The organism is Kitasatospora paranensis (assembly GCF_039544005.1).
Classification (GTDB): Bacteria; Actinomycetota; Actinomycetes; order Streptomycetales; family Streptomycetaceae; genus Kitasatospora; species Kitasatospora paranensis.
This window is the reverse complement of the sequence record NZ_BAABKV010000001.1, coordinates 6,603,859-6,717,146: the sequence shown is the minus strand read 5'-3', so window position 1 is coordinate 6,717,146 and position 113,288 is coordinate 6,603,859. Positions and strand designations below refer to the sequence as shown.

General features: G+C 74.9%; 101 protein-coding genes and 6 pseudogenes (2 of these 107 only partly in view). 42 read left to right on the top strand and 65 right to left on the bottom strand.

All coding sequences use genetic code 11. The features are described 5' to 3' along the window. Both lnt and ABEB13_RS31905 read left to right on the top strand, forming a co-directional pair. Positions 1-756: the end of an apolipoprotein N-acyltransferase gene (lnt, locus tag ABEB13_RS31910; protein ID WP_345708255.1), read on the top strand. The gene continues 789 nt to the left of window position 1, outside the view; the window shows 756 of its 1,545 coding nt (coding positions 790-1,545); its start codon lies beyond the left edge, outside the window; its stop codon occupies positions 754-756. Then, complete coding sequence (locus ABEB13_RS31905; protein WP_345708254.1) at positions 753-887, top strand: hypothetical protein; 135 nt, start codon at positions 753-755, stop codon at positions 885-887. The genes lnt and ABEB13_RS31905 overlap by 4 nt, the downstream gene beginning before the upstream one ends. Positions 888-923: 36 nt before the next feature. Here ABEB13_RS31905 and ABEB13_RS31900 read toward each other — a convergent pair whose 3' ends face one another. From ABEB13_RS31900 to ABEB13_RS31890, 3 genes are read right to left on the bottom strand one after another with little or no spacing between them, the layout of a single operon-like run. Continuing rightward, positions 924-1,691 carry a VOC family protein gene (locus ABEB13_RS31900; RefSeq protein WP_345708253.1) on the bottom strand — a complete coding sequence of 256 codons (768 nt, stop codon included), beginning with the start codon at positions 1,689-1,691 and terminating at the stop codon, positions 924-926. Position 1,692: 1 nt separating this feature from the next. Further along, positions 1,693-1,989, bottom strand: coding sequence for a zinc-binding dehydrogenase (locus ABEB13_RS31895; RefSeq protein WP_345708252.1), 297 nt, complete (start codon positions 1,987-1,989; stop codon positions 1,693-1,695). Continuing rightward, positions 1,968-2,600, bottom strand: a complete 633-nt coding sequence (locus ABEB13_RS31890) for an alcohol dehydrogenase catalytic domain-containing protein (RefSeq protein WP_345708251.1) — start codon at positions 2,598-2,600, stop codon at positions 1,968-1,970. Before ABEB13_RS31890 ends, ABEB13_RS31895 begins: the two co-directional genes overlap by 22 nt. A gap of 202 nt (positions 2,601-2,802) precedes the next feature. Here ABEB13_RS31890 and ABEB13_RS31885 point away from each other — a divergent pair, with 202 nt between their 5' ends. The 4 genes from ABEB13_RS31885 (at position 2,803) to ABEB13_RS31870 (ending at position 6,936) form a co-directional block, all read left to right on the top strand. Next, on the top strand, positions 2,803-3,462 hold the full coding sequence (locus tag ABEB13_RS31885) for a GTP cyclohydrolase II (protein WP_345708250.1): 660 nt from the start codon (positions 2,803-2,805) through the stop codon (positions 3,460-3,462). Positions 3,463-3,608: 146 nt separating this feature from the next. After that, positions 3,609-4,724: a baeRF3 domain-containing protein gene (locus ABEB13_RS31880; protein ID WP_345708249.1), complete on the top strand. Its 1,116-nt coding sequence runs from the start codon at positions 3,609-3,611 to the stop codon at positions 4,722-4,724. Positions 4,725-4,849: 125 nt separating this feature from the next. Continuing rightward, complete coding sequence (locus ABEB13_RS31875) at positions 4,850-5,548, top strand: hypothetical protein (protein WP_345708248.1); 699 nt, start codon at positions 4,850-4,852, stop codon at positions 5,546-5,548. Positions 5,549-5,727: 179 nt separating this feature from the next. Then, positions 5,728-6,936, top strand: coding sequence for an FAD-dependent oxidoreductase (locus tag ABEB13_RS31870; protein ID WP_345708247.1), 1,209 nt, complete (start codon positions 5,728-5,730; stop codon positions 6,934-6,936). 25 nt (positions 6,937-6,961) lie between these two features. Here the strand turns inward: ABEB13_RS31870 and ABEB13_RS31865 are convergent, their stop codons facing one another. The 12 genes from ABEB13_RS31865 to ABEB13_RS31810 form a co-directional block, all read right to left on the bottom strand. Beyond that, entirely contained in the window at positions 6,962-8,182 is a 1,221-nt protein-coding gene (locus ABEB13_RS31865) for a carboxylate--amine ligase (RefSeq protein WP_345708246.1), read from the bottom strand. Between the two features lie 88 nt (positions 8,183-8,270). Further along, a complete protein-coding gene (locus ABEB13_RS31860; protein WP_345708245.1) occupies positions 8,271-9,086 on the bottom strand; it encodes a glycoside hydrolase family 16 protein in 816 nt (271 codons plus the stop codon). A gap of 487 nt (positions 9,087-9,573) precedes the next feature. Next, entirely contained in the window at positions 9,574-9,945 is a 372-nt protein-coding gene (locus tag ABEB13_RS31855) for a hypothetical protein (RefSeq protein ID WP_345708244.1), read from the bottom strand. Next, complete coding sequence (locus tag ABEB13_RS31850) at positions 9,918-11,462, bottom strand: glycosyltransferase (protein ID WP_345708243.1); 1,545 nt, start codon at positions 11,460-11,462, stop codon at positions 9,918-9,920. The genes ABEB13_RS31855 and ABEB13_RS31850 overlap by 28 nt, the downstream gene beginning before the upstream one ends. A 134-nt stretch (positions 11,463-11,596) precedes the next feature. Beyond that, positions 11,597-12,409: a polysaccharide deacetylase family protein gene (locus ABEB13_RS31845; protein WP_345708242.1), complete on the bottom strand. Its 813-nt coding sequence runs from the start codon at positions 12,407-12,409 to the stop codon at positions 11,597-11,599. Then, positions 12,406-13,416, bottom strand: coding sequence for a glycosyltransferase family 2 protein (locus ABEB13_RS31840; RefSeq protein WP_345708241.1), 1,011 nt, complete (start codon positions 13,414-13,416; stop codon positions 12,406-12,408). Before ABEB13_RS31840 ends, ABEB13_RS31845 begins: the two co-directional genes overlap by 4 nt. After that, positions 13,413-14,789: a lipopolysaccharide biosynthesis protein gene (locus ABEB13_RS31835; RefSeq protein WP_345708240.1), complete on the bottom strand. Its 1,377-nt coding sequence runs from the start codon at positions 14,787-14,789 to the stop codon at positions 13,413-13,415. Before ABEB13_RS31835 ends, ABEB13_RS31840 begins: the two co-directional genes overlap by 4 nt. 40 nt (positions 14,790-14,829) lie before the next feature. Then, the gene (locus tag ABEB13_RS31830; RefSeq protein WP_345709892.1) at positions 14,830-16,014 is read right to left on the bottom strand and encodes a glycosyltransferase family 2 protein; all 1,185 of its coding nucleotides are present in this window, start codon (positions 16,012-16,014) and stop codon (positions 14,830-14,832) included. Positions 16,015-16,297: 283 nt separating this feature from the next. Then, positions 16,298-17,338, bottom strand: a complete 1,041-nt coding sequence (locus ABEB13_RS31825; RefSeq protein ID WP_345708239.1) for a glycosyltransferase family A protein — start codon at positions 17,336-17,338, stop codon at positions 16,298-16,300. A gap of 55 nt (positions 17,339-17,393) precedes the next feature. Next, the gene (locus tag ABEB13_RS31820) at positions 17,394-18,167 is read right to left on the bottom strand and encodes a glycosyltransferase family 2 protein (RefSeq protein WP_345708238.1); all 774 of its coding nucleotides are present in this window, start codon (positions 18,165-18,167) and stop codon (positions 17,394-17,396) included. A gap of 253 nt (positions 18,168-18,420) precedes the next feature. Further along, positions 18,421-20,583, bottom strand: a complete 2,163-nt coding sequence (locus ABEB13_RS31815; protein ID WP_345708237.1) for a putative bifunctional diguanylate cyclase/phosphodiesterase — start codon at positions 20,581-20,583, stop codon at positions 18,421-18,423. Continuing rightward, the gene (locus ABEB13_RS31810; protein WP_380230685.1) at positions 20,580-21,326 is read right to left on the bottom strand and encodes an SAM-dependent methyltransferase; all 747 of its coding nucleotides are present in this window, start codon (positions 21,324-21,326) and stop codon (positions 20,580-20,582) included. The genes ABEB13_RS31815 and ABEB13_RS31810 overlap by 4 nt, the downstream gene beginning before the upstream one ends. Before the next feature lie 227 nt (positions 21,327-21,553). On the opposite strand from ABEB13_RS31810, the gene ABEB13_RS31805 reads away from it, so the two are divergent. Further along, positions 21,554-23,320, top strand: coding sequence for a glycoside hydrolase family 15 protein (locus ABEB13_RS31805; RefSeq protein ID WP_345708235.1), 1,767 nt, complete (start codon positions 21,554-21,556; stop codon positions 23,318-23,320). A gap of 117 nt (positions 23,321-23,437) precedes the next feature. Here the strand turns inward: ABEB13_RS31805 and ABEB13_RS31800 are convergent. Further along, positions 23,438-25,611, bottom strand: a pseudogene (locus tag ABEB13_RS31800) (glycoside hydrolase family 6 protein). A gap of 494 nt (positions 25,612-26,105) precedes the next feature. On the opposite strand from ABEB13_RS31800, the gene ABEB13_RS31795 reads away from it, so the two are divergent. The 12 genes from ABEB13_RS31795 to ABEB13_RS31740 all read left to right on the top strand — a co-directional run bounded on the left by ABEB13_RS31795 (position 26,106) and on the right by ABEB13_RS31740 (position 39,485). Further along, on the top strand, positions 26,106-27,233 hold the full coding sequence (locus tag ABEB13_RS31795) for an aminotransferase class I/II-fold pyridoxal phosphate-dependent enzyme (RefSeq protein WP_345708234.1): 1,128 nt from the start codon (positions 26,106-26,108) through the stop codon (positions 27,231-27,233). A gap of 153 nt (positions 27,234-27,386) precedes the next feature. Then, on the top strand, positions 27,387-27,728 hold the full coding sequence (locus tag ABEB13_RS31790) for a hypothetical protein (protein WP_345710020.1): 342 nt from the start codon (positions 27,387-27,389) through the stop codon (positions 27,726-27,728). After that, positions 27,692-28,660, top strand: coding sequence for a glutamate-cysteine ligase family protein (locus ABEB13_RS31785; protein ID WP_345709891.1), 969 nt, complete (start codon positions 27,692-27,694; stop codon positions 28,658-28,660). The genes ABEB13_RS31790 and ABEB13_RS31785 overlap by 37 nt, the downstream gene beginning before the upstream one ends. Continuing rightward, on the top strand, positions 28,654-29,982 hold the full coding sequence (gene egtB / locus ABEB13_RS31780) for an ergothioneine biosynthesis protein EgtB (protein WP_380230646.1): 1,329 nt from the start codon (positions 28,654-28,656) through the stop codon (positions 29,980-29,982). The genes ABEB13_RS31785 and egtB overlap by 7 nt, the downstream gene beginning before the upstream one ends. After that, complete coding sequence (gene egtC, locus ABEB13_RS31775) at positions 29,982-30,728, top strand: ergothioneine biosynthesis protein EgtC (RefSeq protein WP_345708233.1); 747 nt, start codon at positions 29,982-29,984, stop codon at positions 30,726-30,728. The genes egtB and egtC overlap by 1 nt, the downstream gene beginning before the upstream one ends. A gap of 12 nt (positions 30,729-30,740) precedes the next feature. Further along, the gene (egtD, locus tag ABEB13_RS31770) at positions 30,741-31,712 is read left to right on the top strand and encodes an L-histidine N(alpha)-methyltransferase (protein ID WP_100887635.1); all 972 of its coding nucleotides are present in this window, start codon (positions 30,741-30,743) and stop codon (positions 31,710-31,712) included. Between the two features lie 146 nt (positions 31,713-31,858). Then, on the top strand, positions 31,859-33,286 hold the full coding sequence (locus ABEB13_RS31765) for a sugar porter family MFS transporter (RefSeq protein ID WP_380230682.1): 1,428 nt from the start codon (positions 31,859-31,861) through the stop codon (positions 33,284-33,286). A 168-nt stretch (positions 33,287-33,454) separates the two neighbouring features. Beyond that, positions 33,455-34,651, top strand: a complete 1,197-nt coding sequence (locus ABEB13_RS31760; protein ID WP_380230645.1) for a nitric oxide synthase oxygenase — start codon at positions 33,455-33,457, stop codon at positions 34,649-34,651. A gap of 54 nt (positions 34,652-34,705) precedes the next feature. Further along, a complete protein-coding gene (locus ABEB13_RS31755; RefSeq protein ID WP_345708231.1) occupies positions 34,706-35,911 on the top strand; it encodes a phosphotransferase in 1,206 nt (401 codons plus the stop codon). A gap of 218 nt (positions 35,912-36,129) precedes the next feature. Continuing rightward, entirely contained in the window at positions 36,130-38,526 is a 2,397-nt protein-coding gene (locus tag ABEB13_RS31750; protein WP_345708230.1) for an ATP-binding cassette domain-containing protein, read from the top strand. A gap of 94 nt (positions 38,527-38,620) precedes the next feature. Then, the gene (locus ABEB13_RS31745) at positions 38,621-39,064 is read left to right on the top strand and encodes a helix-turn-helix transcriptional regulator (RefSeq protein ID WP_345708229.1); all 444 of its coding nucleotides are present in this window, start codon (positions 38,621-38,623) and stop codon (positions 39,062-39,064) included. Positions 39,065-39,074: 10 nt separating this feature from the next. Then, positions 39,075-39,485, top strand: a complete 411-nt coding sequence (locus ABEB13_RS31740; protein ID WP_345708228.1) for a VOC family protein — start codon at positions 39,075-39,077, stop codon at positions 39,483-39,485. Between the two features lie 121 nt (positions 39,486-39,606). Here ABEB13_RS31740 and ABEB13_RS31735 read toward each other — a convergent pair whose 3' ends face one another. From ABEB13_RS31735 to ABEB13_RS31720, 4 genes are all read right to left on the bottom strand, one after another. Further along, complete coding sequence (locus ABEB13_RS31735) at positions 39,607-40,779, bottom strand: serine hydrolase domain-containing protein (RefSeq protein ID WP_345708227.1); 1,173 nt, start codon at positions 40,777-40,779, stop codon at positions 39,607-39,609. Positions 40,780-41,045: 266 nt separating this feature from the next. Beyond that, complete coding sequence (locus ABEB13_RS31730) at positions 41,046-42,320, bottom strand: MFS transporter (RefSeq protein WP_345708226.1); 1,275 nt, start codon at positions 42,318-42,320, stop codon at positions 41,046-41,048. A 17-nt stretch (positions 42,321-42,337) separates the two neighbouring features. Beyond that, positions 42,338-42,877, bottom strand: a complete 540-nt coding sequence (locus tag ABEB13_RS31725) for an ArsR/SmtB family transcription factor (protein ID WP_345708225.1) — start codon at positions 42,875-42,877, stop codon at positions 42,338-42,340. Positions 42,878-43,187: 310 nt separating this feature from the next. Further along, positions 43,188-43,820, bottom strand: a complete 633-nt coding sequence (locus tag ABEB13_RS31720; RefSeq protein ID WP_345708224.1) for a TetR/AcrR family transcriptional regulator — start codon at positions 43,818-43,820, stop codon at positions 43,188-43,190. 127 nt (positions 43,821-43,947) lie between these two features. Between ABEB13_RS31720 and ABEB13_RS31715 the strand changes: the two genes are divergently transcribed. The 4 genes from ABEB13_RS31715 to ABEB13_RS31700 all read left to right on the top strand — a co-directional run bounded on the left by ABEB13_RS31715 (position 43,948) and on the right by ABEB13_RS31700 (position 48,625). Continuing rightward, complete coding sequence (locus ABEB13_RS31715) at positions 43,948-45,096, top strand: acyl-CoA dehydrogenase family protein (protein ID WP_345708223.1); 1,149 nt, start codon at positions 43,948-43,950, stop codon at positions 45,094-45,096. A 41-nt stretch (positions 45,097-45,137) separates the two neighbouring features. Then, positions 45,138-46,325, top strand: coding sequence for a thiolase family protein (locus ABEB13_RS31710; protein WP_345708222.1), 1,188 nt, complete (start codon positions 45,138-45,140; stop codon positions 46,323-46,325). Between the two features lie 11 nt (positions 46,326-46,336). Then, positions 46,337-47,095: a 3-oxoacyl-ACP reductase FabG gene (gene fabG / locus ABEB13_RS31705; RefSeq protein ID WP_100887647.1), complete on the top strand. Its 759-nt coding sequence runs from the start codon at positions 46,337-46,339 to the stop codon at positions 47,093-47,095. A 150-nt stretch (positions 47,096-47,245) separates the two neighbouring features. Next, a complete protein-coding gene (locus ABEB13_RS31700) occupies positions 47,246-48,625 on the top strand; it encodes a S53 family peptidase (RefSeq protein WP_345708221.1) in 1,380 nt (459 codons plus the stop codon). A gap of 63 nt (positions 48,626-48,688) precedes the next feature. On the opposite strand, the gene ABEB13_RS31695 is transcribed toward ABEB13_RS31700, so the two are convergent. The 6 genes from ABEB13_RS31695 to ABEB13_RS31670 all read right to left on the bottom strand — a co-directional run bounded on the left by ABEB13_RS31695 (position 48,689) and on the right by ABEB13_RS31670 (position 54,962). Then, the gene (locus ABEB13_RS31695; protein ID WP_345708220.1) at positions 48,689-50,509 is read right to left on the bottom strand and encodes a hypothetical protein; all 1,821 of its coding nucleotides are present in this window, start codon (positions 50,507-50,509) and stop codon (positions 48,689-48,691) included. A 173-nt stretch (positions 50,510-50,682) separates the two neighbouring features. Further along, on the bottom strand, positions 50,683-51,726 hold the full coding sequence (locus ABEB13_RS31690; RefSeq protein ID WP_345708219.1) for a S66 family peptidase: 1,044 nt from the start codon (positions 51,724-51,726) through the stop codon (positions 50,683-50,685). Positions 51,727-51,813: 87 nt separating this feature from the next. Continuing rightward, on the bottom strand, positions 51,814-52,794 hold the full coding sequence (locus tag ABEB13_RS31685) for a zinc-binding dehydrogenase (RefSeq protein WP_345708218.1): 981 nt from the start codon (positions 52,792-52,794) through the stop codon (positions 51,814-51,816). 78 nt (positions 52,795-52,872) lie between these two features. After that, positions 52,873-53,283, bottom strand: coding sequence for a hypothetical protein (locus ABEB13_RS31680; protein ID WP_345708217.1), 411 nt, complete (start codon positions 53,281-53,283; stop codon positions 52,873-52,875). A gap of 408 nt (positions 53,284-53,691) precedes the next feature. Next, on the bottom strand, positions 53,692-54,450 hold the full coding sequence (locus ABEB13_RS31675) for a nucleotidyltransferase domain-containing protein (protein ID WP_345708216.1): 759 nt from the start codon (positions 54,448-54,450) through the stop codon (positions 53,692-53,694). Beyond that, on the bottom strand, positions 54,447-54,962 hold the full coding sequence (locus ABEB13_RS31670; RefSeq protein WP_345708215.1) for a GatB/YqeY domain-containing protein: 516 nt from the start codon (positions 54,960-54,962) through the stop codon (positions 54,447-54,449). Before ABEB13_RS31670 ends, ABEB13_RS31675 begins: the two co-directional genes overlap by 4 nt. Positions 54,963-55,128: 166 nt before the next feature. Here ABEB13_RS31670 and ABEB13_RS31665 point away from each other — a divergent pair, with 166 nt between their 5' ends. Together ABEB13_RS31665 and ABEB13_RS31660 are read left to right on the top strand one after the other, a co-directional pair. Then, on the top strand, positions 55,129-55,788 hold the full coding sequence (locus ABEB13_RS31665; protein ID WP_345708214.1) for a peptidylprolyl isomerase: 660 nt from the start codon (positions 55,129-55,131) through the stop codon (positions 55,786-55,788). Positions 55,789-55,821: 33 nt separating this feature from the next. Continuing rightward, the gene (locus ABEB13_RS31660; protein ID WP_345708213.1) at positions 55,822-57,033 is read left to right on the top strand and encodes a cytochrome P450 family protein; all 1,212 of its coding nucleotides are present in this window, start codon (positions 55,822-55,824) and stop codon (positions 57,031-57,033) included. A gap of 28 nt (positions 57,034-57,061) precedes the next feature. Here the strand turns inward: ABEB13_RS31660 and ABEB13_RS31655 are convergent. The 16 genes and pseudogenes from ABEB13_RS31655 to ABEB13_RS31580 form a co-directional block, all read right to left on the bottom strand. Beyond that, positions 57,062-58,620: pseudogene (locus tag ABEB13_RS31655) on the bottom strand (serine/threonine-protein kinase). A gap of 316 nt (positions 58,621-58,936) precedes the next feature. Further along, a complete protein-coding gene (locus ABEB13_RS31650; protein ID WP_345708212.1) occupies positions 58,937-61,663 on the bottom strand; it encodes a bacterial transcriptional activator domain-containing protein in 2,727 nt (908 codons plus the stop codon). Continuing rightward, positions 61,636-62,631, bottom strand: coding sequence for a LysM peptidoglycan-binding domain-containing protein (locus tag ABEB13_RS31645; protein ID WP_345708211.1), 996 nt, complete (start codon positions 62,629-62,631; stop codon positions 61,636-61,638). Before ABEB13_RS31645 ends, ABEB13_RS31650 begins: the two co-directional genes overlap by 28 nt. After that, positions 62,631-63,071: a hypothetical protein gene (locus ABEB13_RS31640; protein WP_345708210.1), complete on the bottom strand. Its 441-nt coding sequence runs from the start codon at positions 63,069-63,071 to the stop codon at positions 62,631-62,633. The genes ABEB13_RS31645 and ABEB13_RS31640 overlap by 1 nt, the downstream gene beginning before the upstream one ends. A 55-nt stretch (positions 63,072-63,126) precedes the next feature. Beyond that, on the bottom strand, positions 63,127-63,570 hold the full coding sequence (locus tag ABEB13_RS31635; RefSeq protein ID WP_345708209.1) for a TadE family protein: 444 nt from the start codon (positions 63,568-63,570) through the stop codon (positions 63,127-63,129). Beyond that, positions 63,567-63,716, bottom strand: coding sequence for a hypothetical protein (locus ABEB13_RS31630; protein ID WP_345708208.1), 150 nt, complete (start codon positions 63,714-63,716; stop codon positions 63,567-63,569). The genes ABEB13_RS31635 and ABEB13_RS31630 overlap by 4 nt, the downstream gene beginning before the upstream one ends. Further along, the gene (locus tag ABEB13_RS31625; RefSeq protein WP_345708207.1) at positions 63,713-63,976 is read right to left on the bottom strand and encodes a TadE family protein; all 264 of its coding nucleotides are present in this window, start codon (positions 63,974-63,976) and stop codon (positions 63,713-63,715) included. The genes ABEB13_RS31630 and ABEB13_RS31625 overlap by 4 nt, the downstream gene beginning before the upstream one ends. Continuing rightward, a complete protein-coding gene (locus ABEB13_RS31620) occupies positions 63,973-64,248 on the bottom strand; it encodes a hypothetical protein (RefSeq protein WP_345708206.1) in 276 nt (91 codons plus the stop codon). The genes ABEB13_RS31625 and ABEB13_RS31620 overlap by 4 nt, the downstream gene beginning before the upstream one ends. A gap of 32 nt (positions 64,249-64,280) precedes the next feature. Next, positions 64,281-65,165 (bottom strand): type II secretion system F family protein, encoded by an 885-nt coding sequence (locus tag ABEB13_RS31615; RefSeq protein WP_100887660.1) that lies wholly within the window; start codon positions 65,163-65,165, stop codon positions 64,281-64,283. After that, complete coding sequence (locus ABEB13_RS31610) at positions 65,162-66,118, bottom strand: type II secretion system F family protein (RefSeq protein ID WP_345708205.1); 957 nt, start codon at positions 66,116-66,118, stop codon at positions 65,162-65,164. Before ABEB13_RS31610 ends, ABEB13_RS31615 begins: the two co-directional genes overlap by 4 nt. Beyond that, on the bottom strand, positions 66,118-67,572 hold the full coding sequence (locus ABEB13_RS31605; protein ID WP_345708204.1) for a TadA family conjugal transfer-associated ATPase: 1,455 nt from the start codon (positions 67,570-67,572) through the stop codon (positions 66,118-66,120). Before ABEB13_RS31605 ends, ABEB13_RS31610 begins: the two co-directional genes overlap by 1 nt. Before the next feature lie 84 nt (positions 67,573-67,656). Further along, on the bottom strand, positions 67,657-68,676 hold the full coding sequence (locus tag ABEB13_RS31600) for a CpaE-like family protein (protein WP_345708203.1): 1,020 nt from the start codon (positions 68,674-68,676) through the stop codon (positions 67,657-67,659). Continuing rightward, a complete protein-coding gene (locus ABEB13_RS31595) occupies positions 68,676-69,425 on the bottom strand; it encodes an SAF domain-containing protein (protein WP_345708202.1) in 750 nt (249 codons plus the stop codon). The genes ABEB13_RS31600 and ABEB13_RS31595 overlap by 1 nt, the downstream gene beginning before the upstream one ends. Positions 69,426-69,483: 58 nt before the next feature. Further along, positions 69,484-70,212 carry a hypothetical protein gene (locus ABEB13_RS31590; protein ID WP_345708201.1) on the bottom strand — a complete coding sequence of 243 codons (729 nt, stop codon included), beginning with the start codon at positions 70,210-70,212 and terminating at the stop codon, positions 69,484-69,486. Between the two features lie 197 nt (positions 70,213-70,409). Continuing rightward, positions 70,410-70,982: a hypothetical protein gene (locus ABEB13_RS31585; RefSeq protein ID WP_345708200.1), complete on the bottom strand. Its 573-nt coding sequence runs from the start codon at positions 70,980-70,982 to the stop codon at positions 70,410-70,412. A 190-nt stretch (positions 70,983-71,172) separates the two neighbouring features. Continuing rightward, the gene (locus ABEB13_RS31580; protein WP_345708199.1) at positions 71,173-72,009 is read right to left on the bottom strand and encodes a hypothetical protein; all 837 of its coding nucleotides are present in this window, start codon (positions 72,007-72,009) and stop codon (positions 71,173-71,175) included. A 117-nt stretch (positions 72,010-72,126) separates the two neighbouring features. On the opposite strand from ABEB13_RS31580, the gene ABEB13_RS31575 reads away from it, so the two are divergent. The 3 genes and pseudogenes from ABEB13_RS31575 (at position 72,127) to ABEB13_RS31565 (ending at position 74,586) form a co-directional block, all read left to right on the top strand. Beyond that, a complete protein-coding gene (locus tag ABEB13_RS31575; RefSeq protein WP_345708198.1) occupies positions 72,127-72,543 on the top strand; it encodes a pyridoxamine 5'-phosphate oxidase family protein in 417 nt (138 codons plus the stop codon). A 93-nt stretch (positions 72,544-72,636) separates the two neighbouring features. Next, positions 72,637-73,089: a MaoC family dehydratase gene (locus ABEB13_RS31570; protein WP_198523969.1), complete on the top strand. Its 453-nt coding sequence runs from the start codon at positions 72,637-72,639 to the stop codon at positions 73,087-73,089. A gap of 325 nt (positions 73,090-73,414) precedes the next feature. After that, positions 73,415-74,586 (top strand): annotated as a pseudogene (locus ABEB13_RS31565) (MBL fold metallo-hydrolase). Positions 74,587-74,617: 31 nt separating this feature from the next. On the opposite strand, the gene ABEB13_RS31560 reads toward ABEB13_RS31565, so the two are convergent. The 4 genes and pseudogenes from ABEB13_RS31560 to ABEB13_RS31545 all read right to left on the bottom strand — a co-directional run bounded on the left by ABEB13_RS31560 (position 74,618) and on the right by ABEB13_RS31545 (position 79,563). After that, on the bottom strand, positions 74,618-74,986 hold the full coding sequence (locus ABEB13_RS31560) for a PH domain-containing protein (protein WP_345708197.1): 369 nt from the start codon (positions 74,984-74,986) through the stop codon (positions 74,618-74,620). 27 nt (positions 74,987-75,013) lie between these two features. Continuing rightward, complete coding sequence (locus ABEB13_RS31555; RefSeq protein WP_345708196.1) at positions 75,014-75,559, bottom strand: TetR/AcrR family transcriptional regulator; 546 nt, start codon at positions 75,557-75,559, stop codon at positions 75,014-75,016. Positions 75,560-75,588: 29 nt separating this feature from the next. After that, entirely contained in the window at positions 75,589-77,553 is a 1,965-nt protein-coding gene (locus ABEB13_RS31550; protein WP_345708195.1) for a DUF6493 family protein, read from the bottom strand. A gap of 643 nt (positions 77,554-78,196) precedes the next feature. Then, a pseudogene (locus ABEB13_RS31545) lies at positions 78,197-79,563 on the bottom strand (SWIM zinc finger family protein). Between the two features lie 135 nt (positions 79,564-79,698). Here ABEB13_RS31545 and ABEB13_RS31540 point away from each other — a divergent pair. The 4 genes from ABEB13_RS31540 to ABEB13_RS31525 all read left to right on the top strand — a co-directional run bounded on the left by ABEB13_RS31540 (position 79,699) and on the right by ABEB13_RS31525 (position 81,934). Beyond that, positions 79,699-80,595: an acyl-CoA thioesterase gene (locus tag ABEB13_RS31540; protein WP_345709888.1), complete on the top strand. Its 897-nt coding sequence runs from the start codon at positions 79,699-79,701 to the stop codon at positions 80,593-80,595. Positions 80,596-80,658: 63 nt separating this feature from the next. Next, a complete protein-coding gene (locus ABEB13_RS31535) occupies positions 80,659-81,276 on the top strand; it encodes a TetR family transcriptional regulator (protein ID WP_345708194.1) in 618 nt (205 codons plus the stop codon). Between the two features lie 159 nt (positions 81,277-81,435). Beyond that, entirely contained in the window at positions 81,436-81,615 is a 180-nt protein-coding gene (locus ABEB13_RS31530) for a hypothetical protein (protein ID WP_345708193.1), read from the top strand. Positions 81,616-81,727: 112 nt separating this feature from the next. After that, positions 81,728-81,934, top strand: a complete 207-nt coding sequence (locus ABEB13_RS31525; RefSeq protein ID WP_345708192.1) for a cold-shock protein — start codon at positions 81,728-81,730, stop codon at positions 81,932-81,934. Between the two features lie 25 nt (positions 81,935-81,959). Here the strand turns inward: ABEB13_RS31525 and ABEB13_RS31520 are convergent, their stop codons facing one another. From ABEB13_RS31520 to ABEB13_RS31510, 3 genes and pseudogenes are all read right to left on the bottom strand, one after another. Next, complete coding sequence (locus ABEB13_RS31520; protein WP_345709887.1) at positions 81,960-82,769, bottom strand: DUF2398 family protein; 810 nt, start codon at positions 82,767-82,769, stop codon at positions 81,960-81,962. Positions 82,770-82,775: 6 nt separating this feature from the next. After that, positions 82,776-82,922 (bottom strand): annotated as a pseudogene (locus ABEB13_RS31515) (DUF2398 family protein); the annotation flags it as partial. Continuing rightward, on the bottom strand, positions 82,880-83,383 hold the full coding sequence (locus ABEB13_RS31510; RefSeq protein ID WP_345708191.1) for a DUF2397 family protein: 504 nt from the start codon (positions 83,381-83,383) through the stop codon (positions 82,880-82,882). The gene ABEB13_RS31510 and the pseudogene ABEB13_RS31515, both read right to left, overlap by 43 nt. Positions 83,384-83,510: 127 nt before the next feature. On the opposite strand from ABEB13_RS31510, the gene ABEB13_RS31505 reads away from it, so the two are divergent. Together ABEB13_RS31505 and ABEB13_RS31500 are read left to right on the top strand one after the other, a co-directional pair. Further along, positions 83,511-84,386, top strand: a complete 876-nt coding sequence (locus ABEB13_RS31505) for a sterol desaturase family protein (protein WP_345708190.1) — start codon at positions 83,511-83,513, stop codon at positions 84,384-84,386. Further along, positions 84,383-85,096, top strand: coding sequence for a lysoplasmalogenase (locus ABEB13_RS31500; protein ID WP_345708189.1), 714 nt, complete (start codon positions 84,383-84,385; stop codon positions 85,094-85,096). Before ABEB13_RS31505 ends, ABEB13_RS31500 begins: the two co-directional genes overlap by 4 nt. Before the next feature lie 48 nt (positions 85,097-85,144). Here the strand turns inward: ABEB13_RS31500 and ABEB13_RS31495 are convergent, their stop codons facing one another. The 3 genes from ABEB13_RS31495 to ggt form a co-directional block, all read right to left on the bottom strand. Beyond that, positions 85,145-85,711, bottom strand: a complete 567-nt coding sequence (locus tag ABEB13_RS31495; protein WP_345708188.1) for a hypothetical protein — start codon at positions 85,709-85,711, stop codon at positions 85,145-85,147. A 163-nt stretch (positions 85,712-85,874) separates the two neighbouring features. Further along, entirely contained in the window at positions 85,875-86,678 is an 804-nt protein-coding gene (locus ABEB13_RS31490) for an exodeoxyribonuclease III (RefSeq protein WP_345708187.1), read from the bottom strand. Between the two features lie 94 nt (positions 86,679-86,772). After that, positions 86,773-88,563 carry a gamma-glutamyltransferase gene (gene ggt / locus ABEB13_RS31485; protein ID WP_345708186.1) on the bottom strand — a complete coding sequence of 597 codons (1,791 nt, stop codon included), beginning with the start codon at positions 88,561-88,563 and terminating at the stop codon, positions 86,773-86,775. A 210-nt stretch (positions 88,564-88,773) separates the two neighbouring features. On the opposite strand from ggt, the gene ABEB13_RS31480 reads away from it, so the two are divergent. Continuing rightward, positions 88,774-90,390 (top strand): CocE/NonD family hydrolase, encoded by a 1,617-nt coding sequence (locus ABEB13_RS31480; RefSeq protein ID WP_345708185.1) that lies wholly within the window; start codon positions 88,774-88,776, stop codon positions 90,388-90,390. 21 nt (positions 90,391-90,411) lie between these two features. Here the strand turns inward: ABEB13_RS31480 and ABEB13_RS31475 are convergent, their stop codons facing one another. After that, positions 90,412-91,527: an ROK family glucokinase gene (locus tag ABEB13_RS31475; RefSeq protein ID WP_198523971.1), complete on the bottom strand. Its 1,116-nt coding sequence runs from the start codon at positions 91,525-91,527 to the stop codon at positions 90,412-90,414. A gap of 364 nt (positions 91,528-91,891) precedes the next feature. On the opposite strand from ABEB13_RS31475, the gene ABEB13_RS31470 reads away from it, so the two are divergent. Then, complete coding sequence (locus ABEB13_RS31470; RefSeq protein ID WP_345708184.1) at positions 91,892-93,010, top strand: alpha/beta hydrolase; 1,119 nt, start codon at positions 91,892-91,894, stop codon at positions 93,008-93,010. 97 nt (positions 93,011-93,107) lie between these two features. On the opposite strand, the gene ABEB13_RS31465 is transcribed toward ABEB13_RS31470, so the two are convergent. Continuing rightward, complete coding sequence (locus ABEB13_RS31465) at positions 93,108-94,697, bottom strand: PucR family transcriptional regulator (RefSeq protein WP_345708183.1); 1,590 nt, start codon at positions 94,695-94,697, stop codon at positions 93,108-93,110. A gap of 417 nt (positions 94,698-95,114) precedes the next feature. On the opposite strand from ABEB13_RS31465, the gene ABEB13_RS31460 reads away from it, so the two are divergent. The 6 genes from ABEB13_RS31460 to ABEB13_RS31435 all read left to right on the top strand — a co-directional run bounded on the left by ABEB13_RS31460 (position 95,115) and on the right by ABEB13_RS31435 (position 102,247). Then, complete coding sequence (locus ABEB13_RS31460; protein WP_345708182.1) at positions 95,115-96,002, top strand: FAD binding domain-containing protein; 888 nt, start codon at positions 95,115-95,117, stop codon at positions 96,000-96,002. Then, positions 95,999-96,484 (top strand): (2Fe-2S)-binding protein, encoded by a 486-nt coding sequence (locus ABEB13_RS31455; protein WP_345708181.1) that lies wholly within the window; start codon positions 95,999-96,001, stop codon positions 96,482-96,484. Before ABEB13_RS31460 ends, ABEB13_RS31455 begins: the two co-directional genes overlap by 4 nt. Beyond that, a complete protein-coding gene (pucD, locus tag ABEB13_RS31450) occupies positions 96,481-98,841 on the top strand; it encodes a xanthine dehydrogenase subunit D (protein WP_345708180.1) in 2,361 nt (786 codons plus the stop codon). The genes ABEB13_RS31455 and pucD overlap by 4 nt, the downstream gene beginning before the upstream one ends. Positions 98,842-99,093: 252 nt before the next feature. Beyond that, positions 99,094-100,572 carry an NCS2 family permease gene (locus tag ABEB13_RS31445; RefSeq protein ID WP_345708179.1) on the top strand — a complete coding sequence of 493 codons (1,479 nt, stop codon included), beginning with the start codon at positions 99,094-99,096 and terminating at the stop codon, positions 100,570-100,572. Between the two features lie 85 nt (positions 100,573-100,657). Further along, on the top strand, positions 100,658-101,836 hold the full coding sequence (locus ABEB13_RS31440; protein WP_345708178.1) for an XdhC family protein: 1,179 nt from the start codon (positions 100,658-100,660) through the stop codon (positions 101,834-101,836). Positions 101,837-101,947: 111 nt separating this feature from the next. Further along, positions 101,948-102,247 carry a hypothetical protein gene (locus tag ABEB13_RS31435; RefSeq protein ID WP_345708177.1) on the top strand — a complete coding sequence of 100 codons (300 nt, stop codon included), beginning with the start codon at positions 101,948-101,950 and terminating at the stop codon, positions 102,245-102,247. A 3-nt stretch (positions 102,248-102,250) separates the two neighbouring features. Here ABEB13_RS31435 and ABEB13_RS31430 read toward each other — a convergent pair whose 3' ends face one another. The 11 genes and pseudogenes from ABEB13_RS31430 to ABEB13_RS31380 form a co-directional block, all read right to left on the bottom strand. Continuing rightward, positions 102,251-102,667: a PIN domain nuclease gene (locus tag ABEB13_RS31430; protein WP_345708176.1), complete on the bottom strand. Its 417-nt coding sequence runs from the start codon at positions 102,665-102,667 to the stop codon at positions 102,251-102,253. After that, on the bottom strand, positions 102,664-102,915 hold the full coding sequence (locus tag ABEB13_RS31425) for a type II toxin-antitoxin system VapB family antitoxin (RefSeq protein ID WP_380232757.1): 252 nt from the start codon (positions 102,913-102,915) through the stop codon (positions 102,664-102,666). The genes ABEB13_RS31430 and ABEB13_RS31425 overlap by 4 nt, the downstream gene beginning before the upstream one ends. A 30-nt stretch (positions 102,916-102,945) precedes the next feature. Continuing rightward, positions 102,946-104,662: pseudogene (locus tag ABEB13_RS31420) on the bottom strand (SDR family oxidoreductase). Further along, complete coding sequence (locus ABEB13_RS31415; protein WP_345708175.1) at positions 104,659-105,507, bottom strand: M24 family metallopeptidase; 849 nt, start codon at positions 105,505-105,507, stop codon at positions 104,659-104,661. Before ABEB13_RS31415 ends, ABEB13_RS31420 begins: the two are co-directional and overlap by 4 nt. A gap of 10 nt (positions 105,508-105,517) precedes the next feature. Next, entirely contained in the window at positions 105,518-106,546 is a 1,029-nt protein-coding gene (locus ABEB13_RS31410; protein WP_345708174.1) for a PDR/VanB family oxidoreductase, read from the bottom strand. Between the two features lie 93 nt (positions 106,547-106,639). Then, on the bottom strand, positions 106,640-107,533 hold the full coding sequence (locus tag ABEB13_RS31405) for a metal-dependent hydrolase (protein ID WP_345708173.1): 894 nt from the start codon (positions 107,531-107,533) through the stop codon (positions 106,640-106,642). Positions 107,534-107,722: 189 nt separating this feature from the next. After that, entirely contained in the window at positions 107,723-108,502 is a 780-nt protein-coding gene (locus ABEB13_RS31400) for an IclR family transcriptional regulator (protein WP_345708172.1), read from the bottom strand. A gap of 233 nt (positions 108,503-108,735) precedes the next feature. Beyond that, positions 108,736-110,196, bottom strand: a complete 1,461-nt coding sequence (locus ABEB13_RS31395; protein ID WP_345708171.1) for a catalase — start codon at positions 110,194-110,196, stop codon at positions 108,736-108,738. A 44-nt stretch (positions 110,197-110,240) separates the two neighbouring features. Further along, entirely contained in the window at positions 110,241-111,506 is a 1,266-nt protein-coding gene (alc, locus tag ABEB13_RS31390; RefSeq protein WP_345708170.1) for an allantoicase, read from the bottom strand. 43 nt (positions 111,507-111,549) lie between these two features. Further along, complete coding sequence (allB, locus tag ABEB13_RS31385; RefSeq protein WP_345708169.1) at positions 111,550-112,932, bottom strand: allantoinase AllB; 1,383 nt, start codon at positions 112,930-112,932, stop codon at positions 111,550-111,552. Between the two features lie 154 nt (positions 112,933-113,086). Then, positions 113,087-113,288: the 3' portion of a glycerate kinase gene (locus ABEB13_RS31380; RefSeq protein ID WP_345708168.1), read on the bottom strand. 941 nt of this gene lie beyond the right edge of the window; 202 of the gene's 1,143 nt are visible here — the last part of the coding sequence; its start codon lies beyond the right edge, outside the window — the gene reads right to left on this strand; its stop codon occupies positions 113,087-113,089.

Here is a 113,288-nt window from a genome sequence, read left to right as displayed (position 1 = left end):
GACACGGCGGTGCTGGGCCGGATCCGGGCGCTGTCCGCCGCCACCGGCGCGCAGGTCCTGGTGGGCGAGGACGCCCGCAAGGCGGACGGCCGGATCTCCAAGGACGCCGTCCTGGTCACGCCGGACGGCATCGCCGCCCGCTACCGCAAGATCCGGCTGGTGCCGTTCGGGGAGTACATCCCGCTGCGGCCGCTGTTCGGCTGGATCGCCGGGGTCAGCAAGGCCGCGGCGGAGAACCGCGCGCCCGGCAGCGCGTTCCGGCTGCTGCCCGCCACCGACCGGGCCGGCCGGCCGCTGCCGGTCGGCGCGCTGATCTGCTTCGAGTCGGCCTTCCCCGACATGTCGCGGGCCGCCGCCCGGGACGGCGCGCCGCTGATCGTGTACCAGTCGTCGACCTCGACCTTCCAAGCCACCTGGGCGCCGGCGCAGCACGCCTCGCTGGGGGCGATCCGGGCGGCCGAGAGCGGGCGGCCGGTCGTGCAGGCGGCGCTCACCGGAGACTCCGTGGCGTACGACCGGCAGGGACGGCGCCTCGCCCGCCTGGACACCTCCGGTTCGGGCGCGCTGACCGTCGCGGTGCCGCTGGCCGGGTCGTCGGCGCTGACCTGGTACGACCGGCTCGGCGACTGGGTGCCGGTGGGTTCGCTGGCGGTGACGGCGTTCGCGGCCGGCTGGGCGGTGCGCACCGGGCGGGGGTCCGCAGGCCGGGCCAGGGCCGCGGCCGAGTCCGAGGAGAGGTCCAACGTGGGGGTGTGAACTCCCTACGGGAGCCGGCGCTCGGGGTGGTCGACGCCCGGGTGGCGGTCGCGGCCGTCCACCCGGCTGTGCTGGGCCCGGCCGCGATGGCGGTGGCCCTGCGACGGCTGGAGCGCACCCTGGCGGGCTGACCGGCCGGGGTGCGCGCCCGGGGCGGCGCCCGCCGGCTATCCGGCCGCGGGGTCGGCGACGTGGATGCCGAAGACCGCGCCCTGGGGGTCGTGCAGCACCGCGAGCCGGGGGCCGTCCGGGACGTCGGTGGGCGGCAGGGTCACGGTGGCACCGAGCCCGACCGCCCGCTCGGCGGTGGTGTCCACGTCGGCGACCGCGAAGTACGGCATCCAGTACGGCGGGGTGTCGGCCGGGAACTGGTCGGCCATGTCCATCATGCCGCCGAAGTCGTGGCCGGCCAGGCCCCACTGGGTGTACATCTCGCCGACGGTGACGCTCCACCCGAAGACCCGGGCGTAGAACTCCTTGGCGCCGTGGGTGTCCCGGGTGGCGAGCTCCACCCAGCCGAGCGAGCCGGGCTCGTTCAGCAGGCCGACGCCCTGGAAGAGCCTGGCCTGCCAGATCGAGAACGCGGCGCCGGCCGGGTCCGCGGCCACCGCGAAGCGGCCGAGGTCGAGCACCTCCGAGGGCTCCATCAGGAGCCGGCCGCCGGCCGCCCGGACGCTGGCGGCCGTGGCGTCGGCGTCCGCGCTGGCGAAGGAGACCGACCAGGCGGTCGGCCCGCCCTCCCGGCCCTGCGGGGCGAGGCCCGCGACGGCGGACTCGCCGAGCAGCAGCGCGGTGTAGCCGCCGGCCTCCGGCCGGGGGTCCACCTCGGCCCGCCAGCCGAACAGCTCGGTGTAGAAGGCCTTGGACGCGGACGGGTCGGCGCTGGTGAGCTCGACCCAGCAGGGCGCGCCGACGGCGGACTTGTCGATCTTCATGTCACTCCATCACCAGAACGAGTTTGCCGCGGGCGTGTCCGGACTCCACCTCGGCCAGCGCCTCGGCGGCCCGGTCCAGCGGGTAGGTCGCCGTGATCCTCGGGTCGAGGTCGCCGGAGGCGACGAGGCGCGCGAGCTCGCCGAGGGTCGCGCCGCCGTGGGTGCGGCGCACCGCGGATCCGCCGAGGGCCGCTGCGGTGTCCGGGTCGGCGGTGGACACCAGCCGGGTGCGGTCGGCCAGCACCGCGGCCGCCTCCCGGAGGTCCGCGCCGCCGATCAGGTCGAGCAGGCCGTCCACCCCTCCGGCGCCGCCGCGCGGATCCGGTCGGCGACGCCCTCGCCGTACCGGACCTGGGTGGCGCCCAGCTCCTCGACGTACCCGCGGTTGCGGTCGGCCGCCGTGCCGACCACGTGCACGCCGCGGGCCCGGGCGATCTGGGCCGCCGCACTGCCGACCCCGCCGCCCACGCCCAGCACCAGCAGGGTGCGGCCGGGCTCCAGGGCGATCTGCTCGACGGCGTCGTATGCGGTGGCCGCGGCCACCGGGAGCGCGGCGGCCGCGGCGAAGGAGACCCCGGGCGGCTTGTGCGCGGCCTCGGCGGCGTCGAGCTGGGCGTGCCGGGCGTAGCCGCCGTCCAGGGTGACGCCGAAGACCTCGTCGCCGACCGCGAAGCCCTCGACCCCCGCGCCGACCCGCTCGACGACGCCCGCGGCCTCGACCCCGAGGGCGCGCGGCAGCGGGGCATCGGTGCCCAGCCAGCCGTTGCGGATCTTCCAGTCGACCGGGTTCACCCCGGCGGCACGGACGGCGATCAGCAGCCGGCCCGGGCGCGGGTCGGGTACCGGGCGGTCGAAGAACTCCTGGTTCTCCGGCCCGCCGTACGCCCGATAGCCGAACGCCTTGGACATGGTGCTCCCTCGTGGTCGGTGACGTCCCACGCCCAGCTTGCGGGGCCGAACGGTCCGACGGCCGGGCGTGGTGGGCCGAACGGGACGTACCGGGCGGAACACGGCTGTCGGGAACCGTGTTGTTCAAATTGGAACATCGAGGTACGGTCGGACCCGCGCACGATGTTCGAATGTGAACCACCATCGACCACGGAGGCCGGCCATGCCGCACACCGACACCGCCCGGGCCAAGCTCCCCGCGCCCGCCACGGTGCGCTCGCGGGTCCGCATCCCGCTCGCCTTCCCCGACGGCTACCGGGTCGAGGCCGAGGTGTTCACCTTCCACGGGCTGACCGACGGCGCCGAGCACCTCGCGCTCGCCCTCGGCGAGGTCCGCGGCACCCCGCTGGTGCGGCTGCACTCGGAGTGCCTGACCGGCGACGTGTTCGGCTCCGCGCGCTGCGACTGCGGCCCGCAGCTGCGCGAGTCCGTCGAGCGGATCGCCGAGGCCGGCGGCTACCTGCTGTACCTGCGCCAGGAGGGCCGCGGCATCGGCCTCTACAACAAGCTCGACGCGTACGCGCTCCAGGACTCCGGCCTGGACACCTACCAGGCCAACACCGCCCTCGGCCTGCCCGAGGACGGCCGCGACTACACCGCCGCCGCGCAGATGCTCACCACCCTCGGCGCGCCGGCCGTCCGGCTGCTCAGCAACAACCCGGACAAGGCGGGCCAGCTCGCCCGGCACGGCGTCGAGGTCGCCGAGCGGGTCGCCACCGGCGTCCACCTCTCCGAGAGCAACGTCCGCTACCTGCGGACGAAGGCCGACGGCACGGACCGCACCCTCGGCCACGGCATCGAGCTGCTCCCGGTCGGCGCCTGACCCGCGCGGGGTAACCCGGTCGGCGGCGATGCGGGGGCGGGCCGCCGGGGGCCGCGCCAGGCTGGCGGTGGGCCGTGCCGTTCCGCGACCGCCACGCCGCGGCCCCGCCGGCCACCGGCCGGCGCGGACCGACCAGGAAGGCCCCTATGGAAACCGACGACCTGACCGCCGACACCCTGCGGGAACTGCGCACCGCCAGGCCGTACCCCGCGGTCTCCCTGACGATGCCCACGCACCGGCGCGAACCGGACAACGCCCAGGACGCCGTCCGGTTGCGGAACCTGCTGTCGGAGGCCGAGCGGCGCATCGACGCCGACCCGGAGGCCTCCCGGCAGGACCGGATCGACCTGCACCGGCAGCTGGAGCGCGCCGTCGCCGCGGTCGACCTGCGGCACTCGCTGGACGGCCTGGTGCTGTACGCCACCACCGGCGAGCACCAGGTGTGGACCCTGCCCCGGGAGGTACCGGAGCGGGTCGTGCTCAGCGACACCTTCCTGACCAGCAACCTGGTGGCCGCGAAGGCCCAGGCCCGCCCGTACTGGGTGCTGGCGGTGGCGGCGGACCGGGCGACCCTGTGGAGCGGCGCCGGTGACAGCCTGAACCGGCACGAGGGGAACGGCTTCCCCGCCGCGCCGGAGGAACTCCAGTGGGACGTCCAGCGCGAGGAGCGGGTCGGCGACCAGCCGAGCACCTTCAGCGACGAGGAGACCCGGCGCTTCCTGCGGACGGTCGACGGCGCGCTCGCCGCCCTGCTGGCCACGGACCGGCGCCCGCTCTTCCTGGTCGGTCTCGCCCAGGCCGTCGCCCTGCTCCAGGAGGTCGGCGGGGCTGCCAAGGCGCCCGCCGGCACCGTCCTCAAGGGCGGCCTGGCCGACGGCCCGGAGCGCGTCCTGCTGCAGGAGATCGCCCCGGCCCGCGCCGCCTTCACCGCCGGCGAGGCCGACCGGGTCGGGTCGGCCCTGGACACCGCCCGCAGCAGGCGCACCTTCGCGGCCGGCCTGGACGAGGTCTGGGAGGCCGTCCGCGGCGGCCGGGCCGAGATGGTCGCCGTCGAGGAGCACTTCCAGCGGACGGTCCGGCTGACCGACGGCCACCTGGCGCCGCTCAACGGCGACCCGACGGCCGGCTGGGAGGACGGCGTCCGCGAGGACATCGTCGACGAACTCGTCGAGGCCGCGCTCGACCACGGCGCGGAGGTGGTGTTCCTGCCCGACGACGGGCTCGCCGAGCACGACCGGATCGTCGCGGTGCTGCGGTACTGACCGACGCCGGGCCGCGGCGTGCGGGGCACCGCCCGCCCGGCCCAGCACCACTCGCGGCGACGCCGGAGCTTTCGCAGGCTGGAGGAGCCGTGCACCCGTCGGCCGTCAGACCCCAGGAGCCAGCCATGACCACGCCCTCCGGCCCCGCCGAGCGGCACCCCCTGCGCCGCGCCCTGACCGGCCCCGCCGCCCAGGCCTGCGCGATCCTCGCGTCCGCCGCGGCGCTGACCGCGGGCGCGGCCGCGTGCAGCAGTTCGGAGAAGACCGTGGGCGGGATCAGCCCCGCCGTCGTGTCGGCCGCGTCCGAGGCCTCCGTGCGGGCCGCCTCGGCGGCCGCGGAGGCCTCCGAACTCGGCGGTGAGCAGGCCTCCGCCGCGGCGTCCGGCGCCGCCTCGCTGCTCTCCGAGGCCGCCTCCGCCCGCGCCGCCTCGGCGTCGGCGGCGGCCTCCTCGGTGCAGTCCCGGGCGGCCGCCTTCGAGTCCTCGGTGTCCGCACAGATCTCGATGGCCCGGGCGAGCGCCTCCACCGCGCTGGCCGGGGCCACCGGCACCGGCAACGCACTCTCCGACGTGACCCTCACCGGCGTGCCCACCACCGCCACGGACGGCTACCCCGCCGCGATCCTCACCATCACCAACTCCACGTCGACGGCGGCGAACTACGCCGTCCAGGTGGATTTCTCGGACTCGTCCGGAGCGACCGTGGAGACGGTCGTGGTCGGCACCGCGGACGTCGCGCCGGGCGAGCGGCGCACCGTCCTGGCGCACGGCGACAAGCAGGTCCAGTCGAACAGCGCCAAGGTCGTCCGGGCCCAGCGCTACTGACCGCCGGCGCGGGGCCGCACGGCCGGGTGGCCCGGCCGTACGGCCCCGCTCTGACGTGCCGAATCGACCGGACGGCCGCATGCTGGTCCCACGGTTCTTCCACGGAGGTGGCCCATGGCGTCCCGTCGTGATTCGGCCGGTGCGGCCGACAGGCTCCGTCCTTCGCCCCGGAGTGCGTGGTGACGCCCCCGGACGCGGTACCGGCGGTGATTGTCGGCGCCGGCCCGTACGGGCTGGCCGTGGCCGCCCACCTCAAGGGGCTGGGGGTCGGCTTCCGGGTGTTCGGCGAGCCGATGGAGGGCTGGCGGGCCCGGATGCCGGTCGGGATGTTCCTCAAGTCCACGCCGCGGGCGTCCGACATCGCCGATCCGACCCGGCGGTACGGCTTCAACGACTACCGGGTGGGTCGCGGCGAGCCGTCGGTCGGCGACCTGTACCCCATCCCGATCGCCGAGTTCATCGCGTACGGCGAATGGTTCCAGCAGCAGCGGGTGCCCGAGGTGGAGCGCAGCGCCGTGGTGAGCATCGAGCCCGGACGGGAGGGTTTCCGGCTGCTGCTGGAGCGCGGCGAGGTGCTGGACGCCCGGTCCGTGGTGCTGGCCAACGGCCTGCGGCCGTACGCGTGGACGCCCGCCGAACTGGCCCCGGCCGTCGACGCCGGACTCGGCTCGCACACCAGCGAGCACGCGGACCTGGGGAAGTTCGCGGGTCAGCGGGTCGCGGTCGTCGGGGCCGGCCAGTCCGCCCTGGAGAGCGCCGCCCTGATGCACGAGTCGGGGGCCGCCCCGACCCTCGTCGCCCGCCGGCCCGAACTGGTCTTCGGCGACCCGCCGGAGGTCGACCGCCCCGGCGACCGGTCCGCCGTGGAGCGCCTGGTCCGGCCGGCCACCCCGCTGGGCCCCGGCTGGCCGCTGCGCGGCTACAGCGGAATGCCATGGGGGTTCCGCTACCTCCCGGACGCCGCCCGGGCCGACCGGGTGCGCCGCATCCTCGGACCGGCCGGTGCCTGGTGGCTGCGCGACCGGGTGGAGGGGCGGGTCCCCGTCCTCACCGGGCACACCCTGCTGGGCGCCGACCCCTCCGACCGCGGACTGCGGCTGCGGCTGGACGGCGTCACCGAGGTGCTGGAGGTGGACCACGTGCTCGCCGCCACCGGCTACCGGGTGGACGTGGCCCGGCAGGAGCTGCTCGACGAGCGGCTGCGCCGGGCGGTGCGGCGGACGGACGCCGGGGCGCCGCGGCTGTCGGGCGGCTTCGAGTCGTCGGTGCCGGGGCTGTTCTTCGCCGGCCTGAGCGCCGCAGACACCTTCGGCCCGCTGATGCGCTTCGTCTGCGGCACCGGCTTCGCCGCCCGCCGGATCAGCCGGGAGATCGCCGGACGCCGCTGAGCCGCCCCGCTCCGCGCTCGGCCACTCAGCGGCCGAGCGCGGAGCGCAGCAGCCGGTACGGCGCGGGAACGCCGAAGCGCAGCGCCGCCATCAGCGCGGGGGCCGGATCGTCCCGGCAGACCCAGGCCCGCTCGGTCGGGCCGTCCGGCCAGAGCCCCCACGGCCTGCGGCGCTCCCGCCAGGCCGTGGTGGTCGCGGACAGCAGGTCGAGGCGGCCGACCCGGAAGCTGCGCGGCACCTGCGGGCCGGACGGAACCGGGCGGCCGGTGAGCGACAGGTGGAGCGCGCGGACGACGTCCACCCCGTCGGCGGTCTCGAACAGGCGGAACTGTGCGCCGTTGCGCGGGTTGAAGTCGAGCAGCTTGTAGTGGCCGTCGCGGTGGTCGAGCCGCCAGTCCAGGTCGGCCGTCCCGCAGTAGCCGATGCTGCGGCAGAAGTCGGCGGCCATGGCGGCGAGTTCCGGGTTGGAGCGGGCCCGGCCGCGGGTGGTGACGCCCGTCTCCGGCGGCCACGAGCGGTCCTTGACGCCGGTGAAGACCAGCAGCGGATCCCCGCCCGGGCCGCAGCAGAGGTGGGTGATCCAGTCCTCGGCGTCGGTCTGCGGCAGGTACTCCTGGAGCAGCACCGAGAGCGGGCCGTCGGAGGGCACACAGGCCCTCAGCCCGGCCTCGTCGGGGACGATCGTGGTGGAGCCGACCGCCGGCCGGTCCAGCCGGGTGAACGGTGCGAGGTTCTTCAGCACCACCGGGTAGCCCCAGGAGCGGGCGGTGGCCAGCAGCTCCGCGCGGTCGGCCGGGGTGCACACCCGCGGTGTGGCGACGCCGTGCGCCCGGCACAGCTCGGACAGACCGCCCTTGTCCGCCAGCCGGCGGGGCAGATGCGCCGGGACTGGCGGCACCAGGAACCAGCGGGACAGCTCCGCCCGGTGCTCGGCGAGCAGCACGGCGGCCTCGTCGTCGGTGGGCACCGGGATGCTCGGCCGGCCGATCGCCCGCCCCACCTCCAGCAGCCCGTCCACCAGCCGCTGCACCGGCTCGCGGCCGGTGCTGGGCCGGACGAAGGCGCGGCGGACGTAGCGGGAGAGCGCGGTCGGCGTCAGCCGGTCCTCGACGATCGCGTACACCGGCACCCCGGCCCGGCCGAGCGAGCGCGCCGCGCCCGCGGCCCCGTACGCATCGGGGTAGTGCCCGACCTTGACCAGCAGGGCCGGTACCTCGCGGTCCAGCTCGGGCCCGTGTGGCTGCATCGCTCCGCCCTCCTGACGACCCGACCGACGACCCGGCCGGCGACCCGGCCAGGGGAGAGTCCTCACCGTAGCGCCGCTGGCGCGGCGGTCAGTGCTGCCAGACGGACACCCAGCCGACGTTCATCCGGGCGGAGTCGACGTTCGCCGGCGGTGAGGTCTGGAATCCCACCGCGAGGTCGAGGACCAGTTCCATGGCCACATGCGGGACGGCCGCCGGCTCCGTCACCTGGAAGCGCTGCACGCCGTCGATGTACCAGGTGACCGAGTCCGGCTCCCAGTCGACGGCGAAGACGTGGTAGCCGGCGGCGTAGTCGGCCGGGCCGGAGCGGTGGCCGATGTGGGTGTCGTTGCCGTCCGCGGCCGCCCAGTGCAGATTGGCGTCGGCGTACTGCGCCGTGTTGATGAACTCGGCGATGTCCACCTCCGGCGGCGTACCCCGGCTCTCGGCGGGGATCAGCCAGAACGCCGGGAACATGCCCTCGGCCTGTGCGGGCACCTGGAGCGCGGCGGCGAACCACCCGTAGGTGAAGGTGTGCCGCGGTGTCCCCGTCCAGCTGTCCCGGCCGGTGCTGACCATCCCCGACGTCCACGGGTGGGTGACGCCGTCGCTGCCGCGGGTGACCCTGCGGTCGGCGGTGAGCACCAGCTTCCCGTCGTCGACCGCGACCTGGCCCGGCAGGTACCACTGCTGTTCGTGGTTGCCCGCGTTGGTGCAGCCGTGGTCGTTCCAGTCGTAGCAGGTCGTCCAGTCGGCGGCGGACAGCCTGTCGCCGGTGAAGTCGTCGTGGAACACCTGGTGCCAGGCGCCGGGGGCGATCGGCGGATCGGCGGCCGACGGGGTGGTGCTCGCGGCGGCCGCGTGCGGGGCGGCGGTGAGCGAGGTCGGGTCGCTGCAGGCCGCCACGCCGGCCAGCAGGGCGCCGGCGGCCAGGCAGCCGGCCCGTCGCGCCCCCGGCGGGTGCGCAGGGCACCCGGCGGCCGGGCCGGTCGGGACGTCGGCCCGCCGGGCCCGGCCGCCGGATGGGCGGCGGGGCGGCGCGCCCGCCGGCGCCGGAAGGGCAGCGCGACGAGCAGCGTGGTCAGCACGGCGAGGACGAGCAGCGCCCGCCGGGCGGTGAAGGTGTGGGTGAGCAACAGGGCCCCGGCGGTGACCGCGGCCAGGGCCGCGCTGGACGCCACTGCCGGGACGACCGCGGCCAGGCGGCCCGTCCGGCCCGAGCCCGGGTCCTGGAGGCCGCACCGCAGCAGCAGCGCGGTGCCCGGCACGGCCAGCAGGGCGGGCAGCACGACGGCCACCCGCAGCGGCCCGGCGGGCAGCGCCGTGGCCGCCGCGGCCGCCCAGGCGAGGACGGCCAGCGCCCAGCGCAGCGCGGCGGGAGGGACGGTACTGCTCATGGCTGCCTCCCGCTCGGCTGGATCTGGTCGGGCGCCGGGGTGGCGCCGGCGGGCGCCACCGGGCCGGTGGTCGCGGGGGTGGGCGCCGCGTACTCGTAGACCACCGCGTCGGGGCCGACGTACACCGCGCGGAACTCCGGGGACCCGGCCGCGAGGTCGGCCAGCCGGCGGACGGTGTCGTCCGGCAGGAGGCCGGTCAGCCGCGAGGCCTCCGCCTGGGCGCGGGTCAGCACCAGGTAGGACGGGCCGGGCACGGCCGGAGTGGTGAGCTCGCGGCGCAGCACCGGCAGCGGGTCGGCCAGCAGTTGCCGCTGGGTGCCGGCCGAGAGCTGGCTGAGGATCACCTGGGTCCGGTCGTCGTAGTGCATCTCGCCGCCCGGCAGGTCTCCGGTGACGGAGACGATCCGGGAGCCCGGCGGCGCGATGTCGGTGACCTGGCGCAGGGCGGCCACCTCCTGGGGGAGAAGTAGTTCATCGCCTCCTTGCTGTAGTAGTTGCCGAACATGCCGATCGCAAGCGCTGCTGCGGCGGCGGCCGCGACCACGCGGTCCACGCCGGGCCGCCGCCCGGCCCGCAGCACGAGGGTGGCGGCCAGGAACGCGGTGGCGGGCAGCACGAACAGGTAGGCGCGCAGGATCATCTCGCCGCCGTAGCTGTTGGCCAGCAGCAGCGGCAGCGGGCCGAACAGGACCGCCATCAGGCCGGTGCGCCGCACCCAGCGGTGGGTGATCAGCGCGATCACGGCGAGCAGGCCGAGCACGCCGGACATGCCGAGTGCCAGCCAGGAGACCAGCGCCTGGTCGGGTGCGATGGTGCCGAGCCTCAGCTGCCCGGGCGGCCGCACATTGCTGTCGGCGGCGCTCAGGCCCGCGATCAGGCTGTTGATGTTCCGCGACAGGTACGGGTGGGCGACGGTCGAGTCCCAGGCGAAGGTCATCCCGACGGCCGCCACGAGCACCGGCAGCACGGTGCGCCGGTTGCGGCGGCGCAGCGACAGCAGGGTGAGGACGCTGATCAGCATGACCGGGGTCAGCGGGTGCGAGACCACGATCCCGGCGATCAGCACCAGCACCAGCACGTACCAGCCGGGCCGCAGGGCGCGGGGCCGGGTGCCGCCGGCGGACAGCGCGGTGGCGGCCGAGGGTTCGGGCGGCGGGCCGTCCGCAGTGCCCGGGCCTGCCTCGGCGGCCCGCCGGAGCACCGCCAGGCGGCCGAGGACGAGGGCGAGGACGAGCACGAACAGCAGGTAGGCGAACGCCTGCGGGGAGAAGTAGTCCTGGCCGACCCAGGAGGCGGAGTAGTACAGCCAGACCCCGCCCCAGATCAGCCGGCGGCTCCGGGTGAGGGCCCGGTACAGCATCAGCAGCGGGCCGAGCAGCAGCAGATTGGCCGCGAGCGGGTACCAGGAGGCGTAGCCGAGGGCGGAGTGCAGCCCGGTGGCGCGCAGGAAGAGCACGTTCAGCTGGAAGAACCCGGGCCACTCGTTGTAGATCTCCAGGCCGCCCGCGTTCGGCACGGTGCCGTGGTGGCGGAGCATGGCGTCGACGACCGCGATGTGCTTCCAGGCCCACGCGTAGCGCAGCGTCGGGTACAGGATGCTGGGGGTGGCGTGGATCATCGCGATGAGCGTGATCACGTACGCGGCGGGCCAGCCCCGGCGCAGCCGCGGCTGGTAGAGGACGGCGACGAAGCCCACCAGCAGCACGGCGAAGGCCGCCCAGTAGACCCGGGGCAGGGCCTGCAGCAGGCCGAGGTCGCCCATCCGGTCGAGCCGGGTGCCGCGCAGGGCCATGATCCACAGGGCGATCGCGGCGGGCAGGGCCGTCGGGGCGATCCAGGCGGCGGGGCCGCGGGTGCCGATCAGGCGGTCGGCCAGGGTGTGCACGGGGCGCCGCCGGGGGCCGGCGGGCAGGGGCCGGCGGGGTGCACGGCGCCGGTGATCTGCTGGTCAACCATCGGACGTCCCTCTTCCGGCCGTCGGGGTGACGCGGGGCTGCTGGGCGGTGGGCATGGCGCGGGTCAGTCCTTCGGCGGTCCGCCGACCGGGCTGCCCACGATCGCGGTCATCCGCCGGTAGGCCCGCCAGCCGCGGGTGTAGAGGCTCTCCGGGATGGGCCCGACGCGGCTGCCGCGGCATTCCGTCCAGGCCTGGAAGGTCTCCCCGGGCGTGTCGTTGCGGACCATCAGCCGGCAGATCCGCAGCGGGTCGTCGGCGGCCGAGCTGAACTTGTTCTCGACGGCGGTCGCGGACGTCCAGCCCGCCTCGCGGACCCGGCGCCGGACGGCGGGGCTGGAGTAGCCGTGCGGGTAGGCGAACGCGGTGACCTCGTGGCCGAGGACGTCCTCCAGCCGGTGCTTGCTGCCGGCGATCTCGTCGGCGCGGCGCTGTCCGTAGACGGTGTCCAGCTGGGCGTGGGTCTGCGTGTGGCCGCCGATCTCGATACCGAGGGTGTCGATGGTGCCGACCTGGCGCCAGTTCAGCATCGACGCGGGCGGCAGCAGACTGCCGGTCGCCTCGGCGCCCGGCGGGTGCATGGCGCCGACGGTGACGTACAGGGTGGCGGGCAGGCCGCGCTCGGAGAGGATCGGGGCGACCGTCCAATAGAAGTCGGCGAAGCCGTCGTCGAAGGTCAGGACGGCGCAGTCGGGCGGCAGCGGCGGGCCGCCGTGCTGGGCGGCGACCAGCCGCCGCAGCGGGACGATCGACAGTCCGGCGTCGGCGATCCTGTCGAGTTGTTCGCGGAACACCTTCGGCGACACCGTGTAGGGCGCGATCCAGTCCGGCGGGTCGTCGGAGACCGAGTGGTACAGGAACACGGGGACGGCTTTCATCGCGGGCTCCTCACCGGTCGGTCCGCCGCGCCGCCGGTGGCCGCCGTACCGCCGGTGCCCGCGTCGGCGGCGGGGCCCGCAGCGGTGACGAGGCCGCGGGTGCGGCCCACCGCGTAGCCGAGCAGGGTCAGGCCGGCTCCGCCGCACAGGGCGCCGGCGGCCCGCAGGTCGGCGCGGCGCAGGCTGCGCAGGACGGCGGCGGGCAGGGTGTGCCGCAGGTAGCGGCGTTCGGAGGCGAGCGCGGGCCGGGGGCCGGTGTGCCGGGCGACCACGGCCTTGGAGCGGCCCTCCGCGTAGCAGCGGGCCCGGAAGTAGGCCCAGGTGGAGCGGGTGGACGGCACGTGGTGGTGGACGACCGCGGCGGGTTCGTAGCGGAGCTCCGCGCCGGGGTGGTGCTCGGCCAGCCGGAGGCAGAACTCGGTCTCCTCGCAGCCGACCGGCCGGGTGCCGACCCGGCCGAGGTCGAGCCGGAAGCCGCCGGCGGCCAGCGCCTCGGCGCGGCGGAAGGACATGTTGGCGCCGGTGAAGTTGCGGATCGGGGCGGCACCCCGGGGCAGGCCCCGGTAGGAGCAGCCGACCACCCAGTCGAACTCGGCGGGGAACCAGCGCGGCCGGCCGCCGTCCCAGCGCGGCCGGACGAGGCCGCCGACGCCGAGCACCGCACCGTCCCGGTAGCCGGCCAGCAGCCGGGTCGTCCAGTCCGCCGCCGCCGCCGCGTCGTCGTCGAGGAAGGCGACCACCTCACCGTGGACGGCGCGCACCCCGGTGTTGCGGGCGCCGGACAGGCCGCGCCGCTCCTCGTTGGGGACGACCGTCACCCCGGGCCAGCGCCGCGCGGCGCGGCGGGCGAGTTCCGGGCAGTGGTCGGCGACCAGGACCAGTTCGTCCGGCGGGCGGTGCTGGTGCTGCACCGAGGCCACGGCGGCGGACAGGTCGTCCCACCGGTCCAGGGTGTAGGCGCAGATGACGACGGACAGGGTGGTGTCGGTGCCGGGTCGGGCGGTCACGGCCGGCTCCCTTCGGGCGGGCGGATCCAGCGCGGCATGGTGAGCAGCAGTGGCAGGGCGACGGCGCAGCAGGCGATCAGCCAGGCGAGGCCGACACCGGTGAGGCCGTAGGCGGGCAGCAGGACGATCGTGAGGCCGATGACCAGGACGGCGTGCGCGACCTGGAGGCCGACCAGCCGGCCGAGGTTGCGGCGGACCCTGGCCACGTCGATGGCCACCGTGAACAGGACGGTCGGCAGCGAGGCGAGGGCCATCAGGCGCAGCACCGGGGTGCCGTTCTCGGCGTACGCCGGTCCGAACAGGCTGAGGATCCAGGGCGCCGCGGCGACCACGACGACGGTCGCGGCGAGCACCAGCAGACCGGCGTGGCGCAGCATCCGGCGGGCGTGCTCGGCGAGCCGGCCCGGTTCGTGGGCGCCTTCGACGACGAGCGAGGCGCCCATCGCGAAGACGGCGATGTCGAAGGTGTCGGCGATGATCCAGGCCAGCGAGTAGTACGCGTTCTGGGCGGCGCCGAGCTGGCTGAGGACCATCAGCGGCAGCACCGAGTAGGTGATGATGCTGGCGAGCTTGCCGAGGTAGTCGGCGACGGCGTACCGCATCACCCGGCGCGGCACGGGCGCGCCCTCGGTGTCGGCCCGGTGGTGGGCCGGGATGGCGTGGCGGAACAGCACCACGTTGGTCACCACCACCGAGAGCAGCAGCGCCGCGGCCCAGGAGACCAGGATGCCGGTGCCGATGGCGAGGGCGGCGCAGGCCGCGAGCACGGCGGCCTTGGCGGCGGCGAACAGCAGGTTCTCGCCCAGCACCCAGCCGGTGCGGCGCAGGCCGGTGAGGGCGCCGTCCTGGAGGTCGAAGATCGAGTACCCGGCGGCGGCGATCACGAACGAGATGCCCAGCACGGGGGTGCGGAGGAATGCGAGGCTGGGGGCGACGTACGGGATCAGCATCAGGAAGCAGGCGGCGGCGAGCGCGCTGAGGCCGCCGCTGATCAGGTAGCAGCGGAGCACCAGGCGCCCGGTGTGCCGGCCGGCCCGCGGGACGAACCGCACCAGCACGTCGCCGAGGTTGAAGCGGCCGATGCCGGACATCAGCGCGGCGACCGAGAGCGCCGCGTAGCTGGTGCCGACGGTCTCGGCGCTGTACCAGCGGGTCGCGAAGATCCAGAACAGCGAGCCGAAGACCGCCGCCAGCACCGAACTGGCAGCCAGGATGTGCCCGTTGCGCAGCAGCGGCTCGCCGGCGGCGCGCCGGGTCAGCGCGCGCGCCCGGGCCCGCACCAGCGTGGTGTACGAGCACTCGCAGGGCAGCGGCACGGGGCAGGAGCACGGCCGGGCGGCAGCGCTGCGGCGGGCGGTGACGACGGGGATCACGACGCTGTCCCGGCGTCGAGGGCGCGCTGCCGGCGCAGGCTCACCAGGTAGCTGAACGGGCCGTACAGCAGCCCGCGCAGCTGGCGGCGGGCGAGTGCCCGCGGGGCCGGCCGGTCGGGGTGCGGCCGCCGCGGGCGGCGGCGGGCAGGGCCCGGGGCAGGCGGCGCAGCAGCCCGGCGAGCAGCGCCGGCCGGTGCAGCACGGCGGCCGTCAGGTAGGCGCTGTAGCCGACGCCGAAGCCGTAGACCTGGGCGTCGAGCGCCTCGTCGGTGCGCCGGTGGCGGTGCCAGATCAGGGCGTCCGGCTGGTAGGCGACGGTGTGGCCGGCGGTGAGGACGTCCAGGAAGGCCAGCAGGTCCTCGCCGCCCCGGGTGGGGGTGCCGGCGCCGGTCGCCCGGTCGAATCCGCCGATCGCCCGGAGCGCCGCCGTCCGGAAGGCCATGTTGGCGCCGGTGCCGAACCGGCTGGTGGTGTACGGGAACAGCGGGTCGGCCGAGCCGGCCGCGAGCGACCAGGTGCGGGCGGCGAAGCCGCGGGAGAAGCCGCAGTGCCGTTCGAAGGCGGCCTGCGCCGGGGTGTCGAGCTCGGCGGGCAGCACCAGGCCGGTGACGCAGGCGATCCGCGCGTCGGAGCGGAAGGCGGCGAGCAGGCCGGGGACCCAGCCGGGGTCGGCGAGGGCGTCGTCGTCGGTGAAGGCGATGATCTCGCCGGTGGCGGCGGCCAGCGCGGTGTTGCGGGCTCGGGCGAGGCCGGGCACCGGCTCGTGCACGTAGCGGATCCGGTCGGCGTACCGGGACCGGACGAGGTCGCGGGTGGTGTGGTCGGTCGGCGCGTTGTCGACGAGCAGCACCTCGGCCTGCGGCGGTGCGCTGCGCAGCAGCGAGTCCAGGCAGGGGGTGAGCAGGTCGGTGCGGTCGCGGGTGCAGACGACGACGGTGACGGTGGGCCCGGGCCCGGCGGCGGCCTGCGGCGCCCGGTCGGCCGGGGCCTCCCGGACGTCGCGCAGGGCGGCGGCCAGGAGGGCGGCGCGCAGGGCCGGGCCGTCGGCGGTGCCGGCGGCGGTGACCAGGCCGAGCGGGTGGCCGCGCCGGCGGACGAGGGCGAGCACCGGTCCGTCGGCGGCCGGGGCGGGGGCGCCGCCGGGGGCGCGCAGGTCCTCCGGGTGGTCCAGGTCGAGGTCGACGATCCGGGCCGGCGGCACGGGCAGGGCGGGGGCGGTGGTCATCGCGACCACGCCCCGCTCCGGGCCGTCCGCTGGTGCCAGAGGCTGTACAGGTAGCCGAACGGCCCGTAGAGCAGCCCCTCGATCTCGCGCCGGCCGAGGCCGGGCACGGTCTCGGGCACGGCCTCGCAGGAGGGCGCGTGCCGGCGGGCCCGGTGGGCGACCTGCCAGCGCCACAGGCCGAGCGGCACCCGGCGCACCAGGTCGGCGAGCACGTCGGGCCGGCGCGAGACGGCGGCGGTCAGGTAGGCGCCGAAGCCGACCCCGAAGTTGAAGATCTGCCGGGTCAGCGCCTCCTCGGTGCGCGGGTGGCAGTGCCAGACGATGGCGTCGGGCTGGTAGGTGATGTCGTGGCCGCCGTTGAGGACGGAGAAGAAGGCGAGCAGTTCCTCGCCGCCGCGGGCCGGTGTGCCGGCGCCGGTCGCCGGGTCGAACCCGCCGATGCTGCGCAGCATCGCGGTACGGAACGCCATGTTGGCGCCGGAGCCGAACCGGCCCACGGAGTACCGGACCAGCGGGTCGTCGGGGGCTCGCGCAGCGACCAGCTGCGGGCGGCGAAGCCGCGGGAGTACCCGCCGTAGCGTTCCAGGGCGAGCTGGGCCGCGGTGTCGAGTTCGGCGGGCATGACGAGCCCGGTCACGCAGCCCGTCCGGTCGTCGGCCTCGAAGGCCTCGGCGAGGGCCGCCACCCAGTGGCTGTCGATGACCAGGTCGTCGTCGGCGAAGGCGCAGATCTCGCCGCGGGCGGCGGCCAGTCCGGTGTTCCGGGCGCGGGCCAGGCCGGGGACGGGCTCGCGGAGGTAGCGGACCTGGTCGCGGTAGCGGGTGCGGACGAGTTCGCGGGTGGTGTCGTCGAGCGGCGCGTTGTCGACCACGAGGACCTCGACGTCGGGGTAGTCGGTGCGCAGCAGCGAGTCCAGGCAGCGGCGGAGCGCGCGGGGCCGGTTGCGGGTGCAGATGACCACGGTGACCGTGGGGCGGTCCGCACGCGCCCGGGCGCGGCCGACCCGACGGGGCTGCGCCGCGGGCGTCGCGGTGGAACGGGAGGGAACGCGCAGTTCCCGGTGCGCGGCGTCGACCAGCGCCCGGCGCAGCGTGGCGGGGTCGCCTGCGGTGCCGGTGGCCGTGACCAGACCGAGCGGGTGTCCGTGCAGCCGCACCAACGCCAACACGCGTCCGTCCGGGTCGGCCGGGCCGAGGCCGCCGGGTGAGCGCAGCTCGCCCGGCTCGTCCAGGTCCAGTTCGACGACCCGGACGGGGGTGTAGAGCGAGTCACGGGCGGCAGTGCGCGGGCAGGCTGCTGCGGTACGCCGGTCGACGCCGTTCATCATCGCTCCCCCACCGCAACGGGCGCCGCGGACCGGGCGCCGGGACGCTCGGCGATCAGGGTCCGCAGGACCGCCGGCCGTCGGAGACGGCGTGGAGGTGCGAGCGGCCGCTGCGGCGGGGAAGTTCGAGGCTCGGGACCTCTGCGATGCGCAGGCCCGAGCGGAGGGCGTGTGCGACCATCTCGGCCTCGATCTCGAAGCCCGCGGAGTGCAGGCAGAGTTCGTCGAGGAAGCTGCGGCGGAAGGCGCAGAATCCGTAGCAGAGGTCGGTCAGCACCGTGTGGTAGAGGCGGTTGACGACGGCGAGCAGCACCCGGTTGCCGAGCGAGCGGACGCGGGTGAAGTCCAGCGACCCGCCGCCGGCGATGCAGCGCGAGCCCTTGACGAAGTCGTAGCCGTTGTCGAGGAAGTGCAGGTAGTGGGGGATCTCGCCGGGCCACATCGAGCCGTCGGCGTCCATCATCACGATGTGGTCGCCGGTCGCGGCCGCGAATCCGGTGCGCAGGGCGTTGCCCTTGCCGGGGCCGCTCTGTTCGACGCTGCGCACGTTCGGCAGGATGGACCTGGCCACGGCGACGGTGGCGTCGCTGGAGGCGCCGTCCACGAGGATGACCTCGTCGACGCAGCGCGGGATCTGCTCGAAGACCCACGGGATGTTGCGGGCCTCGTTGAAGGCGGGGATGACCAGGCTGACGGTGTGCCGGGTCGCGAAGTCCCCGGCGCGGCGCATCGGCCGCGGGGTGGTCGCCCGGTCTCCGGCACGGCGCATCGGTCGGCCGAGGTACGCGGGGGACGGCTGTGCGGGGTCGGAAGGCAGGGTGGTGCTCATCGCTCAGGGGCCTCTCGGGAGGCGGAGGGGCACAGATGTGCCCTCGATGGTGGGGAGAGCGAACAGCGACGCGGGCCTGAAAGCCCCCTCCGGCCTCCGTGAGCCCCCCGGCCCCGGCCCCTCAATGCGTCGGTCGTCTCGGGCGCTCGAAGAGCGCCGACGGTCACGCGTGGACTCCCGCTGGAAAGCGGTGCCATTGGAGCCATCATCTGCGCCCGGATCGCACCCCGTCAAGGGGATTTGAAGGGTTTTTTCAGATTTCCGGCTGATATGTCCGCTTCGCCCCGATCCGGGCCGCCAGGTCGACGGCCTCCGGAGCCTCCGGCAGGTTGGCCTCGGCGATCCTGCGGGCGATCTCGCCGGGCCGCACCGGCCGGCCGAAGTGCCAGCCCTGCGCCCAGTCGCAGCCCATCAGCCGGAGCCGCTCGGCGTCCGAACGGTTCTCCACACCCTCCGCGGTGACGGTCAGTCCGAGCGTGTGGGCCAGTGACACCAGGCCGCTGACGATCCGCCAGCCCAGGTGGGTGTCCTTGGCCGGGTCGTGCAGGTCGCCGACGAACGAGCCGGCGATCTTCAGCCCGGAGACCGGAAGGTCGCGCAGATAGGCGAGGTTGGACCAGCCGGTGCCGAAGTCGTCCACGGCCAGGGAGACACCCAGGTCGACCAGGCCGTGCAGCGACTTCAGCGCCTCGTCCTCGGGGCCGACCACGGTCGACTCCGTGATCTCCAACTGGAGCTTGGCCGGCTGCAGTCCGGTCGACCGCAGGATCCGGTCGAGGTCCCCGACCAGCCCGGAGTTGCGCGCCTGACGGACCGCCAGGTTGACGTTGAGCTGCGGCGCCCGGTCGCCGAACCGCTGGACCCAGTCGGCGGCCTGACTGCACGCCTGCTCCAGCACCCAGCGGCCGAGCGGCATGATCAGGCCGGTCTCCTCGGCCGTGCCGACGAACTCCTCCGGGCCGAGCACGCCCAGCTGCGGGTGGCGCCAGCGCACCAGCGCCTCGACGGCGGCGAGCGAGCCGTCCGCGAGGTTGACCAGCGGCTGGTAGTCGATGAAGAACTCACCGCGGTCGAGCGCGGACGGCATCCGCACGGACACCGCGTACCGGCTGACCGCGCGGGCGTTCTCCTTGGGGTCGAACAGCGTCCACCGGCCGCGGCCGGCCTCCTTCGCGCGGTACAGCGTCAGGTCGGCGGCGCGCACCGCCGCACCCGGCGTGGTGGTCGCCACCCGGCGCTCCAGCACACCGACGCTCGCGCCGACCGCCAGCTTGTGGTCGCCGACCATCACCGGCTTCGCCAGCGCGGCCAGCACCGTCTTCGCGGCGGCCACGGCCTCCTGCTCGCCGCGGCAGTTCTCCAGCAGCACCACGAACTCGTCGCCGCCGAGCCGGGCCACCAGGTGCCCGAGCGGGCTCAGGGCGGCCTCCAGCCGGCCGGCCACGGCGGTCAGCAGCTGGTCGCCCATGTCGTGGCCGAGGCTGTCGTTGACCACCTTGAAGCCGTCCAGGTCGACGTAGCACAGGCCGAACCTGGCGCCCGGCTCCGGCTCCTCGAAGAGCCGCTCCAGCCGCTCGAAGAAGGCGGCCCGGTTGGGCAGCCCGGTCAGCGGGTCGTGGGTGGCCTGGTGGCGCAGCCGCTCCTGGAGGCGGTACCGGTCGGTGATGTCCTCCAACATCGCCACCTGGTACTTCGGCACGCCGTCGTCGTCGCGGATCAGCGAGACGGTCAGGTGCGTCCAGACCACCTCGCCGTCCTTGCGGTAGTACGGCTTGTCGAACTGGAGGTACTCCCGGGTGCCGCTGATCAGGTCGCCGTACGCCTCCCAGACGCCCGGGGTGTCCTCCGGGTGGACGAGGTCGCCGACCCGGCGGCCGGCCATCTCCTCCGGGCCGGCCCCGAAGATCTCGCCGAGGGCCCGGTTGACGGCCAGGATGTTGCCCTCGACATCACCGATGCCGATGCCGATCGCGGCACTCTCGAACAGCGCGCGGAAGCGGGCCTCGGACTCGCGCAGGGCCCGCTCGACCTCGTGCCGGGCGGTGTCCGCGGCCAGCCGGATGGCCTCCTGCTCGCGCAGGGTGCGCTCGCGCAGCGCGGCGGCCCAGCCCGCCGCGAAGGCGCCGGCCAGCTGCGCGCCACTGCCCTGGGCGGGGTGGCGGTGCAGGATCTGGACGGCCCGGGCCAGCAGGTCCGGGTCGGTGAAGTGGGCGTCGACCAGCAGCGCACCGGCCCGCTGGGCCGGCCGCGGGTCGAACGGTCGCTGCTGCCGGGAGCGTTCGAGCAGGTCGGTGCACTGCTCCACCAGCCCGTCGAGCACCCGGGGGTGGACGGCTCCGCCGTGGCCGCGCCCGAGCAGGGCCGCCCACTCCTCCCGCAGGTCCGCCGCGCCGCCGGCCGCCGGCCCGTCGCTCACGGGAGGCGCCCGACGCCGGCCACGCCGGTCATCCGCTCCGGGTGCGGGCCGACCGCCGCGGGGTCGTCCGGCCGCCATTCGGGCAGGTAAACGACGCCCGGGGCGACCAGCTCGAAGCCGTCGAAGAGGCTCTCGATGACCGCCATGCTGCGCATGGTGAGCGGCGTCGGGGTCCGGCGGTAGATGTCCTGGTGGGCGCCGGCCTGGTCGGGGCGGCCCTCCAGCGAGGCGTGCGAGAGCGCCAGGTGGCTGCCGGGCGGCAGGGCGTCGCGCAGCGCGGCCACGATCTTGTGGGGGTCGTCGGCGTCCTGCACGAAGTGCAACACGGCGACCAGCAGCACACCGACCGGCTGCCCCTCGGCGAGCAGCGCCTCGACCTCGGGGCGGGAGAGCAGGTCGTCGACGGACCGCACGTCGGCCTCGATCGTGAGGGCCGCCGGGTCGTCGTGGAGCAGTAGCCGGCTGTGGGCCACCGCGACCGGGTCGTTGTCGACGTAGACGACCCGGGACTCCGGGTGGATCGCCCGGGCGATCTCGTGCACCGGCCCGAAGGTGGGGATGCCGGAGCCGATGTCGAGGAAGCGGGTGACCCCGGCCTCACCGAGGAACTGGACCGCACGGCGGAGGAAGGCCCGGTTGGCCCGCATGATCTGCGGCAGCTCCGGCCAGAGCTCCACCGCCCGGCGGGCCGTTCGGCGGTCGGCCTCGAAATTGTGCGAGCCGCCGAGGTAGTAGTCGTACATCCGGGCCGCGTTGGGCTTCTCGAGATCCGTTCCGGCGGGCACCCAGTTCGGTTGCCGTGTCACGGCACCCTCCGGCTCGGTAAAAGACAATAGCTCCCCCTGATTTTCCTATGATCTGATCTTCCTTGCAAGCGGAACCGGCGATCCCCGCTCCGCTGTCCGGGCGGCCGCCGCGCCGGGACCGCGCGGCAGGCGGAACCGCCGCCGAGCTGCGCAGAATGGTCGTGATGGCCGGACGAATCGAGGACTACGCCCTGATCGGGGACCTCCAGACCGCCGCCCTCGTCGGCAGGGACGGCTCGGTGGACTGGCTCTGCCTGCCCCGCTTCGACTCCCCGAGCTGCTTCGCGGGCCTGCTCGGTGACGGACGGTACGGGGCGTGGCGGATCGCACCCGTCGGCGCGGACACCTGCACGCGGCGTCAGTACCGCGGTGACAGCCTCGTCCTGGAGTCGATCTGGGCGACCGCCGACGGCACCGTCCGGGTCACCGACTTCATGCCGCACCGCGACCGGGTCCCGCAACTGCTGCGCATCGTCGAGGGCATCACCGGCACCGTGCGGATGCGCGGCGAACTGCGGCTGCGCTTCAACTACGGCCGGGTGGACCCCTGGGTGCGCCGCACCGAGCACCACCGGGTCGCCGTCGCCGGCCCGGACTCGGCCTGGCTGCGCGTGCCGCCCGGCATCCACACCTACGGCCAGGACGGCACCACCGCCTCCGACTTCACCGTCCGGGCCGGTGACCAGGTCCCGTTCCTGCTGACCTGGCAGCCCTCCCACCTGCAGTCCACGCCCCGGACGGACCCGGCCCTCGCCCTCACCCGCACGCTCGACACCTGGCAGTCGTGGGCCGCCGGATGCCGCTACCGGGGCGAGTGGCAGCAGGCCGTGCTGAGGTCCCTGATCACCCTCAAGGCGCTGGCCTACGAGCCCACCGGCGGGATCGTCGCCGCGCCCACCGCCTCGCTGCCCGAGTCGATCGGCGGCGTCCGCAACTGGGACTACCGCTTCTGCTGGCTGCGCGACTCCAGCATGACGCTCTCCGCCCTGCTGCGCGGCGGCTTCCGCGAGGAGGCCGCGGCCTGGCGCAAGTGGCTGCTGCGGGCGATCGCCGGCGACCCGGGCGACCTGCAGGCCGTGTACGGCGTCGCCGGGGAGCGCGGGCTGCCCGAGACCGAGGCCGACTGGCTCCCCGGCTACCGGAGTTCGGCCCCGGTGCGGTTCGGCAACGCGGCCGTCCGCCAGCTCCAGCTCGACGTCTACGGCGAGGTGGTGGACACCCTGCACCTGGCACTGGAGGCCGGAATCCCGATGGAGCGTCAGGTCTGGAGCCTGCTGCGGACCTTGATGGCCTTCCTGGAGCAGCACTGGTCGGAGCCGGACGAGGGGCTGTGGGAGGTGCGCGGCGGCCGGCGGCACTTCGTGCACTCCAAGGTGATGGCCTGGGTGGCCGCCGACCGCGCCCTGAAGATGGCCGAACTGACCGGCCTGCCCGCACCGGTGGACCGCTGGCGGGCTATGCGCGACGCCGTGCACGCCGATGTCTGCGAGCACGGCTACGACTCCCGCCGCGGGGTGTTCGTCCAGGACTACGGCGGTACGGCGCTCGACGCCGCGACGCTGTTCGTGGTGAAGAGCGGCTTCCTGCCGCCGGACGACCCGCGGGTGGTCCGCACGGTCGAGGCCGTGCAGAGCGGGCTCGACCACGGGGGCCTGATCCGCCGCTACTCCACCGACGCCGCCCCGGACGGCCTCCGCGGGCCCGAGGGCGCCTTCCTGGCCTGCTCGTTCTGGCTCGCGGACGCGCTCGGCGCGCTCGGCCGCAAGGACGAGGCCCGGACGCTGTTCACCCGGGTGCTCGCACTCGGCAACGACCTGGGGCTGCTGGCCGAGGAGTGGGATCCGCACGAGGGATGCCAACTCGGCAACATGCCGCAGGCGTTCAGCCATGTGGCGCTGGTCAATTCGGCGTACGAACTGGCCGGCTCCTGAGCCGGCCGCCACCGGAACGCCGGAGGGCGGCCGCCCCCACCGCCGTGGGGTCGGCCGCCCGGTCCCGCGGCCCGCACCGGTGGTGCGGGCCGCGGAGGTGTCGGCTGGTGCCGGGAATCAGCTCGCGGTGCAGGTGAGCGTCGGAACGGCGTTGGCGCCCGAGTTGCTCGCGCCGAAGCCGAAGCTGGTGTTGCCGCCGGCCGCGACCGCGCCGTTGTAGCCCGCGTTGGTGACGGTCACCGACTGGCCCGACTGGGCGAGGGTGCCGTTCCACAGGTTGGTGATCTGCTGGCTGCCGCCGAAGGTCCAGGTGACCTTCCAGCCGGAGATCGCGGTGGTGCCGGTGTTGGTGACGGTGACGTTGGCGTTGAAGCCCGCGCCCCAGTCGCTGGAGACCGTGTAGGTCGCGGTGCAGCCGGCGCCGGTGCCGCCGGAGGAGGCGGAGGTGGTGACGGAGAGCGCCGCCGAGGCCGCCGAGACGTTGCCCGCCGCGTCCTTCGCCTTGACGGTGTAGCTGTACGCCGTGGAGGCGGTCAGACCCGTGTCGGTGAAGCTCGTGGTGGTCGAGGAGCCCGCCAGGGTGGTGCCCCGGTAGATGTCGTAGCCGGTGACGCCGACGTTGTCGGTCGAGGCCGTCCAGGAGAGCGAGACGCTGGTCGCGGTCTTGGCCGAGGAGGCCAGGCCGGTCGGAGCGGTCGGCGCCGTGGTGTCGGTGGTGCCACCCGCGGAGGTGGTGACGGAGAGCGCCGCCGAGGCCGCCGAGACGTTGCCCGCCGCGTCCTTCGCCTTGACGGTGTAGCTGTACGCCGTGGAGGCGGTCAGACCCGTGTCGGTGAAGCTCGCGGTGGTCGAGGAGCCGACCAGGGTGGTGCCCCGGTAGATGTCGTAGCCGGTGACGCCGACGTTGTCGGTCGAGGCCGTCCAGGAGAGCGAGACGCTGGTCGCGGTCTTGGCCGAGGAGGCCAGGCCGGTCGGAGCGGTCGGCGCCGTGGTGTCGGTGGTGCCACCGCCGCCGTTGACCGGCGGGTAGGCGTTGGCCAGCAGCTGCTGGAACTGCGCGGAGAACCAGTCACCCGCGAGCGGCGAGTTCGCCAGCGCGCCGGTCAGGTTGTTGCCGTTGCGACCGTTGCCCGTGTAGGTCGGGTCGCACATCCGGTCGAAGCCCTTGCCCTGGTCGTTCGCGATGGCCTGGCTCGCGCCGTCCGACTCGCCCGGGGCTTGGCCCACACGTACGCGTCGATGCCGGTCGCGGGCGCGGCGGTGGGCCGCTCGCCGAGACCCGCACCGCTCTGGTTGCACCAGTTGCCGGCGTGGATGCGGCGGTCGATGCGGCCGCCGTTGACGTAGTCGTCCACGGAGGTCAGCGGGCCCGCGGCGGTCGGACGGGCGGTGCCGCCCCAGCCGTTGCGGGAGGTGTCGATCAGCATGCCGATGTTCGAGTTGAAGCCCTGGCCGATCAGGTTGGTGCGCAGCGCCTGGGCATAGCTCAGCTCGTCGACGTACTGGTTCCAGTCGACCCACTTGGACTGGCGCACGGTGGTGCCGTTGACCGAGTCGGTGACCTTGAAGTTCGGCTCCGTCAGGGCGCTGTAGTTCGCGGTGTTGACGATGAAGCCGGTGACGTCGTTCACGGTGGCGCCGCCGGTGGTGGCGGCCTTCTTGAACTCCTGGGCGGCGGGGGTCATGTTGCTGTCCCAGCCGAGCCAGCCGTGGTGCGCGGCGTCGATGTAGTTGTAGACGTTCGAGAGCGCACCGAGGGTGTGCAGCGCGTAGCCGACGCCTGCCTCGTAGTTGCCGTTCGCCTTCATGGTGGCGCAGGCGTCGGTGGATCCGGCGGTGCCGCCGGCGTTGGTCACCAGGTTCGGCAGCGAGTCGGGCTCGATGACGTTGACGATCCGCAGGTTGGCGTAGGCCGGGTCCGCGAGGATCGCCGCGATCGGGTCGATGTACTGCGTCTTGTACTTGTCGATCTCGGTGGCGCCGAGTTCGCCGTTGGAGGCGAGGGCGGCACAGTCGCGGCCGGGCAGGTCGTAGATGACCAGCTGGACGAGGTTCGCGCCCTGGGCGACGGCGGCGTCCAGGTGGGCCTTGAGGCCACGGGCCGCGGAGGAGCCGGAGATGGCGGCGATGCGGTCCAGCCAGACGAAGGTCGGCTGGTTGGAGACGGCCGAACCACCGGGCTCGGCGGCGGCCTTCGCCGACCAGTCCGGGTTCACGTAGACCTTGGCGCCGGTGTACGGGTTGTCCAGCTTGGTGGCGGCCGAGGCCGTCGAAGCGGCCGCGAGGGGCACGACGGCGGCGGCAACGACCGCGGATGCGGCCGCGGCCGTGCGCAGGCGCTTGAACAGGGGGATGGCACGGACGGGATCCTTTCGGGTGGGGGACGGACCCAGAAGTGCAGTGCAGTATGTGGGAGCGCTCCCACTTATTTGACACTCGACGATGCGTCGATGGTGCGGCTCTTGGGGGTGCTTGACGGATCGTCGGAGCGGCGGCGACCACGCCCCACGCTGCGGGGCAGTCCCTGAGCTCACGCATATCAAGCCATGAAGGCGGAGCCTCGTCAAGGACTCTGACAGACTTCAACTCCTGAATCCCACATGGTTCGTGGGAGCGCTCCCCTTTCAATCCTGACCGCTCGGCGAGCCTCCGCCCGGCGCGCCGCGCGGCCCTTCCTCCAAGCACCGAACGCGGCCGCACCGCCCTGACGAGCCGTCATCAGGCCCTTCGCTCCCGTAGCGTGGCCGGTGGGAGCGCACGTCGCAGCCGTCCGGAGGGAGCAGCCGTGCTGGAGCCGTTCGACCGCAGCGGGACGGGCAGCAGCAAGTGGGCCCGGGCGGGCGCCGGGCGGATCCCGCTCGGACTCGCCGACCTGGACCTGCCCGGCCCGCCCGCGATCGGCGCGGCCCTGGCCGCCCGGGCCTGCCACCCCGCGTACGGGTACACGGTGGCCGACCCGGACGGCCGGGCGCTGGTGGCGGACTGGTACCGCCGGCGGCACGGCGTCGCGGTGGATCCCGACTGGGTGCTGCTGCTGCCGTTCGGGCCCAGGACGGCGCTGCGGCTGCTGCTGACGGCGGCAGGCACGGCGGGCCCGGGACGGCCGGTGGTGACGGCGGACCCGGAGTGGGGCGGCTTCGCCGGGCTGTGCGCGGCGGCCGGGCTGCCGCTGCGCCGGGTGCCGCTGGAGCCGTCCGGCGGGGGCTACCGGCTGCCGGTGGCGGCGTTCGCCGCCCTGCGGCCGGGCGCCCTGCTGCTGAGCAGCCCGCACAACCCCTCCGGGCGGCTCTGGACGGCCCCGGAGGTCCGGGCGCTGGCCGGCATCGCGGCCGCCGAGGGCGGGCTGCTGGTCTCGGACGAGGTGCACGCCGACCTCGTGCACCCCGACCACGGGCTGCGGCACCCGGTGGCGGTGGCGGTGGCCGGGGAGGCCGCGCTGCACACCGTGACCCTGGGCTCGGTCGGCAAGACCTTCAACACCTCCGGGATCCCGAGCTGCTGGGCCCTGGTGCCGGACGCGGCGCTGCGCGGGCGGCTGCTGGAGGTGATGGCCGGGTACGGCCTGTGGGAGGGCGGGCTGCTGGAGCAGGTGGTGCAGCGGGCGGCGCTGGGCGAGGGCGAGGAGTGGCTGGAGGGGCTGCTGCGGCACCTGGTGGCCGCCCGGGAGATGGCGCTGGCGGCGCTCGGGCCGGCCGTCGTGGTGCGTCCGCAGGCGTCGTACCTGCTGTGGCTGGACGCGGCGGCACTGGGTCTGCCACCCGAACGGGCGAGGGCCACGGCGATGACGGAGCGTGATGTCGAGCTGTCGGACGGGATCGACTTCGGACCGGGCGGCCGCGGTGGCCTGCGGCTGAACTACGGCTTGCCGCTCACCGTCCTGTCGACGGCACTCGCTCGATTGACGCGCACATGACATGCCTTGACCTGCGTGAAGCGGCGGCGATGTTTGACGCGTAGCAGACTGAGCAGGAAAGACCGGGCCGCAATCGCGAACCGAGGGATGGTGAGTCCGGTGATACCAGTCCACCTGCAGTGCACCGCCGATCTGCCGGTGCCGACACCGAGCGTGACACCGCTGACCGAGGCATCCGCCGAGACCCACCTGGCCGGCATCTGCTTCAAGATCGGGCCACCCGCCCTGGTGGGCGTCGAGGCCGAGTGGTTCGTCCACGACACCCGATGTCCGGAGGCACCGGTCGACCCGGCGCGCACGGCCGCCGCACTGGCGGCCCTCCCGGACCACCCCGACGGGCCGCGGTTCCCCGCCGGCTCCCGCTTCACCCGCGAACCGGGCGGCCAGGTCGAGCTCAGCTCCCGGCCCTCCCCTCCCCCGCCGACTGCGCCGAGGACCTCCGGCGCGACCAGGCCGCCCTGCGCACCGCACTCGCCGCCGAGGGGCTCCGGCTGACCGGCACCGGCACCGACCCGCTGCGGCGCGAACGCCGGATGCTCGCCGAACACCCCCGGTACCGGGCCATGGAGACCTTCTTCGACCGGTCCGGGCCCTGGGGCCGGATCATGATGACCGGCACCGCCTCCGTCCAGGTCAACGTGGACGCGGGCACCGAGCCCGCCGTGGCCGCCCGCTGGCACCTCCTCCACCGGCTCGGGCCGGTGCTGGTCGCCGCGTTCGCCAACTCCCCGCTGCTGGACGGCCGGCCGACCGGGTTCCGGTCCAGCCGCCAGGTGGTGTGGTCCCGGATGGACCCGAGCCGCACGCTCGCCCCGCCCGCCGACGGCGACCCCCGGGAGGCCTGGGCGCGGTACGTGCTGGACGCCGAGGTGCTCTGCGTCCGCCGCCCCGACCCGGTGCCCTGGACGGCGCCCGCCGGGCTGACCTTCCGCGACTGGCTGCGCGGCGCCGGTGAGCGCCCGGCCACCCTCGCGGACCTGGAGTACCACCGCACCACGCTGTTCCCGCCCGTCCGGCCCCGCGGCCACCTGGAGCTGCGGATGATCGACGCCCAGCCCGGCGACGGCTGGCTCGTGCCGCTCGCCCTGGTCACCGCGCTCCTGGACGACCCGGAGGCGGCCGACGCCGCGTCCGCCGCCGTGGAGCCGCTCGGCCGGGGCAAGCCGCCCGCCGCCCCGCGCAACAGCCTCTGGCGACGGGCCGCCACCCACGCCACCGCCGACCCCGAGCTGCGCCGGGCCGCCCTCGGCTGCTTCGCCGCCGCCGAACGGGCGCTGGCCCGCCGCCCGGGCACCGAACCGCTGCGACGCGCCCTGACCGACTACGCCGAGCGCTACCCCGCACGCGGCCGCTGCCCCGCCGACGACCAGCTGGACGCCGTACGGGCCGGCCGCCGCCCCGCCGTCGAGGAGGACGCACCGTGCTGAACGCCGACCGCACCGACCCGGCGCTGCTGCGCGAGCTGATCGCCGCCGAGCTGGAGTCCGCCCGCGCCCGCACCGCCGGCCTGACCGACTGCCTGGACGAGCCCGACCTGACGGCGCAGCACTCACCACTGATGTCCCCGCTGGTGTGGGACCTCGCGCACATCGGCAACCAGGAGGAGCTCTGGCTGCTGCGCAACGTCGGCGGCCGGGACCCGATGCACCCGGAGATCGACCCGCTGTACGACGCGTTCGAACACCCCCGGGCCGAGCGGCCGAGCCTGCCGCTGCTGCCGCCCGCCGAGGCCCGCCGCTACGCCCACGAGGTGCGCGGCCGGGTGCTCGACCTGCTGGAGGCCAGCCCGCTGGAGGGCGCGCCACTGCTGGACGCCGGCTTCGCCTTCGGCATGATCGCCCAGCACGAGCAGCAGCACGACGAGACCATGCTCGCCACCCACCAGCTGCGCGCGGGCGCAGCCGTCCTGGCCGCTCCCCCGCCCCCTGCGGCACCGGCCGATGCGACCGGCCTTCCGGCCGAAGTCCTGGTGCCGGCCGGGCCGTTCACCATGGGCACCGACACCGAGCCGTGGGCACTGGACAACGAGCGGCCGGCCCACCGGGTCGACCTGCCCGCCTACTGGCTGGACACCGCGCCCGTCACCAACGGCGCCTACCAGGCCTTCATCGCCGACGGCGGGTACGACGACCCGCGCTGGTGGACGCCGCAGGGCTGGGAGCACCGGACGAACGCCGGGCTCGGCGCCCCGCTGTTCTGGAGCCGCGACGGCGACCAGTGGCTGCGCCGGCGCTTCGGCGGCACCGAGCCGGTGCCCGCCGACGAACCGGTGCTGCACGTCAGCTGGTACGAGGCGGACGCCTACGCGCGCTGGGCCGGGCGGCGGCTGCCGACCGAGGCCGAGTGGGAGAAGGCCGCCCGCCACGATCCGGCGAGCGGCCGCTCCCGCCGCTTCCCGTGGGGCGACGCGGCGCCCGGCCCCGAGCACGCCAACCTCGGCCAGCGGCACCTGCAGCCGGCCCCGGCCAGCGGCTACCCCGCGGGTCAGGCGCCCTGCGGCGCCCGGCAGCTGATCGGCGACGTCTGGGAGTGGACGGCGAGCGACTTCCTGCCCTACCCCGGCTTCCGGGCCTGGCCGTACAAGGAGTACTCGGAGGTGTTCTTCGGGCCCGAGTACAAGGTGCTGCGGGGCGGCTCGTTCGCGGTGGCGCCGGTCGCCTGCCGGGGCACCTTCCGCAACTGGGACTACCCGGTCCGCCGGCAGATCTTCGCCGGCTTCCGCACCGCCCGCGACCAGGAGGGCGCCTGATGTGCCGCCATCTCGCCTACCTGGGCGAGCCGCTGGCCCCCGGCGCGGTGCTGGCCGAGCCGCCGTACGCGCTGGTGCACCAGTCCTGGGCGCCCCGCCGCCAACGGTACGGCACGGTCAACGCGGACGGCTTCGGCCTCGGCTGGTACGCCGACGGCGACGAGCGGCCGGCCCGCTACCGCAGGGCCGGGCCGGTCTGGGCCGACGAGGCCTTCGCCGACCTGGCCCGGGTGGTGCGCACCCGGGCCCTGCTGGCCGCCGTCCGCTCCGCCACCGCGGGCTGCGCCCCCGGCGAGGCGGCGGCCGCGCCCTTCACCGACGGACGCCGGCTGTTCAGCCACAACGGCGCACTGCCCGGCTGGCCCGCGGCGTACGGACCGCTGGCCGCCACGCTGCCCGCCGCCGAGCTGATGGCGCTGGAGGCGCGCAGCGACTCGGCCCTGCTCTGGGCGCTGGTGCAGGCCCGACTGCAGGCCGGCGCGGAGCTCGGCGAGGCGCTCGCCGACACCGTCCGGGAGGCCGCGAAGTACGGCCCGGCCCGGCTGAACCTGCTCCTGACCGACGGCTCCTCGATCGCCGCGACCGCGTGGGGCGACACGCTGTTCCACCGGTCCGGCCCGGGCGTCGTGGTCGCCTCCGAGCCGTACGACGACGCCCCCGGCTGGACCGAGGTCCCCGACCGGAGCCTGCTGCTCGCCACCCCGGCGGGCATCACCGTCCATCCCATCGACAGCCCCGACGCGTAAGGACGACACGCCGTGAGCACCTACGACCTGACCCGCCTGCTGCCCGCCGACCACTTCAGCCACGCGCTACGCCACGACGTGCGCAGCGGCCTGACGGCGAGTCCCAAGTGGCTGCCGCCGAAATGGTTCTACGACGCGCGGGGCAGCGAGCTGTTCGAGGAGATCACCCGGCTGCCCGAGTACTACCCGACCCGGGCCGAGCGGGAGATCCTGACCGCGCGGGCCGCCGAGATCGCCGTGCTGACCAAGGCCAGGACGCTGGTGGAGCTCGGGTCCGGGTCCTCCGAGAAGACCCGGCTGCTGCTGGACGCCCTGCGCGGCCTGGGCACGCTGGAGACGTACGTGCCGGTGGACGTCAGCGAGAGCGCGCTGGACGCGGCCGGGCACGCGCTGACCGCCGAGTACCCGGGGCTCGCGGTGCACGCCGTGCTGTCCGACTTCACCAAGGGGCTCGGGCTGCCGCCGCGCGGCGGGCCGCGCCTGGTGGCCTTCCTGGGCGGGACGCTCGGCAACTTCCTCCCCGAGGAGCGGGCCGCCTTCCTGCGCACCCTGCGGGGCGCGCTGGAGCCGGGCGACGCCCTGCTGCTGGGCACCGACCTGGTGAAGGACCCGGCGGTGCTGGTGGCCGCGTACGACGACGCGGCCGGCGTCACGGCGGAGTTCAACAAGAACGTGCTGAACGTGCTGGACCGCGAGCTGGACGCCGACTTCGACCCGGACGCCTTCGAGCACGTGGCGCTCTGGGACGCGGACCGGGAGTGGATCGAGATGCGGCTGCGGTCGCGGCGGGCGCAGACCGTGAAGATCCCGGCGCTGGACCTGCCGGTGCACTTCGACGCAGGCGAGGAGCTGCGGACGGAGGTGTCCGCGAAGTTCCGCCGCGAGCGGGTGGCCGACGAGCTGGCGGCGGCCGGCCTGCGGCTGACCGAGTGGTGGACGGACGGCTCCGGGCGCTTCGGGCTGTCCCTCGCCACGCCCGTCTGACCGGCCCCCGGGGGCCGCTCAATCCTTCGATCAATGAAGTCAGTGATCGACGTTTTGTCCCATCTATCGGATCCTGCGTACAAGTGATGAAGAGAAGCGGGTTACGATCTCGACGCCTCTCTCAGTGTTGAGTACCCAGGAGTCCGATCGTGAGCGTCACCCGAGAACCCGCAGCGGAGCGTGCCCAGGCCGCCCCCGACCGACTGGGGTTCGTGGTCTTCATCACGGCCGCGGCCGCCCTCGGCGGCTTTCTGTTCGGCTACGACAGCTCGGTGATCAACGGCGCCGTCTCCGGCATCCAGGACCGGTTCGGGATCGGGGACGGCGCCACCGGGCTGATCGTCTCCTCCGCGCTGCTCGGCTCCGCGGTCGGCGCGGCGCTCGCCGGCCGGTTCGCCGACCGGTACGGCCGCATTCGGGTCATGAAGGCGGCCGCCGTGCTGTTCGCGGTCAGTGCGGTCGGCTCCATGCTGCCGTTCGCCGCCTGGGACCTCGCCTGCTGGCGGGTGCTCGGCGGCGCCGCGATCGGCATCGCCTCGGTGATCGCCCCCACCTACATCGCGGAGGTGGCACCGACCGGGTACCGCGGCCGGCTGGCCTCCTTCCAGCAGGCCGCGATCGTGCTCGGCATCGCGATCTCCCAGCTGGTGAACTGGCTGCTGGCGGACGCCGCCGGCGGTGACACCCGTGGCACGCTGCTCGGGCTGGAGGCCTGGCAGTGGATGCTCGGCATCTGCGTCGTCCCGGCGGTGGTCTACTTCGTGCTGGCGGCGGCGATCCCCGAGTCGCCGCGCTTCCTGATCTCGGCCGGCCGGCTGGACGAGGCCCGCAGGGTGCTGCGCGAGGTCGAAGGCGAGCAGGCCGACACCGAGGGCCGGATCGCCGAGATCCGGGGCCTGATCGCCTCGGACCACCGGCCGCGCTTCCGCGACCTGCTGGGCGGCCGGGCCGGCCTGCTGCCGATCGTCTGGGTCGGCATCGGGCTGTCGGTGTTCCAGCAGCTGGTCGGCATCAACGTGATCTTCTACTACTCGTCGATCCTCTGGCAGTCCGTCGGCATCGACCAGAGCAACTCGCTGCTGATCAGCTTCGTCGGCTCGGTGATCAACATCGCCGGCACCGTGGTCGCCGTCCTGCTGGTCGACCGGATCGGCCGCAAGCCGCTCGCCCTGATCGGCTCGGCCGGCATGGCGGTCAGCCTGGGCGCCGCCGCCTGGGCGTTCTCCTCGGCGACCGGCAGCGGCGACAACGTCACGCTGCCCGACCTCCAGGGCACGGTGGCACTGGTGGCCGCCAACCTCTTCGTGCTGTTCTTCGCGCTCTCCTGGGGCGTGGTGGTCTGGGTCATGCTCGGCGAGATGTTCCCCAACCGGATCCGGGCCGCCGCGCTGTCGGTGGCGGCATCCGCGCAGTGGGTGGCGAACTGGGCGATCACCGTGTCGTTCCCGGCGATGTCCCGCTGGAACCTGTCGGCGACCTACGCGGTCTACGCGGCGTTCGCCCTGCTGTCGATCCCCTTCGTGGCCCGCTTCATGAAGGAGACCAAGGGCGTCCGGCTGGAGGACATGGGCTGACCGCCCGAGCGGCAGCACAGGTCCACGAGGGCGCCCGCCGCACGGCGGGCGCCCTCGTGCGCGTCGGGCCACCCTAGCGCCGTTGGGCTCGGGCGTAGGGCCGATTCGCACACTCTGCGCGCCCGCCCGGACACATCCGGTACCCATGGATCCGGGAGGGATGTGTCCTTGATCTTCAGCCGCATTCGCACGCGCAGACCCGCCGCCACCGCCGGGGCCTGCCCCTACGCCCACCAGCACGCCGCACCGCCCGCGCCGCCCGCGCCGCCCGAGCCGACGGCCGGGTCGGTCGCGGGACTGGCGGTCGCCTTCGTCCGCCAGTACCACCGGGAGCACCCCGCGGCCGGCGACCCGGCGGACCGGGTCCGCCAGGTCCTCGCCGACCTCGAACGCACCGGCGGCTACCGGCACACCCCCGACGAGCTCGCCTTCGGCGCCCGGGTCGCCTGGCGCAACGCGGCGCGCTGCATCGGCCGGCTCTACTGGCAGAGCCTGGTGGTGCGCGACCTGCGGCACGTCGAGGATCCCGACGCCGTCGCCGAGGCCTGCTTCGACCACCTGCGGGCCGCCACCAACGGCGGCCGGATCCGGCCCACCATCACCGTCTTCGCCCCCGACCGGCCCGGCCGGCCGGCCGCGCGGATCCTCAACCAGCAGCTCGTCCGGTACGCCGGCTACCGCGAGGCCGACGGCGGCTGGACGGGCGACCCGGCCGGCGGCGACCTGGCCGCGCGGGCCCGGGCACTCGGCTGGAAGAGCGGCGGCGAGCGGTTCGACGTCCTGCCGCTGCTCGTCCAGACCGGGCCCGGCAGCGAACCCCGCTGGTACGAGGTGCCCGACGACGCCGCCCTCCAGGTGCCGCTGACCCACCCCGAGCACCGCTGGTTCGGCGCCCTCGGGCTGCGCTGGTACGCGGTGCCCGCGATCAGCGACATGACGCTGGAGATCGGCGGGATCCGCTACCCGGCGGCGCCGTTCAACGGCTGGTACATGGGCACCGAGATCGGCGCCCGCAACCTCGCCGACGCCGACCGCTACGCCATGCTCGCCGCCGTCGCCGACCGCCTCGGGCTCGACACCTCCAGCGACCGGACGCTCTGGCGCGACCGCGCCCTGGTCGAGCTCAACATCGCCGTCCTGCACTCCTTCCAGGCCGCCGGCGTGACCATCGCCGACCACCACACCGAGTCCGAGCGGTTCCTGCGGCACATCGCGCGCGAGCGCCGGCTCGGGCGGCCCACCCCCGCCGACTGGAGCTGGATCGTGCCGCCCGTCTCCGGCGGCCTGACACCCGTCTACCACCGCTACTACGACCCGGTGGACCCGGCCCAGCGGCCCGCCTTCCTGGCCCGGCCGCCCTGGTGACCCGCCGTCCGAAATCCGGTGGCGCATCGGCTGCGGCGCCATGACAATGCGCGGGTGGACGACAGCGCAGCACGTACGGTGACAGCAGTGGTGACCCTCGACGGCGAACGCCTGGGGCAGGTCGGGCCGTTCCCGGTGCCGACCGCCCGCTGGCAGGACGTGGCACCGGTCGCCCGGGAGCTGGAGCAGCGGCTCGAGGTGCCCGTGCTGGTGCTGCGGCTGGTCGGGGCGTCCGGCGGCGAGGGCTGCTCGGGCGGGCACGTCGTCTACCACGCCGAGGCAGTACAACGCCCTGAACTCCCCCTCGCGGACGGCACCGTCCAGCTCACCGAGGACCCGCTGCGCGCCGCCTGGGCGCGGGCCGACGGGCTGCGGGCCGCCCTGGACTGGGCCGGCGCCACGCTGCGGGTGGCCGGGCGCCCGGCCACCGGCCCGGTCGAGCAGCTGCGCACCTGGAACCTCTCCGGGCTGGTGCGCATCCCCACCGCGGACGGGCCGGTCTGGCTGAAGACCACGCCGCCGTTCGGGGCGGACGAGGCCGGGCCGATCGCCCTGATCGCCTCGGTGGACGGCGGGCTCGTCCCGACCGTGCTCGGTTCGGCACCGGGCCAGCTGCTGCTCGACCACGTCCCCGGCGTGGACTGCTGGGGGCTGCCGGACGACGCGATGCTGGGCGCGGTGGCCCGGACGGTAGCGGCCCAGGCCCGGCTGGCCGGCGTGACCGACCACGGCCTGCGCGACGGCTCGCCGCACCGGCTCGCCGAGCAGGTCGCGCTGCTGCTGCCGCGGATCGACGCGCTGACCGCGGACGAGCGCACCGCCGCGCAGCGCCTCCTCGACCGGCTGCCCGACCGGATCGCCGCACTGGAGGCCTGCGGGCTCCCGGAGACCCTGGTGCACGGCGACTTCCACCCGGGCAACTGGCGCGCGGACGGCGAGCGCACGGTGGTGGTGGACTTCTCCGACGCCCACCACGGCCATCCGGCCTTCGACGGCCTGCGACCGCGGGCCTTCCTCCGCCCCGAGCGCTGGGCGGACGTGCGCGCGGTGTGGGCCGGCGCCTGGTCGGCGGCGGTGCCGGGGTCGGACCCGCTGCGCGCGCTCGACCTCGCGCGGCCGCTGATGCACCTGGCGTACGCGGTGCGGTACCAGGAGTTCCTGGACGGCATCGAGCTCAGCGAGCGGGTCTACCACGAGGACGACCCGGCCGACGAAGTCCGCCGGGCGCTCGCGGCCGCCGCGCAGGACACCGCCGGGTAGGGCCGGTCCGACACCCTCCGCACGCGGCACGGCCGACCGTCCGGTCAGGAATCGAGAAGCACGGGCCCCGCGGCGCCGATAGCGTGGCGGCCATGGGCCTCACCGGCACCGGGCCGTCCCCGGCGCCGGTGGGCGGCGGCCGGGCGGCACCGGCGAGGGCGGCACCGGCGGGGGCGGCGAGGGCGGCCCCCGCCCGACAGAGGGAGACACCGAAGAGCATGGCCACGAGGACCAGGACGCACGCGCCCGAGCCGCACGTCGCCGACAGCCACGACATGATCCGGGTGCACGGGGCGCGCGAGAACAACCTCAAGGACGTCAGCATCGAGATCCCGAAGCGGCGGCTGACGGTGTTCACCGGCGTCTCCGGCTCGGGCAAGAGCTCGCTGGTGTTCAACACGATCGCCGCCGAGTCGCAGCGGCTGATCAACGAGACCTACAGCGCCTTCGTGCAGGGGTTCATGCCGACGCTGGCCCGGCCCGAGGTCGACGTGCTGGACGGCCTGACCACCGTGATCACCGTGGACCAGCAGCGGATGGGTGCCGATCCGCGCTCCACCGTCGGCACCGCCACCGATGCCAACGCGATGCTGCGCATCCTGTTCAGCCGGCTCGGGCAGCCGCACATCGGTCCGCCCAGCGCGTACGCCTTCAACGTCCCCTCCGTCCGGGCGAGCGGGGCCATCACGGTCGAGCGCGGCAACAGCACCACGGTGAAGGCGACGTTCAACCGCACCGGCGGCATGTGTCCGCGCTGCGAGGGCCGGGGCACCGTCTCCGACATCGACCTCACCCAGCTCTACGACGACTCCAAGTCGCTCGCCGAGGGGGCGATCAGCGTGCCCGGCTACAGGGGCGGCGGCTGGAACCACCGGCTGTACGCCGAGTCGGGCCTGGTCCCCGCGGACAAGCCGATCCGCGCGTACACCAAGAAGGAGCTGCACGCCTTCCTGCACCACGAGCCGGTCCGGATGAAGATCGCGGGCATCAACATGACCTACGAGGGTCTGATCCCGCGGATCCAGAAGTCGATGCTGTCCAAGGACCGGGAGGGGATGCAGCCGCACATCCGGGAGTTCGTGGACCGCGCGGTCACCTTCACCACCTGCCCCGAGTGCGACGGCACCCGGCTCAGCGAGGGCGCCCGGTCGTCGAGGATCGGGAAGATCAGCATCGCCGACGCCTGCGGGATGCAGATCAGCGACCTGGCCGACTGGGTCCGCGGCCTGGCCGAGCCCTCGGTGGCGCCGCTGGTCACCGCGCTGCAGCAGACCCTCGACTCGTTCGTGGAGATCGGCCTCGGCTATCTCGCGCTCGACCGGCCCGCGGGCACCCTGTCGGGCGGCGAGGCGCAGCGCGTCAAGATGATCCGCCACCTCGGCTCGTCGCTCACCGACACCACCTACGTCTTCGACGAGCCCACCGCGGGCCTGCACCCGCACGACATCCAGCGGATGAACGAACTCCTGCTGCGGCTGCGGGACAAGGGCAACACGGTGCTCGTCGTGGAGCACAAGCCGGAGACGATCGCGATCGCCGACCACGTCGTCGACCTCGGCCCCGGCGCCGGTACGGGGGGCGGTACGGTCTGCTTCGAGGGCACCGTCGAGGGGCTGCGCAAGGGCGGCACCACCACCGGCCGGCACTTCGACGACCGGGCCTCGCTCAAGGCGGCGGTGCGCCGGCCCACCGGCGCGCTGGAGGTCCGCGGCGCGGCGGCGAACAATCTGCGCGACGTCGACGTCGACATCCCGCTCGGAGTGCTGGCCGTCGTGACCGGTGTCGCCGGCTCGGGCAAGAGCTCGCTGGTGCACGGGTCGGTGGTCAAGGGCCCGCTGGGAGCCGAGCAGGGCGTGGTCTCGGTCGACCAGAGCCCGATCCGCGGCTCGCGGCGGAGCAACCCCGCGACGTACACCGGGCTGCTGGACCCGATCCGCAAGGCGTTCGCGAAGGCCAACGGCGTGAAGCCGGCGCTGTTCAGTGCCAACTCGGAGGGCGCCTGCCCCACCTGCAACGGCGCCGGCGTCGTCTACACCGACCTGGCGATGATGGCCGGTGTTGCCACCACCTGCGAGGAGTGCGAGGGGAAGCGCTTCCAGGCGTCGGTGCTGGAGTACCGCCTCGGCGGCCGGGACATCAGCGAGGTGCTGGCGATGCCGGTCGCGGAGGCCGAGGAGTTCTTCGGCGCGGGCGAGGCCCGTACCCCGGCGGCGCACGCCGTCCTCACCCGGCTCGCCGACGTCGGGCTCGGCTACCTCAGCCTCGGCCAGCCGCTCACCACGCTCTCCGGTGGCGAGCGGCAGCGGCTCAAGCTGGCCACGCACATGGCGGACAAGGGCGGCATCTACGTCCTCGACGAGCCGACCAACGGCCTCCACCTCGCCGACGTCGAGCAGCTGCTCGGGCTGCTGGACCGGCTCGTGGACTCCGGCAAGTCGGTCATCGTGGTCGAGCACCACCAGGCGGTCATGGCGCACGCCGACTGGATCATCGATCTCGGGCCCGGCGCGGGCCACGAGGGCGGGCGGGTCGTCTTCGAGGGCACGCCGGGCGACCTGGTGGCCGCCCGCGCCACCCTCACCGGCGAGCACCTGGCGGCGTACGTCGGCGGCTGACCGGCCGCCCGCGGTCCGCCGCCACGGGCGAGGCCACCGACGGCCGGAAGGGCGAACGCCCCCGGCCGTCGGTGGCGTGTGGCACGCTTTTCGGGTGAGCAGCAGAACCGACCCGGCGCCGTACCTGCGCGATCTCGCGCGGCTGCGCCGCGTCCGCGACCGGATCGACCGGGAGTACGCGCAGCCGCTGGACGTCGAGGCGCTCGCCCGCGGCGCGCACATGTCGGCCGGGCATCTCAGCCGGGAGTTCCGGCAGGCCTACGGCGAGTCGCCGTACGGCTATCTCATGACGCGGCGGATCGAGCGCGCGATGGCCCTGCTGCGGCGGGGCGACCAGAGCGTCACGGACGTCTGCTTCGCCGTCGGCTACTCCTCACTGGGGACGTTCAGCACGCGCTTCACCGAGCTGGTCGGCATGCCGCCCAGCACCTACCGGCAGCTCGCCGCGGACGCGACGGCGGGGATCCCGGCGTGCGTGGCGAAACAGGTCACCAGACCGGTCAGGAATCGAGAAGCGCCGCCGGCTGCCCCCAACTAGCGTGGCAGTCATGGACCTCACCATTCACTGGACGTTCCTCCCGCACACCGACCCCGACGCCAGCCTCGCCTTCTACCGCGACGCGCTCGGCTTCGAAGTCCGCAACGACGTGGGCTACGACGCGATGCGCTGGATCACCCTCGGCCCGGCCGGCCAGCCCGGCACCGCCATCGTGCTGGAGCCCCCGGCCGCCGACCCGACCGTGACCGACGACGAGCGCCGCACCGTCACCGAGATGATGGCCAAGGGCAACTACGCCCACATCACCTTCGCGACCTCCGACCTCGACGCCGTCTTCGCCAAGATCGAGGCCACCGGCGCGGACGTCGTCCAGGAGCCCGCCGACCAGCCCTACGGTGTCCGTGACTGCGCCTTCCGCGACCCGGCCGGCAACCTGATCCGGATCAACCAGCTCGGCTGAGCCGCCCGGCGCCGTCACCGGCACGGTCGGCACACGCGGCCGGCGGCCCCCGCCACGTGCGGGGGCCGCCGGCCGCGGCCGTGGCGCCAGGGCTTGTCCGACAGGCCCTACGGGCGGTCGTTCAGCAGGGCGCAGACGAAGTTCTCCTCGACGTCCCGCAGCCGGGCCAGCAGGGCCGGCCGGGTGGACTGGCTGATCTGCTCGGAGACGGAGACGGTGACCGAGCCGCGGCCGTCGGGGGTGGCGGCCGCGAACTGGGTGTAGCCGGCGGTGTTGCCGGTGTGCCCGTACACCACGCCGCAGCGGGTGGTGTAGCGGAAGAGCGCCAGGCCGGCCGCGTTGGTGCCCGGTCCGGCGGGTTCGGAGGCGCCGGGCACGAAGGCCAGCTGCTGGCGGCGGGTCGGCGCGGTGACCAGGCGCCCCCGCCGTACGCGCCGATGAAGGTGGACAGGTCGGCCGGGGTGGAGACGATCCCGCCGGAGGCCCAGGCCCCGGAGGCACCGAACAGCGTGGAGACGTCCACCGGCGCGTCCGGCGGTGTGACGTCGTAGCCGTGCAGGTAGGGCTCGGGGAGCCGGTAGCCCTGCGGGAGGCCGGTGTCGCGCAGGCCGAGCGGCCGGTCGACCAGCCGGCCGAGCAGTTCCTCGTAGCGGCGGCCGGTGGCGGCCTCGGCCATCAGCGCGACGGCGATGTTGTCGGAGTTGGAGTACCGGTAGCTGCTGCCGGGGGTGAAGAGCAGGCCCTGGTCGGCGACGTAGTCGAGCAGGTGCCGGGAGTCGAAGACGTGGTGCGGGTCGGCCGTGATGACGGCGCGGAAGGCCGCGGAGTCGCTGTAGTCCGGCAGCCCGCTGGTGTGCTGGAGGAGCTGGCGGAGTGTCACGGCCGCCCAGGCCGCCGGGAGGTCGGGGAGGCGCTGCCCGAGGGTGTCGTCCAGGCCGAGGGCCCCGCGGTCGACCAGCCGGAGCGCGACGGCGCCGCTGAACGCCTTGGCGACGCTGGCGATCCGCATGTGGTCGTCGGCGCGCGGTGCGCCCGGCTCCCCCACCTCGGCGACACCGGAGCGGTAGACCTCCGAGCGGTCGCCGCGCCGGAGGATCGCGATGGCACCGGGCGGCCCGCCAGCGGCGCGCACCAGCTCGTCGAGCCGGTGCTGGAGCGAGGACGGGCTGTCGGGGCGGCCGCCCGCCTCGGCGTCGGCGGGGACGAGGGCGACCAGCGCCGCCGCCGCGAGCAGGGCGGTGGCGCACCGGCCCGGCCGGTGGAGGCGTCGGGGTGGGAGCGGGCGAGCGGACACGGTACGGACCTCCAGGTGGGGAGAGGCCGACCCGGAGGGCTCGGCCTGCCGGCCGCCTAGACATGACCGTACGTCAGCGGGCGCAAACCGGCGGGGCGGCCGGGTGCCCCGATGGACGGAGCGGATCCCTCCGTCCGGCCGACGGCGCCCGCCGAGGACCACGCGGACGACGAGGGCCGACAGCCGGCACCCCGACCGACCCGGCCACTCGTCGCGCCCCGTCGGGGCCTGCCACCCGGCCCGGTACGACGCCTCCGCGGCAGGCGTCACGACACGGCGGCCGCGCTCTCCCGGGCGGGCTCCTGGAGGGCCGGCCGGTCCGGACCGCCGGCCGGGGCGGCGGCACGCAGCGCCGCCTCGACCCGGCGGTTGCTGGTCATGGACGCCGTGACGGCCGTCATCGCCAGGAGGAGGGCGCCGGCGGCCCAGAGCGGGGTGCGGATGTCGTACCTGGTGGCCAGCCAGCCACCGAGGAACGCCCCGACGGGGGCGGCGCACATGGCCAGCATGCGGGAGGTGGAGGCGACCCGGCCCATCAGGTGGGCCGGGACGATCGCCTGCCGGAGGGAGGGGGCGAGCACCATCGTGGCTCCCATGCCGGCCCCGCAGACGGCCAGTGCCAACCCCGCCGCGTACGGGTTCGGGGCCGCGGCCAGGCCCAGGACGGCAAGCCCTTCGACGGCGGCCGTACAGGTCAGCGCGGTGCCGGTGCCGATTCGTCGGCCGAGCTGGGAGGCGATGCCCGCACCGAGCAGGCCACCGGTGGCCTCCGCGGTGAGGAGCAGGCCGAAGCCGTAGGTGTCGATGCCGAGGCGGTCGTGCGCGAAGAGGGCGAGCACGGTCTCCACGGCGAGGAAGGCGATGTTCCCGACCGCCGGGCGGAGCGCGAGCCCGAGCAGCACCCGGTCCCCGAAGACGTACGAGGCCCCGGCCCGCGCCTGCCGCAGCAGTGATTCGCGGACCTCGGGCACGGGGCGCGGCATGGCGGGCAGCGTACGGACGAGCAGCGCGGAGAGCAGGAACGACACCGCGTCGGCGACCAGCGGAACCGCCCGCCCGAGCGCGAGCAGCGCACTGCCCGCGGGCGGCCCCGCGAAGCCGGACATGGCGGTCTGGGCGCCGCGCAGGCGGGAGTTGGCTCGCTCCAGGAGTGCGGGGTCGCGGCGGAGCAGATCCGGCAGGTAGGCCGTGGCAGCCGTGTCGAAGAAGAGCGAGCCGAGGCCGAGCAGGAACGCGACGGCCGCGAGCAGCGGAATGGTCAGCACGTCGAGCGCGGCCGCCGCCGCGGGTATCGCGAGCAGCACCGCACGCGCCGCGTCCGCGACCCACATGGTGCGGCGGCGGTCCCAGCGGTCCACCAGCGCACCGCCGAGCACCCCGAGGAGCAGCCACGGCAGCGTTCCGGCGGCCGTGACGACGGCGAGCGCCATCGGATCCCGCGTGAGCGTCAGCGCGAGCAGCGGCAGCGCGGCCTGCGTGACCCCGTCGCCGAGCGAGGAGACCGTCTGCGCGGTCCACAGCCGTCCGAATCCGGTCGGCAACTTCCGAGTTTCTGCGTTCACTTGGAGCCCTCCTCGCTCTGCGCGCGCACTGCCGGGTGGAACAGGGCGAAGACGAGCGAGGTGTCCGGCACTGACGGATCGGACAGCGCCCGGTACTCGTCCGCCAGTGCCTGCAGCCGCGCCCCCAGCTGTGCGAACTGCTCGTCGGTGAGCCGCAGGTGCGCCATCCGCACGTGCCGCTCGCCGTCCGCCGGCGACGCCTCCAGGTCCGCCACCGCATGGCGCATCAGCACATCCGGCCCTCCTTCGCCCGGATCCGGCAGTTCGATCGACCGCGCGGCCATGGCGTAGTACCGCTCGGTGACGCCCCGGACCTTCCGCGTCCGTACCACCTTCACCAGACCGGCCCGCTCCAGCAGCCGTACGTGGTAGCTGGAGCTCCCCTTCGCCAGGCCCACCCGGTCGGCGATCTGAGTGATCGTCGCAGGCTCGAAGCGGAGCACGGCCATGATCCGGTGACGGGTGAGGTTGGAGACGGCGCGCAACTGCTCGTCCGTGGTGACGTGAAAGGTCTCGGGGAGATCGTCGGTGGGCATGTGAGCAATGGTCAACGATTCTTGACCATTGCGCAAGGGGATTCGCTCGAACCTCCGGAACCCGCCGTCCGGCGCGTGGGGTCACGGGACATGACGACCGCTCAGGAGCCGGCGCGGGACGCGGTCGCGCCCGCCGCCGAACCGCCGGCGAGCACCGAGGACGGCACCCGGCTACGCCCGGGTGCCGTGCCCCGACGTCGGTCACGACGTCGGTCACGGTGCAGCAGGGATGGGCTGACACCCGCGGGTCGCGGGCGTCAGGAAGGCCGGCAGCCCGCCCGTCAGCGGGGGCGGCCGCGGTGACCGCGGGTCAGTCCGGCAGCCGGGCGTAGCGCAGGGCGAGGCCGTCCAGGAGGGCTTCGAGCCCGGTCTCGAAGGCGCCCTCGTCGACGGCGCGGCGGTGCTCGGCGAGGCGGTGGGCGTCGGCGAGGTGGGGGTAGTCGGCGGCGTACACCCCGGCGTCCTCGGGGAATCCGGCAGCGAACGAGCCGAGGGCGGATCCGGTGATGAAGTACCGCATCAGGGCGCCGATCCGGGTGGCCTGGCCACGCGGCCAGCCGGCGTCGACGAGGCAGCCGAAGACGGCGTCGGCCAGCCGCAGGGCGTTGGGGCGGCGGCCGGGACCCTGGGCGAGCACGGGCACGACGTTGGGGTGGGCGGCGAGGGCGGCGCGGTAGGAGCGGGCCCAGGCGGCCAGGGCGGCCCGCCAGTCCTCCGGCGCGTCGAACATGCCGAGGTCGACCTCGCCCATCACGCTGTCCACGACGGCATCGAGGAGGTCGTCCTTGGTGGCGAAGTGGTTGTAGAGCGACGGCCCGCTGACCGACAGCTCGGTGGCGAGCCGGCGGGTGGACAGTGCGGCGAGCCCTTCGGCGTCGACGAGGGCGAGCGCCGCGGCGACGATCCGCTCGCGGCTGAGCAGCGGGGTGCGCGGGCGGGGCACGGTCGTCGTCGCCTCCTTCGGCCGGGTGGGGTGAGCGACATTCTTGCAGGTGGGTCTTCCGCGGCGGCGGCGGCCGGGTTAGAGTCACAGAAAACTTGCAGCGCTAGTTTACGAGGTGCCCGCCGCCATGAACCTTGAGCTGTCCGACGAGCAGGCCGCCGTCCGCGACCTCGCCGCCGACTTCACCGACCGCGAGATCGTCCCGTTCGCCGCCGCGTGGGACCGCGCCGAGTCGGTGGACCGGTCGGTGATCGCGAAGCTCGGCGCGGTCGGCTTCCTCGGGCTGACGATCCCGGAGGAGTACGGCGGCAGCGGCGGCGACCACCTCGCCTACTGCCTGGTGCTGGAGGAGCTCGGCCGCGGCGACTCCGCGGTGCGCGGCATCGTCTCGGTCTCGCTCGGCCTGGTCGCCAAGTCGGTCAACGCGTACGGCACCGAGGAGCAGAAGCGCCGGTGGCTGCCCGGCCTCACCTCCGGCGAGGCGCTCGGCTGCTTCGCGCTGACCGAGCCCGGCACCGGGTCGGACGCCGCCAACCTGACGACGAAGGCCGTCCGGGACGGCGACGGCTGGCTGATCACCGGCAGCAAGATGTTCATCACCAACGGCACCTGGGCCGACGTCGCTCTGGTCTTCGCCCGGACGGGCGAGCCCGGCCACCGCGGCATCACCGCCTTCCTGGTGGAGACCGCCCTGCCCGGCTTCGAGCGCCGCACCGTGCACGGCAAGCTCGGGCTGCGCGGCCAGGCCACCGCGGAGCTGGTGTTCGACGGGGTGCGGGTGCCCGACAGCGCCAGGCTCGGCGCCGAGGGCAAGGGCTTCACCGTCGCGATGGCCGCCCTCGCCAAGGGCCGGATGTCGGTGGCCGCCGGCTGCGTCGGCATCGCCCGGGCCTGCCTGGAGGCAGCCGTGAAGTACGCCGGCGAGCGCGAGCAGTTCGGCACCCCGATCGCCTCCCGCCAGCTCGTCCAGGAGCTGCTCTCCGACATCGCGGTCGACGTCGACGCGGCCCGGCTGCTCACCTGGCGGGTCGCCGACCACATCGAGCGCGGCCTCCCCTTCGCCACCGAGTCCTCCGTCGCCAAGCTCTACGCGAGCGAGGCGGCCGTCCGGGCGGCCAACAACGCACTGCAGGTCTTCGGCGGCTACGGGTTCATCGACGAGTACCCGGTCGGCAAGTACCTGCGCGACGCCCGGGTGATGACCCTGTACGAAGGCACCAGCCAGATCCACAAGCTGCTGATCGGGCGATCCCTGACCGGCATCAACGCGTTCTGACCACCCGCCAGGACCAACCCCCAGACAAGGAGCCCGACGACGTGCGTCCCGTCTACTTCGCCGCCGCCCGCCGCACCCCGATCGGACGGCTGCGCGGCGCGCTGTCCACCGTACGGTCCGACGACCTGTCGGCCGCCGTCCTCACCGGCCTGCTGGCCGACGTACCGCAGCTCGACCCCGCCCTGATCGACGACGTCTATTGGGGTGCCGCCAACCAGGCGGGCGAGGACAACCGCAACCTCGCCCGGATGGCCGTGCTGCTCGCCGGGCTGCCCGACTCCGTCCCCGGCGCCACCGTGAACCGGCTCTGCGCCTCCGGCATGGAGGCCGTCACCACCGCCGCCCGGGCGATCGGCTCCGGCGAGGCCGAGGTCGTGATCGCCGGCGGTTGCGAGTCGATGAGCCGGGCGCCGTTCGTGCTGCCCCGCCCCGACGAGGCGCTGCCGCACCGGATGGAGACCTTCGACACCCGGCTCGGCTGGCGGCTGACCAACCCGCGGATGAAGGAGCTGCACGGCGTCCTGTCGATGGGCGAGACCGCGGAGGAGGTCGCCGCCCGGTACGGCATCACCCGTGAGCAGCAGGACGCCTTCGCCCTGCGCAGCCACCAGCGGGCGGCCGCCGCCCGCAAGGACGGGCAGTTCGACGCCGAACTGCTGCCGATCGTCCGCCCCGACGGCGTCACGGTCGGCGCCGACGAGTCGATCCGCGAGGACACCACGCTCGCCAAGCTGGCCGGCCTCAAGCCGGTCTTCCGGGCCGGCGGCACCGTCACCGCGGGCAACGCCTCGCCGATGAACGACGGCGCGGCCGGCCTGCTGCTGGTCAGCGAGGACGCGCTGCGCACCCTCGGCGTGCAGCCGCTCGGCCGGTACGTGGCCGGCGCCTCCGCGGGCGTCCACCCGGACGTCATGGGCATCGGCCCGGTGCCGGCCGTCCGCAAGGTGCTCGGCCGCACCGGCTGGGCGCTCGGCGACGTCGAGGAGGCCGAGTTCAACGAGGCCTTCGCGGCCCAGGCGCTGGCCTGCGTCGGCGAACTGGGCGTCGACCCGGAGCTGGTCAACCCCTCCGGCGGCGCCATCGCCCTCGGCCACCCCCTGGGCGGCTCCGGCGCCCGGATCCTCACCACCCTGCTGCACCGGATGCGCCGCACCGGCGCCCGGCGGGGCCTGGCCACCATGTGCGTCGGCGTCGGACAGGGCACCGCCGTACTCGTCGAGAACAACTGAGGAGCAGTCAGATGACGCGATTCGCAGGCAAGGTCGCCGTGGTGACCGGCGCCGCCCAGGGCATCGGCGCGGCCACCGCCGCCCGCCTCGCCGAGGAGGGCGCGGCCGTCGCGGTGATCGACCTCACCGCCGAGCGGGCGCAGGCCACCGTCGACGCGATCACCGCCAAGGGCGGCACGGCCCGCGCCTACGGCTGCGACGTGGCCGACCACGACGCGGTCGAGACGGTCTTCGCCCAGGTCGTCGCCGACCTCGGCGCGCTGCACATCCTGGTCAACAACGCCGGCATCACCCGGGACAACCTGTTCTTCAAGATGCCGAAGAGCGACTGGGACGCGGTGCTGACGGTCAACCTCACCAGCGCCTTCAACTGCAGCCACGTGGCGCAGGCGTACATGGTGAAGCAGAAGTACGGCAAGATCGTCTCGCTCTCCTCCCGCTCCGCCCTCGGCAACCGGGGCCAGGCCAACTACGCCGCCGCCAAGGCCGGCATCCAGGGTCTCACCGCCACCCTGGCGATCGAGCTCGGCCCGTACAACGTCAACGTGAACGCCGTCGCCCCCGGCTACATCGCCACCCCGATGACCGCGGCCACGGCCGAGCGGGTGGGGGCCAGCGCCGAGGACCACCAGGCACTGGCGGCCGAGCGCACCCCGCTGCGCCGGGTCGGGCTGCCGGAGGAGATCGCCGCCGTGGTCGCCTTCCTGGCCAGCGAGGACGCCTCCTACGTGAGCGGCCAGACGCTGTACGTGAACGGCGGCGCCCGCTGAGCTTTGCCCGATCCGGAGACGGTCTTTACCCGATCCGGTGGCCCGCTGGGATCATGCCAACGGCTCCCAGCTGACTATGGAACACAGCGCCTCATGCCGATGGGATATGGGGGCCGACCATACGGTCGGCCCCTTCCCTCAAGGAGTTCCATGGGCAAGCACCCCGCCACCGCGGGCTCCCGCTCGACCACCCGTGCGCTCGCCGTCCTCGCCGTCGGGGCCACCGCCCTGACCGGCGGCTCGGCCACCGCCGGTGCGGCCGCCGTCGCCGCCCCGGCGGGCGGATCCGCCGTGCACGTCCGGCCGGCGTCCAGCGGCCACATCACCGCCGCCGGCCGGGTGGCGCCGATATCGACCACCGAGTGCGTGTCGCAGATCGGCATCCACTGCTACTCGCCTCTGCAGTACCGCGCCGCGTACAACCTGAACCCGCTCTACAAGCAGGGCGTCACCGGCAAGGGCCGCACGATCGTCATCGTCGACTCCTTCGGCTCCCCGACCATCCAGCACGACCTGGAGGTCTTCGACCAGCAGTGGGGCATCAAGGACACCAAGGTCGACGTGGTCAAGTGGGGCAACGTGCCGGTGTTCGACCCGACCAACCCGGATCACACCGGGTGGGCCGGCGAGACCACGCTGGACGTGGAGTACGCCCACGCGATCGCCCCCGACGCGCACATCGTCCTGGTCGAGACCGGGGTCGCCGAGACCGAGGGCGTCACCGGCCTGCCGGAGATGATGGACGCCGAGAAGGCGATGATCAAGTCCGGCCGCGCGGATGTCATCTCGCAGAGCTTCGGCGCCACCGAGAACACCTTCCCCGGCTTCGACAAGGGCGACTTCAAGTCCATCGAGAAGCTCCGGTACGCGTTCAAGGCCGCCGCCGAGCGCGACGTCACGGTGCTCGCCGCCTCCGGCGACAACGGCGCCACCGACGCCATGGAGAACGGCTCCGACCTGTACCCGTACAAGGTCAACTCCTGGCCGTCCTCCGACCCGCTGGTCACCTCCGTCGGCGGCACCGAGCTGACGCTGGACGACAGCGGCAACCGCACCGCCCCGGACAAGGTCTGGCACGACGACTACGGCGCGGCCGGCGGCGGCGTCTCCGGCGTCTTCGACCGCCCGTGGTACCAGGCCGGCGTCGCCAAGGTCACCGGCAACCACCGCGGCACCCCGGACATCTCGATGAGCGCCGCGGTCGACGGCGCCGCGTGGACGTACGAGTCGTACGACCCGACCCGGGTGGGCTGGCACCTCACCGGCGGCACCAGCGAGGCCACCCCGATCTTCTCGGGTGTCGTCGCGCTCGCCGACCAGCTCGCCGGGCACCGCCTCGGCCAGCTGAACTGGCGGATGTACGGCCTGGCCAACCTGCCCGCCAAGTGGAGCGGCATCACCGACGTCACCACGGGCGACAACTCGTGGAACAACGTCACCGGCTACAACGCCGTGAAGGGCTACGACCTGTCCTCCGGCCTCGGCACCATCGACGCCGCGCGCTTCGTGCACGCGATCGCCGGGCGCTGACCTCAGGACGCCGACCCGCCGCGGGCCCCGGCGCGTCCCCACCGGGACGCGCCGGGGCCCGTGTCACGCGTCGGCCGGGGCCGCGGCCAGCCGGTCCAGGTACCGCTCGGCGGCCCGCAGCTTGCGGCCGTCCGGGCCGGGCAGGTGGGCCCGCAGCTCGATGATCTCCGGCGCGATCCGCAGCGCCTCGGCGCGGTCGGTGACGGCCCGCCAGCACGCCTCGGCGTTGGTCGCCGCCCGCTGGGTCTCCGGGTCCTGCGCACCCACGGTGCGCAGCAGCGCCAGCGCCACCTCCCGGTACAGCTCGGCCGCGAGCACGGTGCGGCCCGCCAGCCGGGAGACGTGCGCGCGCACCTGACGGACCTGGAGCAGCTGCGGGTCGGCGGCGCCGTGCGTCTCCAGGACCTCGGCCTCCAGGCCGAGGGCGAGGTCGGCGGCGGTGCCGTGCTCTCCCGCGTCCGCGGCCTGCACGATCCGTCCCACGGCGGCGCGGTACCCGGCCAACGGGTCGGCCGGCTCGGGTCCGGCGGCGGGCTTGCCCAGCTCGACGAGCGGCCGCCCGGCGTCCGCCGGCGCGGGCTTGCCGAGCCGCACCGCGGGCGCACCGGTGTCGAACGGGTCGGCCGCAACCGGCCGGTCGAAGGGATCCGCGGCAGCCGGCGCGCCGAACGAGTCCGCGGCGCCCTTGCCGAGCTCCACCCTGACGTCCCCGGCAGACGCCTTCCGCAGGGAGACCGGACGGGCCGGCCGCGGCGGGGTCGGCGGCACTCCCGGCTTGAGCAGCGACACCGGCCCGCGCGGGCCCGGCGGGAGGGAGCCTGCGGCCGGCACCGGCTTGGCCAGGGTGACCCGGGCCGCCGCGGCGGGGACGGGTCGCGGCCGGGCCGGACGGGCCGGCGGCCGCGGCAGCACGGCCGCCGGACGCGGCGACTCGCTGAGCCGCTTCTCGGTCGACGGGTCGCCAGCCTGCCGGGAGGTGTTGCGGAAGACCTGCCGGTCCGGGGCGTGCGAGGTGACCACCACCGCGTCCGGGCGGAGCACCGAGTGCACCTGCTGCCGGACGTGCTCGGGGGCCAGCACGGCGCCCGCGCCGGGCACGCCGACGTGCAGCACCTCGATCAGCGCCCGGGTGAAGGTGCCCACCTGGTCCGGGTCGGGGTTGACGACCGCCCACAGCGGCACCCCGTCGGTCAGCGGCGTGATGGTGCTCTGCACCAGCGGCCAGGCCGCCGGGTCGGCGCTCAGGTCGCCGATCACCAGGGTGTCCCACTCGGCCGGACGGTGCTTCAGCTCGGCCGCCACCGCCTGCCACGGCACCGTCTCGTGCGACTTCGCGTCACGGAGCGTCAGGAAGAGCTGCTCGCCGCGCCGGTCGGTGACCAGATGGCCGCCGAGGTGCACCAGCAGCGGACCGGGGTGCCGGGCCGCGGCCCGCAGGTGCGCCACGACGGTCTGCGGGTCCCCCGCGCCCGGCAGGTGGACGGCGTCCACCGCGTCGGCGGCCAGCAGCACGTACGGCGGCACCGCGGCGAGCATCGCCGACAGCACCGGGGCCTGGCTCTGGCCGCGGCCCCACGGCCGCCGGCCGGCCTGCCCGTACCCGCCCTCGACGACCAGGATCCGGCCGCGCAGGCCGGCCCCCATGCCGCGCGGCAGCGGCTGCGCCGGTGCCGGCTGCGGCGCCGGGGCGGCCGACGGGACGGGGGACGGTGCGGCGGCGGGCGCCGGCGGCAGGACGACGGCCGGCATGGTCGCCGTCCAGCCGGTGCTGGGCCCGGGCGGCGGCGCGGCCGGGTAGGGCGCGGCCGGCGGGGCGGCCGGCCGCGGGGGTGCGGGATCCCGGTCGAAGGGGCTCCGCTCGCCGCCCCCGGAGGCCGCTGTCACGTCCGCCACTGCCGGTCACCGCCCCTGCCCCGCCGCCCGCCGCGACATCCCGTTCCGCCCCGCACGGTGGTCACCACCGCGTCCGATTTCGCCACCTTAAGGGGTGATCCCTCGCTGCTTCCAGGCCGGGTCCGCGATCGTCCGGCGGCGTCACCGGCCGCGCCGTCGGTCCGTCAGTAGGTCACCGTGATCCGGCGGGCCGGGCCGTCCACCCGGACGGTGCCCCCGTACGGGATCACCACCTGCGGGTCGGTGTGGCCGAGATCGACGTCGAAGACCGCCATGGTGTCGGGGGCGTAGACGGCGAGCACACGCAGCACCGCCTCGCGCTGCGCGGTGCGGTAGGCCTCGCGCTGCTCGGGGCCGTTCGGCGCGCCGAACGACCAGGCCTTGGCCCGGCCCATCAGCAGCGCCGGGAACTGCGCCAGCAGGCCGCGCTCGCCCATGTTCCGCAAGGTGCGGAACACCTCGTCGGCGGACGGGAGTTCCTCGGAGGTCTCCAGGAACAGGACGCCGCCGCGGTAGGTCTCCGGGGCGGCGACGGCCCGGTCGGCCATCATCAGCCAGCCCAGGATCTCCAGGTTGCCGCCCCAGCTCGGGCCCTCCACGACGCGGTCCGGCCGGTGCCACGTCCAGCCGGGGGCCGGCTGCATCCCGGGCGGCGTGTCCAGCCCCGCCGGGTCCTGCCAGTCCCGTTCGATGTCGTTGAACTCGACCGGCTCGGTGAGCTCGTAGGGACCGGGGGTGAACAGCGCAGCCCGCAGCGAGTCGGCGGTGACCGGGTGCAGGGCGCCGGGGCGGCCGAGCTGCACCATCACGCTGCCGCCGTGGAACCCGACGATGCCCAGCTCCCGGAGGTACGCGAGCAGGTTGGTGTTGTCGCTGTAGCCGAAGAACGGCTTGGGGTTGGCCCGGATCAGGTCGGCGTCCAGGTGGGGCAGGACGGTGATCTGGTCGTCGCCGCCGATGCTGGCGACCACGGCCCTGACCGTCGGGTCCGCGAAGGCCGCATGGAGGTCCGCCGCCCGCTCCTGCGGTGTGCAGCCCATCCGCCGGGTGGTCGGGTACTCGACCGGCAGGAGGCCGAACTCCTCGGTCAGTCGCCGCAGGCCGAGGTCGAAGGGCCGCGGGAAGATCTCCGGCAGACCGGCGGCCGGCGACAGGACGGCGACCCGGTCGCCGGGGCGCGGCTTGGGCGGATACAGAGGGCTCGTCATGACGGGATCCTAGGTGGTCGATCCACCGGTGTTCGAATCCCTTTTCCGCGCGCTGACGGGGCCGCAGCCCTTTGCTCCGACGGATCGTCAGTCCTGCGGCTGCGCGCGGTCGGGTCCGACCACGAGGAGGGTCTTGCCGGTGGTGGCCCGGGACTCGATCGCCGCATGTGCGTCGGCCGCGGCGGCCAGCGGCAGGCGGAGCCCGATCACCGGCCGCAGCCGGCGCGCCGCGGCCTCGGCGAGGGCCTCGGCGGTGAGCGCGCGCATCGTCGCCGGGTCGGGCCTGGGCTGCAGCAGCGCGACCTCGCGTTCGGCGGCCAGCGCGGGCGGGATCGCGGCCCACTCGCCGCTCGCCAGGCCGTAGCTGACCATCCGTCCACCGGGCACCAGCAGGTCGAAGGCGGCACGGGCGACGGCGCCGCCGACGCCGTCCAGCACGACGTCGAGCGCGCCGACGGCCTCGCGGACGCGGTCGGTCCAGTCCGGCTGCCGGTAGTCCACGGTGACGTGGGCGCCCAGCTCGGCCGCGAGGGCCGTCTTGGCCGGGCCGCCGGCCGCGGCGACCACCGTCGCCCCCTGAGCGCGGGCGAGCTGGACGAGCAGGGTGCCGACCCCGCCCGCGGCGGCCTCCACGAGGACCCGGTCGCCGGGCACCACGTCGGCGGCCCGCAGCTCCAGCAGGGCCGTCCGGCCGTCCGCGAGCAGCGCGACCGCGGTGTCGAGGGCGAGGGGCTCCGGCACCTCGATCAGGCCGGCGGCGGGTGCCAGGGCCAACTCGGCGTACCCACCGGAACCGCCGGTGCCGGTCACCACCCGGTGTCCGAGCAGGGCCTCGTCCACGCCCGCGCCGACCGCGGCCACCGTGCCGCCGACGGCGTTGCCGGGGATCAGCGGCGGGGCGGCCGTGAACGGGCCGCGCCCGGTCGCCCGGAACTGCGTCTCCACGAACGTGATGCCCGCGTAGGCGACGTCCACCAGCACCTCGCCGGGGCCCGGCACCGGGTCCGGCGCCTCTCCCGCCACCAGAACCTCCGGCCCGCCGAACTCCTTCAGCCACACCGCGCGCATGCCGCTCTCCTCACAACCGCCCTGCGGCCCGGAGTGGCCGGGCCGCACACCAGCCTGCACGTTCAAGCGGACATGAGGTCAAGCCCGCTCGTAGTGCGCCAGGTAGGCGGCCAGCTCGGCGTGGTCGCCGACCGTGCCGCCGTCGGCCAGCACCGACCAGAGCCGGTTCTCCACCCAGAAGCGGTACGCGAACTCCTCGAACGACGGTGCGCACCAGGCGATCAGCCGGGAGATGTCCACCGGCCCGTCGGCGTCGTCCCACTCCGGCAGGCAGTCGAAGTCCAGCGGCGAGCCCACCACGAAGGACTCCCCGGACGGCCGGAGGTAGAGGTACCAGAGCACGCAGTCCTGCTGGTCGCGCAGGAAGCGGACGAGGTACGCCCCCGGCTCGACCGGGCTGGGAACAGGCAGCGACACGTCCGTCCAGCACGCGGTGACGGACACCTCGTCGAGCGCCCGGAAGCTGTTCTCCCCGGACTGGAAGGCCACGAAGTCGGCGGGCAGCGCCAGCCCTCGGCCGCGAGCAGCGCCTGCACCTCGGCCAGCAGCGCGGACGGCTCCGGCAGCGCCGCACCCGGGCCGCCGAGCCAGCCGAACCCGCCGTCGAGGCGACCGGCGGGCAGCGGCGGCAGGCTCTCGTGCGGATACCACTGGTAGGTGCCGCCGCAGGGGCGGTGCTCGCCCAGGTCGGTGGCGCACCACAGGGCCTGGAACTCCACGGGAGGGTCGATGGGCGGAGTGGCGGCGGTGGTCACGGGTGCTCCTCGGTGCGGCCTGCGCTGTCACCCGGCATCCTGTCGGGCCGCACTGACAGCCCGCCTGGCACGGGCGGCGGCGGGCGGCGGCAGGCAGGCACAGGCGCTGCCGGGCGACCGTCGCCGGGCAGCCGGCCGGGGCTCAGATCCGGTGGCCGTGCGCCTCCAGCGTCCGGGCGATGCCGCCGCGGAGGAAGGCGCGGGCCCGCAGGCCGCGCCGGAGCCGGCGCAGCGGGCCCGTCCGCCCCGGGGCGTCGGCGTAGCGGCGGTGGTGGATGTCGCGGACGACGTCGGCCGGCGCGCCGAGGGCGGGCAGCTCCGCCAGCGCCTCCTGCTTGGTGATCATCCGTCCGTCGCGCAGGGTGACGGTGGCCCGGGCGAGGACCAGCAGGCCGAGGTCGACCCACGGGTCGCGCAGCCATCGCAGCGGCCGCGCCGTCGCCGGGTACCAGTACTCCTGGAGGTCGCGGAGGATGTGCTCCTCCAGTTGCCCGTCGGCCAGCGGCGGCAGCAGCCCGCCCGGCGGCGGTCCGTGCAGCACCCGGCCGCCGTCCAGCAGTTCGCGGCGGGTCACCGCGGTCACCGGCCGTTCCAGCAGGCCGCCGTGCGCCCAGGTGAGGTGGGGGCGCCCGGCGTCCGCGAGGGCGTCGGCCACCAGGTAGGAGCAGTGCAGCTTCGTGGCGCCGGGCTCCTCGGCGGCCAGCCGGCGGTGCAGGGCGAGCAGCCGGGCCCGGTCGGGCGGCGCGTCGAGCACCGCGATCAGGTCCAGGTCGCTGCGGCCGTGCCGGTAGTCGCCGAGGGCCAGCGATCCGTGGGCCCAGAGGGCGACCAGCGGGGTGTCCGTCCGCACGTCGGCGGTGAAGCGCTCCAGCAGCCGGTCGGGGGTGCCGGTGCCCGTCACCGGTGGCCGCCCGCGTCAAGGTGGCCCTCGTCCGCGGGGCCCTCGTCCGCGGGGCTCTCCTCCGCGCGGCTCCCGTCCGCGCGGCCCTCGTCGAGGTGGCCCGCGAGCACGGCGGCCTCCGCCCGGAGCCGTTCGGCCTGCTCGGCGCGGCCCAGCTCCTCGTAGTGGGCGGCGGCGCTCTCGCGCTCGGCCACCTCGGCCCGGACGAGGTCGACCATCTGTTGCTCCGTCAGTTCCCGGCGGGCGACCTCACCGGCGCCCGCGCCGAGCGGGATCAGCTCGATCGCCTGATGGCGGTCGGCCTCCTCGGGGCGGTCCACCGCCTCCGCATTGTCGAGCGCGGCCAGTGCCGTCCGCAGCGCGGCGACGGCGACCCGGTCCCGGCTCTTCATCGCCGCCGGGAGGGCGGCACCGAGCCGCGCCCGGAGCGGGGCCGGGCTCTCGGCGGCGGGAGCGGCACCCGGGGCGGGGGCGGAGGAAGCGGCCTGCGGTGGGGTCGAGGAGGGGGGCATGCCGCGGACCCTACGCCGGGGTGGCGGCGGGGTCGAGCAGGTTTCGCGCCACCCCGGGCGGCGGGTCGGGCGCCTCCGGTGACGGTGTGCCGTGCATGGCCGGCCGGGGGCGGGCATGAATGACGGGTCCACGCCAAACCATCACCCGGACCACCGGAGGCCGCCCGTGAAGCGCACGTCCTGGATCCTGCTCGCCGCCGCGACGACCCTGCCGCTGACCGTCCCGCTCGACACCGCCAGTGCGGCGCCCACCGCCACCGTCACCGCGAACTGCACGTACACGCCCGCCGTTCCGGCCGACAACTTCCAGGGGATCCCGGTCTTCGACGCCGCCAAGGCCGCCAAGCCGTACAGCGCCACCCTGCGCACCTCACAGGGCGCCGTCACCTTCCAGGCGCTGACCGACCGCGCGCCGTGCACCACCTTCTCCTTCCGCTTCCTCGCCGAGCACGACTACTTCGACCGGACGCACTGCCACCGGCTCACCACCCAGCGGCTCTACGTCCTCCAGTGCGGCGACCCGACGGGCACCGGGAGCGGCGGCCCCGGCTACTCCTTCCCCGACGAGAACCTGGCCGGCGCCACCTACCCGGCCGGCACCGTCGCCATGGCGAACGCGGGCCCGGACACCAACGGCAGCCAGTTCTTCTTCGTCTGGAAGGACACCAAGCTCTCGCCGAACTACACACCGTTCGGCCGGGTCACCGCCGGCCTGGACGTCCTGCAGAAGATCGCCGCCGGCGGCGAGGACGACCAGAACGGTGCCGGCGACGGCTACCCGACCCTGCCGGTGACGATCCGTCAGGTCAAGATCACGAAGCACTGACGGCCGACCCGCCGCCGCGCATAGGCTCGGCCCATGACGATCCCGCTGCACGACGACCCGGCCGTACCCGGCGTCGCCGACCTGCTCCAGGACCCGCACACGGCATGGGCCGGGCTGCGCGAGCACGCCCCGGTCCGGCGCCTCACCGGCCCCGACGGCCTGCCGTTCTGGCTGGTCACCCGGCACCCGGAGGTCCGTGCCCTGCTCGCCGACTCCCGGCTGTCGCTCGACCGCGGCAACGCGAAGCCGGGCAACTACCGGGGCTTCTCGCTGCCGCCCGCGCTCGACGCCAACCTGCTCAACATGGACCCGCCCGACCACACCAGGATCCGCCGCCTGGTGTCGCAGGCCTTCACCCCGCGTCGGATCGAGCGGCTGCGCGGGAGCGTGCAGCGCACCGCCGACGAACTCCTCGACGCCATCGCCCCGCTCGGCCGCGCGGACCTCATCGCCGACTACGCCGGGCCGTTCCCGATCGCCGTCATCTGCGACCTGCTGGGCGTCGCCGCCGAGGACCGGCACGACTTCCGGGCCTGGACGGACGCCCTGGTCGCCCCCGACCCGGACCGCCCCGAGCAGGCCCGGGCCGCCGTCGCCGGCCTGACCGGGTACTTCACCGCCCTGATCGCCCGCAAGCGCGCCGAACCCGGGGAGGACCTGCTGTCGGCGCTGATCGCCGCCCGCGACGAGGAGGGCGGCCCGGGCCGGCTCACCGAGGACGAACTCACCTCGCTCGCCTTCCTGATCCTCTTCGCCGGCTACGAGAACACCGTCCACCTGATCGGCAACGGCGTCCTGGCGCTGCTGGACCACCCCGAGCAGCTCGACGCGCTGCGCCGCGACCCCTCCCTCGTCGCGGCCGCCGTCGAGGAGTTGGCCCGCTTCGACGGGCCGGCGCCGCTCGCCATCCGCCGCTTCCCCACCGAGGACATCCGGATCGGCGACGTGGTCGTGCCGGCCGGCGAGACCGTCCTGCTCGCCCTGGGCTCCGCCAACCGCGACCCCGCGCTCCTGGACCGGCCGGACGAACTCGACCTGCACCGCACCGAGAACCCGCACCTCGCCCTCGGCCACGGCATCCACTACTGCCTGGGCGCACCGCTGGCCCGGATGGAGACGGCCGTCGCCCTCACCACCCTCCTGCGGCGGCTTCCCGCCCTCGCCCTCGACGTCCCGCGCGAGGACCTCCGCCGGCGCCCCTCCCTGCGGGCCCGCGGCCTGCTCGCCCTCCCCGTCCGCTACTGAGCTCCGGTCTCCCCTGCGGGGGCCTTCCTCATCTCCTCCTCACGGCGTTCCAGAAGGCCGTCTCGTCGCAGTACAGGTGACTCTCCCGCAGCAACCCGGAGACGCTGTCCCAGCCGACCGTGTCGGCGCTCACGTCGGCCCCCACGGCAAGGAGGTGGCAGTCCGCCACATCGAATCCGTCGATCGTGTCGAATGCCCGGGGCATGATCAGGCGCTTCACCCTCGCGCCGAAGGTTCCGACCACCGCGACCGCGGGTTCCGTCGCCCCGGGGGTGCGCTGGATGACGATGGCCTCCGTCGGCTTGTCCAGGGGCCCGCGCTTGCGCATCTCCTTGCCATGGCGCTGGGCATTGACGATCGAGATTCGAGCGATGTCCGTCCAGGGGATCCGGGTCTGCGCCCGCGACGCCCCCCATCGCACGACCACCGTCACCCCGCCGGAGTCCACGCCCACAGACTTCCTCCAGCTCAGCGGCCCGGAGAAGGAGACAAGGACCCCGAGCAGCCCGAAGAGCAGAACGGACACCTCGATGGCCACCGCAACAACGATGTCTCCGAGGCCGTCGGAACCATCGGGCTTGGTGTTGACGGCCATCACGACGGCTACGGCCATGAACGCGGCCCCAAAGCCGGCGCCGCCCCACATCACCGGTTCCCTGGGGGCGCTCGCCATGGCGGACTTGTCGGGAGGTGTCGATTCTTGCTCGGCCCGCGGCTTGGGCCATTTCCATGTGGCCGGGCTGCGGCGGGTCTCGGGTTCGCCGGGCCGTTCGTGCGGATTCTCCAGGACCGGGGCCACAGGTCCGGGTTCTCTCCTGGTCGGCGTGTACGCCGCGGGTCGCCGATCCCGGACTCCGGCCAGCACCAGTCCGGCCTGCGCCGCCGACGGCCGCATCGCGGGGTCCTTTGCGAGCAACTGCTGGACAAGGTTGTCGAGTTGCTCGGGAACGCCGGCGATGTGCGGCGGTTCGACATCCAGGTGCTGGCGCATCCAGGCCGCGAACGTCGGACCAGGGAAGGGAAGGACACCGGTCAGCAGGGCGTGCAGGGTCACGCCGAAGGCGTACATGTCGGACCGGGGCGTGGCCTTCTCGCCCATCCACTGCTCCGGTGGCATGAACGGGGAGGACCCCATGATGACGCCGGTCGAGCTGAGGTGTGCGGTCGCCTCCGCGTAGCTCGCGATCCCGAAGTCGAGAATCTTCGCCGCGTCCCGGGCGAGGTGCATCAGGTTGGCGGGCTTGATGTCGCGGTGCACCACCCCTTGCCGTGGGCGTAGTCCAGTGCGTCGGCGACCTGGCCCATCAAGGCCGCCGCGCGGCCCTGGGGAAGCCCATGGGGGTGCTCCAGGATCAGGTCCTGGAAGGTTCGCCCCTCCAGCCGTTCCATGACGAAGTGCGGGTGGCCGTCGGTCTCACCGATGTCGTGGACCACGGTGATGCCGCCGTGCTGGAGCGCGGCGACAGTGCGGGCCTCCCGCTTCAGCGAAGCGATCAGATCCCGGTCGCTCCCCAGCGCCGCGAGCAGGATCTTCACCGCTATGTCCCGGCGCAACTGCTCGTCGTATGCCGCCCAGACCTCCCCCATGCCTCCGCGTCCCAGCTGCTCCCTCAGCCGGTACCGCTCCCCCAACAGCGTTCCAGAGTCCACCCCGTGGCACCTTCGACTCATTCCTGAGCAGGGCACAGCTCGCCCCCGGGGGAATAGTCAATCATCAAGAGGGGCCCGCGGACAGGCGCTCGACCACGCCGGGGCGGCGGGCAGCGTGGGGCCGCAAGGACGCAGACTGCCCGGTGGAGCGCAGCCACTGCCACTACTCCTCCTGGCACTCCAACACGGCTCCCGTCATGGCTGGTTGGAGCCACCGATGGGCAGCGCAGCCCACCGGCGGCCCGTCAGCCGGTCAGCCCGTCAGGAGGTCGCGGAGCAGGGCGACGGTGTCCGGGTCCAGGTCGCGGCCGGTCCGGCGGCTCAGTGCGTCGAGCCGGTTGACGGCCCGGACGAGCTGGTCGCGGGCGCCCGCCGAGGCGTAGGCGTAGAACAGGTCGCGGTGCAGCAGCTCCACGTCGGGGGCCACCGCGAGGGCGCGGAAGATCGCCGCCTCGGCGGTGCGGTGGTCGCCGTACTGGAGCCTGCGGGCGGCCAGTTCGTGCGCCGTGTCGACGATCGCGGCGAGCATGTCCTGCCGCTCGGCCTCCGCCCACCCGTACGAGGTGGCCGGCGCCTCGGCGAACGGGGCGCCCCGGACGAGGGCGAGGGCGTGCGCGAGGGCGGCGTCGGCCGTGCCGCTGGTCGACCGCATGCCGCGCCGGTAGAGGCCGCGGAACTCGTCCCAGTCGCAGGTGACGGTGGGGGCGAAGGTGTAGCCGTCGGACTGGTCGGTGAGATAGGCCCGCCCGTCCGGGGAGGAGCCGAGCCAGGCCGCCAGCCGGGTGAGCTTGCCGGGCAGCGGGCCGGTGCCCAGGGCCGCGTCGGGTTCGAGGTGGGCCGCCCCGGGGTGCAGCGCCCCGTCCAGGGTGGCGTGGTCGATCCCCGGACGCAGCGCCAGCAGTGCGGCCAGCTCCACGAGATGGGGGACGGCGGCCGGGTCGGCCGGGCCCTGCCCGCCGGTGAGGTCGACCGGCCCGAGCAGCCGGATGCGCGGTGCGGACCGGCCGGTGTGCGCCTCCGGGGAGCGCAGGATGGCCAGCAGGTCGGCGCTGTCGCTGCGCGGCGCCGGGGCGGGCCGCGGCGCGGAGGCCGGGGCCGCCGCGTCTGGCGCCGCGTCGTGCACCGGGGCGGGCTCGGGAGCCTGCACGGGCACGGGCACGGGTGCGGCCGGGGGCAGCGGGAGCGCCGCGGGCACCGTCGGCGGGGCGGGCTGCCCGGGGACGGCGTGCGCCGCGTGGCGTCCGACGCCGTTGGCGCTGTGCCGTGATGGCCCGCCGGCCGGCCGGCCGGTGTCCTGCGACGGCGCCACCGGCTCGACAGGCTCCGGCCCGGCGGGGAGCGGCTCGGCCGGTACGGGCGGCGTGGACGCGGCGGCCGGAGTGGCCGTCGGGGGCGCGCCCGCACTCGGCGTCGCCGGGGGCGGGGTGGCCGTGGGACGGACGCCGGCGAAGGGGCTCGCACCGGTCGCGATGACCCGGGTGACCGGTCGCGGCCCACCACCCGCGGCGCCGGCCGGCGCCGTGGACGGGACCGCTCCGACCGAGGCCAGCACCGGAACGGGGTACGGGAGTTCGGCCGGCTCCAGATCACCGCCGGGGCCGTCCAGCGTCCAGTCCGGCGCCGGGTGCTGGGTGGTGTCGCCCGAGCTGCGGACGAGCTCGGCGAGCTGGCCGTACTGCTCCCGGTCCAGCCGCTGGAGCTCCACCGCGAGATGCAGGCCGGGCAGGGTGACCGTGCCGGTGCTCGGCAGCGTCCAGCGGGCCACCGGGCCCGCGCCGCGCTCCGGCGCCCGGGTGACCACGGACAGGCAGCTGCGCGGCTTGGCGTCCAGCAGCCGGCCCAGCTCGGCGGGCACCTGGCCGGACGGCGGCTGCGCGGACAGCACGATCTCCGGCACCCACGACTCGTCGTCGTGGCCCCGGCTGCGGGCGTCGCGCGGGCTGGTCGCCTCGGCGGCGACCAGGGTGGCCCGGGCGCGGGCCGCCCGCGGGCCGAGGGCGCCGAGGGCGTGCTCCAGCGACTCGTGGCGGTGGACGCGCTCGGCGGCCCGTCCGGCGATCGGCAGGTCCTCGGTGAAGCCCACCAGGTGCAGGTGCAGCCGGTCGGCGAGCGGGCTGTGCGCCAGCTCCAGCGCCAGCGTGAGCAGCACGTCCCGGGCGTCGTCGGGGTGGCCGGCCAGGTGCACCAGCCGGACGGTCTCCAGGTCGGCGAGGACGATCGAGCCGTCCGGCGAACCGCCGAGGGTGACCAGCGCCGGGTACGGCGCCGAGGCCTTGGCCGCCTGCCCGGGCGAGAGCAGCTCGTGGGAGTCCTCGGGGCACCACCAGACGTTGTTGGCGTGCGCGGCCCGGAACGGCGCGATCGGCACCGCCGGTCCGGACAGGTGGAGTTCGACCGTCCGGCCCGGGGTGACCCGGGCCGCGACGAGCGCAGGCAGCCGCTTGCCGGTGCGCAGCGCGTTGCGGGCCAGGGTGCGCAGCGCGCGGTCCAGCAGTTCGAGCGCCGGGACGTTCTGCCGGGCCTTCAGTTCGGCCTCGAACGCGGCGGCGGCCGGCTCGGGCATGGTGATCCGGTGCCGCGGCCGGCGGGCCCGCTGCTGGTCCTCGCGGCGGCGGGCCACCGCGCCGACCATGACCGCGGCGAGCAGGACACCGACGGTGGAGGCGCCGAGCGCCACCGTGTAGTCGTGCGAGGCCGTCTCGGCCTTCGCGGGGGTGCCGGTCGAGGCGGGCACCGCGACCGGGCCGGTCTTCACCGGGGCGGACGGCGTGGACGCGGCGGGGGCGGGCGAGGCGGGCGCCGGGGAGGCAGGGGCGGGCGGGGCCGTCGAGGGGGCGGGCACCGGATCGGACTCCGCGGCGGGCGGGCGGCCCTGGTCCTGGCCGGCCGGTGGCTCGGCCGCCGCGCCGGGGATCGCCAGGACGGTGCCCGGCACGAGCACGTCCGGGTCGGTCAGCCGCTCGCCGTCGGGGGCGCGCACCCCCGGTTGGCGTCGAAGATCTTCGGCCAGTCGTCGCCGCTGCCCAGCTCCCGCTGGGCGATGGCGGACAGGCTGTCGCCGGGGGCGACCGTGACGGTGGCGTGCTGCGGCTGCCGCGGGGCGGGCGGCGCGTCCGCCGTACCGCCCCCGGGGCCGCCGGGCGCCGCGCCGTCCGGCTTGGCGTCGGCGGGCATCAGCAGCTTCCAGCCGGGCTGGATCGGCCGGTCGGCGTCGAAGCGCACGCCGGAACCCTCCATCACCCGGCCGTCGTTGAGCCGGGCGATCTCCTGCCAGCGTTCTCCGGAGCCGAGTTGGCGCTCCGCGATGGACCACAGGCTGTCCGCCGGGCGGGTGTCCCGGACGGTGTACGTCGGGTGGTCGGAGGCGGGCGCGGCCGGTGCCGCGGCCGGTGCCGCGGCGGCCAGCGCGGCGTACTGGGGTGCGGCGGGCAGGGCGAGGGCGGTGACCGACTGGGTGCCGCGCTCGGGGACGGCGGCGAACGCCGAGCCGGCGACCGGCAGCAGCGCCAGCACCGAGCCGACCAGGCCGGCCGCGATCCGCTGGCTCCAGCCGAAGGCGGGGATCCGGCGGGCGACCCGGCCGCGCAGCTGGGCGGGGATCTCCAGCAGCACCGCGAGCGCAAAGCACAGCCAGGCGATCCAGCCGACGGCGACCAGCGCCCACAGGAACAGCCGCCCGTCGTCCGGGGCGGTCAGCATCGCACCGAGGCCGCCGCCGCTGCCGGGTTCGCCCGACGCGGCGACCGCGAGCGTGCCGTACAGCAGCAGGGCGGGCAGGCCCGCCAGCAGGGCGGCCAGGGCGGTCAGGGCCCCGAGGGCGGCGACCACCGAGCCGGCCGCCCGTCGGCGGCGCGGCCGGACGGGGACGGGCCGCCGGGCCGCCGGGGTGGACGCCGCGGGCCCGGATCGGGCCGCGCGGTCGGGGTCGTTGGCGCGTGGCGCGGCCATCAGCCGTTCTCCGCTTCCGTGATGCCGTGCACGAGGGTGGCCTTGCCGTACCCGTGCACCTGGAGGTGGGTGAAGTCGGGGAGCACCGCGCCCAGCAGCGCGGTGGTGTACGTGCCGGTGGCGCGGACCTCGACGGTGTGGTCGTCCACCAGCCGGGTCTGCCCGGTCAGGTTGTAGCTGCGCAGGTAGGCGTCGGCGGCGTCGGCGGCGGCCTGCTGGCCGGCGATCCGGTACCCCTTGCCCTGCAGCAGGGCGTCCAGGTCGAGTTGCTGGCTCGCGACCCGGGCGGCCTCCTGGGCGCGGGCGTCGGCGCGTTCGACGGCGCGCAGCCGCCCGCCGAGGTCGAGCACGATGCCCACCAGGATCACCAGCGCGGCCGCGCAGACGGCGACGTACAGCGACAGCGCGCCGCCGTCCGCCCCCGCCCCCGTTGTGCCCACCGGCGGCGCGCCGGTCTGCGGTCCTCGGTCATCGTCCCCCTCCTGCGGTCCGCGGTCAGTCGCCCCGGTACCGGTCGACGACGGACGTGAACTCCCCCGTCATGGTCTTGTCCCCCTGGAGCCCGCCCACACCCAGCAGGTCGCGCAGCGGCACCGCGCAGCGCACCCGCACGGTCACGGTGGCGAGTTCGCCCCCGCCGGTCTGCAAGGTCCCGCGGCTGATCGGCTGGTTCGGGTCCTGCGCGCAGTGCACGCCGCGGCGGCCCAGGACGTCCTGCACGGCATCGGCCGCGGCCTGGTCGGCGCCGTCGTCGGTGCGGGCCAGCGAGGCGGCCCTGGCCCCGGCGCGGGCGGCCGCGTCGACGACGGCCCCGGCGGTCTGCACCCGGCCGGCCGCCACCACGATCAGGACGAACGCGAGCACCACCGGCAGCAGCAGCGCGGCCTCGATCGGGACGCTGCCGCTGTCCGGCGGCCGCACGGGCGGGCGCCGGGTCACGGCTGCCCGCCCGGCGCCACGAAGCGCTCGCGCGGCGCGCTGAGCGTCTCGGTGATGCTCAGCGCGTCGAAGAACGGGACGACGGACTGCGGACGGACGGTCACCGTCATCTGCTGCACGGCGGCGGTGGATCCGTCGTGGTTCACGCTCTCGAGTTCGGCGATCCGGCCGAAGCGGGCCAGGAACTCCCGCACCCGGGCGTCCCCGTCGTCCGGCGACGCCCCCGCACCCGGCCGGCGTCGACGCCCTCCCGGAGGGCGGTCAGCGCCACCTGGTCGGCGTACCACCACAGCGACGCCTGGACGACCAGCATCACCGCGGTGAGCACGACCGGGAACAGGACGGCCAGGGAGAGGATCACCGCACCCCGGTCGCGGACGGCGGGCAGGCCCGGGCGACGAATCACTTCACCGCGTCCGGCACATCGGTCGGGATCTTCGCCTCGGTCTTGCTCGCGAGGAGCTTCACGGCGGCCAGCACCGCACCGGCGATGGTCACCATGACGATGATGGCGAGCGCGAGTTCGATGCTGATGGCACCGCGGTCGCCCGAGGCACGGGCGGCCCGCAGCCGGCCGAGCCGGACGTGCAGGAAGGGCATGCCGAGGTGCACCGGCAGCAGGACGGGGAACAGCAGTGCGCTCAGCAGGAGCCTGAGTCGGGCCGTGATCGCGGTCATGGTGTGGTCTCCAGGACGGGGGCGGTCGGGGGTCAGTTGACGTCGAGCATCTGGTACAGCGCGGGGAAGACGATGAGCACCGTCATGAGCAGGGTCAGCGCCGCGCCCGGCGCCACCATCCGCTCGCTGTCGGTGTTGGCCTGGGCGAGCTCCTCCGCCAGGAGTTCGCCGCGCAGGCTCCGGGCGCGGGCCCGCAGGGTGTCGTACACGGCGGCGCCGTCGGTGCCGGAGATCCGCATGATGTCCGCCAGGTCCTGGAGCGGGGTCAGGCCCAGGTCCTCGGCGAGCACGTCGAGGCCGTCCCAGGGCGGCAGCCGGTCGGTGGCGGCCCGTTCCAGGGCGTCCCGGATCCGGCGGAAGACCGTGCCGCGGCCGACCGCCGCGGCCCGCCGCAGCGCCTCCGCGGGGCCGCAGTCGGCGGCCCGTTCCAGGGCGACCAGCTCCAGGTAGCCGGCGATGCCGTGCAGGTACTCGGTGCGGGCCTCCTTCGCCTCCCCCGCCACGATGCCGTCCGGGACGAGCCACAGCACCGCGGCCAGCAGCGGCCCCGCCACCAGCGGCACGGCCACCGGCAGCCCGACCCCGGCCAGCACGGCCATCGCCGTCAGGTAGCCGGGCAGCACCAGCCCGATCAGCGCGAACATCAGCTTGTGGGCCATGAACCGGGCCGGGCTGCGCCCGATCAGGGCCAGCTGCCGGTGCGGGATCCGCACCCCGGGCAGCCGCAGCGAGTCGGCACCGATCCGGTCGTACCAGGCGGGCCTGGCACCGGTGTCGGCGGGCCGCGGGTCGGGGGTGCGGTGCAGCCGCCCCAGCGCCTGGCCGAGGTCGGGCGGGGCGGGGCGCAGTTCGGCGAGCAGCAGGGCGAGGCCGCCGGCCGCGGCGCCGCCGGCCAGCACGGCCCAGGGCGAGATCATCGGGCCTCCTTGACGGGCTGCGGCTCGGTGTCCGGCTCGGCCGGCTCGTCCCCGGGCATCCGGCCGGCCTTGCTGCGGCGGTCCGGCTCCAGGAGGCGGGGCAGCGGGCTGTGTGCGGCGAGGGACCGCATCCAGGCGATCACGCCGACGAACGCCGCGGCCACCACGGCGAGCACCGCCTGCCCGGTGAACGACGCGTAGGGCGCCGTGTAGTGCGGGTTGAGCGCCCCGGCGGCGATCACCACCAGGATGATGCCGACCAGCCAGCGCACGGTGGTGCGGTGCTTGGCCCGGTCGGCCTCGATGGTGCGCCGCTGCCGGACCTCCTCGCGGACGGAGTCGGCGATGTCGGCGAGCGCCCGGGCCAGCCCGGGCCCGCTGTCGCCGGAGCGCAGCAGCAGCGCGGCGAGCACCTTGTCCGCGGTGGCGTCGGCGAGTTCGTCGCCGAACGCGCGCAGCGCGTCCTCGGGCCGCCAGCGGGACTGCAGCCGGGCGGCGAGGTCGGCGACCTCCGCCTCCAGGCCGGGCGGCGCGGTGCGGCGGCTGGTGATGATGGCCTGGTTGAGGCCGACGCCGAGGAGCAGGACGTCGGCGAGCCGCTGGGTCCACTCGGCGAGCGCCTCCAGCCGCTCGATCCGGCGGGTGTCGGAGCGGGTCGCGTCGTACAGCCAGGGCAGGCCGAAGACGGCGAGCGGGACGAGCAGCGCGGTGAGCGGGATGCCGGTGAAGAGCCAGGCGACGGCGGCGCCGCCCGCCGCGAGCACGGACTGGATGCGGCGCATCCGGGCGACCGAGGGCGAGGCCGTGCCCGGCGCGCCGTACCAGAGGACGTGCAGGCGGCCGGTCATGGGTGCGGTGGCGGGCCCCTGGTCGGCGCGGGTGCCGACCAGCCCGACCACCAGGGCGACCAGGCCGCCGGTGACGGCGAGGCCGCAGAGCACGTAGAGCAGCATCAGCGGGCACCGCCGATCCGCAGCGCCAGCGGGGCACCCCAACTGCCGTACGGGGACTGGAGGAGCCCGGCGTCGAAGCCGGCCCGGCGCAGGTCGTCCAGGCACTGCGGCGGGGTGTGCGGGACGGCCCTCGGCTCGCCCTGCTCGGAGCGCGGGGCGAACACCTGGTTCATCGCGGGGCGGCCGCTCTCGCCGAGGCCGGTGACCTCCAGGACGTGCGAGACGAAGCGGTGCCGCCGCCCGCCGACGGCCGTCTCGTCGACCATGGTGACGTGCACGACGAAGTCGACGGCGTTGGCGGTGAGCCGGTAGGCGAGGCTGTCGGTCATGTGGGCGCCGTACTCCAGGCAGAGTTCCGCGATCCGGTCGACGACCATGTGCGGGGCGCGCGCGTGCAGGGTGCACATCGAGCCGCCCTCGCCGTTGGTCATCACCCGCAGCATCGGGACGACCTCCGCCGAGCGGACCTCGCCGACGATGATCCGCGACAGCGTCATCCGCAGGGCGGCGGGGATGAGTTCACCGATGGTCAGCTCGCCGGCCACCCGGCCGTCGACGCGTTCGCCGTTGCCCTCGCGGGCCTCCATCGGAACGACCTGCCGCAGGTGGCCCAGGGTGTGCAGCCACAGCTCGAACTCGGTCTCCAGGGTGCCGACCCGCTCGTCGGGCGGGATCTCGGCGGCCATCGCGCGCAGCAGGCTGGTCTTGCCCACGCCCTGCGTCCCGGTCACCATGACGTTCTTCTTGGCCCGGATCGCCGCGGCCAGGAAGGCCGCCAGCGTCGGGTCGAGGGTGCCCAGCCGGACGAGGTCCGGCAGCGTCGCCGAGGCCACCCGGTGGCGGCGGATCGCGACGTACGGGCGCGGGGTGACCTCCGTCAGCGCCTGCAGGCGCATCCCGCCCTCCAGGCGCAGGGCCAGGGTGGGGCTGGCGGTGGAGAGGCTGCGTTCGCCGCCGCCGTGCTGGCGGGCCAGGTCCTGCAGCAGCTCGACGAGTTCGGCGTCGCTGTCGGCGATCGGCGGGACCTGCCGCAGCGGCTCGTTGACCCGCGAGACCCAGACGTCGTCGCAGCCGTTGATCAGGATGTTCTCGATCTGGGGGTCGTCCAGGTACGGCTGGAGCCGGCCGGCCCGGAACAGCAGGTCGTAGACGGCCTCGGAGAGCGCCCGGTCCTGGTCGCGGGTGGGCGGGATGCCGTGGGTCTGCGCGTACGCGTCGGACCAGCGGGCCACCGCCTCCTCGATCAGGGCCCGGCCGCGCTGTCGCCGGGTGGCCCGGTCGACGTCCCCGGCGCCCTCCAACCGGGAGAGCTGCTGGTGCAGTTCGGCCGCGACCTGGCGCTTGAGCTCGCGCGCGACCTGCGGGTCGACGGCCGGTTTCACCCCGACCGGCTGGAGCGCGGGAACGCCGGCCGCCGCGGCGGGGGCACCCGACCGGACGGGGCCGGTGGCCACCGGCGCCGACCACGGCAGCGCGGCCGGGTCGGCGGAGCCGGGCCGCTGCGGCGGCGCGAGGGGGACGGCCCCTGGTGGAGCGGACTACCGCGCACGGAGCACCTCCCCGTGGCCGGCGTGCTGCGGGGGTTGCGGGAACGGCGCGGGCGCCGGCGGCTGCGGGACGGCCGGCGGCGCTATGTGCTGAGGGAAGCCCGACGGATAGGGATCGGGCGCGGGCCCCCACGGCTGGCCGCTCTGGACGGGCCCCAGCACCGGCCCCGGCGCGGCCTGCTGGACAGGCTGCTGGACGGGCTGCTGCGGCAGGCCCGGCTGCGGGGCGAGGCGCTGCCTGCGGCGGGCCGCGAGCTGCTGGAGGCCGTCCGCCGCGGTGCGCGCGGTGCGCATCAGTTCGGATCGGACGAAGCGGCGGTCCGCGGTGTCCCCGCCGTCCGACAGCACACGGGCCGTCCGCGGGGCGTACGGCAGCGGGCCGAGCCCGGCCACACCGAGCTCCCGCGCCGCCTCCGCGAGCGGGTACGGGCCCTCGGCGACCGGCAGCAGGCACAGCGCGTCCGCGCCGGTGCCCGCCGACTCCAGGTCCTCGCGGAGCGCGGCCACCCGCGGCCGGGCCGCGGCCAGGCCGCGCAGCGTCGTCCGGGTGACGACCGCCACCGCGTCGGCCCGCCGGGCGAGCACCGCGCCGGGGCCGGCCGCACCGGAGCGGCCGAGGTCCACGAGCACGTCGTAGCCGTGCGCCTCCAGGGCGTGGAAGGCCTCCACCAGCGGCTCCCAGGTGTACGCCAGTCCGGGCGCCTGCGCCGGGTCGGTCAGACCGGGCAGCAGCAACCGCTCGCCCGAACCGTCCGGGGAGAGGTCGATGAGCTGCTCCCAGATGGTCTGGGCGAGCAGGCCGCGCCGGTCCGCAACGGCCAGGTTGCGCAGGCCGTACACCGCGTCGATCCGGCCCTCCAGGGCGCCGGCCAGCACGGCCCCGCCGTCCGGGTCGCACTCGGCCAGCAGCACCCGGCGGCCGGGCCGCAGCGGCCAGCAGAGCAGCAGCGCGAGGGCGGTCGTGGTGGCGCCGGGCGCGCCCGGGCCGCCGGCCACCGCGACGACGGCCATCAGGCACCTCCGGACGCGGACGGCGCCGGGCTCGCCGCGGCGGTCGGACCGCCGCCGGCGCGCGGCGCCAGGATCACCTGGAACCGGCCGGTGGCGACCCAGGCGGCCAGCCGCGGGCCGTCGGCGGGCGGCACGGACACGTCGACCACCTGACTGCCGTCGGTGTCGACCCGCCCCACGGTGACCACCACGGCGGTGAGCGTCTCCGGCGTGCGGTCGGCCGCGGAGCCGTCGGCCTTGCTGTCCGGGGTGGACACCACCAGGACCTGCAGGCCCGGCTGCAGCCGGCTGGCGGGCAGCTGGGTCCGCTTCGCCGCCAGGCCCACCACCTGCTGGCCGGGCTGCAGCGCGGGGTCGCTGGTCAGGTCGGCCCGCAGCAGCAGCGCGCCGCGCTTGAGGTCGGTGGTGGCCCGTAGGCCGACGGTGCGGGCCCGGTCGCGGGCGTCCAGCGGGCGCAGCGCCGGATCCCCCGCGATGTGCGCGACCACCAGGTCGTCGGCGGTGAGGGCCTGGCCCATCGGGACGTCGCGGGCGACCGCCAGTACGGCGATCCGCTGCCCCGAGCTGGTGTACAGCGCCGCACCGCCGAGACCGCCGGCCGCGATCAGGGCGACCGCCATGGCCAGCACGGCCGGCCGGCGCCGCCGAGCCCGTATCGCCCGCGAGGGGACGTGCGGAGCGGGGCGGACGGGGTCGGGCGCGAGGGCTGCGGTGCCGGCGCCCGGCGTCGGGAAGTTGCGGGTGTCCACCGGCCACGGCCTTTCTGGAGCTTCGTCACGTCGGGGTCGTTCGGTCGCTGACCTGCGGTCAGTTGAGGGCCTGCACCTCGGCGACCTTGAGCGGCATCGGCTGGTCGCTGGAGACCGGGAAGTCGAGTGTGAACACCCGCTTGCCGGTGTCCGAGCGGACGGCCTCCACGTGCCAGGTGAGGGTCGCCGTGAGGTAGAACGCCTGGTCCTTCTGGCCGGCCGAGGCGGCACGGTAGGTGTGCCCGCACGGCGGCCGGTCGGCGGGGTCGCCCTTCCGGTACGCGCTGCCCGGGCCGGTGCAGTCCGCGCCGCCGGAGCCGTCACCGGTGTCCCAGTGCACCGAGGTCAGGGTCGCGGTCGCGGTGACGCTGAGGGTGCGGCCCTGGGCGGTGGCCCGCTGGGTGCCCGAGGTGGTGGGCGTCGCCGCGTACCAGAGCCAGACCGGCGCCCCCACCACGGCGGTGGTCGCCGGGGCGGCGTGCAGTTCGGGCGCGTCGAAGTGGATCCTGCCGAGCGCCTTCATCCCCAGGTCGTAGGGGCGGTCGGGCGGCGGCGGCCCACCCGGCGGCTGGGCGAAGAACATCGGCGGCTTCGGCGTCAACTCGCCTCCGGCTCCGCGGCAGTTCACCTCGTACACCGCCCCCTGCGACGGATCGTGGCCGTCCCAGGAGGGGTCGCCGACGGGCGGCTGCGGGTCGGAGGCGCGGTAGTAGCAGCCGTCTGCGGTGCTGAACCACCCGAGGTCGTCGTCCCAGCACGGCCACTGCTGACCGTTCCAGCTGCACATCTGGACCCCGCCGTCGCCCCCGCCACCCGAACCCCCGCCCCCGTTCCCGGGATCGGGCGTGGATCCGGGTTCCGTGACGACCACGCAGATATCCCGGACGGCACAGGGATTGCCTCCGGCGCCGGGGTCCTGCGCCGACGCCGGGGCCGCCGAGGCGACGATCAATCCCATCAGGAGGAGCGTCCGAAAGACCGTCTTCAACATGTGCGGCCCACCTCACGCTTGAAGTCCACGATCAACCAGCGATTGCCGTTCTTGCGCAGTGAAACGGTCGCGACGTAGCGGGTGAACCGCTGCGTGGGGTCCTTTAGCGTCTTGGTCGTGGCGTCCGCCTGGTGCCAATCCGTCACATCGAGGCAATCCGAGACCACCGCGGACTGCGGATCCGCCGCGGGATCCAACGATCGGACGACCGGCGCGGTTCGCGGACTGCCCGTCATGACGAGCTTCGCCTGGTGCAGTTGGTGGAGGTTGGCGAGGGCCTCGCTCAAAGCGGTTCCGGTGGAGTAAACCCGCAGTTGGGATCCGTCCGAATCGGATCGGCCGAAGGCCTCCGTCTGTGCGGCCCACCAGGACTGATACACCCTCATCACGTCACGTCCGACGGCGCCTTCGGCGCCTTCGGTCGGTGCGGTCGTGGCGGTACCCGAACCACCCGAAGGAGTGACTGCGGTCCCACCGGGAACTCCCGTCACAGGAGTACCGAGGCGCTCGGAAGAACCCGCCGACCCGTTGCTGCCACAGGCGGTCAACAGGAACAGCAGTGCCATCCCACCGACCCCAACCGCCCCAGGGCGCAACACATTTCCGCGCTGCCGCATCGCCCCACCTCATCGCGCCAGACCCCGTCCGTGGCCATGGTCGCAGAAGTCGTCCGCCGTACCTTCGTGTCATCACCAACGGAGGGATCCGTTCTCAGCCCGTCCGCCCCCGCACGGCAACACCCAAGGCGGTCCGACCTTACGCGTTTGGTGGATCGATTGGGGCGTTTTCGCGCCACAGAACTGCCAACAGTTCTTCGGAAAGCGACAATCCGGCCAATGCACCCCGCACCGCGGCCCGATTGCGCATCAGAAGTCTTCCCCCGTCGCCGGGGACGAGGGAACGGGCCTCGCCGGCCGCCGCGCCCTCGCGGCGCCCGAGTTCGTACTCGAGGACGGGGTGCAGCTCCTGCGGGCCGAGCGCGGCGGGGGCGCCGGGCACCCCGTGGTCGAGAACCCGGCCCAGCACCTGGCTGAACGAGCCCTCGCCACCGGGCCGGACGGCGTCCCGGCCGCGGCGGCCGGTGCGGTGGCGGGCGATCCGGCCCCAGAGCGGGACCCGGGAATGGCCGATCAGCTCGCCGGCGGCCTCTTCGTCGGCGAGGACGGCCCAGGTCTCCCGGTCGGCCACGACGTCGACGAGCAGCAGGGTCTCCTCCTGGTCGCCGTGGACCATCGCGCTGACCACCCAGTCCCAGGCCAGGCCGCGCCGGTACGCGTTGTCCGCCGTGGAGCCGGCGGTGACCAGGGCGATCCGTCTGCCGCGCGGGTCCGCGACGAGCTGGCCGAGCAGGCAGACCACCAGCCAGCGGGCCGGTCTGCCGGCCGCCTGCCGGAGCGCGGTGAGCATGGCGTTGGCGTCGGCGTCCGGCGGCACCAGGGTGACCCGGCAGCCCTGTGTGCCGGCGTCGAAGGTCCGTCCGGGCAGGGCCTCGGCGAGCAGCCGGGCCCCCGCGCCGGCCTCGGCCGAGCCCGCGTACCCCCGTTCCGGTCCGCCGTCCGCTCCGATGACCACCAGTTCGATGCCGCCGCCCACCCCGCACCGCCCCCTTCCGCGTCCTGTGCCGTCGGGCCACAAGCTACCGCCGGAAGCCCTGCCCGACCGGGACCATCGGCCCTACCGGCACCGGGCCCACGGCACCAGCATCGTGCTATGGAGTACGAGGATCCCGTGGACGAGCTGAGCGAGGCCGAGTGCCGCCGGCTGCTCGCCACCGTGCCCGTGGGGCGGGTGGTGTACACCGAGCACGCGCTGCCGGCGGTGCTGCCGGTGGCCTTCGAGGTGGCCGCGGACGGGCGGCTGGTGCTGCGGGCGGACGGCGCCGCCGCGCGGGCGCTGGACGGGACGGTGGCGGCCTTCCAGACGGATCGGCTCGACCCGGCGACCCGGACGGGCTGGAGCGTCCTGGTGCACGGCCGCGCCGAGGTCGTCCGGGAGGAGCCGGCGCACGCCGGGCGATCCGGTGACGGCCTGCGGCCGGGCGGGCCCCGGCCGGTGTACGTGACGCTCACTCCGGAGCTGGTGGGCGGGCGGCGGCTGCGGGCCGTCCCGGGTCCCGCTGACATGTGACCGACGGGTAGGCATACTCTCCGACTGTCCCCTCCGGGCGGAGCTGCCGCGCCCGGACGGGCCCGGAGTCCCCTCCCCCACCTGGAGCGCACCTTGACGACCTTCGCCTCCCTGGCCGACCTGACCGCCGCGGTCGGCACCGAGCTCGGCACCAGCGAGTGGCACACCATCGAGCAGGAGCGGGTGAACCTCTTCGCCGAGGCCACCGGCGACCACCAGTGGATCCACGTCGACCCGGCGCGCGCCAAGGAGACCCCCTTCGGCGGCACGATCGCGCACGGCTACCTGACGCTGTCGCTGATCCCGGTGCTCGCCAAGGAGTGCTACGGCGTCCAGGGCGTCTCGATGGCGCTCAACTACGGCTCGGACAAGGTCCGCTTCCCGGCGCCGCTGCCGGTGGGCACCGCGGTGCGGGCCACCGCCGAACTGCTGTCCGCGGACGAGGTGCCGGGCGGGGTCCAGGCCGTCGTCCGGTTCACGATCTCCAGCGAGGGCGGTGCCAAGCCGCACTGCGTGGCCGAGACGATCACCCGCTTCTACGCCTGAGCCGGCGCGGCGGCCCGGACGGGCCCGCTGCGGGGCCTCCTCCGAACGGCTCGCCCGATCATGTTTCGACCGGGCCGGCACGGGCCAGGACGGGTAGTGTCCGGTTCGACGGCCGCCGAACGGGGACGGGCCCCGCGGGCCGCCACCGTCGCGTCCGGCATGCCGTCCCGGCGGGCCGGGCCCCGGCCGACGCAGTGCGGATGTCCCCGACCGTGGAGGTGCCGTGCCCAGCTCCGTCCCCTGGATCACCCGTGCGGCGGCGCTCGCCGCGCAGTTCGGTACGACGGTCTCCACCTCGCTGTCCGACCCGGACCGGCAGGCACGGATCCGCCGCGGCACCTGGCACAAGGTGCGCACCGACGCCTTCGGGGCGGAGCCGACCGGCGCCCGGCTGGCCCGGATCCGGCGGTCTCCGCAGTTCCGGGACGGGGCCTTCCAGAACCCGGTGCCCACCCGGCGCCTGGTGTACGAGCGTTCGCCGCTGGAGGTGACCCGGGCGCAGCTGACGGGCGACCGCACCCGGCGGATGCCGTCGGCGGCCGTCCCGCTGCACCGGCTGCGGCCCGCCGAACTGGCCGCTCCGGCGGCGTCCGGGCTGCGCCTGACCTGGCTCGGCCACGCCACCGTCCTGGCCGAACTGGACGGCCGCCGGGTGCTGTTCGACCCGGTGTGGGGCGAGCGCTGTTCGCCGTTCCCGGGGATCGGGCCGAAGCGGCTGCACCCGGTGCCGCTGCCGCTGGCGGACCTCGGCCCGGTGGACGTGGTCGTGGTGTCGCACGACCACTACGACCACCTCGACATGGCGACGATCCGGGCGCTGGCGGCGAGCGAGGCGGTGTTCGCCGTGCCGCTGGGCGTGGGCGCGCACCTGGAGCACTGGGGGTGCCCGCCGAGCGGCTGGTCGAACTCGACTGGTGGGAGTCGGCGGAGGTGGCCGGGCTGACCCTGACCGCGACCCCGGCCCGGCACTACTGCAGCCGCGGTCCGCGGACCAGCCCGTACCTGCTGTGGGCGTCCTGGTCGGTGGCCGGGCCCGAGCACCGGGTCTTCCACAGCGGGGACACCGGGTACTTCCCGGGCTTCACCGAGATCGGCGACCGGCTCGGGCCGTTCGACGCGACGATGGTGCAGATCGGCGCGTACAGCGACTTCTGGCCCGAGGTGCACATGACCCCGGAGGAGGGGGTGCAGGCGCATCTGGACCTGGCCGGCGGCCTGATGCTGCCGATCCACTGGTGCACCTTCAACCTCGCTCCCCACCCGTGGGAGGAGCCCGCGGAGCGGACGGTGACGGCGGCCCAGGCCCTGGGTGCCCGGCTCGCCGTGCCGCGGCCCGGCACACCGTTCGAACCGGCCGATCCGCCGCCGCTGACGCTGTGGTGGCGGGCGGCCGCGGCGCTGCCGCCGGGCCCGGAGCTGGTCGTCCCGGACGGCCTGGCGGTGCCGGCGGCCGAGGCCGGCCGCACCTCGGTGGAGGACGACGGCATCACGGTGTGAGCCCGCCGGCCCGGCGCGGGCCGGCGACGGCTCAGGAGGCCGCACCGGCGGCCCGCATGGCCTCCTCGACCAGGGCCACCGCGGCCCGCGGGTCCGCGACCTCGATCACGAGCCGGCTGTAGCGCTCGTCGGCGAGCTGGATGACGATCGCCCCCGCGGGGTTGTGCACGTCCCAGAACACCCACTCCCCGGCGGAGCGGAACGTGCCGGCGGTGATCACCCCGGGCAGGCTTGTGCCGCCCAGGCGCAGGCCCTTGGACTCGTGGACGATGCCGGGGTCGGCGGTGGCGCCGCGCACGTTGGCGAGCGGGATCTCCAGCCTGCTCCGGAGCGCCCAGAGCTTGTCGAGGCCCTCGACCTCGACGATCAGGGTGCCGTCGGCGACGGACAGTCGGGCCATCTGATGACTCCTCGGGTGGTGGTGGGGTCAGCGGAGCAGGTGGGCGGCCAGGGCGAGGACGGCCTCGGCACCCGGGCGGCCCCCGGCGGCCCGGCTGCGCAGCCGGACGCCGAGCACCGTGGCGGCGAGCGCCTGGGCCAGGCCGGGCGGCGCGGCGGCGGCGCCGTCGGCGGCCAGGACAGCGGCGAGGGCGCGTTCGAGAGCGGTCAGGCCCTCGTCCACCAGGGCCGCGGTGTCCGGATCGGCGGCGGCCCGCTCGGCGGCGGCGAGCAGCAGCAGGCCGGCGGCCGGCGCGCTGTCGTACGCCGCGGCGGCCTGCGCCAGCGCGGCGGGCAGGCCGTCGGCGACGGCGATCGCGGCGGTGAGCGGCAGCACGTCCTCGTCGAGGTGACGGCGGAGCGCGGCCAGGTAGAGGCCGCGCTTGCTGCCGAACACCTTGTAGAGGCTGCCCCGGTGGACACCGAGGGTGCCGACCAGGTCGTCCACCGAGGTGCCCTCGTAGCCGCGGGCCGCGAACAGCCCGGCCGCCGCCCGGACGGCGTCGTCCTCGTCGAAGGCCCGTGGTCGTCCCATGGCCGGTACCGTAGCGAGTTCAAGAACGATCAGTCAAGAACGACCGTTCCAGAACCTCCGTCAGCCCGCGAGGACGGCGGCCAGGGCCTTCGCCTCCCGTGCCGTCCGGGCCGTGCCGCCACGCCCGGCCACCGCCGTGACCTCGGCGATCGGCCCCCGGGCCGCGCTGCGCCCGGCGCAGTCCACCCCGAGCGCCAGCAGCTCCCCGCGGCCCGCGGCGGGGCCTCGCCGAGCAGCCGCGGCAGGGCGGCCGCCAGCACCGACCAGACCGTCCCGTACGCACCGGTGTCGGCGGCCGCCCGCAGCGCGGCGGCCAGCCGGTTCGGCTTCACCGCGCCGAGCAGGACGAGTTCGGCGGCCTCGCGGCCGAGCAGCGCCCCGTCCAGGTCGCCGCGGGCTGCCAGCACCAGCAGCGCGTCCACCGCGGCGGTGCGGTCCTCCGGATGCCGGGCGCCGAGCCCGTAGACCACCGCGAGGTGCATCGCGAGCCCGGCCGGGCCGTCCGCCTCCGCGAGGTACGGCAAAACCCGGGCCGCGCCGCGGGAGTCCAGGTCGGCGACGGCCGCGACCTGCCGGAGCAGCCGCGCGGCCACCTCCTCGCGGTGGTGGGGCAGGACGGCCGCCCAGTGCGGGACGGGCTCCGGCTCCCACCAGGGCGCGGGGCCCCCGTGCAGCGCGGGCGGGCCGAGCAGCTGCGCGGTGTCCCGCGGGAAGCCCTCGATCCCGGCCGCGGCAGGCTGCTCGACCATCCGGCGCAGGGCCGACAGCCGGCGCCCGAGCGGGCGGGCCGTGGACGGCTCCAGCAGGACGGAGACCGGACGCGGCAGGCCGCCCGTACGCAGCCAGCGGGCCAGCCGTTCGCCCTCCGGCGACTCCAGCAGCCCGGCCGCCGCGACCGCCGCCGGGTCGGCGCCGGGTGCCACCCGCAGCATGGCCTGCGCCAGGTCGACGGGCCCGGCGGCGACGCCGAGCCGCTCGTACCCGGCGAGCCGGTCGACCAGCACACCCGCGTCCAGCGCGCCGGTGGCGAGGGTCGGGGTGGCAAGCAGGTACGGCACCGGGCGGGCGGCCAGGCGCCGGACGACCTCCTCGATCCGGGAGGCGAGCTGGGCGTCGAAGCCGGTGGCCCCGTGGTAGCCGCGCAGCCCGCCCTCCTTGCCGTGCGCCACCGCGTGGGCGCGGGCGGGCGTCATCAGCCCGGCGGCGGCCTCGGCGACCAGGTGCAGCCGGTGCCAGGAGGCGACCCGCAGGACGGGCGCCAGCGCCTCGGCCAGGGCCTGACGGTCCGACCAGGCGTGCCGGACGAGGCCGTCGAGCACCCGCTCGAAGGCCACCACGTCGTCCTGGCCCGCCACCACGGCGCCGAGCTCCTCGGCGAGTTCGGCCGGGGTGGCGACCGGTGGCGGCACCGGCCGGGGCTGCGGCACCGGCGGCAGCAGCTCGCCGTGCTCCTCGGTGCGCACCTCGGCGCCGAACAGCTCGGCCGCCCGGCCGTGGTGGGCCGGGTCGAGCTGTTCGGCGGCCTCGCGCAGCGCGGGCAGGACGGCCGGCCCCGCGGCGGCGAGGTGACGGGCGATCACCTTGAGGGCCTGCTCCTGCAGGCCGCGGTCGGCGTGGCCGAACGCGCCCGCGGCCGCCAGGACGACCGGCCCGGCACGCTCCGGGGAGGTGCGGGCGGCGCGGTCGAGCCAGCCGAGCTGCGCCCGGACGAGCTTCTTCTCCGGACGGAACAGCACGGTCGCCGAGACCTCCGCCGGCACCTCGGGTGCCAGCCGGCCCGCCGTGTCCAGGGCGGCCAGCACCTGCTGGGCGTGGCCCGCGACCGTGGAGTGCCCGTCCAGCAGGCCGACCAGGGTGCGGACCCGGGCCGCGTACTCGTCCCGGTCGGGCGCGAGGGCGCGGAGCACCAGCAGGAACACCCGCTGGTCGGCCGGGCGGCCGCCGCGCAGCAGCCGGGCCAGGCAGCGGTCGAGCAGGTCGGTGCGGTCCAGCACGCCGTCGGCGGCGAGCCGGGCGAGCACCGCGGGCCAGCGGCCCTCCTCCGGCGCCGACCACGGCCCGTCCAGGTCGGAGCCGATCTCGGCGACCTCGAACAGCCGGGGGCCAGCACCGGCGTGAACGGGTCGGCCGCCAGCCGGACGTACAGGTCCGGCCCGACCGGCCGCCCGCCATCGAACTGCGGGAAGGCACGGTCGCGCTGCCACTGGACGACGAACGGGTCGGCGGTCGGCACCGGGCAGTCCAGGGTGCGGACGAGGTGCTCCAGCAGCCGGAAGTGCTCGGACCAACCCCAGCCGGGCGCCCGCCGCTGGGCGAGCCGGTCGAGGACGGTGGTGCGCCACTCGGCGCTCTGCCGCTCGACCGCCTCCAGCAGGGCCGGGTGCTTCCAGCCGCCGAAGTCCTCGAACACCCGGCTGCCCAGCCAGTCGGCGGCCGCGGAGGGCGCGGTGTGGCAGGCGGTTCCGGCCACCAGCAGCGCCGTCCAGGCGTCGCCGCGGCCCGTCCAGCTGTCCCGCAGTTCCTTGCGGCGGGCGCGCAGCCCCGGCAGTTCGGCCCGCCGCTGCTCGGGCGTGAGGTCCGCCGCCAGGGCGGCGGCCCCGGCGGTGTCGCCCTGGCGCACCAGATCGAGGAGCTCGCTCATCGGACGCCCTCCGGCTGCCCGGCGCGGGCGAGGCCGACCGCCAGGACGTGCTTGCACGGGCCGCGCCCGCCGCGGTACTTGGCCCACCACAGGCAGGTGCAGCCGAGGATGCCGTCGGGGCCGGTGCGGACGTGCTGGACGTGGTCGTCGACGGTGACCACGGCGCGCTCGCCGGCCAGCCGGACGGCGCCGGCCGCGACCAGCGCCCGGGCCGCCCGCAGGCGGGGGTTGTGCGCCTCGGCGCGCCCGGCGTCGTAGGGCAGCGCGCGGTGGAAGTACGCGGCGTCCGCCGGGTCGTAGCCGATCTGGCCGGCGGTGCCGAGCCGGGCCAGTGCGGCGCGGACCCGCTCGACGCCGATGCCGGCCTGCTCGGCGAGCTCGGCCGGGTCGATCCGCGGGTCCCAGGCGAGCAGGGCGGCGACCAGGTCGGCGTCGCCCGCGCAGGCGTCGGCGGCCAGCGCGGTCAGGACTCCGCCCTCGCCGGAGAAACCGCGGGAGGCGTCCGGGGAGAGGGTGAGGGTGAGCCGCATGCCGGGCAGCACGACCTCCCAGGCGGAGGCGGTCGGGGCGGTCGCCCGGGCCGGGCCGTAGACCCGCAGGGCCAGCGCGTGCCGGAGCACCCGCTGGAGGGCGACCAGCCGCTCCGGGCCGGGCAGGCAGACCGCGCCGGGGACGGGACGGCTGGTGGGCCGCAGGGTGCGGCCGGCCGGCACGAACCAGCCCGCCGGGGTGCTGCGCCCGCCGGAGCGCGGCAGCGAGCGCAGCAGGCGGACGGCCTCGGCGGCGGGCAGTTCGGCGCGCAGGTCGAAGCCGGCGGTGATCACCTGGGTCTCGGCGAACCCGCGGAGCCACCTGTCGGGCAGCGGCACCTTCTTCTCGACCAGCGGGCCGTCGAGCGTGGTGACCTCCAGGGCCTCGGGGCCGACCGCCAGGTGCAGCGGATCCCCGGCGCCGAGCCGGCCGAGGCTCTCCCGCAGCGGGTTGTTGACGTCCACGTTGGTCGTGCCGTGGTGGACGTCGCCGCCGTCCAGGCCGTCGGCGAGGACGTCGAGGCGGGCGTGCACGCCGCAGCAGCCGGAGAAGGACTCGAAGCGCAGCCGGTCGCCGTCGGCGGTGACCACCGGGTCGAGCGAGGCGCGCAGCTGCGGCTGGTGGTAGCGGGCGGCGGCGACGTCGGCCACCGCGAGGAGGGCGGCCGCGGCGGCCGCGGGCGAGGTCAGGAAGCCGCTGAAGAACCTCGGGTTGGCGGCCGCCCCTGCGGGGTGGCGCCGCCGGAGGTCTCCAGGGCGAGGCTGCGTCCGGCGGTGCTCTCGTGCACGGCGGAGGGGCGCAGATAGGCGTACGTCTGTACGGCTTGCGTCATGCCGAGGACGCTAGGGTCGGGCACTGACAGGGCGGAAGATCTGGAACCTGTTCCTGTTCTCCCGCGGCACACGGGTAACCCAGGTCACACCCCGCTCCGCAGACGATCTGCCAAGATGGGCAGGTGACGAACGCCATGGACCAGGCCGCTCCGGGCGACGACTCGGTCGTCCCGTTCATCGAACTGCTCCGCATCGAGGAGCTGGACGAGAACCTGTTCCGCGGCCGGTGCCACGCCGGTGCGCCGATGCGCGCGTTCGGCGGACAGGTGGCCGCGCAGGCGCTCACCGCGGCCGGCCGGACGATCGACGAGGGCCGGCTGGTGCACTCGCTGCACGGCTACTTCCTGCGCCCGGGCGATCCGCAGCGCCCGATCGTCTACCAGGTGGACCGGGTCCGGGACGGGCTCTCCTACGCCACCCGGCGGGTGACGGCGGTTCAGCGCGGCGAGGTGATCTTCACCCTCTCCGCCTCCTTCAAGCGGGCCGAGGAGTCCGACGGACGGCAGCGGACGATGCCGCCCGTCCCGGGCCCGGAGGACCTGCCGGACCCGTTCCTCGCCTGGGAGCGCGCCGACCCGGAGGACTACGCCAAGTCCGCCGGGTTCCGCGCCCTGGACATGCGCTTCCTGCCCGCCGACGCGCCCGGGATGCCGCCCGAGCAGCCCGGCGTCCCGCAGCAGTTCGTCTGGCTGCGCACCGGCACGCCGCTGCCCGACGACGACCCGCTGCTCCAGGTCTGCGCCCTCACCTACCTCTCCGACCTCACGCTGGCCTCCACTGCCGCCCTGCACCTGCAGCCGCACCGCTTCGGCCGCCGCGCGCCGAACCGGCTGCTGCTCGCGTCGCTGGACCACGCGATGTGGTTCCACCGGCCGTTCCGCGCCGACGAGTGGCTGCTGTTCGCCCAGCGCAGCCCGTCCGCGTCGGACGGACGCGGTCTGGCGCACGGCGAGTTCTACAACCGGGAGGGCGTGCTGGTCGCCTCCGCCGTCCAGGAGACGCTCGTCCGGGAGATGCGCACCGGCCGGTAACGGTCCCGCTCCGGGTCGTTCGCGTCATACCCGCGCGAAGGCCCGGCCCGTATCATGGTGAAGGTGACCAAGGTTGACCTGTCACCACGTCCGATGGAGGCGATGTCGCCCCGTCAGCTCGAACGCCGCGGCAATCTGATCGCGGCCGCCCTCTCCCTGGTGACCGAGATCGGCGTCGAGCGGATCCAGATGCGGCAGGTGTCGGAGCGCTCCGGAGTGGCCCTCGGCACGACGTACCGCTACTTCTCGTCGAAGGACCACCTGCTGGCCGCCGCGATCGCGGAGTGGCACCACTCCCTGCTGACCGACCTGGTGGCGGAGCTGCGGGGCCGGCGGGCCGGGCTGTCGGCCAGCGACCGGATGGTCCGCTTCGTCCGGCACGGCATGCGCGCCTATCAGCGGCAGCCCGAGCTCGCCCGGCTGCGGGTCTCGGTGGCGGCGTCCACCGACCCGTTCGCCAGCGAGGCGCTCCAGGCGATGGCCCGGGCCGACGGCGCGGCCCTGCACGCGGTGATGGTCGAGGTGCCGCCGTCCGCCGGGGACGTCGTGCGGCACATCGTCGGCCACGCCTGGCAGGGTGAGCTGACCGCCTGGGTGACCGGACGCACGACGCTCGACGACGCCAGACGGCGCCTGGAGGACGTGGTGCGGCTGGTGCTCACCCCGTACGAGGCGGCCTGAGGGCCGCCGCAGCGGAAGGTCCGAACGGGTGACGCGGCCGCCGGCCGGCCGCCCACCGCACCGCCGTGACCTGCGCGAACGCCTGGTTTCGTCGGGCCTCCGCCCGGACTTCACCCGCGGTTGGCCGGGCTTTCACACCGGGATGCCATGCTCCCGATCATGAAGGCACCATCCGTCTCCGCCCCCGTCCCGCCGCGCTTCCCGCTCCCCCGGCGGCACCGCCGAACGATCGCGTGCTGCGCCGTCGCCGCCTCGATCGCGCTGGGCGGCCTCGGCGTGGGCGCCACCGTGGAGACCGTCCGGCAGCAGGCGGCCACCGCGAGCGCCGCCGCGCGCTGAGCCGCCGCGCGCCGCGGCGGCCCGGAGCCGGACCCGACCGAGTGGTGCCCGGCCGCCGGACGGCCGATACTTCCGTCAACGGCACAACCGGCTCGACAAGGGGGTGGTCCCCATGGCCACCGGAACCGTCAAGACGTACCACAGCAACCACGGCTACGGCGTCATCACGCCGGACGACGGCGGGCCCGAGCTCACCGTCTACTACGACTCGATCATCGACGCCCCCGGCCACGTGCTGACCGACGGCCAGAAGGTCGAGTACGACCTCACCGTGCAGGAGTTCCGCGAGGTCGCCGAGCGGGTCCGGACGGTGGACTGAGCCGCGGCGGGCGCCGCGCCCGCCCTCAGCCGAGACGCCGGCGGGGCCCCGGCAGGCCGCCCGGCCGCGAGTGGCGGCCGGTGCCCGGCTCCGGGTGGAGCTCGGCCTGCGGCGCGTACCGGGCCGCCGGGGCCCGCAGCACCCAGTTGCGGCCGGCAGGCACGATCAGCTGCATGGCGTGCAGCAGGTCGAGGGCGTCGCGGCGCAGCGCGGTGCGGTCCGCAAGGTAGTCCGGGCCGGTGCACGGCGGCAGGCCGTAGTCGTCGGCGATGTCGCCGAGCGCGCCGTCTATCAGCGCGTCCGGGACGAGGACGGCCGGCGGCGCGGCCTCCTCCGGCAGCGGCCGGAGCTCCTCGACCAGGCGTTCGGCGAGCAGCAGCGCGGTCTGTGCGAGCGGATCGGTGCCGGCCGCCGGCAGGTCGGTGAGCTCGTCGGCGGGGTCGAGCAGCGCCACGCCCTCGCTGCGCACCTCGGCCTCCAGGCCGAGCAGGTCGGCGAAGAGCTCGGCCTCGGCGGGCAGCCGGCCGCGCAGCCAGGCCCGCTCGGCGGCGGTGAGCTCGTCGAAGAGCACCACCGGGGTCTCGGCCAGCCGGCGGCGGACGGCGGTGTGCGGGGCGACCGGCCCGGCTCCGGCCGGCCGGTCGGCCCGTTCGACGAGCAGCCGGGCGAGGCCGTGGTCGCAGCTGCGGTCCGCGCCCTCGCCGGTGACCACGCGCCACTCGGTGAGCAGGCGCAGCACCTCCGGGCGGTCGAGGTCCGGGGGCAGGCCGTCGGCTATCGCGCCGAGGGCGAGGACCAGGGCGGCGTAGCCGTCGGGCCGGAATCCGGGCAGCATCCGGCCGGCCAGCGGGGACTTGTGCAGCCGGGCGTGGCCCGGGCCGAGGGTGAGCGGGTAGCCGAACAGGTCGGTGAAGCGCTCCCGCAGCCAGTCGGCGTGACGGTGGATCAGCGGGAAGCCGGCGCCGTGCGGCCCGTCGGCGGTGACCAGCGGGTGGGCCAGCAGCAGCCGGGCGGCCGTGCGGCGCTCGCCGGCGGCGGCGCCCTGGGCGGCGTCGCGGGCCCCTCGGGCCGCCGGTGCCGGCCGGCGGCGGACTGGGCGGGGACGCGGGCCGCGGCCGCCTCCTGGCGGGCCCGGCGCAGCGCGCGCGCCGGCCGGCCGCCGAGCGCCCGGTGCACGGTGGGGCCGTGCCACCAGCTGGCGGCGGCGCCCGGCTGCGCCTCGGCCGGCCGGCCGCCGAGGTGGCGGGCGCCGTAGAGGCCGAAGACGGCGGTGAAGAGCTCGTGGGCCGCGGTGTCCCCGGACTCGGCAAAGCGCCGGGCCAGCGGCCCCGTCCGCGCGGACAGCCCGAGGGGCGCTTGGGCCGTGAGCTGCCCCGCCCCGCCCAGGCGCCCGAACGCCTCGCCACCGGCCGCCTCCCCGGCGCCGGTCGCGTACTCGTGCTGCTCCATGTCGGCCACCAGCCTAGACGCTGGGCGGCGCCGTCCGGGCCCGGCCCGGGAGGTCCGCACGGGATCCGCCCTACGCAGCGGTAACAACCCCTTCCACCGGGCCCGCCCGGTCGCCTATCGTCCTCGCATGCCGAACCTGCCCGACGTCGTCCTGTGGTCGATACCCGCCTTCGTGCTGCTCACCGTCCTGGAAGTGGTCTCCTACCGCTTCCATCCGGACGAGGACGAGCAGGGCTACGCCCCGAAGGACACCGCGACCAGCCTGACGATGGGTCTCGGCAGCCTGCTGTTCGACGCGGGCTGGAAGATCCCGATCGTCGCCGTGTACTCGGCGCTGTACGAGCTGACCCCGCTGCGGGTGCCGGTGCTGTGGTGGACGGTGCCGCTGATGCTGCTGGCGCAGGACTTCTGCTACTACTGGTCGCACCGCGGCCACCACATGATCCGGGTGCTCTGGGCCTGCCACGTGGTGCACCACTCCAGCCGGAACTACAACCTCTCCACCGCGCTGCGGCAGCCGTGGACGGGCGCCACCAGCTGGGTCTTCTACCTGCCGATGATCGCGGCCGGGGTGCACCCGGCGGCGCTGGCCTTCTGCTCCTCGGTCAACCTGGTGTACCAGTTCTGGATCCACACCGAGCGGATCGACCGGCTGCCCCGCCCGGTCGAGTACCTGTTCAACACGCCGTCCCACCACCGGGTGCACCACGCCTCCCAGGGCGGCTACCTGGACCGGAACTTCGGCGGCATCCTGATCGTCTTCGACCGGATGTTCGGCTCGTTCACCGCGGAGACCGTCCGACCGGTGTACGGCCTGACGAAGAACCTCTCCACCCACAACCCGCTGCGGGTGGCCACCCACGAGTACGCGGCGATCGCCCGCGACGTGGCGGCGGCCCGGACGTGGGGCGACCGGTTCCGCCACCTCACCAAGGGGCCGGGCTGGCAGCCCGACCTCGACCGCACCGACCGCACCGAGAGCCCGGAGGGCGTACCCGCATGACCATCACCCGACGACTGCGCGCCGCCCGCGGCCTGGTCACCGCCTTCGCCGCGACCTCGGCGGCCCATCTCGGGGCGATCGTCACCGGCACGTCGGTGCTGCAGAACGCGACCAAGCCGGCCCTCATGCCGCTGCTGGCGGCGCACAGCCTCGCCTCCTCGGAGCGGGCGCCGCGGCTGCTGGCGCCGGCCCTGCTGGCGAGTGCGGCGGGCGACGTGCTGCTCCAGTTCGACGGGCAGGCGACGTTCCTGGCCGGCATGGGCGCGTTCGCGACGGCGCACGTCGCCTACGTGACCATGTTCGTGCGGATGGGGGCGCTGGACGACCGGCGGCGCAGCCTGCTGGTGGGCGCGGCGTACGCGGCGGCCTGGGCCGGCATGATCACCGCGCTCTGGCCGGGGCTGGGCGGGCTCCAGGTGCCGGTGGCGCTCTACAGCCTGCTGCTGACCTCGACGGCGGTCACCTCGTCCGGGCTCGGTCTGCGGACGGGCCTCGGCGGCGGGCTGTTCCTGCTCTCGGACAGCCTGATCGCGACCAAGCTGGCGGGCTGGCGGGAGCTGCCCGGGCACGGCTTCTGGATCATGGCGACCTACCTCGCGGCGCAGTGGCTGCTGGCCTCCGGGGCGATCCGGGCGGCGGAGGCGGCCGAGGACGCCGGGGCGGCCGACCCTGAGCTGACCGCCGGAGCACGGCTCAGCGCCACGGCGTGACGCCGCGGCGCTGAGCGGATGCGGGGGCGGCGCTCGGCGGCCGCCGCATCAGGCCTGCGAGTCCTCGCCGGCGCGGCGGCGCAGCAGCCAGAAGCCGCCGAGACCGGCGGCGACCAGGGCCCCGCCGGCGGCCAGCTGAGTGGGCCCGGCCGCGGTGACCGAACCGCCGACGCCGGTCTGCACGCTGCCGTGCGGCTCGGTCGCGGTGCCGTGGTCGTCGGTGCCGGCCGAGCCGGCCGAGGCCGCCGTTACCCCGACGCTGCCGGAAAACTCGTCGCCGTTCGGGCACTTCCCGCCGACCCCCATGGAGGCGGTCTTGGTGGTCTCGGTGACCGAGACCTCGGTCGCCGACACCAGCTCGATGGTGCCGGTGTACTTGCCGTCGGAGCCCGCGGTGAGCGTGACGGAGCCGCCGGAGAACGCCTTGGACGTCGCGGTGACGGTCTTGGCGCTGGTGTCCTTGCAGGTCACGCTGACGGTGACGGGCTGGCCGGGGGCGGCCTGGGCAGGGGTGATCCAGGCAGGTTCGACGGTCTTGGCGTGCGCCGCGGGTGCGGCGAGGGCCAACAGGGCGGTCGATCCCAGCAGGGCGGCGGCGGTACGCGGATGGCGCATGCCGGACCTCCAGGTTCTCGGGTGCGGCCGGGGACGGGCCGTCCGCGTGGTCGGGCAACCACACCCGGTCGCACCCGACGCTAGGCACCGTGCCCCGGCTCGGCCACCGCACGGGGACCGTTCGAGGCCGTCCGATCACTGCGGGTGACCGGACGGGGGCGGCTCAGACGTCCAGGTCCACCACGACCGGGGCGTGGTCCGAGGTGCCCTTGCCCTTGCGGGCCTCCCGGTCGACGTAGCTGTCGGTGACGGCGTCGGCGAAGGCCTTGTTGCCGTAGGTGAGGTCGATCCGCATGCCGCGGTTCTTCGGGAAGGCGAGCTGGCGGTAGTCCCAGTAGGTGTAGGGGCGGTCGTACTTCAGCGGGCGGGGCACGACGTCCTGCAGCCCGGCCTCGCGGAGGGCGGTGAGGGCGGCCCGCTCGGGGGCGGTGACGTGCGTGAGCCCCTCGAAGGCGGCCACGTCGTAGACGTCCTCGTCGGCGGGGGCGATGTTGAAGTCGCCGAGCACCGCGAAGGGGCGCGGGCCGGCCGCGTCCTCCAGCACCGCGCGGCGCAGCACCTCCAGCCACTCCAGCTTGTAGCGGTAGTGCGCGTGGTCGACCTCGCGGCCGTTGGGCACGTAGACCGACCAGACCCGGACGGGGCCGCAGGTCGCGGCGATCGCGCGCGGCTCGACGGCGGGCAGCAGCGCGTCGTCGGCCTGGAACCCGGGCTGGTCGGGCAGGCCGCGGACGACGTCCGCCAGGCCGAGCCTGGAGAGCACCGCGACGCCGTTCCAGCGGCCGTCGCCGTGCGCGGCGGTCTCGTAGCCGAGCTCGGCGACGGCCTCGTGCGGGAAGGCGTCGGCGGCGCACTTCAGCTCCTGGAGGCAGAGCACGTCGGGCGCGGCGCTCTCCAGCCATTCCAGGAGCTTGGGGAGCCGCGCGGTGACGGAGTTGATGTTCCAGGTGGCGATGCGGACGGTCACGGCGGCGGCCTTCCCGGGTCGCAGGGGCAGGGGTGGACGCCCTCGGCGGACGCCCACCCCGAACATACCGCCCGGCACCGACAGGCCCGGCCGATCAGCCGGCGGGCCGGACCACCGCCGCGGATCCGCCGCCGCGCCGCACGGGCTCGGCCGCGGCGACCCAGCGCCCGTCGGGCAGCCGTTCCACCCCGGTCGCGGCACCGATCTCCGCGGGCGCCGCGAACGACTGCCCGAGCGCCTCCAGGGCGGCCCGCTCGGGCAGTGCCAGGAAGGCCGCCTCGGCCGCCGTGGTGGCCGCGTTGCGCTGGCTGGCCCGGGGCGCGGCGATCGCCTGTTCCAGGGTGAGCCCGCGGTCGATCCGGCCGAGCAGCACCTGCAGGACGGTGGTGATGATGGTCGCCCCGCCCGGCGAGCCCGCCGCGAACAACGGCCGGCCGTCGCGCAGCACGATCGTCGGCGAGATCGACGAGCGCGGCCGCTTCGCCGGGCCGGGCAGGTTGGGATCGGGCACACCCGGGCCGACCGGGGTGAAGGAGAAGTCGGTCAGCTCGTTGTTGAGCAGGAAGCCGCGGCCCGGCACGGTCATCGCGCTGCCCCCGGTCTGCTCGATGGTCAGGGTGTACGAGACGACGTTCCCCCAGCGGTCGGCGACGGTGAGGTGGGTGGTGCTGGGGCCCTCGTACGTCTCGGTGACCGCCGGGCCGGTGGAGCCGCAGGCGGCCGGGTGGTACGGGTCGCCGGGGGCGAGCGGGCTGGTCAGCGCGTGGGCCGGGTCGAGCAGGCAGGCCCGGGCCGCGGTGAAGGCCGGGGAGAGCAGCCGGTCGGTGGGGACGTCGACCGCGGCCGGGTCGCCCACCCAGCGGTTGCGGTCGGCGAAGGCGATCCGGGAGGCCTCCAGGTAGCGGTGGTAGTACTGCGTGGTGTCCAGGTGGGCCAGGTCGGAGCGGGAGAGGATGCCGAGCGCCTCGCCGACCGTGGTGCCGCCGCTGGAGGACGGCGCGATGGAGTAGACGTCGTCGCCGCGGTAGGAGACGTGGGTGGGCTCCCGCCGGATCACCCGGTAGCGCGCCAGGTCGGTGCCGTCCACGGCGCCGGGGCGGGCGGTGCGCCCGGAAGCGGGGTCGACCGGCGGGTGCTGGAGGGTGCGGACGATGTCGGCGCCGATCGGCCCTCGGTAGAGCGCGGCGGTGCCGGCCCGGCCGAGCTCGCGATAGGTGGCGGCGAGATCCGGGTTGCGGAGCGTCGAGCCGACCGCGGGCGGCCGGCCGCCGGGCAGGAACAGCGCCCGGGTCGCCGGGAAGTCCTGGAAGCGGGCCTGGTTGGCGGCGGTCTGGTCGCGGAAGGTCTGGTCGACGGTGAAGCCGTGGTCGGCGATCCGCTCGGCCGGGCGCAGCACCTCGGCGAGCGGCCGGCTGCCCCAGAGGTCGAGCGCCTTCTGCCAGGTGGCGGCGGTGCCGGGAACGCCGACGGACAGGCCGCTGGTGACGGCGTCGGCGAACGGCAGCGGGGCGCCGTTCTCCAGGAAGAGCGAGGCGTCGGCGCCGCGGGAGGCGGTCTCCCGGCCGTCGAGGGTGGAGACCCTGCCCGTGCGGGCGTCGTAGACGACGAAGTACCCGCCGCCGCCGATGCCGGCCGAGTAGGGCTCGGTGACGCCGAGCGCGGCGGCGGTGGCGACCGCGGCGTCGACGGCGTTGCCGCCCCGGCGCAGCACCTCGATGCCGGCGGCGGTGGCGTCGGCGTCGACGCTGGCCACCGCGCCGCCGTAGCCCACCGCCTCGGGGGACTTGGGCGGCGGGTCGGCGGCGGCCGTGGCCGGCCCGGCGGTGGAGCAGACCAGGCCGGTGGCGAGGGCGAGCGGCGGGAGGAGTCGGGCCAGAGCTCTCATGCGGTCTCCTGAGTCGGCGTCAACTGTCCGTTCTGCCATACCTGCGGTGGACAGGACAACAGGGCCTCCAGCCACTACCCGTCGGTAGTTTCGTTATCCCGCCGAGACCGTCCGGCCTCTTACTGACATCGCGTCTTATTGGCTACCGTCCGGTACAGCCGTCCGGATCCGCACCCCCACCCCGCTGATCCGCACCCTCAGGAGTCCCGCATGCCCCCACGCGTACGCCGCGGGGCCACCGCCCTCGCGCTGGCCACCGCCCTGCTCACCGCCGCCCCGCTCGCCCTCGCGCCCCTCGCGCACGCCGCCACCGCGCAGGCCGCCGCACCGGCCCTGCGCTTCACCGACATCCCCGGGGACGGCGGCGTCGTGCTCAAGGGCAACGTCTACGAGCCCGGCGACGGTGCGGCCGGCCACCCGCTGCTCGTGCTGCCCGCCAGCTGGAGCCTCAACGACCTCGAGTACCTCGCCCAGGCGAAGCACTTCGCCGAGGCCGGCTACGTCGTCGTCTCCTACACCCCGCGCGGGTTCTGGGGCTCCGGCGGAGAGATCGAGGTCGCCGGGCCGCCCGACGTCGCCGACGTCTCCCGGGTGATCGACTGGGCGCTCGCCCACACCACCGCCGACCCGCGGCACATCGGCATGGCCGGGATTTCCTACGGCGCCGGGATCAGCCTGCTCGGCGCCGCCTTCGACCCCCGGGTCCGCGCCGTCTCGGCGCTCAGCGGCTGGGGCGACCTCGCCGACTCGCTGTTCAGCGACGAGACCCAGCACCTCCAGTCGGCCGCCCTGCTCACCGTCGCCGGATACCTGACGGGCCGTCCGGGCGACGAGCTGGAGACCACCCTCACCCGGTTCTTCGGCAGCGACCGGGCGGACGAACCGGCCATCCGCGCCTGGGCCGCCCAGCGCTCGCCCGCCACCTACGTCGACCGGATCAACGCCAACGGCGCCGCGGTGATGCTCGCCAACGCCTGGGGCGACTCGATCTTCCCGCCGAACCAGCTCACCGACTTCTACGAGCGCCTCGACGGCCCCAAGCGCCTGGAGCTGCGCCCCGGCGACCACGCCACCGCCGAGGCCACCGGCCTGGCCGGGCTGCCCAACGACGTGTGGACGGACACCCGCGCCTGGCTCGACCACTACCTCAGGGGCACCGACAACGGCATCGACCGCCGGCTGCCCGTCCACCTCGAACCGCAGCTCCAGGACGGTTACGAGGACTACCCCAGCTGGCCGGCGGTCAGCTCCTCCACCCGCCGGCTCGGCCTCGGCGGCCGCGACCGGCTCGGCACCGGCTCGCTCGCCGGCGGCGCACCGACCGGCTGGCACACCCCGATCGCCACCGGCCTCGACTCCGGCGCCGACGGCGGCATCGCCCTGCTCAGCAACCTCGCCGAGCAGTTCCTGAAGGTCCCGCCGACCGTCTCCGTCCCGCTGCTCCCCCGCCCGGTGGCCGCCGTCTGGCAGTCCGCGCCCGCCGACGGCGGGCAGCAGATCCGCGGCAGCGTGCGGCTGCACCTCGGCGTGACCCCGTCGGCCGAACGCGGCAGCCTCATCGCCTACCTGTACGACGTCGACGCGCTCGGCATCGGCCGGCTGGTCGCCCACGCGCCGTACACCTTCCTCGGGCGCACCCCCGGGCAGGCGTTCGGCGCGGACATCCGGATGCAGGCCACCGCCTACGACGTGCCCGCCGGGCACCGGCTGGCCCTGGTGGTGGACAGCGTCGACCCGCTGTACATCACCCACAACCCGGCCTTCGCCACGCTCTCCTTCGGCTCCCCGGCCGGGGACCCGTCCTGGATCTCGGTGCCGCTGCGGTGACCGGGGGCCGGTGGCGCCGCGTCAGGCGCCGCCGGCCGCCCGCTCGACCCGGTGGCGCTTGATGGTGCGGAACCGGCGGGCGACCTGGCGGGCCAGGTCGGCGGCGCCGACCAGACCGGCCTCGTTGCCCAGCGCCGCGTGCACGAGGCCGGCCTCCGGGCGGAAGCCGCGGCCGGTCAGCGTCCGCCCGAACGCCTCCCGGGCCGGGCCGAGCAGCAGGTCGCCGGCCTCCGAGACCCCGCCGCCGACCACGAAGCGGCCGGGGTCGAGGGCCGCCGCCAGGTTGGCGATGCCGACCCCGAGCCAGTGGCCGACCTCGTAGAGCAGTTCGGTGGCGGTGGCGTCGCCGTCCCGGGCCGCCTCGGTGACCAGCGGGCCGGTGATGCCCTCCGCCGTGCCGCCGGCCCGGGCGAGCAGCCCCTCGATCACCGGCGACTCCTCGGCGACCAGCCCGCGGGCCTCGCGCACCAGGGCGTTGCCGGAGGAGTACTGCTCCCAGCAGCCCCGGTTGCCGCACGGGCAGCGGTGCCCGCCGGGCACCACCTGCATGTGGCCGAACTCGCCGGCCAGGCCGTACTTGCCGCGGTCCACCCAGCCGTCCCGGACGACCGCACCGCCGATGCCGGTGCCGAGGGTGATCATCACCATGTGGTCCTCGCCTCGTCCGGCGCCGAACCGCCACTCGGCCCAGGCCGCCGCGTTGGCGTCGTTCTCCACCACCACCGGGAAGCGCAGCCGCCGGCTGAGCGCGTCCCGCAGCGGCTCGTTGCGCCAGTTGAGGTGCGGGGCGAACAGCACCCTGGAGCGCTCGGCGTCGACCCAGCCCGCGGCGCCCACCCCGACGGCGTGCACGTCGTGCTTGTCGGCGAGCTGGAGCACCAGGTCGACGATGACGTCCTCCACCACCGCGGGGCTCTTGCTCTTGTGCGGGGTCTCGGTGCGCACGCTCTCCAGCACCCGCCCCTCGCCGTCCACCACCCCCGCCACCACCTTGGTGCCGCCGATGTCGACGCCGATGGTGGGCAGCCGCAGCACACCGGCCGGCAGGGCGCGGCGGCGCCGGTCGGCGAAGCGCGGCCCGAGTCCGAGCAGGGTGGGCAGGACGGCCGGCCGCTGGGCGCTGTTCGGGCTGGTCACGTGGACGGTCGCTCCTTCGGGTCGGGCGCGCGCCGGGGCGCGGGGCGGCCGGCCCGCACGGCCGGCCCACCGGACCATCCTCCCCCGTCCGACCGGCCGCGGGTGGCACGAGCGGCAGGCTCCGGCCGTTCCCAGCCACTCCTCATCCGGGCGGCCGCAGATGCTCCCCGTCCGGGGGATTCGTTCAGATGACTGGCAGACTGGGTTGGGCCGCGCGGGGGATTCACATGGAAACGTGATGTTCCTCTCAGGTTTCGCTCAGTTAACGGCGCAACCGACCCGTGGTTTCCCATTGTCTGATCACATCGGAATGCGTACCGGGCGAGCGGGGCCCGGGCGGCCGGCAACGCGGATACGAGACCTGATGCAACTCACCGGAACACCCTTCCTGATCCTCACGATCGTCCTGGTGCCGATCTCCATCGCGGCGGCGCTGCTGCTCTGGGGCAGAGCGCGCGGGCCCAGGCCCGTCCAGGTGCTGAGCAGACTGATCATGCTGCTGCTCTGCCAGGCGACGGCCGTGACCATGGTGTTCGTCATGGTGAACAACGCCAACCTGATCTACGGCAGCTGGGACGACCTGCTGGGCACCGGCAACCACGTCCGCGCGGTGCCGCAGGTGCCCGCCGACGCGGGCACCCCGGGCCAGGACGGCAAGGGCCTGCCCAAGATCCTCCAGCAGTTCAAGGCGGTCAACGACCCGCTGGTGCCCCGGGACGTCCAGCGCACCGACCTCAAGGGCCGGCTGTCCGGGGTCGACGGCGAGGTGCTGGTCTGGCTGCCGCCGCAGTACAACGACCCCGCCTGGAAGGACCGGACCTTCCCGGTGGTCGAGCTGATCCCCGGCTTCCCCGGCTCGTCGAGCACCTGGTACGGCACCCTGAAGGTGTCCGAGCAGCTCAAGCCGCTGATGGCCAGCGGCAAGGTGGCCCCGTTCATCCTGGTCTCGCCCCGCACGCTGCTGCTCGGCAAGGGCGTGGACACCGGCTGCGCCGACGTCCCCGGCAAGGTCAACGCCGACACCTGGCTCTCCCGGGACGTGCCGCAGATGGTGCTGGACAACTTCCGGACGGACACCTCCGCCGACCGCTGGGCGGTCGCCGGCTACTCGGCCGGCGGGCACTGCGCCAGCAGGCTGGCCCTCGAACACCCGGACCGCTACCGGGCCGGCGTCAGCCTGTCCGGCTACAACGACCCGGGCATCGAGGCCGACTCCCTGACGGCGAAGGACCCGCACCTGCGGGAGGTCTCCAACCCGCTGTACATCCTCAAGCACGCCAGCCCGGCGCCGCGCACCGCGCTGTTCCTCAGCGGCAACAAGGGCGACGGCTACGAGGGCGGACTGGCCCTCAAGCAGGCCGCCAAGGCGCCGACCGAGGTGACCGTGGTGGAGACCACCGGGCCGCACGCCAGCGACGTGTGGAAGCCGATGCTGCCACAGGTGTTCGAATGGCTCACCCATGTGATCCCCGCGCAGCACTGACGCACCCTCCGCGCCGCCGACATGCCGACGGGCCCGCCGCACCCTCCGGGGGTGCCGCGGGCCCGTCGGTGCGTTCCGGGCCGGTGCCGAGCCGGTGTCAGGCCAGTTCGAGCGCCAGGTAGAAGTCCACCCGGTCCTCCAGCCGCGACAGGTCACGGCCGGTCAGTTCCTCGATCCGGCCGATCCGGTAGCGCAGGGTGTTGACGTGGACGTGGAGTTGGGCCGCGCAGCGCGTCCAGGAGCCGTCCGACCGCAGGAACGCCTCCAGGGTGCGCACCAGGTCGGCCTGGTGCTCGATGTCGTAGCCGATGACCCGGTCCAGGAGCCGGCTGCGGAAGGCGCGCCGGACCTCGTCCGGCACGGCCGCCAGCAGCAGCACGTGCGAGGCCAGCTCCTCGGGCCCGGCGACGCAGACCCGGCCCACCCGGGAGGCGGCGATCCGGCGGGCGTGCCGGGCCTCCTCCAGGGCGCCGCGCAGACCGCCCGCCTCGGTGGCGGGCGCGGAGACGCCGACGGTGATCCGGCCCTCCGAGCCGAGCCCGGCCTCCAGCGGGGCGAGCAGGTCGCGCAGCGCGTCCGCCGGGACGGGGACGTCCGGCGCGGGCAGCACCACCACCGCACCGGCCCCGGTGCCCGCGACCAGGGCCCGGTCCGAGGCGTCGGTGAGTGCCTCCTCCAGCACGGTGCGGACGAGGGCGTCCGGCAGCCCGGTGCCCTCGGCGGACACCACCAGCCACGAGTCGGCCACCGCGGACTCGGGCCGGCCGCCCTCGTAGCGGGCCGCCATCGCCGAGGACGCCTGCAGCGCCCGGGAGATCTCCAGCGGGTCGGCGTCGCGCTGGAGCAGGGCGAGCACCTCGTCGGCGATCCGGCGGCGCAGCCGGCGGCCCTCGTCCCGGCGGGTCCGCTCGGCGGCGACCAGCCGGGCCAGGTTCTCCGCGAGTTGCTGGCGCTTGGGCGTCCACTCGGTGACGTCGCCGGCGACGGCGAGCACCCAGTCGGCGAGCGGCGCCTCGGCGGCGGGCTCGGCGGCGGCCGGCAGCAGCGAGTAGGCGCCGCCGGCGAGGCGGGCCCGGTGCGGTGGGCGGCGGCGCTGGCGCTGCGCGCCGAGGTGGGCCCGGACGAGCTGGTCGCGGTCCTCGGCGGAGAGCCGGTCGGCGGGGCCGGCGACCACCCGGCCGGTGGGGGTGAGCACCCAGCAGTCCAGGTCGAGGTCGCCGCCGAGCAGGTCGAGCACGGCGTCCAGGCCGCCGGCCCCGGCCGCCTGGACCAGCAGCCGGTGGCGGTCGACCAGGGCCGCGAGGTCGGCCGCCCGGTCGGCGGACACCTGCCGGCCGATGAACTCGGTGACCGTGCCGAAGGCGATGTCGTCGGGTACGGCCAGCAGGGGCATCCGGTGCCGCCGGCAGGCCGCCACCAGGTCGTCCGGGACGGGGCCGACCTCGGCCTCGCCCGCCGCCAGCGCGACCGCCCCACCGGCCACGAGGGTACGCACGAACCGCTCGGAGTCCTCCGGTCCGGTCCGCCACAGCATGCCGGTCAGGACGAGCTCGCCGCCGTGCAGGTACCGCCCCGGGGCCTGGAGGTCGGTGGTCATCACACCGCTGACCTGCCGGTCGAGCTCATCCTCCCCGGCGAGCAGCCGCAGCCGCAGGGCGCCGGGGGCGAGCAGGTCGCGGACACGCATCCGCAGACTCCTTCGTCTGGAGGGTGGGGGTCGGGTGGGGGTGTGGGGGCTCACAGTGTGCCCCACGCCGGGCCGCTCGGCGCTCTGTCCCGTCCGGGCCGGCAGTCACGGGCCGATCGCCTCGCCATCACGGCCGGATTACGGTCGTAAGTGGCGGTAGGGAAACCGCTGGGCTGGGCACTTGTCAGTCTTAGAGGAACGTACAGGATGCCGGGCGGGCACGGCGCGCGGGCTTCATGCCATCGGTGGCTGCCAGTGGGCCCCGTCACAGGGGTTCACTGGTCACACGCCGCCGGACACAACCCGGTGACCGGGACTCAACGCCACGGCAACGCCGGGGTAGCAGGGTCCGAACACCGAGTTCCGGGGGCACTGTGCCCATCAGTCCGGTTGGCGACGACTTGAGGAGACACCCGCATGGAGTTCCTTCGGCCCGCTACGTGGGACGAGGCACTCGCGGCGAAGGCTGAGTACCCGACCGCGCTGCCCATCTCCGGCGGCACGGACGTCATGGTCGAGATGAACTTCGACGTGCACCGGCCATCCGCGATTCTCGACCTGAACCGCGTCACCGAGCTCACCGCATGGTCGAACGACGGCGGCGTCGTCCGGCTCGGCGCCGCGGTCCCCTACGCCCGGATCATCGACGAGCTGTCCGGCCCGCTGCCGGGCCTGGCCCTGGCCGCGCACACCGTCGGTTCCCCGCAGATCCGCAACCGCGGCTCGGTCGGCGGCAACCTCGGCGCCGCCTCGCCGGCCGGCGACTCGCACCCGGCGCTGCTCGCCGCGGGCCGGGACGTGTTCGTGGAGGCCGAGTCCGTGCGGGGCAGCCGGCTGATCGCGATCGACGACTTCTACCTCGGCGTGAAGCGCAACAGCCTGGAGCCGGACGAGCTGATCCGCGCCGTGCACATCCCGGTCGCGGACGGCCCGCAGCAGTTCTCGAAGATCGGCACCCGCAACGCGATGGTGATCGCGGTCTGCGCGTTCGGCTTCGCCCTCCACCCGAAGAACGGCACCGTCGGTACCGGCATCGGCTCGGCCGCCCCCACCCCGCGCCGCGCGATCGAGGCGGAGCAGTACCTGCAGGGGGTGCTCGCCGAGCGCGGCCTGTGGGAGTCGGGCGACCTGCTGGGCGCCGAGGTCATCCAGCGCTTCGGCGAGCTGGTGCGCGCCGCCGCCTCCCCGATCGACGACGTCCGCGGCACCGCCGACTACCGGCGGCACGCGCTGGCCGTGATGGCCCGCCGCACGCTGACCTGGACGTGGAACGACTACAGCAAGCAGATCAGGAGCGCGGCATGAGGGTCACATTCACCGCCAACGGCAAGCCCGTCGAGGCGGACGACGTCTGGGAGGGCGAGAGCCTCCTGTACGTGCTGCGCGAGCGGGTCGGCCTGCCGGGCTCCAAGAACGCCTGCGAGCAGGGCGAGTGCGGCTCCTGCACGGTGTACCTGGACGACACCCCGGTCTGCTCCTGTCTGGTCGCGGCCGGCCAGGTGCAGGACCGCGAGGTCCGCACCGTCGAGGGCCTGGCCGACGAGAACGGCGAGCTGGGCCTCGTCCAGCAGGCGTTCGTCGACGCCGGCGCCGTTCAGTGCGGCTTCTGCACCCCCGGCCTGCTGGTGCAGACCGACGCCCTGCTGGAGCGGGACCCGCAGCCCAGCGACACCGACATCCGCGAGGCGCTGTCGGGCAACCTGTGCCGCTGCACCGGGTACGAGAAGATCATGGACGCGGTGCGGCTCGCCTCCGCCCGCACGTGCGAGAGGGCGGCCTCCGAATGAGTGCTCGTACCATCCAGGGCCAGAAGAACCTGCAGGACATCCGGCAGGCCTCCAAGGACGGCATCGGCGGCTCGCCGCTGCGGCCGGACGGCAACCTCAAGGTCAAGGGCGAGTTCGCGTACTCGTCGGACATGTGGCACGAGGACATGCTCTGGGGCATGGCGCTGCGCTCGCCGCACCCCCGCGCGAACATCCTCTCGGTGGACATCTCCGAGGCGCTCAAGGTGCCCGGCGTGTACGCCGTACTCACCCACGACGACATCCCCGGCACCAAGTACTACGGCCTGGAGATCCAGGACCAGCCGGCGCTGGCCATCGACAAGGTCCGCTACCACGGCGAGGCGATCGCGCTGGTCGCGGCCGACCACCCGGAGACGGCCCGCCGCGCGGTGAAGAAGATCAAGGTCGAGTACGAGGTGCTCACCCCGATCACCACCGAGGAGCAGTGCCTCGACCCGGAGACCCACGGCTACGTCCACGAGCCGCACGAGTACAAGTCGCACGGCTCCGGCAACATCTGCCACAGCCAGAAGCTGGTCTCCGGGCTCGGCGTGACCGACGAGGTGCGGGCGATGGCGGACGTCATCGTCAAGGGCAGCTACGAGGTCGGCATGCAGGACCAGGCCTTCCTCGGCCCGGAGTCCGGTCTCGCCGTGCCCTCCGAGGACGGCGGCGTCGACCTCTACATCGCCACCCAGTGGCTGCACGTGGACCGCCAGCAGATGGCTCCCGTGCTGGCCCTGCCGGAGGAGAAGGTCCGGCTCACGCTGGCCGGCGTCGGCGGCGCCTTCGGCGGCCGCGAGGACCTGTCGATGCAGATCCACGCCTGCCTGCTGGCGCTGCACACCGGCAAGCCCGTCAAGATCGTCTACGCCCGGGACGAGTCCTTCTTCGGCCACGTGCACCGCCACCCGGCGACGATGACGTACGAGCACGGCGCGACCCGCGACGGCAAGCTGGTCTTCGCCGACTGCCGGATCGTGCTGGACGGCGGCGCGTACGCCTCCGCCTCGCCCGCCGTCGTCGGCAACGCCGCCTCGCTCGGCCACGGCCCGTACGTGATCCCGAACGTGCGGATGGAGGCGATCGCCCTCTACTCCAACAACCCGAGCTGCGGCGCGATGCGCGGCTTCGGCGCGGTGCAGGCCTGCTTCGGCTACGAGTCCCAGATGGACAAGCTCGCCGTCGAGCTGGGCATGGACCCGGTGGAGCTGCGCCAGCTGAACGCGATGGCCGAGGGCGACTTCATGCCCACCGGTCAGCAGATCGACTCGCCGGCCCCGGTCGCCGAGCTGCTGCAGCGCGTCAAGGACATGCCGCTGCCGCCGCCGCTGGACCTGGAGCACCTGGACGTGCGCACCCTGCCGGGCGCGCTGTCCAACACCTCGCACGGCGAGGGCATCGTCCGCGGCATCGGCTACTCGGTCGGCATCAAGAACGTCGGCTTCTCCGAGGGCTTCGACGACTACTCCACCGCCCGGGTCCGCCTGGAGGTGATCGGCGGCGAGCCGGTCGCCATGGTGCACACCGCGATGGCCGAGGTCGGCCAGGGCGGCGTCACCGTGCACGCCCAGATCGCCCGCACCGAGCTCGGCGTCGAGCAGGTCACCATCCACCCGGCCAACACCGAGGTCGGCTCGGCCGGCTCCACCTCAGCCTCCCGGCAGACCTACATGACCGGCGGTGCGGTGAAGCTGGCCGCCGAGGCGGTCAGGCAGGCGCTGATCGAGAAGGGCCGCCGCCGCTACGGCTGGCAGCACCGGGACATCACACTGGTCGGCGGCAAGGTCGTCTCCGAGGGCGCCGGCGTGCTGGTGCCCATGGTGGACCTGCTCGGCGACGAGGCGATCGACCTCACCCGCGAGCACCACCACCGGCCCACCGTGCCGTTCGACAAGGAGACCGGGCAGGGCTTCGGCCACGTCCAGTACACCTTCTGCGCCAACCGCGCGGTGGTCGACGTGGACGTCGAGCTCGGCCTGGTCAAGGTGGTCGAGCTGACCGCCGCCCAGGACGTCGGCAAGGCGCTGAACCCGCTGTCGGTGGTCGGCCAGATCCAGGGCGGCTGCACCCAGGCGCTCGGTCTCGCCGTCATGGAGGAGATCGTCGTCAAGGACGGCAAGGTCCGCAACGCCTCCTTCACCGACTACCTGATCCCCACGATCCTGGACACCCCGCCGATCCCGGTGGACGTGCTGGAGCGGCCCGACCCCAACGCCCCGTACGGACTGCGCGGCGTCGGCGAGGCCCCCACCGTCTCCGCCACCCCCTCGATCGTCGCGGCGATCCGCAACGCCACCGGCCTCGCCCTCAACCGGGTGCCGGTCAGGCCCGAGCACCTCACCGGGACGCTCTAGCCGAACCCGTCAGACCTCCCCGGGGCGGTGACACGTCTTCCCCGCCGCCCCGGGGACGCTCCCCACGAAGGACCGTCGTGCACCACCCGCTGCCTCTCCCACGCCGGGGTTCTGCAGCGGCACACACCACCCTCCTCCGGCTTCCGGCCGGAGGGTGCACCCGTGAGTCGAACAGTCCCCCTGTGCCTCACTCCCGTCTGGCAGTCAGGTCGGCTCGCCCACCCCAAACCCCTTTGAACCTTGGGAGTGGACATGACCAGGATCCCCACGGAGCCCGGCACCACTGAAGACAGACCTGCCACCGACGACGCCCTCACGCCGCCGGCGGCCGCCCCCACCAATCTGCTGGACGCGTACTTCAAGATCTCGGCCCGGGGCTCCACCCTCGGCAACGAGCTGCGCGGCGGCCTGACCACGTTCATGGCGATGGCCTACATCGTCCTGCTCAACCCGATCATCCTGAGCGGGGCCGACGTCAACGGGCTGAAGCTGGACCACGCCCAGCTCACCACCGCGACCGCACTCGCCGCCGCGGTCACCACGATCCTCATGGGCGTGATCGGCAACGTGCCGCTGGCGGTCGCCGCGGGCCTCTCGGTCTCCGGGGCGATCTCCGCCCTGGTGGTGCCGCACACCACCTGGCCGCAGGCGTTCGGGCTCTGCGTGATCTACGGCCTGCTGATCGTGCTGCTGGTCCTCTCCGGCCTCCGCGAGAAGATCATGAACGGCATCCCCCTGCCGCTCAAGCACGCGATCACCATCGGCATCGGCCTGTTCGTCTCCATCATCGGCCTCTACAAGGCCGGCTTCGTGCACACCGGCGGCCCCACCCCGCTGTCCCTCGGCCCGTTCGGCGAACTGTCCGGCTGGCCCGTCCTGATCTTCTGCCTCACCCTGCTGACGATCTTCGTCCTGCTGGCCCGAAACGTCCGCGGCGCGATCCTGATCGGCATCGCCGGCGGCACCGTGGTCGCGATGATCGTCAACCAGGTCGCCGGTCTGACCTCCAAGGACTGGGGCGGCGCCGCGCCGGTCTGGCCCGGCAGCCCGGTCTCCGCCCCCGACTTCGGCCTGTTCGGCGACGTCGACCTCTTCGGCGCCTTCGGCAGCCACGGACTCGGCGCGATCAGCGCCTCGGTCGCGGTCTTCACGCTCGTCCTCGCCGGCTTCTTCGACGCGATGGCCACCATCATCGGCGTCGGCACCGAGGCGGGTCTCGCCGACAAGCAGGGCCGGATGCCCGGCCTGTCCAAGGCCCTGCTGATCGACGGCGCCGGCGGCGCCATCGGCGGCGTCGCCGGAGCATCCGGCCAGACCGTGTTCGTGGAGTCCGCCACCGGCGTCGGCGACGGCGCCCGCACCGGCCTCGCCTCCACCGTCACCGGCGGCGTCTTCGCCCTGATGCTCTTCTTCTCCCCGGTCGCGGCCGTCGTCCCCGTCCAGGTCGCGGCCGCCGCCCTGGTGGTGATCGGCTCGATGATGATGAGCCAGGCCCGGCACATTGACTGGTCCGACCGCGAGGTGGCCATCCCGGCCTTCCTCACCTGCGTCCTGATGCCGTTCACCTACAGCATCACCGCCGGTGTCGCCGCGGGCGTCATCTCGTACACCGTCATCAAGGCCGGCGCCGGCAAGTGGCGCGAGCCCGGCCCGCTGATGTGGATCCTGACCGGCGTCTTCGTCGTCTACTTCGCCCTCAGCCCGATCAAGGCGTGGCTCGGCGTGCACTGAGCCCCGGGCCGCCGTACGGGAGCACCCGCTCCCGTACGGCGGCCCCCGCCGTCCCCCGCGTACCCTTCCTGGTAAGGAGCCCTCCATGCAGGACATCGCCGCGCAGCTGCAGGCCTGGCACGCGTCCGGCCGCTCCTTCGCCGTGGCCACGGTGGTCGGCGTCTCGGGCAGCGCCCCGCGCGACCCGGGTGCGGCGCTCGCCGTCGACGCCGACGGCGAGGCGATCGGCTCGGTGTCCGGCGGCTGCGTCGAGAGCGCCGTGTACGAGCTCTGCCAGGACGCGATCGCCTCCGGCCGGGCCGTCCTGGAACGCTTCGGCTACAGCGACGAGGACGCCTTCGCGGTGGGGCTGACCTGCGGCGGCGTCCTGGACGTCTTCGTCCAGCCGGTCGTGCCCGGCGCGGACGCGGCGATCGACGCCGGCGTCGCCTACATCGCCTCCGGCACCCCGGTCGCACTGGCGCGGGTCATCGCCGGCCCGGCCGGCCTGCTCGGCGCGGCGGTCGCCGTCACCGCCGACGCCCACCACGGCTCGCTCTCCCCCGCACCGACCACCACGGCCGCGCTGGAACGCGCGGCGGTCGCCGAGGCCCGCGCCATGCTGGACGCCGGCCGGACGGGGCAGCTCGTGCTCGGCCTCGACGGCCGCCCCTGCGACGAGGCCGGGCAGGGCACCGCCACCTTCTTCGTCGAGTGCTACGTGCCCGCCCCGCGCATGATCGTCTTCGGCGCCATCGACTTCGCCGCGGCCGTCGTCCGGATCGGCCGCTTCCTCGGCTACCACGTCACGGTCTGCGACGCCCGCCCGGTCTTCGCCACCCGCCGGCGCTTCCCCGACGCCGACGAGGTGGTCGTCGACTGGCCGCACCGCTACCTCGACTCCCAGCTGGACCGCATCGACGGCCGCACCGTGCTCTGCGTGCTCACCCACGACGCCAAGTTCGACATCCCGCTGCTGGAGCGGGCGCTGCGGCTGCCGGTCGGCTACGTCGGCGCGATGGGCTCGCGCCGCACCCACCGGGACCGCAACGCCCGGCTGCGCGAGATCGGGCTGAGCGACGCCGAGATCGGCCGGCTGCGCTCCCCGATCGGCCTGGACCTCGGCGCCCGCACACCGGAGGAGACCGCCGTGTCGGTCGCCGCCGAGATCGTCGCCCACCGCCGCGGCGGCTCCTGCCTGCCGCTGTCGGCCGGTCAGGGACCGATCCACCACGACCTGGCCCGGGCGGCCGAGCCCGAGAAGGCGCGGTCGCACGCCGCGTGATCCAACGTGCGCACGGTCGCGGACGGCGGGACGCTGGAGAGAGGGACTGACCGCCACCCGGTGCGGTCCGAGCGGACGGCCGGTCGTCGTTCCGCACGGAAGGCCCCCGCCATGCGCATGCTGATCCAGGCATCGATCGACACCGAGATCTCCAACAAGCTCATCGCCGAGGGCGGCATGGCCGCCGCCATGGACGAGGTGATGGCGCTGCTGAAGCCGGAGGCGGCGTACTTCTACCCGCTGCACGGCCGCCGCGGCTTCACCCTGGTCGTCGACGTGACGGACGAGCCGTCCCTGGTCGCCGTGGTCGAGCCGCTCTGGCTGCGGATGGGCGCCGACGTCGAGGTCGTCCCCTGCATGAACGCCGACGACCTGCGCGCGGGCATCGCCCGCATCCCGGGCGCGGGCTGACGCTCAGTCGGCCGAACCGGCCGGAACCACCCAGCGCACCGACTGGCCCGTGACGGCCGCGATCATGTCGAAGTCGCCGTCGTAGTGGAGCACGGTGGCCCCGTACCGCTCGGCGGTCGCGGCGATCACCAGGTCCGCCATCGACAGGGCCCGCCAGGTGCCGGCGCCGACCAGCAAGAGCTGGACGTCCAGCGCACGGTCCCAGACCTCGTCGGGCATGGGGAGCAGGTCGAAGCCGCGCATGCCGTGCCGGATCCGCTCGGCGTCCGCCTTCGAGCGTGCACTGTGCAGCACCTCCATCTCGACGGCCGCGCAGACGGCCAGCAGACCGGCATTGTGGAGCGGCTCGACGACAGCCCGGACGGCGGCCTTGGGGTAGCGCGCCAACGCCGACTTGTCGATCAGGTAGCGCTCGCTCATGCCGCCCGGTGTTCCGCCCCGCCGCCGCCCACCGGCCCTGTGAGGTCGGGCAGACCTCCGTCGGCGAGCCAGTTCAGGAAGGACTCCCGCTTCCGCCGCTTGATCGCGTCGGCGAGCGCCGCGTTCACCGTGGCCACCTTGGTGGCCGTGCCGAAGATCTCGGCGGCCTCGGCGAGCAGCTCGTCGTCGACGTCTATCACCGTCCGCGTCATCCCGACCTCCCGGTCCATCGTGATATCGGATTCCATCCTAGTCGATATCACGACGGCCGGAAGGCGTCAGCCGACGTCCAGCCGGGCCGCCCGGCGCAGCAGGCGGGGGCTGATCCGGCCCAGCCAGTGCGCCGCCTTGGCCTCGACGGTGACCGGGACGAACGGGCGGCCGGTGCGGACGGCCCGGACGATCTCCTCGGCCACCTTCTCCGGCGGGAAGCCGCGTCGGGCGTACGCCTTGGAGGCCTTGGCCTGCTTGGCCGCCTGGGCGTCCGCGTCGACGCCGGAGAACGTGGTGGTGCGGGTGATGTTGGTGTTGACGATGCCGGGGCAGACCGCGGTGACCGCGATCCGGTGGTCGGCCAGTTCGGCGCGCAGGCAGTCGGAGAGCATCAGCACGGCGGCCTTGCTGGTGGCGTACGCCGCGAGCGACTTGGCGGGCAGGTAGGCGGCGGCCGAGGCCAGGTTGACGATGTGTCCGCCTTCGCCGCGGCCCACCATCAGCGCGCCGAACGCCCGGCAGCCGTGGATGACCCCCACAGGTTGACGTCGAGGACGCGCTGCCACTCCTTCTCGGTGGTCTGCAGGAATGTCCCCGCGTGCCCGATCCCGGCGTTGTTGACCACCACGTCGGGGACGCCGTGCTCGGCGGCGACCAGCTCGGCGAAGGCGTCCACCGCGGCGCCGTCGGAGACGTCCACCCGGTGTGCGGCCGCGCCGGGGTGAGTGCCGCGCAGAGTTCGGCGGTGCGCTCGGCGGCGGGCAGGTCGAGGTCGCAGACCACCACCCGGTCGCCCTGGGCGGCGAAGGCGATCGCGGTCGCCCGGCCGATGCCGCTGCCCGCGCCGGTCACCACGACCAGGCGGCCCTCGGGCGGCGGGCCCTGGGTCTGCCCGGCGGCGACCCGGGCGACGTGCTCGCGGACGAGACCGGCCACGGTGGATCCCCTCTCCAGCAGGGCCGACCAGTGGCCGGCGTCCAGGGTGCGGCGGGTCAGGTGCGGCACCCAGCGCTCCAGCCCCTCGGAGAGGAAGGTGGAGACGTAGCGGTCGCGTTCCAGGGTGACCAGCTGGACGGGCACCTCGGTCGACCGCTCGCGCGGACTGCGCAGCACCGGGCGGAAGTTGGCCCGGTAGAGCTCGATGCCCCGGACGGCGTCCCGGGCCAGCGTCGGCTGCGGGTGGCCCGGCCGCGCGGTGACGTGCTCCAGGTCGCGCAGCACCCGCGGCCAGGCCCGGGCCAGCCCGAACCGCCAGACGGCCGGGGCCAGGAACGGCAGGTGGAAGGCGGTGATGTACCAGGAGTGCACGCCCTGCACGGCGAGCTGGCGCAGGTGGCGCGGGGTGGGGCGGCGCATCCGGTGCCGCGTCCAGTGCGCGATGTGGTCGAGTGAGGGCCCGGACAGCGAGGTGTAGGACGCGATCCGGTGGTGCGCACCGGGCTCGGTGACGGCCTCCCAGGACTGGATGGAACCCCAGTCGTGGGCGACGACGTGCACCGGCCGCTCGGGGCTGACCGTGTCGGCGACGGCGGCCAGGTCGGCGGCGAGCCGGGCCAGCCGGTAGCCGTCCCGGCCGGCCGGGGCGCCCGAGGCGCCGGCCCCGCGCACGTCGTAGCGCACCACGTGGTGGTCGGCGGCGAGGTCGGCGGCGACGTCGTCCCAGACCGCGTGGGTGTCCGGGTAGCCGTGCACCAGCAGGACGGTCGGCCGGGCCGGGTCGCCCTGCTCGTACACGGCGAGCGGCACCCCGCCGGAGTGGACGGTGCGGCGGCGGATGGTCATGCGGCCCCCTTCTGGCCTGCGGTGCTCTCCTGGGACGTCCAGCGCCGCACGTGCGGCAGGTCGTCGTCGAGCCAGTACGCGTCGTCGTCGGTGACGACCAGCAGTTCCTCGAACTTGATGCCGACGTCGCGGAAGCCGATGTGCGGCTCCACCGCCCACAGGCCGGGCGTCGGGGCGTGCCGGGAGCTGCGCCCGTCGGCCCAGAGCGGGGAGCGGCCGTGCAGCCGCTCGCCGATCAGCTCGCGGCCGAGCGTCTGGAGTGTACGCACCCCGAATCCGAACACGCTGACACCGGCCGGGCCGCGGGCCACCGTCCGGGTGACCTGGTGACCGATCACCCGGCCGGGGTAGACCCGGTGGCGGTTGTCGTAGCCGTGCGCGGCGATCTGGGCGTCCACCGCGGCATAGACCTCGTCGAGCGGGCGGCGGGCGCGGACCTCGGCCAGGATGAGCGCGCGGTAGACCCGGAGGTCGCGGGCGAGGAGGTCCCAGACCGGGTTCTCCCCGACCTTGCCGCCGTAGCCGATGTCGGCGGTGTAGCCGTCCACGATCGGCGCGCAGTCCAGCACGTACGGCATGCCCTCGGCCAGGCGGCGGTCGCCCGCGAAGAACTGCAGCGGGGTGTGGAAGTGCCGGAAGGCGGTGCGGTCGCCGAACCAGGCGAACGGGACGTGGAAGAAGTCCTGCACGCCGGCCCGGACGAGGCACTGCCGCAGCCGGGCGGTGGCCTGGCGCTCGGTGACGCCGGGTTCGATCCAGGCGGCGACCTGCTCGGCGCAGTGGTAGGCCAGTTGCTGGGTCTCCCGGAACCGGGCCAGGTCGCGGTCGTCGTAGCCGAAGGTCATCGGGCGCTCCTCACAGGTCGAGGACGAGGGTCTCGCCCTCGGCCGCTCGGGAGACGCAGGGCAGCAGGGCGCCGGCGGCGCGCTCCTCGTCGGTGAGCCGGCGGTCGCGGTGTTCCGGCCGCCCGGCGAGCACCCGTACCCGGCAGGTTCCGCAGAAGCCCTGGGTGCAGGAGTAGGCGAGATCGGGCCGCTCCTGGCGGGCGACGTCCAGCGCCGAGCGGTCGGCGGGGACGGCGAGGTCGGGCCCGTCGGCGCCCAGCCGCAGGGTGAAGGGCCTGCCGTCGGCGATCGGGGCGGCGCCGAACCGTTCGAGGTGCAGGGCGCGGGCCGGCGAGGCGTCCAGGGCCCGCTGCACGGCGGCGATCATCGGGGCCGGGCCGCAGCAGTAGACGGCGGCGCCGCGCGGCGCCCGGGCGAGCAGGTCGGCGGCGTCCGGGCGGCCGTCCCGGTCGTCGTACAGGAAGGTGGTGCGGGCGGGGTCGAGCGCGCGCAGCTCCGCGGTGAACGGCAATGAGGCCGCCGTCCGGCCGGTGTGCACCAGCCGCCAGTCGAGGCCGAGCCGCTGCGCCTCGCGCGCCATCGGCAGCAGCGGGGTGACGCCGATGCCCCCGGCCAGCAGCAGCACCGCGGGCTCGGCGCAGAAGGCGAAGCCGTTGCGCGGCCGGCGGGCCGTCAGGCGGTCCCCGACGGCGAGGGCGTCGTGGATCTCCACCGATCCGCCGCCGCCGTCGGCGATCCGGCGCACCGCGATCCGGTAGCGGTGCCGGTCGGCCGGGTCGCCGCAGAGCGAGTAGTGCCGGACCCGGCCGGAGGGCAGGGTGAGCTGCAGCCGGGCGCCGGGCTGCCAGCCGGGCAGCGGGCCGCCGGAGGGTTCGGCGAGGTCCAGCGCGAGGACGTCCTCGGCGACGGTGTTCCGGGCCGTCACCACCAGGCGCAGCGGCCGGGCGCCGGCCGGGAGCGGGCGCCGCGGGCTGCGGCGCAGGCCGGGCCGGACGAGGGCGGGGGTGTAGCGGTCGCCGAAGGCGGTGACGGCCCGCATGAAGCGGTCGGCCCGGGGGCGTCCGTAGAGGTCGGGGGCGGGGTGGTGAGGTCCATCCGTGCGGCTCCGGGCGGCAGGTCGGCGGGCGGCAGGTCAGCGGGCGGCGGCGGCGCGGGCCGCCGGGGAGGTGGCCAGGTAGCCGAGCGCCTGGCTGGAGGAACCCTCCTGGGTGGGGTGGTAGCCGGGCCTGAAGTAGCGGACGGCGGACCGGGCGAGGAGCCGCAGGTCGGGGAGCAGGCCGCGCCGGGCGTTGAGGTGGGCGTCGCGCCAGGTCGGCCTGATCCGCCCGTCGAGCACCGGATCGGCGGCGAGCATGAACCGGGCGCCGCGGACCCAGAGGTGGACGAGCATCGGCCCGGAGACGAGCATCCCGCGGACCCGGCGCAGGTAGCCCGGGTCGAGGTGGACGAGCAGGTCGAAGGCGACGCTGCGGTGCTCGACCTCCTCGGCGCCGTGCCAGCGCAGCAGGTCGAGCATGGTGGGGTCGGCCTGGGCCCGGTCCAGGCCGGGCGAGTTGAGCGCCCAGTTGCCGAGGAAGGCGGTGAAGTGCTCGATCGCGGCGACGAAGGCGACGCGTTCGATGACGCTCTCCCGGCGCTGGGCGGCGGTGAGGCCGGGCCGTTCGCCGAGGACGCGGCGGAACAGCCAGCTGACCTGGCGCACGTACGGGCGGGGGTCGAGCCCCTGGCCGAGCAGGTGGTCGAGGACCTCCTGGTGGGCCTCGGCGTGGATCGCCTCCTGGCCGATGAAGCCGAGCACCTCCTCGCGGAGCCGGTCGTCGGTGATCATCGGCAGGGCCTGTTTGAAGACCTCGACGAACCAGCGCTCGCCCTCGGGCAGCAGCAGGTGGAGCACGTTGATGACGTGGGTGGCCACCGGCTCGTCGGGGATCCAGTGCAGCGGCAGGGCGGACCAGTCGAACTGCACGTCCCGGGGGTCGAGGACGAGGTCGTCGTGGACGGCCGGGGCGGGGGTGGAACGGGGCATGGGGCTGCCTCCTGACCTGCGGACGGCGAGGGCGTACCCGAAAACTACTCGCGGGTAGTGGGCCCCACAAGGGTTTCGGCGACTCTTATCGACATTGAGTCTAATAACTCGGGCGCAGGTCGGGCAGGGCCTCGCCGCACGGTCGCACCGCACAGGTCGCAGCGCACTCCCCGGCGGACCGCCGCGGGGTCAGACCGCCATCGCCACCATCAGCGGCGCCGCCCGCTCCGCCAGCAACTCGGCGGCGGCCCGCAGCCGGTGGCTGTCGGCGACCGGCAGCGAGGTGGCCAGGCAGCCCACCGTGCTGCCCGCCGACACGGGGACGGCCGCGCACACCGTACCGAGCGCGTACTCCTCCAGGTCCAGCACCGGCACGGTGGCCGGCTGGCGGTCCAGCCGGTGCAGCAGCTGCTCCGCGTCGGTGACGGTGCGGACGGTGAGCCGGGCGGGCCGGTGCCGGGACAGGTGGTCCCGGCGGCCCTCGTGGTCCAGCTGGCCGAGCAGGCAGCGGCCGATCGCGCTGGCGTGCGCGGTGCTGCGGAAGTCGGCCCACTCCACCACCGCGGGTGCGGACTCGCTCGCCACCACGGCCTCCACCGACAGCTCGCCGTCGTGGTAGCGGCTGAAGTAGACGGCGGCGCCCAGCTCGTCGCGCAGGTCGGCCAGCCCGCGGTGCAGCCGGGCGCGGACGAGCTGCTCGCGGTTCTGGTGGCCGAGCAGGGTGAGCGCACCGCCCAGCACCCAGGCGCCCTCGTCGAACAGCAGGTAGCCCTCGCCCTCCAGGGCCTCGGCCAGCTCCTGCACGGTGCCGGCCGGCAGCCCGAGCTCCCGGGCGAGCGACGCGGTGTCCACGCCCAGGGGATGGCGGTCCACGGCCTCCAGCAGCCGGAGCGCCCGGTGCAGGACCCCGTACGGGTTCCGTTCGCCGCGGGCCGGACCGCTCCGCCGCCCCCGACTCGGTGCCGTCATGGGCGCCCCTTCCGCTCGCGTGCCCGCCGCCGCGGCCCGGTGCAGCACCAGGGTAACCACGCGGCCGCCCCCGCCGTCGGTCCTCCGCGGATCTGGGCCCCGATCGCGGCGGGAACGCGCCAGGAGGGGCCGGGAACGGCCGCAGGGCCCCTTCCCACTGCCCGGGGGAAGGGGCCCTGCGGGCGGCGGCCGGGGATCCGGCCGCCGCGGAGGGTGGTTCGGGTGGCGGAGGGTCAGGCCTCTTCGCCGGCGCGGAGCTTCTTCACCGCCGCCTCCAGGCGGCTGCCGTACTCCTCGTCGGCCGCGTGGAAGTGCGCGAGGTTGCGCTCGACCACGTCGTCCCGGCTCACCTGGGCGAGGAAGCCCGCCAGGTTGGCGATCAGGCGGGCCTGCTCGCCCTCGGACATCAGCCGGTAGAGCTCGCCGGCCTGGAAGAAGTCGTCGTCCTTGGTGTGCGCCGGGGTGGTGTAGGTGCCGGTGTGGCCCTCCAGCCGGACGGGGGCGGCCAGCGCCGCGTCGGTCTGCGCCGGGCCGTCGTACGAGTTCGGCTCGTAGTTCTTGCCGCGACCCGCCGGGTTGACCGCCGCGAGGCCGTCGCGGCCGTAGTTGTTCACCTCGGTCGCCCGGGGCGCGTTGACGGCCAGCTGGGTGTGGTTGACACCCAGCCGGTAGCGCTGCGCGTCGGCGTAGGCGAACAGCCGGCCCTGGAGCATCTTGTCCGGGGACGGGCCGATGCCGGGCACGAAGTTGTTCGGCGAGAAGGCGGCCTGCTCGACCTCGGCGAAGACGTTCTCCGGGTTCTTGTTGAGCACCAGGCGGCCGACCTTGACCAGCGGGTAGTCGGCGTGCGGCCAGACCTTCGTCAGGTCGAACGGGTTGAAGCGGTAGGTCGCCGCCTCGGCCACCGGCATCAGCTGGACGTACAGCGTCCAGGACGGGAACACGCCCCGGTCGATGGCCTGGTGGAGGTCGCGCTGGTGGCTGTCGGCGTCGCCGCCGACCACCTCGGCGGCCTGCGAGCCGTCCAGCGAGCGCACGCCCTGGTTGGTCTTGAAGTGGTACTTCACCCAGTACGCGTCGCCCTGCTCGTTGACCCACTGGTAGGTGTGCGAGCCGTAGCCGTTCATGTGGCGGTAGGACGCCGGGATGCCGCGGTCGCCGAACAGCCAGGTGATCTGGTGGGTGGCCTCGGGGGCGTGCGCCCAGAAGTCCCAGACGTTGTCGGCCTCGGTGATGCCGGTGTACGGGTCGCGCTTCTGCGAGTGGATGAAGTCCGGGAACTTGACCGGGTCCTTGATGAAGAACACCGGGGTGTTGTTACCGACCAGGTCGTAGTTGCCCTGCTCGGTGTAGAACTTCAGCGCGAAGCCGCGCGGGTCGCGCACCGCGTCGGAGGCGCCCAGGTTGCCCGCCACGGTCGAGAAGCGCAGGAAGACCTCGGTGCGCTTGCCGACCCCGCCGAGGAAGGCGGCCCGGGTGTACTGCGAGACCTCGTCGGTGACCTCGAAGTAGCCGTAGGCGCCGGAGCCGCGGGCGTGCACGACGCGCTCCGGGATCCGCTCGCGGTTGAAGCGGGCGAGCTTCTCCAGCAGCTGCTGGTCCTGGATCAGCAGCGGGCCGTACTCGCCGGCGGACGCGGAGTTCTGGTTGTCGGCGACCGGGGCGCCGGACTCGGTGGTCAAGATCTTCGACATGAGGGTCCTTCAGTTACGGCGGTGCGGGGTGAGGTGGTGCGGCGTCAGACGCCGAGCAGGCGCCAGACGGCCGAGCGGCGGCGGGAGGCGTGCTCGCCGTCGGGGCCGTCGGTCGGCTGCAGGGCAGCGACGGCGGCAGTGGTCGCGGCGGCGTCCGCGAGCGGGCGGGCGGCGGTGAGCGCGGTGGCCTCCGCCGCGGTCAGGCCGGCCTCGGCGAGCGCGGCCGCGGCCTGCGCGGCGGGCAGCGCGTCGAACCAGCGCAGCGCCAGGGCGGCGCGGCCGGCCTCGGTGAGGCGGCCGGTCAGGCGGAGCCTGGCGAGTCCGCCGTCGGGGTAGACGTTGATCCGTACGTGCGTCACCGGGCGGCCGGCGTCGAGCCGGAAGCGGTGGCGGGTGTCGGGCTGGAGCCGCGTCCGGGGCAGCAGGTCGAACCAGCCCTCGGCGTCGGCGGCCGGGTCGCCGCCGGCCGAGGCGTCGTAGCCGACCAGGTCGGCCCAGCCGGGGGCGTTGGCGACGAAGTGGGAGGTGTCCACCTCGGCGGCCAGGACCTCGCCGCCCCCGGCCAGGGCGATCTGCACCCAGTCGTTGGCCTTGTCGCGCCGACGCCGGGTCTCCCAGCCCTCGCCCATGACGGTGGCGCGGCCGGGAGCGTTCAGGTTGTGCGGGGAGGAGAAGTAGCGGTCGGAGGCCGCCTCGGCGACGCCGCCGAACTCCTGGGCGGCCAGGTCGAAGGTGAGGCCGTCCAGCTCGCGCGGGTCGGGCAGCACCTCGCCGTGCACCCGCAGCCGGGCGACGCCGCCGTCCGGCCAGATGGCGAGCCGCACATGGGTGAAGCGGGTGCCGTCCGTGACCGGGAACGCGTGGGCGGTGTCGCCCTTGAGCGCCGTACGGGGCACCAGGTCCGTCCAGTCGGCGGCCGCCACCTCGGCGGGCGACGGGTGGCCGGGGATCGAGGCGCCCTGCACGGCGGCGCTCTCCGGGTAGTTGCCGGTGAAGTGGGCGGTGTCGACCACCACGCCGCGGATCACCCCGGCGGCGCCGAGGCGGACGAGCACCCAGTCGTGGTCGTCGTCGGTGGGGTGCGGCTGGTCGGCCGAGACGCCGCGGCGGCGCCGGGACTCCCAGCCGTCCATGATCTGGCCCTTGTGGCCGAAGGTGTGCGGCCGGAACTCGGCCGGCTTGGCGACCAGCAGGTTCTCGGCGTCGGCGAAGGTGTCCTCGTTGGTGCCGACGATGCCGGCGCCCAGCAGTCGGGACGCGAGGTTGACCAGCTCGGTGAACGGAGCGCTCGGGGTCTTGTCGGTACTCAACTGAGTCTCCTCGACGAGTGATCGGACGGAACGGGAATGGTGCTCAGCGGTCGGCCGCGGCCGGGCGGCCGATCTGCCGGCCGAACGGCTCGCCGGCGGTGTCCACCACCCGGCCGCGCAGCCAGGTGGTGCGGACGGCGCCGGTCAGGGTGCGGCCCGCGTACGGCGTGACCGGATTGCGGTGGTGCAGCTCCTCGGCGCGCACCGCGAACGGCGCGTCCGGGTCGAAGGCGACCAGGTCGGCGTCGCAGCCGGCCGCGATGGCGCCCTTGCGCCCGGTCAGGCCGACCAGGGCGGCCGGGCCGGCCGCCATCCAGCGGACGACGTCGGCCAGCGCGTGGCCGCGGCGCCGGGCCTCCGTCCAGACGGCCGGCAGGCCGACCTGGAGCGAGGCGATGCCGCCCCACGCCGCGGCGAAGTCGCCGCTGCCGCCGTAGCGCTCCAGCAGCTTCAGGTCCGGCGTGGAGGGCGAGTGGTCGGAGACCACCGCGGCGAACTCGCCCGCGGCCAGGGCGGCCCAGAGCGCGTCCCGGTTGGCCTCGGAGCGGATCGGCGGGCAGCACTTGAATGCGGTGTCGCCGTCCGGCACCTGCTCGGCGGTGAGGGTCAGGTAGTGCGGGCAGGTCTCGGCGGTGACCTCCCCGCCGTCCGCGCGGGCCTGCCGCAGCAGCGGGAGCACGGCGGCCGAGGAGACGTGCAGGATGTGGACGCGGGCGCCGGTGCGGCGGGCGGTGTCCAGCAGCCGGGCGACCGCGGCGGCCTCCGCGTCGTCGGGCCGGGAGGCCAGGAAGTCGCGGTAGTGCACGCCGGGCCGCTGGGGGGCGGCGTCCAGGACGGCCGGGTCCTCCGCGTGGATGATCGCCAGCGCGCCGAGCCGGGCCTGCTCGGCGAGCGCCGACTCCAGGTCCTGCTCCGTGGCCAGGTGCGGGAACTCGTCCACCCCGGAGGGCGCCAGGAAGCTCTTGAAGCCGAACACGCCGGCCTCGTGCAGGGCGGCCAGGTCGCCGGTGTTGCCCGGCACCGCGCCGCCCCAGAAGCCCAGGTCCACCCAGGCCTGGCCCTCGGCGGTCTTCCGCTTGGCCTCCAGCCCGGCGAGGGTGGTGGTCGGCGGGACGGAGTTGAGCGGCATGTCGACGATCGTGGTGACCCCGCCGGCCGCGGCCGCCCGGGTCGCGGTGGCGAAGCCCTCCCACTCGGTGCGGCCGGGCTCGTTGACGTGCACGTGGGTGTCGACCAGGCCGGGCAGCAGCGCGGTGTCGCCGAGGTCGGTGAGGCGGGCGTCGGAGGGGACGGCCGAGCCGTGGGCGACGACCCGCTCGATCCGGCCGTCCCGGACGACGACGTCCGCGGGGCGCTCGCCGTCCGGCAGCACCACCCGGCGGGACCGGATCACCGCCGCTGTCGCGGCCGTCTCGCTGACGGGCATCTGGGACCTCCGAACCGAGAGTACGAGTGGGGGTGTGCCGAAGGCGCGCAAGGCAGTTGGGGCCGGGACGACCGTCCTGGCGGCTGCGATTGCTCGGAGCCTAGGCCCGCCTTCAACAAAACGTCAATGTAGGAAGCTACGAGGGGACGCGGGCTCAACCGGCCAGCAGCGCGGCCGCCAGCCGCTCCCCCGCGACCTCGGCCAGCTCGGCCGCCCGGGTCATGCTGTCCCCCGGGTGCTCGGCCAGGTCGGTGAGCGCGACGGCCTCCGTGAAGCCCGCCGCGCGCCACTGGGGCTCGGACAGCTCCAGCCGCCCTGCCACAGCGGCCACCCGAACCCCCGCCCGGGTGGCCGCC

Excerpts from the sequence above, each read along its gene's own strand:
- ABEB13_RS31830 (WP_345709892.1), bottom strand. The coding sequence starts at position 16,014 with ATGACCACCGCCCCCGCCCTGCCCGTGCCGCCGGCCCGGATCGTCGAC.
- ABEB13_RS31845 (WP_345708242.1), bottom strand. The coding sequence starts at position 12,409 with ATGAAAGCCGTCCCCGTGTTCCTGTACCACTCGGTCTCCGACGACCCG.
- ABEB13_RS31430 (WP_345708176.1), bottom strand. The coding sequence starts at position 102,667 with ATGAGCGAGCGCTACCTGATCGACAAGTCGGCGTTGGCGCGCTACCCC.
- ABEB13_RS31865 (WP_345708246.1), bottom strand. The coding sequence starts at position 8,182 with ATGCAGCCACACGGGCCCGAGCTGGACCGCGAGGTACCGGCCCTGCTG.
- ABEB13_RS31415 (WP_345708175.1), bottom strand. The coding sequence starts at position 105,507 with ATGACCTTCGGCTACGACGACCGCGACCTGGCCCGGTTCCGGGAGACC.
- ABEB13_RS31600 (WP_345708203.1), bottom strand. The coding sequence starts at position 68,676 with ATGGCCGTCGTCGCGGTGGCCGGCGGCCCGGGCGCGCCCGGCGCCACC.
- ABEB13_RS31445 (WP_345708179.1), top strand. The coding sequence starts at position 99,094 with ATGACCAGGATCCCCACGGAGCCCGGCACCACTGAAGACAGACCTGCC.
- ABEB13_RS31890 (WP_345708251.1), bottom strand. The coding sequence starts at position 2,600 with ATGTCCAAGGCGTTCGGCTATCGGGCGTACGGCGGGCCGGAGAACCAG.
- ABEB13_RS31480 (WP_345708185.1), top strand. The coding sequence starts at position 88,774 with ATGCCCCCACGCGTACGCCGCGGGGCCACCGCCCTCGCGCTGGCCACC.
- ABEB13_RS31425 (WP_380232757.1), bottom strand. The coding sequence starts at position 102,915 with ATGGAATCCGATATCACGATGGACCGGGAGGTCGGGATGACGCGGACG.
- ABEB13_RS31715 (WP_345708223.1), top strand. The coding sequence starts at position 43,948 with ATGAACCTTGAGCTGTCCGACGAGCAGGCCGCCGTCCGCGACCTCGCC.
- ABEB13_RS31455 (WP_345708181.1), top strand. The coding sequence starts at position 95,999 with ATGAGGGTCACATTCACCGCCAACGGCAAGCCCGTCGAGGCGGACGAC.
- ABEB13_RS31725 (WP_345708225.1), bottom strand. The coding sequence starts at position 42,877 with ATGCCCACCGACGATCTCCCCGAGACCTTTCACGTCACCACGGACGAG.
- ABEB13_RS31855 (WP_345708244.1), bottom strand. The coding sequence starts at position 9,945 with ATGCACTACGACGACCGGACCCAGGTGATCCTCAGCCAGCTCTCGGCC.
- pucD (WP_345708180.1), top strand. The coding sequence starts at position 96,481 with ATGAGTGCTCGTACCATCCAGGGCCAGAAGAACCTGCAGGACATCCGG.
- ABEB13_RS31525 (WP_345708192.1), top strand. The coding sequence starts at position 81,728 with ATGGCCACCGGAACCGTCAAGACGTACCACAGCAACCACGGCTACGGC.
- ABEB13_RS31820 (WP_345708238.1), bottom strand. The coding sequence starts at position 18,167 with ATGAGCACCACCCTGCCTTCCGACCCCGCACAGCCGTCCCCCGCGTAC.
- fabG (WP_100887647.1), top strand. The coding sequence starts at position 46,337 with ATGACGCGATTCGCAGGCAAGGTCGCCGTGGTGACCGGCGCCGCCCAG.
- ABEB13_RS31405 (WP_345708173.1), bottom strand. The coding sequence starts at position 107,533 with ATGCCCCGTTCCACCCCCGCCCCGGCCGTCCACGACGACCTCGTCCTC.
- ABEB13_RS31685 (WP_345708218.1), bottom strand. The coding sequence starts at position 52,794 with ATGCGCGCGGTGTGGCTGAAGGAGTTCGGCGGGCCGGAGGTTCTGGTG.
- ABEB13_RS31530 (WP_345708193.1), top strand. The coding sequence starts at position 81,436 with ATGAAGGCACCATCCGTCTCCGCCCCCGTCCCGCCGCGCTTCCCGCTC.
- ABEB13_RS31690 (WP_345708219.1), bottom strand. The coding sequence starts at position 51,726 with ATGACGAGCCCTCTGTATCCGCCCAAGCCGCGCCCCGGCGACCGGGTC.
- ABEB13_RS31575 (WP_345708198.1), top strand. The coding sequence starts at position 72,127 with ATGGAGTACGAGGATCCCGTGGACGAGCTGAGCGAGGCCGAGTGCCGC.
- ABEB13_RS31750 (WP_345708230.1), top strand. The coding sequence starts at position 36,130 with ATGGCCACGAGGACCAGGACGCACGCGCCCGAGCCGCACGTCGCCGAC.
- ABEB13_RS31585 (WP_345708200.1), bottom strand. The coding sequence starts at position 70,982 with ATGGCACTGCTGTTCCTGTTGACCGCCTGTGGCAGCAACGGGTCGGCG.
- ABEB13_RS31470 (WP_345708184.1), top strand. The coding sequence starts at position 91,892 with ATGCAACTCACCGGAACACCCTTCCTGATCCTCACGATCGTCCTGGTG.
- ABEB13_RS31555 (WP_345708196.1), bottom strand. The coding sequence starts at position 75,559 with ATGGGACGACCACGGGCCTTCGACGAGGACGACGCCGTCCGGGCGGCG.
- ABEB13_RS31875 (WP_345708248.1), top strand. The coding sequence starts at position 4,850 with ATGACCACGCCCTCCGGCCCCGCCGAGCGGCACCCCCTGCGCCGCGCC.
- allB (WP_345708169.1), bottom strand. The coding sequence starts at position 112,932 with ATGCCCGTCAGCGAGACGGCCGCGACAGCGGCGGTGATCCGGTCCCGC.
- ABEB13_RS31505 (WP_345708190.1), top strand. The coding sequence starts at position 83,511 with ATGCCGAACCTGCCCGACGTCGTCCTGTGGTCGATACCCGCCTTCGTG.
- ABEB13_RS31495 (WP_345708188.1), bottom strand. The coding sequence starts at position 85,711 with ATGCGCCATCCGCGTACCGCCGCCGCCCTGCTGGGATCGACCGCCCTG.
- ABEB13_RS31740 (WP_345708228.1), top strand. The coding sequence starts at position 39,075 with ATGGACCTCACCATTCACTGGACGTTCCTCCCGCACACCGACCCCGAC.
- ABEB13_RS31805 (WP_345708235.1), top strand. The coding sequence starts at position 21,554 with ATGGCCGGACGAATCGAGGACTACGCCCTGATCGGGGACCTCCAGACC.
- ABEB13_RS31540 (WP_345709888.1), top strand. The coding sequence starts at position 79,699 with ATGGACCAGGCCGCTCCGGGCGACGACTCGGTCGTCCCGTTCATCGAA.
- ABEB13_RS31610 (WP_345708205.1), bottom strand. The coding sequence starts at position 66,118 with ATGCTGCTCTACGTGCTCTGCGGCCTCGCCGTCACCGGCGGCCTGGTC.
- ABEB13_RS31645 (WP_345708211.1), bottom strand. The coding sequence starts at position 62,631 with ATGGCCGCGCCACGCGCCAACGACCCCGACCGCGCGGCCCGATCCGGG.
- egtC (WP_345708233.1), top strand. The coding sequence starts at position 29,982 with ATGTGCCGCCATCTCGCCTACCTGGGCGAGCCGCTGGCCCCCGGCGCG.
- ggt (WP_345708186.1), bottom strand. The coding sequence starts at position 88,563 with ATGAGAGCTCTGGCCCGACTCCTCCCGCCGCTCGCCCTCGCCACCGGC.
- ABEB13_RS31885 (WP_345708250.1), top strand. The coding sequence starts at position 2,803 with ATGCCGCACACCGACACCGCCCGGGCCAAGCTCCCCGCGCCCGCCACG.
- ABEB13_RS31700 (WP_345708221.1), top strand. The coding sequence starts at position 47,246 with ATGGGCAAGCACCCCGCCACCGCGGGCTCCCGCTCGACCACCCGTGCG.
- ABEB13_RS31825 (WP_345708239.1), bottom strand. The coding sequence starts at position 17,338 with ATGAACGGCGTCGACCGGCGTACCGCAGCAGCCTGCCCGCGCACTGCC.
- ABEB13_RS31670 (WP_345708215.1), bottom strand. The coding sequence starts at position 54,962 with ATGCCCCCCTCCTCGACCCCACCGCAGGCCGCTTCCTCCGCCCCCGCC.
- ABEB13_RS31465 (WP_345708183.1), bottom strand. The coding sequence starts at position 94,697 with ATGCGTGTCCGCGACCTGCTCGCCCCCGGCGCCCTGCGGCTGCGGCTG.
- ABEB13_RS31880 (WP_345708249.1), top strand. The coding sequence starts at position 3,609 with ATGGAAACCGACGACCTGACCGCCGACACCCTGCGGGAACTGCGCACC.
- ABEB13_RS31395 (WP_345708171.1), bottom strand. The coding sequence starts at position 110,196 with ATGTCGAAGATCTTGACCACCGAGTCCGGCGCCCCGGTCGCCGACAAC.
- ABEB13_RS31440 (WP_345708178.1), top strand. The coding sequence starts at position 100,658 with ATGCAGGACATCGCCGCGCAGCTGCAGGCCTGGCACGCGTCCGGCCGC.
- ABEB13_RS31500 (WP_345708189.1), top strand. The coding sequence starts at position 84,383 with ATGACCATCACCCGACGACTGCGCGCCGCCCGCGGCCTGGTCACCGCC.
- ABEB13_RS31615 (WP_100887660.1), bottom strand. The coding sequence starts at position 65,165 with ATGATCTCGCCCTGGGCCGTGCTGGCCGGCGGCGCCGCGGCCGGCGGC.
- ABEB13_RS31590 (WP_345708201.1), bottom strand. The coding sequence starts at position 70,212 with ATGTGCAGCTGGAACGGTCAGCAGTGGCCGTGCTGGGACGACGACCTC.
- ABEB13_RS31560 (WP_345708197.1), bottom strand. The coding sequence starts at position 74,986 with ATGGCCCGACTGTCCGTCGCCGACGGCACCCTGATCGTCGAGGTCGAG.
- ABEB13_RS31900 (WP_345708253.1), bottom strand. The coding sequence starts at position 1,691 with ATGAAGATCGACAAGTCCGCCGTCGGCGCGCCCTGCTGGGTCGAGCTC.
- ABEB13_RS31810 (WP_380230685.1), bottom strand. The coding sequence starts at position 21,326 with ATGTACGACTACTACCTCGGCGGCTCGCACAATTTCGAGGCCGACCGC.
- ABEB13_RS31410 (WP_345708174.1), bottom strand. The coding sequence starts at position 106,546 with ATGCGGGCCGTCACCGCCTTCGGCGACCGCTACACCCCCGCCCTCGTC.
- ABEB13_RS31660 (WP_345708213.1), top strand. The coding sequence starts at position 55,822 with ATGACGATCCCGCTGCACGACGACCCGGCCGTACCCGGCGTCGCCGAC.
- ABEB13_RS31620 (WP_345708206.1), bottom strand. The coding sequence starts at position 64,248 with ATGACCGCGATCACGGCCCGACTCAGGCTCCTGCTGAGCGCACTGCTG.
- ABEB13_RS31460 (WP_345708182.1), top strand. The coding sequence starts at position 95,115 with ATGGAGTTCCTTCGGCCCGCTACGTGGGACGAGGCACTCGCGGCGAAG.
- ABEB13_RS31400 (WP_345708172.1), bottom strand. The coding sequence starts at position 108,502 with ATGACGGCACCGAGTCGGGGGCGGCGGAGCGGTCCGGCCCGCGGCGAA.
- ABEB13_RS31510 (WP_345708191.1), bottom strand. The coding sequence starts at position 83,383 with ATGGAGCAGCACGAGTACGCGACCGGCGCCGGGGAGGCGGCCGGTGGC.
- ABEB13_RS31435 (WP_345708177.1), top strand. The coding sequence starts at position 101,948 with ATGCGCATGCTGATCCAGGCATCGATCGACACCGAGATCTCCAACAAG.
- ABEB13_RS31520 (WP_345709887.1), bottom strand. The coding sequence starts at position 82,769 with ATGCTGCCCGGATTCCGGCCCGACGGCTACGCCGCCCTGGTCCTCGCC.